Here is a 95,987-nt window from a genome sequence, read left to right on the forward strand (position 1 = left end):
GCTGGCTAGGAGCTTCTGCCCTTTCAGGGCGTTTCAACTGTACAGTTAGAATTAATCTCAGACCAGTTCCAGGAGTTCTGCAAAATCATCAATGATGAATTCGGCAGAAGCCAACTGTTCTCGGGTTCCATTTCCATAGGTTACGGCACAGACCTTGCAACCAGCATGGTGAGCCATATCCACATCGAAGTTCATATCTCCTACTACGAGGGTTTCAGCCAGAACATCCTTGAATTTTTCAGCTTCTACTGAAGTTACGGGATTCTTCATTCCCGGCATCTCTCCCAAAGCCTTGAAGACCATATCGGGTGCCGGCTTCACGTGCTTCACATCATCGCCAGCCACAATGGAAGAGAAGATATTCTCCAGCTGCATCTGCTTCACGTATCCATCCAGCGAGCAATGATTGCGGCTGCTAGCCATACCCAGAATATAGCCCCGACGGTGTAATTCTCTCAGGGTTTCTATTACGTGAGGAAAGGGCTGCACGATCATCGTCTTCTTGTTATCCAGGAAGATTTCGCGATAGGTTGCCGCACATTCCATTCCTTCCTCAGCACTCATTCCGAAGAGCGAGACGAAGGCCTCATCCAATCGAAGACCGATGGTCTTGGCACAAGCCTCATCCGATTTCACTTCCAGTTTTCTTGCACGCATCGTATCCTGCAAGGTCTTCACGATGAGACTCTGCGAATCGCCGATGGTTCCATCAAAATCAAAAATTATATACTTCATTATTCTTATATTATATTACTGAAGTTTCGCATGTGGTTTAAGTACGGGCTGAAGGCCCAAAAGCTCCTAGCCCAGGGCAGCGCCCTGGGTATAATAGCAATCAGCAAGGCGCCCTGTAAGGGCAAAAGCCTTGTAAATAGCCCGGTTCTTTAAAGCTTTTGCCCTTACAGGGCGACAGGGTTGCGTCCATAATAACCCAGGGCGATGCCCTGGGCTAAGAGCTTCTGCCCTTTCAGGGCGTGTGGAGCAAAACTTGAGTTATATTATCTTATTGTTTCTTTATACCCTAACTTTTATTTGTTCTTTATCGCTTTTATGATGTTGTTACGGGCAACATCCGGCTTCATCGCCTCATCCAGCGGCATTTCTTCCGGAGTAACCTGAATAACTCTATCAAAACCTGCATCCAGCATCGCCTGCCTGTCGCTCACGCCACCCGACACAAGCCACACAAGGGGGAACGAAGATTCCGGGGATTTGCAATCCCCGGCAAGCAGCGAGCAAACCACATGACTTTTATCCAATTCCCTACACTTCAGAACATGCTCCAGAATCCTTTGCGGCAGTTTCCCCATCAAGGTCTGTTTATCACTATGTCCCTCGCCCGTAATCACGAGACCAGCATCTTGAATGAGCACATCAAAACCAATCTCATCCAAGAGAAGTTCAGCCCCAGGACGAGCCTCAGCATTGAAATATTGCAGGAAAGCATAGCCCAGTCCTCCGGCCGCACCAGCCCCAGGAGCCTCACTCCTATCATATCCGAAATGCTTGGCGCTTACCTCGGCAAACTTCCTCGCCCTATCATCCAGCATCTGCACCATCTTAGCATCAGCTCCCTTCTGAGGCGCAAAGACATGAGCCGCCCCATTTTCACCACAGAGCGGATTGGTAACATCCGAAGCCAGCACGAAACTGCATTCCCGGCGGATTTTCTTCCAGTCGTCGCCCATAGCCTTGAGCATTCCGATGCCGCAATCGGATGTGGCACTTCCGCCCAAGCCCACGATGAAACGGCGCACGCCCCGGCGATAAGCATTCATTATAATCTCGCCCACGCCCCATGAAGTAGCCTTCATCGGGTTGCGCTGTTCAGGCTCAATCAGAGCCAGTCCTGCGGTCTGCGCAATCTCGATAATCGCCGTATCATCCACGATTCCGTATTCCGCCTCAATCCATCTCATCAGCGCATCATGGGCATGAATCCTCACTCGCTCTCCCTTCATCGCCGAGAGAAAAGCATCGAGCATTCCCTCTCCCCCATCACTCATTTCCAGGGTAATGATTTCGGGAGAAGCTGCATCTGAATCCAATTTCTTTATTTCGGGAGAAGTATCTTCCGCATTCCATTCCTTCACTCCCGAAGCAATCGCCTCATTCACCTCTCTGCTCGTAAGGCAACCCTTATAAGAGTCGCAAGCTATTATTATCTTCTTCTTTTTAGCCATTGTCATTTTTCTCTAATAAATCATTTTATACCCAATCCCCCTCACATTGATGATTCTGATATTTTCATCGGCAGATAACTTGTGGCGGAGCTTGGTGATGAAAACATGGAGACTGCGGGAATTGAAAAAGCTGTCATCACCCCAAAGTTTCAGGAGAATATCCTTGCTCTCTACCACATTGTTCTTGCTCTCCACAAGCATGCGAAGGATTTCTGATTCACGATGTGACAGTTCTGTATCCTTACCTTCCAACTGCAGAATCTGACAGGTAACATTCAGGCGATAACGACCGATGGAGAGCCATTGATCAGCAGCATTCGGATTATCAGGAGAAACATTCCCCCCTTCCTGTTCTTCAGAAGAAATATTTCCTGCAGAAACCCGATGACAAAGCGACTTGATACGGACGATGAGTTCCTGGATGGCAAACGGCTTCTTCAGATAATCATTGCCACCCAATTCAAATCCCTCTACCACATCATTCACCGCCGAACGAGCCGTGAGGAAAAGCACAGGAGTACGGGAATCCGTCTTGCGGATACGGCGCACCATCTCGAAACCATCCATTTTGGGCATCATCACATCCGCAACCAGCACATCAGGCTTCTGTTCTGCAAACATACGAAGCCCTTCTTCGCCATCATGCGCCGTGCGCATCTCGAAGCCCTGCGCCTCCAAGGTGTCGCTCAGAATCATCGCCAAGGATGTTTCGTCTTCTACCAGTAATACTTTTATCTTATTCATTGTTTCTTTTTTACTTTTTTACCCTTTTACCTTTAAGAAAATGCAGGGTGAAGCAGCTTCCTTTTCCCGGTTCGCTTTCTACGGAAACAGAACCGCCCATTTTCTCCATCAGGCTCTTGACATAGAAAAGCCCGAGACCATAGCCCTTGACCGTATATTTATTGCCATCCGTCACCCGATAAAACTTGTCGAAAATATAAGGCAAATTATCATGGGCAATACCGATTCCATTATCTGACACGGAAACCAGCACTTCATCCTCGTTTTTTTGGAAAGCCTTGATTTCTATCTTCACGCTATCTTCAGAATACTTGATGGCATTGTCTATGAGATTGCTCACGATGTTTGAGAAATGCATCCGGTCGGCATGAACCACCAGATTTTCCGGTTCTACGGACAATGAAATACTCACCTTTTTATCCGTTCTTTCTCCAGATTTCACTTTCAGCTGATGCTGGGAGATTAATGGTTCAATCACCTCCATCATTGGAACTTCCACGATATTGAGAAGCATCGATTTCCGTCGTTCCATACTCATCGACAGAATCTGTTCCACCAATCCGCTGAGCGTCTGCAACTGCTCCTGGGCGATGGTGAGATACTTGCGCGCCTTATCAGGATGCTGGAGCATTCCGTAGTTCAGCAGGGAGTCGGTGGCAGCATAGGCTACGGCTATCGGAGTCTTCAATTCGTGCGTGATATTATTGGTAAAATCACTCTTCATCTCATCAAGCGTCTTCTGCTTGAGCATCGTATGAATCAGGAACCAGAAGACGAAAGCCAGGATGAGCATGATGAAGAGCGATGTGGCAAGGATGCCTGCCATCTGGCTGAGCACAGTCATCGTAAGCGGCTCTAGGGTAAGGACATATTTCTCCTCATTCGCCTCCCCCTCATTGCAAACCACATATTGGTATTGCTTGGCATTGGCGGAAGGCACATACCCCTTCGTTGTCACTTTCGCCAAAACCTTCTTTCCTGCTAAAAGCTGAATCTGATGTGGAAGCGGATGAATATCGTCGCCCACCAACAAACTGTCAGAAAGCATCTTGGCAACCCATGCACTGTCATAGTCATTGATGTCAGGTTTGGCGATTTCATTCAATTTGCCAAACAGCGCCTGTTGAACCATAGTTGCCAGCTTGCCCGACATCATCATCATCAATTCCTGGTCCTTGTCATCTTCACTACGCTTCTCTTGCTTAGTAAAAGTTGTTTGAACAGACTGAACGATCTTTCCTCCACGAACTTTTTTCACCTTTACCTTTTGATCAATATCATCGTCTTCATCCATAGAAAAAGCAACAGCCCCCGTCAGTTGTCTATGAGGTCCTTTATCATCATTGCGCAATCGTTCGATTCGCTTCTTCATCTCCATGAAGTGAGCGTACTCCATTCCACCCTTGATTTTCGCTTCAACCTCCTTTTTCTGAGACTGATAAAGCCCCACGAGCCAATAGGTCTGATATGCGAAGATGCAGACCAGAGCCGTGATGACGAGCGTAACTATGTATTTAAGATGTAACTTCATTCTTTCCTTTATTAAAGATTTTTCCAGATGAATTAAATACTCATTTTCTGAAAATCGGATAAACCTCCGTGGTATTCTTCCATCCCCATTTACCATTTTTTTGTGGCGCAAACTCTCGTCCCATCTTGGCTCCTATCCCCCAATGTTGATTGAACATCACTTCCATGAAGCCACCATAGCTGCTCTTGGGATTGAAAGGAGACATGATGACGCTTCGAGGGTCAGAGGTTTTCGTTGGAACATATTGTCCATAGAATCCCACTGTGAGCCAGTCGTTTACCTGATAAGCCATTCGTCCGCCAAAAGAAGCTTTGGTGAGATTGCCCAATCCATATACTCCCGTGTTTATCTTTTCTATCCCGACATAAGGAGAAAAAACAAAACGCCCGAAATTTTGTTGATAAACAACCCCTGCTGTCTGCCTATTCATCAGTCCTGGGACTTCAATACCCGAAGAATATACCGCCATCGCACCCAAATTCGGGGAAGGAAGAGAAATATGAGGTATTGCATTCGGCGCAATCTCCAAAGGTTTTCCTTCTTCCGACATCCAAGGTGCATTCGATTCAGAGTAATAAGATTTGCCTTGAAGTACAGGAAATCCACCGAGCGAAGGACGAGAATATTCCAACGACATACCTTCCTTAAACGACATACCTTCCTTAGGTAAAGATGCCTTCGGAATGGAATCCAAAGAAACACTCTTCACTTCCTGTGCTTGCATTACCAATGTACAAAAGCAAGCCACAACTGCCAATATGAATATTCTTCGTTTCTCTTTCATGCTTGCAAAAGTAATAAAAAAGAAGATAAGTAAGATACTTTTCAGGGAATTATTTCTGATTTGATAAGACTAAATAACACTTCTGATAAGACTTGATAATCAAAATTCCTTGCTGACACGATTTTTTTACAGTACTTTTGCAACCGAAATCGGGAGTTTTTTTCCCGAAAGAACGATAAAAAGATAAAACGATAAGAAGAATATGAAAAGATTGGTTATATTAAGCGCTTGCCTGGCCATCAGTCTTGCCGGCTGGGCACAAGGAAACAGAAATGATTCCCTGAGAATGGACAGCATTATCCATTCCCTCCCCGATGTGATGGTAAAAGGAAACCGACCTATCGTAAAGGTAAAAGGGGCGACATTGACCTATGACCTGCCTCAACTCATCAAAAACCATCCGGTGGATAATGCCTATGAAGCCATCAAGCAACTGCCTGGTGTGAACGAACAAGATGATGCCTTGACTCTCAATGCCCAATCCGTAACCGTGATGATAGACGGCAAGGCTACCACCATGACGAGCGAGCAGCTTTATTCGCTTCTGAAAACGATTCCTACCAGCCGCATCGCCAACGCCGAAGTCATCTATTCAGCCCCAGCCCGCTATCAGGTAAAGGGACAAGTCATCAACCTCCTGCTGAAGCACAACACAGGCTTTCACTCCCTGCAAGGCGAGTTCTTCGGCGGCTACACCCACCAGAACCGCAACAGTTACACAGAGCGCGCCTCCTTACTCTTCACCAACAAGAAATGGGAAATAGACATGCTCTATTCCTTCGGTCATGGCAAGAGATATTATTACTATGAAAATGAGTTTGCCCACACCTTGACTGATGGCACTTCCTATGCCTTCTCTACACATAGCGACAATATCAAACGCCATCTCAACCACAACATCCGACTGGGAATCAACTATCATCTGGCAAAGGATCATCAGCTCAGCTTTGCCTACACCTCACAACTCAATAACACGAGAGGAACTTCAGAGGATGATGGCGATTTCACATCCCTTCTCAGAATCCATGCCAAGAGTCAGTTTCACAATTTCCGCCTAGATTACTCCACACCATTCGGCTTCTCGGCAGGAGCAGAATACACCTATTATAATTCTCCGGATGAACAATGGCTGAAAAGCAGTCTCTACGATGAGATTTACGACATCACAAGCCAGCAACGAATCGACAAATGGCGCACTTACCTCAAGCAGGAGCACGACTTAGGAAAAGACTGGGGCTTGAACTACGGCATCAATTACACCACATCAAGAGACAAGAGCTCGCAGGAGAACAACAACAAGTCTTCTGATGGCAACACCATTCAAACCGAAGATCAAATGAGCTTCTACATCGGAGCCAGCAAATCATTCGGACAAAAACTCACGATGGAAGCATCGCTCATGGAAGAATATTACCACACCCCAATCTGGGATGAGTGGAACCTCTTCCCTACACTCTCCATCACCTATCTTCCAAAAGCTGGACACATCATCCAATTCGACTTGGATTGCGACAGAGACTACCCTACCTATTGGTCGGTGAAGAACTTCACCACCTATAATGCGGGAGGATATGGAAAGATTGTAGGAAACCCGACGTTGAAGCCATCACGAGACCTCAGCCTCTCGCTTACCTATATTCTGCACAGCAGATACGTGGCAAGTCTCTTCTTCAACAACTCGAAAGATGAATTCCGTCAGCTTCCTTACCAGAGCGACAAGAAGAAGGAGATGGAATACAAGCATGTCAACTTCGACCATGTAAACCAGGTAGGCTTGATGCTCACAGCCCCAATCAACATAGGCAACTGGTGGCAAAATCGCCTTACCTTCACTGGCGTATATCAGAATGACAAGAATTCCCACTTCTATGATCTCCCATTCGACCGCAGCAGATGGTTCTGTCAAGCCCAGTGGAACGGTACTTTTCTCTTTGGCAAGCATATGCTTCTCAACCTCGATGCTTCCGTCCATACCGACGCCATCCAGGGAATCATCGACATCCCAGCCTCAGGCTATCTCAACGCTGCCCTCACCTGGAAGCCACTCAAGGATGACAAGCTCCAGCTGAAAGCCTACTGCAACGACATCTTCGAGACAGGCGACAACCATCTGCACGACACCTACCGAGGTCAGCACGTCATCAACAAAATGTACTTTGGCAGAATCATCGGCCTCTCCCTCACCTATCGTTTCGGAGGCTACAAGGCCAAGCAACATGTAGAAGTAGATACTTCCAGATTCGGGAAATAAAACGAGAGCATCCAGCTTAAGAAAAGCCTCCCATTTTGGCAGCAAAGTTTAAATTAATTATACTTTGCTGCCAATATTGTCATCAATTCGACGCTGGCACGCAAGTTGCTCAACATAAGAGTGAAAGCTGAAGCCAAAAGATGAAGGAGTTCGAAAGAACAACGGAGTTTCGAGGCGGAGGCAAAAAAAGATTATTAACAAGCAGAAATCCCGACGGAGCCGCAAGGAACCGAGAGGACGAGTAAAATAAAATTGGAGGTTTTAATTATGTTGTTAGCACGTAGAAATAATAATTCAGATTGGTTGAGTAACTTCTTTGATGATGCATTCTTCAACACCGACATGATGCCACGTATGAATGCTACCGCTCCTGCCATTAACGTAAAGGAGACCGAGAAAGCTTACCAGATGGAGATTGCAGCCCCTGGACTGAAGAAGGAATGGGTTCGCATCAACATCGATAACGATGGCAACCTGAATGTGGCTATCGAGAACAAGATGGAACATAAGGATGAAGATAAGCACGAGCACTATCTGCGCCGCGAGTTCTCTTACAGCAACTATCAGCAGAGCTACACACTCCCTGAGGACGCTGACCGTGAGAAGATTTCAGCAAAGGTAGCTGATGGTGTTCTTGAGGTTGAGATTCCAAAGCTTGCTCCTAAGGAGGAGGCTAAGGCTACCAAGAATATTGAAGTCAAATAATCATCTCCCATAAATGATCGAGGCAGATTCCAAGGCAATTTGGAACCTGCCTTTTTTTGTTCCCCTACCTGAATCATCACATTTTTCATCTACCTTATTATAGTGATTTTCATCTATCCATCAGGATATTTCTTCCATAAATCTTGCGGGGGTCATAAATAATATGTAATTTTGCAGGCTGAAGAGCAGATATCAAAGCTTCTGCTTATAAATTTCAGAACATTTATATAAGAAACAGATGAAGAAAACAATTCCAGTAATAGGCATGGCTTGCAGCGTATGCTCTGCCAATGTCGAAAAGAAGCTGCAGTCGCTAGAAGGCATCAACTCCGCCTCGGTTTCCCTGGCGAGCCGAACTGCTCTGGTAGATTATGACCCCGACATCATCTCTCTGGAAGATATGAAACGGGAAATCAGCAACGCCGGCTACGACCTCGTTATCGAAAGCGACAGAAGCGTGGAGGAAATCAACCGCCGTGAGTTCACTCTTCTGCGCCGCCGAACCCTCGCTTCCTGGCTCTTCGCCATCCTGACTATGTGTTTCTCCATGGGCTGGATTTCTCTGGGCATGGAACAGAATATGATTTCAGATGGCGTTGCCTCGACTCATCATTCGAGTTCCTTCGCCAATCAGATTTGTCTGCTCCTGGCACTCGCCAACCTGCTCTACTGCGGCAAACAGTTTTATGTTTCCGCCTGGAAGCAGCTCTTTCAGCATACGGCAAACATGGATTCGCTCGTAGCACTCAGCACCCTCATCGCCTTCCTCTTCAGCACCTTCAACACCTTCTTCGGAGAAATGGTATGGGGAGCGAGAGGCATAGAATGGCACACTTATTTCGATGCTTCCGTGATGATCATCACCTTCGTGCTGACCGGCAGATGCCTGGAAGAAAAGGCAAAGGACAGTACGGCGAGCAGCATCCGACAACTGATGGGAATGCAGCCGAAAACCGCCCGACTGGTGACTTACGAGAAGATAGAAGGCACCAACGACTACAAGATGGAGGAAGTTCCGATTTCCACCATTCAGATAGGCGACATGATAGAAGTAAGAGCCGGCGAAAAGATTCCGGTGGATGGCGTGGTTACCCAGGCAGAGAGTTTCATGACTCCCGATGCTGCCTATGTAGATGAAGCGATGATCAGCGGCGAACCGACTCCGGCGATGAAAAAGGCAGGCGACAACGTGCTGGCCGGCACCATTCCGAGTCAGGGAAAGCTCCGCATGAGAGCCAAGCAGATTGGCGAGAACACCGCCCTGGCACACATCATCCGCATGGTTCAGGAGGCGCAGGGCAGTAAGGCACCCGTGCAGCGCATCGTGGATAAGGCGGCTCTGATTTTCGTTCCAGCCGTGGCAGCCATCGCCCTCATCACCTTTTTAACATGGTGGCTGATAGGCGGCAACGCAGCACTTCCGCAGGCCATTCTTTCAGCCGTTGCCGTATTGGTCATCGCCTGTCCATGTGCCATGGGCTTAGCCACTCCTACCGCCCTGATGGTGGGCATCGGCAAAGCGGCGCAGAAGCAGATTCTCATCAAGGATGCGTCGGCGCTGGAGAATCTCCACAAGATCAACGCTCTCGTCATCGACAAGACCGGCACCCTCACCATTCCTAACCAGAACATCGATTTCACCAAGCAGGAGGATTTGGATCTGGAGACGAGAGAGACCCTCAAGCCTCATGCCCAGGAAGCGATGAAGCAGTTGCAGGAAAAGGGAATAGAGGTTTATATGATGAGTGGCGACAAGGAGGAAGCGGCTCACTACTGGGCTGAGAAAGCCGGCATCAAGCATTACCAGAGCAAGGTGCTGCCTGGCGACAAGCAGGCATTGGTAAAGAAACTTCAGGACGAAGGCAAGCAGGTAGCGATGGTGGGCGACGGAATCAACGACACCCAGGCCCTGGCCCTTGCCAACGTGAGCATGGCGATAGGAAAGGGAACGGATGTGGCGATGGATGTGGCGCAGATTACGCTGATGAGCGACGACCTCCTGGCACTTCCGGAAGCCGTAAAACTGAGTCAGAAGACGGTTCACATGATTTGGCAGAATCTCTTCTGGGCGTTCATCTACAACATCATCTGCATCCCATTGGCAGCCGGCGCCCTTCATATCTTCGGCATTGATTTCCAGATAACTCCGATGTGGGCAAGTGCCCTGATGGCCTTCTCCAGCGTAAGCGTAGTGCTTAATTCGCTGAGGTTGAGATTAGCGTAAAATGACAGAAAATCCTAGAATTTCTTGGCAGATTCAATAAAAAAGTGTATCTTCGCAGCAGAATTGCAATATTGCGTCCACGACCTTATAAAACGTAAGAAGATGGCAAGATTTATAGACCCACGTGTCGATTGGGCTTTCAAGCGAATCTTTGGAAGCGAGGACACGAAAGAATGTTTGATAACATTCCTCAACGGACTGTTTGAAGACGAGTTGGTTATCAAGGACGTGACGTTTGCCAAGACCGAAAAACTTGGCTTGCGCCCCGATGATCGTGGTGTGGTGTTCGACAGGATGCGTATTGTTTACCTCCAACTGCCATTGTTCGACAAGCATACGGAGGCAGAGTGTATGGATATATTTGATTGTTGGATTTATATAATGAAGAATATGAACATGTTTGAGCAGATGCCATTCAGCGAGAAGTATCCAGTCTTCCGCAAATTGGCAGAGATAGGCGACCTCCGTAAGCTTTCCCGCGAGGAACTTGAGCTTTATGACGAGGACATTAAGAATATGCGTGATATATATGCCACCAGAAAGTTTGATGAGAAGAGAGGTATGGAAAAAGGTATGGCGAAAGGTATGGCGAAAGAAAAGATAGCCACAGCTTACCGCCTTTTGTCAATGGGACTTTCTGAAGCACAAGTATCAACGGCCACAGAGCTTCCACTGGAGGAAATTCAGAAAATAAGAAAATAAGAACTGGCTTTTAAAAATTGATTTATGAGACTTCTTGGCATTCAAACCAAGAAGTCTCTTTTATAAATATAGACAACACACTTTTCCTATAAATCAATAGTTAAAAAATACACTTTTCCTATAAAAACAAGGGCTAAAAAATACACTTTTCCTATGAAAACAAGGGCAGAAAACCACACTTTTCCGAAAAAAGCTGGATTTTTGCCTTATAAGACATGGATTTTACCCCATAAAACATACTTTTTAGCAAAGGCGATTTTCATAGCAAATCGTAAAGGACTTTTAAGGTATTGAAAAACCTTAATGACCCTTAATGACCTTGACCTTAATGACCTTATCCCCTAAATAGCCAGATTCCGTTGTCTACAGAAAATCACATTACCCAAGCAAAAATGACAAGAAAGGCCGGATTGTTTTTTACAGAGAAAAGAGGAGAAAAATGCCCTTAGAAGCAAGAAAAAGTGGCTCCGATGGCACTTTTCACCTCCTCAGAAGGCAAAAATAAGAGGGGTAAAAGGCAGAAAGAAAGGGGTAAAACAAGGAATTTCTTGATATATTTTGTCAAGATTCTCGTAAAAAGAGCAAGAAAACTGGGATAGATCGAAGGAGATTCTGTGCGTTTTAATAGCATTAAACGAGGGAAACGAAACAGTTCAATCAACAACTACCAAACTGATTATCAACACAATACAAACAACGCCACATCCTTTCTGTATAACTTTCAGAAGCTCTATCGGGTCATTTCGGGTCAAGGTCATTTCGGGTCATTTTGAAAATGCGAATGTCATTTTGAGTCATAGTATAATATAAATATTTATTTATATTATACTATATATGACTTTTGCGCCCCGAAAATGAAAATGACCCGAAATGACCTTGACCCGAAATGACCCTGTTTCCTTCTTCCGCTTTTCAATCATCAAAAGCAATCCAAGGCGACTCTTGCAATCAGATGTAAAAAACGCAAATACTCATATCACTACATATCAACCACTTACAGCATATTTTCAACATTCTACGGGAAAAAGCTTGCTTTCTGCTTCGGATTTTTGTATCTTTGCACCGGCAATCGAAAGAACAGTCTTCTTGTGCCAAAAGTCGGTCATCTATGAAGACCGAGGCTGGTCTTAATAGATGGCAGGCGCCGGTCATCAATGAAGACCACAAAATGGGCAGGAAACAGCTTTCTGGGGAATTGTGATTCAAGGAACTCTTAAACGCAGACTGAGCATGAGCAACTTCAAGAACTTTCAAAACTTCAAGAAAGACTCCAGCATTACAAACAAGTGGGGAGAGTTATTCCTCCCCCTCTACCTTGCAGCTGTCGAACCCCATCTCCTTGGCTTTATCAGGACCAAAGGTAAAGTAGATGGCTTCGCCCTCATCACAAACCTCGCCTTTGGAGTTCTCCAGAGTCAGGTGGATGGTGACGATGTTGCGGCGCTGACTGGCGATGTGACCACGCACCGTAATCTGCGAATCGGTGGTCATCACAGGCTTCTTGTACTTCACGTTAAGCTGCATCGTCACACCCGTGGTCTGCAGTTTGCGGTTGATAACCCAGCCTGCCACTTCATCCATCAGCATACTGATGATTCCGCCATGCAGGGTATTGATCCAGCCCTGATAATTTTCGCCGGGATTCCAGATGGTAAGCACATCCTCACCCTCTTCCCAAAACTCAAGATGCAATCCTACAGGATTGTTGGGGGCACAGCAAACGCAGTTGTAACCCTCCTTGTTCAAATATGGATTTAATATCTTCTTCATTTTTCTAATTGATTAAACTGATTTCTAACTGCTTAAACTTTTTAAAACAAGGCAAAGGTACGAATAATATCTGATAAGGCAAAGTTTTTTAAAGATATTACGGTTAATTTTCCATAATAAAAAGTGAAGAAGCGTGGGAATCTTTAAAATTGATGTACTTTTGCAAGCTACAAAAAGACGATTATAAGTATGATTAAGATCTTAGTGATAGAAGACGAAAAGCGAGTGGCTGATTTATTGAAAATCGGTCTGGAAGAGAACGGCTATCAGGTTCTGGTGGCTTACGATGGTGAGATGGGATGGAGACTGTTTCAATCGAATGATTTCCAACTGATTATCTCAGACATTATCCTGCCGAAGCTCAATGGTTTCGAACTCTGCCAGAAAATCAGAAAGGCGGATGAAGAAATCCCTATTCTGATGCTCACGGCTCTGGGAACCGCCGATGATAAGCTGGAAGGCTTTGATGTGGGAGCCGACGACTACATGGTGAAGCCATTCGATTTCAGAGAACTGCTGGCGAGAGTGAGAGTATTGCAGAAAAGAAGAGCCGTGGCTAAGGTTGATGTGGTAAAGGAGATTTCATACGCCGACCTGTGCATCAATCTTGAAAGACAGGAAGTAACACGAAACGGCGAACCTGTCAAGCTTTCGCCTAAGGAATACAACCTGCTGGTTTATCTGGTGGAGAATGCAGAAAAGGTAGTGAGCCGAGTGGAAATAGCAGAAAAGGTTTGGAACACCCATTTTGATACGGGCACCAATTTCATCGATGTCTATATCAACTATCTGAGAAAGAAAATGGATAAGAACTTCGAGGTAAAACTGATTCATACCAAGCCGGGAGTTGGTTTTATCTTGACGGACAAGATGTAACGAACCAAACAGATAAACCGAATAAGAATTTGAATAAAACCAGAAAGAAAAGAGATATGAAGATCAGAACAGCCCTTACCCTTAAATACACCTGCATTACGGCAACCATATTTCTGCTTTGCATGGTGCTCATTTACCTGGTCAGCGAACATACCCGAGACCAGACTTTCTTCAGAAACCTGAAAAGCGAAGGCATTACCAAGGCCAATCTCTTCCTGGCCGGACAGGTAGATGCCAAGACCATGCAGTCGGTTTATCTGAACAATAGGAAGTTTATCAACGAGGTAGAGGTTGCCGTCTATACCACCGATTTCCACATGCTCTACCACGACGCCATCCACAACGACATCGTGAAGGAAACCGAAGGGATGATCAAGGAAATCATTCAGAAAAAAGAGATTGAATTCCACATCGGAAAATACCAGGGCATCGGAATGGTTTTCCAATACAAGGGAAAGGATTATATTGTTACAGCTGCCGCTTATGACGGCTACGGCTACGACAACCTGGTGGGACTGCAGGAAACCCTCATCTGCCTCTTCATCATCGGATTGTCGCTGCTCTTTATCGCCGGCTATGTTCTGGCAAAACTCTCCCTCAAACCGATAAGAAACATCGTGAATGAGGCTGAAACTATTACAGCCTCCCACATCGACCGCCGCATCCCCGTGAAGAACGAAAAAGATGAGTTGGGCGAACTGACCATCGCCTTCAATGAACTGCTCAAGCGACTGGAGATATCATTCAATTCACAGAAGCAGTTTGTGAGCAACGTGTCTCACGAACTGCGTACTCCCCTGGCTGCCCTAACAGCCGAAATCGATGTTTCGCTGCAGAAAGAGCGAACCAACGAGCAGTACCAGCTCGCCATGCAGAACATGCAGCAGGACGCCAAGCGAATGACCCGACTGATAGACGGGTTGCTGAACCTGGCAAAGGCGGATTACGGCAAGGAAGAAATCAGCATGCGAGAGGTTCGCCTGGATGAACTTTTATTAGATGCAAGAGAACTCATCCTGCGGGCGCATCCGGAATACAGCATCGACCTACTCTTCTGCAACGAGGAAGAAGACGATGACAGTCTGATTACCGTCCTCGGCAATCCTTATCTGCTGAACATCGCCTTCTCGAATCTGATAGAGAACAACTGCAAGTATTCGGAGAACCATTCGTCTATCGTTCAGATTTCATTCAGAGACAAATGGAGCATCGTCCGCATGGCAGATAACGGTTTTGGAATGTCGGCAAAGGATAAGGAGAATCTCTTCACCTTATTCTATAGAGGAGGCGGAGATGAGAAGAAGAAAGTAGAAGGCTACGGCATCGGAATGACACTGGCCCATAAGATTATCCATCTGCATGATGGCAACATCGCCGTGCATTCGGAGCAGGGCAAGGGAACCCTCTTCATTGTGGAGATTCCACATATCTAGCATAATCCTCACAATATACATCTCCCTATTAATAAACGACTTACTGATTCTCTAATAGTTTTCTAATACCGTTCTAATTCTTTTCTAACGGCTTCTTCCACATAGTTTGCTTACCTTTGCAACCGCAAAACAATAATTCACATCAAGTAAAAGTAAAGCAATTATGTGGAAGAAGAAAAAGAACACCAGAAAAATGGCTTTCAATACCGAGACGGTATTGATGGCTGCCAAGGCACCACTCAACACGGTGCTTACTTACTTCCAGACTACCTCATTGGGACTCACCGATGAAGAAGTAGAGAAGAGACTGTCACTCTATGGCAAGAACGAGATTGTACACGAGCAGAAGAAAAAGCCGCTCGTAATGCTTGTCAAGGCTTTTATCAATCCTTTCGTAGGAGTGCTCACCGTACTGGTAGCCATCTCTTACGTGATGGATGTGTGGATGGCAGATCCTGGCGACCAGGACTGGACTTCCATCATTGTAGTCTCGACCATGATTATTCTGAGCACCATCCTCCGCTTTGTGCAGGAATGGAAAGCCAACCGCTCCAGCGAAGCTCTACAGAAGATGGTGACCAACACCTGCTACGTAATGCGTCTCGGCACAAGCACCCGTGGCGGTTCGCCAGGCGATGAAATCAGCAACGAGGAACTGGTACCTGGCGACCTCATTATGCTCTCTGCCGGCGACATGATTCCTGCCGATGTCCGCATCATCGAATCCAAGGATTTGTTCGTCAGCCAATCCAGTTTGACAGGCGAATCAGATTCCATCGAAAAATTCCCGAATCTTTCGGAAGCCCGCAACCATACGGGCAGCATCGTTGACCTCGACAACATCTGCTTCATGGGATCCAACGTGGTGAGCGGATCGGCAAAAGGCATTGTCTTCGCCACCGGCAGCCACACCTATCTGGGAACCATTGCCAAGAACGTGGCGGGCCATCGTGCCGCTACGGCTTTCGACAAGGGAATCACCAAGGTGAGTCTGCTGCTCATCCGCTTCATGCTCATAATGGTTCCTATAGTATTCCTGGTCAACGGAATTACGAAGGGCGACTGGTTGGAGGCTTTCATCTTCGCCATCTCCGTGGCCGTGGGACTTACCCCAGAGATGTTGCCGATGATTGTAACCGCCAACCTTTCGAAAGGAGCGATGGTAATGTCGCGCAAGAAGACCATCGTAAAGGATTTGAACGCCATTCAAAATTTCGGTGCCATGAACATTCTCTGTACCGACAAGACGGGCACCCTGACGCAGGACCACATCGTATTGGAGCGCCACGTGAACGTGGATGGAACCGAGGATAAGGAAAACCGCATTCTGCGCCACGCTTATTTCAACAGTTATTTCCAGACGGGACTTAAGAACCTGATGGATCGCGCCATCCTCTCGCACGTCAAGGAACTGGGACTGGAATCGCTGAGCAGCTCATATAAAAAGGTGGATGAGATTCCGTTCGATTTCACCAGAAGACGCATGTCGGTGGTGGTAGAAGACAGAAATGGCAAGCGACAGATTATCACCAAGGGAGCCGTAGAAGAAATGCTGACGGTTTGCAGCTTTGCGGAATTCGGCGGAAAGGTTCAGCCTTTATCAGACAGCATGCGAAGCAAGGCACAGAGATTCGTGAAGGAGATGAATGCACAAGGTATGAGAGTGCTGGCCCTGGCGCAGAAGAGTTTCCTGAGCAAGGAAAACAACTTTGCCATCGAAGATGAAAAGGAGATGGTTCTCATTGGCTATCTTGCCTTTCTCGATCCTCCTAAGGAATCAGCTTCCCAGGCCATCAAGCAGTTGCACGAGCACGGCGTGGAAGTAAAAGTACTTTCGGGAGACAACGAGGCGGTGGTAAAGGCGATTTCCCGACAGGTAGGAATCAATACTTCTGATTCCGTTACGGGGCCGGAACTCGAAAACATGAGTCAGGAGGCGAAACAGAAAGCGGTGGTAAAATGCAGCATCTTCTCGAAGCTTACACCGATGCAGAAGTCGGAAATCATCCAGCTCCTGCAGAAGAAGAACAACACCGTGGGCTTCCTGGGCGACGGAATCAATGACGCAGCAGCCTTGCGAGAATCAGATATCGGAATCTCGGTAGATTCAGCTGTAGATATTGCCAAGGAGAGTGCCGACATCATCCTGCTGGAGAAAGACCTGATGGTTTTGGAGAACGGCGTACTGGAAGGCAGAAAGACCTTCGGAAACATCGTGAAATACGTGAAGATGACGGCTAGTTCCAACTTCGGAAACATGTTCAGCGTACTGGCAGCGAGTTTCTTCCTGCCTTTCCTGCCGATGCTTCCGATTCATCTGCTCATTCAGAATCTGCTTTATGATATTTCGCAGACCACCATTCCTTTCGACCGCATGGACAGGGAATACCTCGCCAAACCATGCGTGTGGGACTCGGGCGACCTGAGCAGATTCATGATCTGGATTGGACCAATCAGTTCGATATTCGATATTGTCACCTACATGGTGCTGTGGTGGGTATTCAAGTGCCAGGGGCCGGATATGGAATCCCTTTTCCAGTCGGGGTGGTTTGTAGAGGGTTTGCTCTCGCAGACACTCATCGTTCACATGATCCGCACCCGCAAGGTTCCGTTCATCCAGAGTTCTGCCTCATGGCCTGTGATGCTGATGACCTTCTCCATCATGGCAATCGGCCTCTGTATTCCGTTCACCTCATTCGGCAGTTCGATAGGCCTAACTCCTCTTCCATGGACCTACTTTCCATGGCTCATAGGCATTCTGCTGTCTTACTGCGTATTGACGCAATGGCTCAAAACCCTTTATATCAGGGCTTTCAAACGCTGGTTGTAATGTAGGAAAATTTTTATTGTCTGTTCCGTCTGATTACCTAGAAATAGGGACTAGACGGAACCCGGATTATTTAGAAGAAACAAAAAATACCTAGAAATGGGGATAAAGATGAGTACTTCATTATTTAGAATAAATAAAAATACCAATTATTAAGTATTGCTGGATTTAGAAATATCCTATACCTTTGCAGCATGAATTAGCGAGATGCTCGCGAGAGGCGAGCAAATGAACAAGAAATGATACAAAACATGAAGATTATACAAAAACATGAAGAAATGAAGAGAATTATTTTTATTATTTTAGGCAGCATCAATATTTGCCTTGCTTATGCACAGAGCTTTAACGGACAGTATATTTCTGAATGGCAATGGGACATGAACAAGAATACCAATCTGATCAATCAGCTGAGATTGGAACTGAGTGTTCCAATAGGAAAAGGAAAGGATTCGTTCGAGGCGGCTACGCTGCATGTAGCAAAGACCAACGATGGCATTATTGACGACTGGCAGGGATTTTCGAACATAGATGCAGACAACAACTTCGCCATGCTTGCCGTGCTGGGCTACATGCACGAGTGGAATTCGGGCCATCTGTTTGTGGGTGTGAGAAACGTGAACGAGGATTTCTTTACCTCTGATGTTACGGCACTTTTCCAAAACAGTTCTGAGGGAATCTTTCCTACGGTTGCTTCCAGCTATCCGATAGCCAACTATCCGTATTCAGGCTTGACCCTTTACTTTGATATAACCAAGGGAGGATGGACTTTCAGAAACAGTCTGTATAATGGTGCGGGATATAATGGCTGGAAAGCCCACGACAATCCTTTCCTGGTTCGCCCGAAGAAGGATGGAATCTTCAACATGTCGCAGTTGGAGTATGAACATAAAGGTGGAAAATATTTTGCGGGTGCTGCCGTCCATACCCGTCAATATCCAATCAACGAGGATGGCGAAATGGTTTCTGCCGATGATTCCAAGGGCAAAACAACCTGTGGCTGGTGGATTTACGGAGAGCAGAGCGTTTGGAAGGCTGGCGACAGGAACATTTCGTGCATGGTGCAATATTCCGAGAACACCAGTCATCAGAATGCCTGCTACCGATACGCAGAACTGGGCGGTGCCTATCAGGACGAGAAGAACGAGTGTGGTCTGTCGGGCCAGTACGCCCGCTTCCAGCAGGGTTCGGAATATTCGCTGGAAGTAACGTGGAAAAGACAGCTGACGGAATCCATCTCCCTTCAGCCATCGTTCCAGTACATCAAAAACGACAATGGAGATTTCACGGCACTCAGTGCCCGACTCTATGTCAGTTTTTAAAGGAAAGAGATAATTATCAAAAAGTGTACATCGTTTGACTTCAAAAAAACAAACGATGTACACCTTTTTTATATAGTAAAATAACAGCTACCCACTATTCAGAATGAAACTATAACATCTGAGATAATTCCCATGCTCTCACATGCGAAATGCCTTTGCGAGAAGGCAACTGAAGATCGTCAAGCGATACTACTACTTTTTCATAGTTATCCGCGATACATTCCAGCGGAGCATATTCACGCTCTATTGTCTGCTCATCTACAAGCATATAAGTGGCTTGCACATAGATGATACGATCGTTCTTGATGGCAACGAAATCAACCTCTTTATCCTTAATACTCCCCACATATACATCATATCCATGACGCAACAACTCTAGATAAACAAGATTCTCCAACAGATACCCAGCTCCATATCCGAATCCGGCATAGAGATAATTTTTAAACGACAAATCGTTCATATAGTATTTACAACTGCCAGAAAGAATCTCCTTCCCCTTGATATTATAGCGCAAAGCACGATGTGTTAGATAAACTTCTTCTATATATCCCAAATATAGAGATACTGTATCATACGAAGTCTTGCGTCCCTTGCTTTTTATGAAGCTGGTAATATTGGTAACAGAAAGAAGATTGGAAGAATTATTAACCAGATAGGCAAACAAATCTTCGAGCAATCTTACATCGCGAATCGTATATCTGCGTATGATATCTTTCAGTAATACCGTATCCTTCAATCCCGAAATATAGTTACGCTTTACATCGGAAGACTGGAAATGCACGAGTTCAGGATAACCACCATCCGACATGTACTGCAAATAACTCACTCTACCGGCAGGAAGCTGATGAATACTCGCATATTCCTCGTAAGACAACGGGAATATGTGAAATTCCACATATCTACCAGATAGAAGAGTTGATAATTCTCCAGAGAACATCTTAGAATTAGAACCTGTGATAAATATCTCGTAATCTTCAGTATAATCTTGAGACAGCGAGTTGACTACACGTTCCCAACCATCAATATCCTGCACTTCATCTATAAAGATATAAATTCGTCCTTCAGGTTTCAATTCCTCCCGGTACAAACGAATAAAATTATCCAAATCTTTATAGTTCTCTATAAAATCAAACGCTGTCAGTTCTCGGTTGATAAAGACAATATTATTGCTGCTGACCCCCTGTTGCACAAGATGCATGGCTGTTTGACGCAATATATAACTTTTTCCCACACGTCGCTGTCCCGTAAGTACCTTCACCACCTTGCTGCCAAGATACGAAACGACACTTTCGGTATAAAGCGGACGGGGAAAACCGCAATCGATGGTGTTGCCAAACCAAAGATTATACTTCTTTACTGATTCTATATTTTCGTTCATACTTGATTTTTTGTGCAAAGATAGCATTTTTTTCGTGCATAGACGAAAATATCTCTATTTTTAACAAGATTTTCGTCTATGGACGAAAATTTCGTCACTTTTGATAAGATTTTCGTCTATGGACGAAAAAAAAACAAAGATACAAAGATAGCTTCACTGTTATTTCTTAGCAAGATAAGACAAGAAATCGGCTATCGGCTGGCTGTTGAACGCATCCATCCACTTGGGCAACTGGTTCATATAACAAGAACTGGTGATGAACTTGCCGCTCTCATCATCAAACCAGTAGGCACCGTTTGGATTATGGTATGAAGGAAATCTATGCAAAAACGAAAAAGAGGGTGTGCCATAAGTTCATGACACACCCTCTTTTCTTTCTTTTTTTCTTTTTTATTCAAATTCGGTGCTAAAACCGGAATCCGGAATGGTTGGAGAATCGATAGTGAATGATACGGCAGAGTGGGTAGAGAGGAACGGACCTTTATAGATGGTCATCTTTCCCTTCACCATGTGGACATTTTTGAACGACAGGTCTTTTGCCACTTTATCTTCAGTATCAGTAGACTGAGTAGCCAGCGTGATATCCGTTACATCATCCGCACCCAGGAAGAAATAGATGGTGAAAAGGAATCTTTTTGCCTTGAACCGATCGCCCGATATATCGTATGTCTTGGTAAGAGTAGTCTTCTCGAGGCAATAGCCCGTAGATGGATTGAAGACATTACCGCAGTTGCCGGTAATCATACATTTGAACGACTTGATGTAGTCTGGACGAACTTCTGATCGGCTGTCCAATTGCAATACGGTTACTCCACGTTTCAGGATGCAGTCGTAGTTCTGTCTTTCTTCTCTATCTTTTACGGCAATATCCTGATAGGTATAAAACATATCTGTGGCCTCATTCTTAGGAAAGACGACTTCAGTCTTTGATTTGATGCTGACCTTGTTGTCTTTTGAAGGGTTATCAGTAGCAGCGGCAATAGCCACCATCTTGTAATTACCTCTAGGCACATACAGTTTCACCTGTCCGAAATTCTTGTCGGTAGAGAATTGGGTTACCAAATACATCGTATCTTTACCTTCCGGAAACAGGGCTACCTCCAACTCAGTAATCTGCTTGCACTCACTCAGGTTCTTCTTCCCATCAGTGTCTGCACGGGTAATCCAAGGAGATGCTGCCTGAGCTACGTCAGCAGTACCTGCTCTGGATTCAATTTCAGAGACTGATTTCTCGAAGAAGTTGAAGCTAACTTCCAGTTTGTCACTTCGTGATGAAGAATCCATCACGCCATCCTCTTTACTACAACTTACTACTAGTAAGGCTGCAATAATAAGCCATAGGCTTTTAGTGAAATATTTCTTCATTAGGTTTAGAATTTAGAAGAAATACGCCAGAATATCTGGTATTGTCTGCTATTACCCATCTAGTTGATACAGCTAGCTGTTTTTCTGTAGTAGTATTGATGCGAAATTACTAAAATTTTGAATACGCTGTACTCCTCGCCCCCTATTTTTTAACTATCTTAACGAAGTTTTCACCTGATTAAATAAATAGGGGGCTTTTATGGGCACTTATAGACTACTCCTGCTCCACCTTCACTCCCGTAATCCGGCTCTTGAAATCGCCAGCCTTCTGGAGTGGGAACACCAGCGTGCGCTGATAGTGCATCTTGGCAGAAGGATTATAAACGATAGGCTGAGTGGCTGTAGCATCACTCTTCTGGAATGTAGCCAGGTCTTTCTGCTGCATCGCATAAAGGGTGAGCGGACCCAACTCCTCGCGCAACTTGCCATCCACATAAAGACAGGTCTTCCTGTTATCGCCCGTAATCGCCAGAGTTACCTTCTTGCCCTTCTCTACCCTGTAGTTGAACTTGTTGAGATAACCCTCGTGGGCAAAACCAAGCAAGCCGCTTTCAGGGTCGGCAAGATAGAAGGTGGCGTTATCTGATGAGAACAACACCGTGCCCTTCGGCTCATCGGCTCCCTCGATGGTGAACTCCACCCGATAGCCATAGCCCACTTCCTTCTCACCCGTGGTCTGACCAGGGTTCAATGTCTCTATTCTTAGCTGCTTGCCCTTCTGCCAGCGTGCTGCCTCGTTTACCGCAGGAGCCTCACTGAGCGCAAGACGAAGACGATTGAAATCTTCAAAGGAGAAAGATGTTGCAGCACCCGTCCAACATTTTGCCGACAGCGTCTGCAGGGCAGGGAACAGTCGGTCGTGAATATCCTTCACCGTAATGCCGTTGCCCGCATGGTCGTTCCATACGGCAAACATACCGCCGAGAATGGCATGGTCGTTCTCCTCGAACTTCTCGTTGCCTATCTGCGCTGGAGTCCAAGAATCGTAAAGATACTGGCAATTCAGGTAATCGTAATAATAGCCCGCTGCCGGAACGATGTAAACCAATCCGTCAGGAATGCTCACCAGTTTGTAGCCCTGGCGCTTCATCTCCTTCGGGTCAGCATAACCATTGTACCAGCAATGCATCATCACGTTCTCTGACTTCACCTTGGTGTCGCCCTTGGCATGAGTAAGCGCGCCCCAAACGGCAGCCTGCTTGCCAAACGACTCTACATATTTAATATAATGGTCGGTGAAATAGCGGAATTTCTCCACCACCTCCTTCTTGGCATTGGAATACTCATCGGTTCCGATGTGAACTATCTTGCCTCGGAACACGGGGTTCTTGTCCTCCAGATACTCCTTGAAGAGCCCATCCACAAACTTGTAGGTCTCGGGATTGAAGAGGTCGAGATGATCCATGCCATATTCCCTGGAACCGATTTCTGGCTTGTAATGGGTGAAGGCAAGCGAATGGGCAGGTACATCTATCTCGGGGATGATGTTGACGCCATACTGCTCTGCCAGTTTCTGGAGTTCGATGAACTCTGCCTTGGAGTAGCTGCCATCCTTCGCCGTGAGTCCAGGATAGGTGTCGCATTCCAGGCGGAAAGCCGCCTGGGTCTTTGCCCAATCATTACCGAAAAACTGTCGGAATCCGTTATCATTCAGATGAATCTGCAGGGTATTCATCTTGTAATAAGACATCATCTTGACGAGCGAACGCAGATAAGACATCGGGATAAACTTTCTTCCGCAATCCATCATGAAGCCTCGCAGCCCGTAGGCAGGCTTATCCTGAGTAGAGCCTTTAGGCAGCACGAAACCAGCCGATCGCTGCTGCTCAGAAAGCTGCAGCACGGTGCGGGTACCCCATACCAGTCCTTCTACCGAAGAAGCCGTGATGGTAGTTACGTCGCCGATGGTGAGGCGATAGCCTTCCTTGCCGAGCAGTCGGGCTGATTTCCTATCAGACTGGAGCTCCAGCACGATGTCGCCGGCAGAGGGTTTTCCCGTCTTAGGCGTGAGCGGTTTTCCCACCAGGTCATGATAATCGGCAGCAAAGAGTTTCGCCACATCCTGGGCGTTTTTTCCGCCCTTCACCACGTATTTGCCCGATGGGGTAAACATTCCCTCAGCCCCGCTCCATTGCCTGAGTTCAGGGATTACAAAAGGTTTTTCGTTGACTGTTGCCCAGCCACACGAAAGCACCAAAGTGCAGCAAGCCGTCAGCAAGAGACGCTTGAAATCATTTAGGTTTTTCTTCATATTTTACTGTTTTAATCGTAAAGATAAAAAATGCGCTCCATCATGTGCCACTTCTCATCGCTCGTAGCACCCTTGCCGCACTTCTGGAACTTGCCTACCACTTCCTCCCATTCTGCCTGTCTAGGGAGGGTGGCGAGTTCTGCCATTTTCTTGTCCCAATCGAAATCTACGGGAGCATCCACAACCATCACCAGGCGGTTGCCGAAGATGTAAATCTCCATCTCCAGGATACCTACCTGTCGGATTCCGTCACGGATTTCCTTCCATTGCACACCTTCTGAATGCAGGCGGCGATATTCACGGATAGCCTCCTCATCAGATTCCAACTCCAGCCACTGCACGTAGCGCTTGGTGGCTACAGGATACTTCTTCTGTTCATAACCTTTCATCATAATCATTAGGGTTTTAAAGATTAAACATTATATTATCTGCAAAAATAATGCAAGCGAGCGCAATGTAAGCTTGCTTACAAATTGCCGAGCGCAGCTTATTTTCTGCAAAAATATGAAAAAAAATTGAGGTAAACAAGCCAAGTTACCGATATTTTGTTTATTTTTGCATTATCATTGCAGAAATGCAAGTTATGATTTACAAAACAATTCCATAAGATTAAAAGAAACTAAAGATTTACGATATGAAGAAACTACTTTTATCCATCGCCTTTCTGCTCCCTGCTATGGGAATGATGGCGCAGACTCAGGTAAAGACAGCCGAAGGTATTCTCGAAGGAAAAGACCTCTCAGGCATCACAGTTTTCAAGGGTGTTCCATTTGCAGCCCCTCCTGTGGGCAATCTCCGCTGGAAGGCTCCTCAGCCAGCCCAGAAATGGCAGGGCGTGCGCGAGGCAAAGGAGTTCGGACCGAACCCGATGCAGGAACCTATCTTCGGAGACATGAACTTCGGCACGAAGACAAACAGCGAGGATTGCCTATACCTTAATATATGGACTCCTGCAAAGACCATGAAGGAGCATCTGCCGGTTTTGATTTATTTCAACGGCGGAGGACTGATGGCTGGCAGCGGAAGCGAACCTAGATATGCGGGCGATGCAATGGCGCGCAAGGGCATCATCTCCATCACAGCCAACTATCGTGAGGGCATCTTCGGATTCTTCGCTCATCCACAGCTCTCCAAGGAAACATCCTACAAGGGTTCCGGCAACTATGGATTCATGGACCAGGTGGCAGCCATCCAATGGGTGAAGGATAACATCGAGGCTTTCGGCGGAGACCCTAACCGCATCACCATCGTAGGCGAATCGGCTGGTTCCATGTCAGTAAGCGCCCTGATGGCTTCCCCTCTCTGCCAGGGACTCTTTGCTCAGGCTATGGGTTCCAGCGGTTCGGTGATGGGATTCAAGAAGATTGCCACCCAGAAGGAAGCCGAGGAGAAAGGTGTGCAGCTTGCCCAGAAAATAGCAGAGAAGATAGGCAAGAAAACGGGCAAGAAGGTGAAAAAGAACATAGGAATGAAGAATCTCAACGAGCTTCGTGCCCTTCCTGCCGAGGAACTGATGAAGCTGGCGGGAGTAAGAGCGGTTCCTGTCTATAATATCGACGGATATTTTATGAAAGAACAGCCTGTAGATGTCTTTGCCAAGGGCGAGCAGACCAAGGTGCCTCTGCTCATTGGTGGCAACAACCAGGAGATGACTCCATGGGCGGTATTGATGGGCAAACAGCCTACCGTTGAGAATCTGAAGGCTGGCGCCAAGGCCACCTTCGGGTCAGAGAACATCGATGAACTCTTCCGCCTTTACGGAATCAACAGCGACAAGGATGTGTTGGAGCAGCCGGGTGTGAATCTGGCTTCGGATATCTTCCTGGATTATTCTACCTGGAAGTGGGGCAACATGCATAAGTTGACCGGCGGACAGCCAGTTTACCGCTACCGCTATTGTCATCCTCGCCCAGCAATGGCCATCAAGGGAAAGGTGGCAGCTTTGGCTGGCGGCGTGGTAGATGCGAAGGAAGATGCAGCTCCTGCTCCACAGGATAAGGGTGCCGTTCACTCTGCCGACATAGAATATGCAATGGGCACCTTGCCTACCAACCGCGTGTTCAACTGGCAACCGGAGGATTACATGATCAGCGACATCTTCAGCCAGTATTATGTAAACTTCGTAAAGACCGGGAATCCAAATGGTCTGGGTCTGCCGGAGTGGCCATCTACCAACGGCAAGGCAGTAGCTCCTGTGCTTCAGATAGATGTAAAGACAGAAGTGAAGGCTGATGCCCAGATGGAGAAGCGCTATGATTTCATCGACAAAATGTTCTGGGAGAAGAAATAAGTCTCATTATAGATTCAATCAGAAATAGAGATGTTTCAGAAATTCATCATCAATAGAGACGGAGTGCTGAAGTTCGGCCACGTCTATCTTCACCGTGACATGCTGGCCCCGGGTGAGCAATGCACCTACGGCGGAGGTTTATGGAAAATTGATGAAGGCAGGGGCACCATCGTTCTCTATGGAAGAAGTTTCGACTTCGGTCCTCCCGATTTCGACTTTGTGAAACAGATAGACTGGACGGGCTTGGGGGGAACCCCTCGCCCGCTGCTCTATCTGCCGCATTGGCCCAACGAGGAAGAGATTGTGCCCATCATCATCAATTGAGAAAATAGTATAATATTCTATAAATTCTATGCAAAAAGTTTGCCCGTAACAGATAAAAGCGTATTTTTGCGAAAAGAATTCACTTAAAAAGCAGTATAGTATGAAAAAGAAATTAGTTTTGACAGCAGCCGTTATCGCTGCATTGTCAGTTGTCTCTTGCAATAGCAAGAAGACAAATAGCCAGGGAGCTGATCAGGATAGTCTCAGCTATGCAGGAAATGATTCGCTCAATTCTAACGATATCGTGCTCGATTCCATCGCCGGCACCTATGAGGGAACTCTCCCTGCTGCCGATTGTCCTGGAATCAAGACTGTATTGACGCTCAATGCCGACAGCACCTATCAGTACTCAGCCGACTATCTGGAGCGCAAGGATGGTCACGACGAAGCAAGCGGTATCTTCAAGGTATTGGCTAACAACGTAGTAGAAATCATCCGCCCATCCAGCGGCGAGACTACTTACTTCAAGGTGAAGGATGCCAACAGCCTCATCATGACCGACTCGCTCGGTACTGAGCCTGAAGGCGCCATGGCTAAGCACTATGTGCTGACCAAGAAGAAGTAAGCTATTCACATTTAAAAAGAGCACCCATCTCATATCAAGAAAGCATCTTTTTCTGCTTCCAAAATACGAGATGGGTGCTTTGCGTTGTGGCAGTTGACCCAATTTCGTTGAGAAGTTCATCGTCCAGATAAAGACGGATGCTCTGCTCATTCCAATCCATGCGCCAAACGTGGAACTTATCAGCCCATTGCCCATCACGATCGGTGAAATGGGTGAAAGGGATAGCCTTGCTGTTCCATTTCGCCGTCCAAGGCTTATCGGTATATTACAAACCCATTACATTCTCATCTTTCACGTTAAATTCAATTAAGTTTTTCGCCGGAACTACCGCTATTACAGATATTTTTCCTAATTTTGCGCCTACGTTTCTAACGGATGAAATGATTATTAAGATTCAACTATGAAATTAGGTATAATAAAAAATAGATAAGGAAAAAGGAAAAATGGAACATGTTTTTACTGAATCGATGTTTTTGGTGGGCTTCGTGATTTTCATCGCCGCCATACTCGTATTAGACATGCTGGTCATCGACCGAAAGGCGCATGTGGTTTCCATCAAGGAAGCTGGCTCCTGGACGGCAGTATGGATTATTCTCGCTCTCGCCTTCGCCGTGTTCATCTACTTTCATGGAGACATGGTGCACGGCATAGAGAACTTCGACGACCTGAAGCTGATAGCCTCGCGCTATGCTTCTCATCTCAAACTGGATCCGAACGATTATGAAGGGAGTCTGCAGCAATATCGCCACTACATGACCATCTCTTACATCTCGGGTTATCTGATAGAGAAGACGCTCTCAGTGGATAATCTCTTCGTGATGATGATGATCTTCAGTTCGTTTGGAGTGGATAAGAAAGATTACCAGCACGTTTTGAACTGGGGAATCCTGGGTGCCATCGTGCTTCGCTTCGTCTTCATCTTTGCGGGTGCAGCCCTTATCAGCCGATTTGCCTGGATATTGCTCGTTTTCGGAGGATTCCTGGTTTACAGCGGCGCCAAGATGTTCTTGAACAGGAATAAGAAGGAAGAGATCAATGCCCTGGATCATCCGGTAGTGAAGTTCATGCAGCGACGTCTGCATCTTGGACCGCTGGTAATGACGGTGGTGTTCATCGAGTTCTGCGACCTGATTTTCGCATTCGACAGCATTCCTGCCGTATTCTCGGTTTCGCTCGACCCATTCGTTGTGTTCTTCTCCAACATCTTCGCCATCCTGGGCTTGCGTGCCCTCTTCTTCCTGCTGGCAGCGATAGCCGATAAGTTCCGCTACTTGAAGGTGGGTGTGAGCGTGCTGCTGGTGTTCATCGGTGTGAAGATGCTCATCCACGATTTCTTCGAGATTGATGCAGTAAGTTCGCTGGTATTCATCATCCTCGTCTTACTCGTCAGCATCGGAGCTTCGGTGGTGATTCCGCAGAAAAAGGAAGCTTAAAAACACAAAACGCAGTAATACGCCCTGAAAGGGCAGAAGCTCTTAGCCCAGGGCACCGCCCTGGGTTTACGCATAAGCAAGAATGTCGCCCTGTAAGGGCAAAAGCTCTTAAGTACCTGGAAAGTACAAAGTTTTTGCCTTTACAGGGCGAACTGTTTATATTTCTAATACCTCCTCAACGGTCTATACTTTATGGTATAAATATGGTTGAAATAATCCTTCCATTCATTCGGCTCCTTGTCATCATCCCGAACAATCCGAATACCATAAAACCTGGTGCCCGTTTCCTTATACTCCTTGAACCTCGCCAACATCTGCTGCGGCGGATTCGGAATCAGGAAATCCGTAATCCAAAGCACATCGGCATTCACATAATGAAGACCGTCGTTATCGAGCAAATCAAACATCTGGTTCATCATCTTCTTTGCCGAAGTTCCACCGCCTATAAAAGGCAGATGGGTTGATTCATGAGCTTCCACAACCGTGATTCCAATCCTCTTCAAACGCTCCGCCTTCCGCTTCGCCATCAAATCGATGGCACGGGTGCTCACGGAGAAATCTATCAGAAAGCAATCCCGCTCCAAATCCTCTGCCGTTTCTTCCAACAAGGAAATCAGCGTAGAAGAAATCCTTTCAGGCGTTCCATACATACTCGCCGAAGTATCCAAGCAAACTATCATCGGCCCCTTTCGGGAAGCATGGGTAAAGCCGAGTTTGCGGGATGGCTTCGACATTTCGCTCTTATAACGGAAAGTCTGGAGCCTGCGGGTTCGATACTTATAGATAAAAAGCCCCTCCATATCCTCGTCGCTGTATTGCGCCAACTCCAGCGGAAGAAGCGAATTGAGATCATCGCCCACGGTAATGCCCTCGATGTCGCTTCCTGCGGAATGCTCCATCTTCATCTCCACCCCCGAAGCGATGGTGAGCCTATCTTTGCCGTTGGCATCTGCCACACGCCCCATCTTCGCCACAATCTCCTTAATTTCCGGATATTGATCCTGAATCTTCACCTGGTTCAAGCGGCGTTCAAACTCCGTTTCCGTCCATCCGTTCGTCATCAGTTCCCAAGCTTGCACGGCTCGCTGCTCCGAAACGCCCTTCGTCTTCATGTTGCGGGTTATCTGGTCCATCATGCGAACCAATCCCGTTTCGAAGTTATTCTGACGGAGCGAGATAAAATCCTTCAGCTTGCTGAGCACCTGATGGTCGATGCACACCTTCCAGTCTCTTACCAGTCGCTCCCAGTTTTCCGGTTTCGAAGCACCATCGCCAGCCATCAGTTTCAGGAAGAAAGACTTATCGAATCCATCCTCCCGGTGTTCCTGCTCCAACTGGTCGATGAGCGGAAGCCACACCTGCTCATCCATTCTCTTAAAGGGAGTCCAGTCGAGCACATCATCAGCCCGATGACTTTCGGTCCAGGCACGTTGGCGTTGGAATCGCATGTGATGAACACATTCCACGATGAACTTTCCCACACAATCATAGAATACCTTGCTCTTGATTTTGCTGTTCACCACCTGGCGCACGAATTTCTGCACCTCTTCACCAGTTTCCGGAATCGTTACTTTCAGGGTAAAGAGATGAATCAGATAATCCTTCAGCGGGTCTTCCTTCAAATTCCAAGGCATGGCTGCGCCAGTCGGATCAGGAATCTTCACCTGCCCCGACTTGCAGAAGTCGTCCAGCATCTTCAAGTAATACTGTGCTTCCGCCAAATCCTTGTTATTCTGGTATTTCATCTTATTCGATATTTTTCACCAAATCGGTAAAAAGCCTCTTATATATTATAGGAAGACTAAGCCTTCTCTTTCTTCATTTTCTCCATCAGATATTCTGCGAAGATTCTTGCGGCACTCTCCACTTTGGCTGCGCAAGGACGAGACTTGTAGTATTCTGCCGTTCTTGCCGAAGCCACATAGCTGGATTGCGCCTTCTCATGGCCCTTCAAGCCCAGAATCTCGGCACAGATGATACTGCCATTCTGCTCCTTCGATTTGGCTAACAAATCCTGCACCACCTTGTAGCAGGCCGACTTTCCCTCGCGATCATCCCCCTCGGTCTGTCCGCAATCCAAGCCCACGAGCACCACGATGCCCGAAACAGCTCCGCACATCATTCTCATTCTGCCAACTCCACCACCGAAGCCGGCACCAATGCGCTTTGCCATCTCATCATCAAGACCATATAAATCGGCAAAGGCAGCCACCACCGACTGGCAGCAGCCATAGCCCTGCATAAAATTCTCCACCGCCTGGTGAACACGAGCCTCCAACTCTGGAGATAAAGTTATCTGTTCGTTCATCATGTTTTTGTTCTTCTAAATATAATAATGTATAAGTAACTGGAGGCGATTAAACCTCATAAAGTTTCATCGTATCCTGTCGGGTAAACGCCAACTCCTTATAGAAATCACGGAGATAGGCCGAAATTTCAGCCTTATCATCCGAAGACACAAAGAGATTCTCGCCCAACTGCCTTTCCAGCGAAGTCAAGCCATCCGAAAGGGTTTCGATTTCCCCCTCATAATCTCTGCCATCATCAGGATTTCTGCGAACCCGATGATACTTGATATCCTCGGCAAGCGCATTCTTCATCTCCACGAGTTTTTCTGCGAAAGGAGAAAAGAGTGCACGAATCACGATGCTTCGGATTGCATCCCGCTCTTCCGGTTCCTGCCACAGACAATGGTAGATAGGAAGCAGGTCGCAGATATCCACCTCTTCCCTATCCTGCATAAAGGCAGAAGTGCGAAGCAGACGAACGATATTTTTCCATCGGCGGTCGCTCACATAGATATTTCTGCGCTCGGCAGCCTCATCCACATTCACGGCTCTCAGAGATTTACGGATGGCGGAAATTGCATCAAGCACCTCCTCCTTCACGCCAATCTTACAGATTTTCTCCGCCCATTCAGCATACTCCTCAGGGGATATTCTTATATCGCACACGGATTTCACAGATCTCACAGATTTTTTCTTTGTATCCTCAGAAATAAACAAATCTCTTTCTGATATTTCTACTCCCATTAGTGTTTGCTTTACAGAAGACTTCTTGGACATAACATTAGCCTCATCCGTGGAATCTGTGAGATCCGTGTGAGACTCATTAGATTCCAGCAGCATTGCACGGAAATTCTTCTCCAGCTTAATCGGTCGGCTCTCTATTCTAATCACGAATCGGTCCCAAAGCGCCTCCAGTCCTTCTCCCTTAGCCGGCAGCTCATTACTAGCCGCCACGAGAAGTTTCAGAGGGAGATGCATTTCGCGATTGCCATTTCTGAAGATTTTCTCATTAATCACCGTGAGGAGCGTGTTCTGGATAGCAGGACCCGCCTTCCAGATTTCATCCAGGAAAACCACATCGGCAGTAGGCAGATACCCCTCCACCGCACGCTCGTAAGTATCCGAAGTCTTCAGTTTCTGAATGCTCACCGGACCGAAGATTTCATCGGGCGTAGAGAAGCGTGACATCAGATACTCAAAACTCTGAGCATCCCTGAACGCCGTCTTCAACTGTCTGGCCACCATACTCTTCGCCACACCCGGAGGTCCCAGCAAGATGATACTCTCGCCTGCCAGAGCGGCAAGAAGCGAGAGCGATATCTCCGTCTCCTTCTCATAAATGCCCCGGTTCATCTCACCGAGTAATTGTTTGAATCTTTCAAGCATATCTTTACTTTTCTGATCAGAATCGTATAAAGACGAAAAGAAGTTAAGAGATAAAATTCATTATCCCTTAACTTCCTCATATTCTTTTATATAAATAAGGTATGGCTTACTTTACGTTGCCCACCTTAATCAAGTACTCAGCAATCTGAACTGCGTTCAGGGCAGCACCCTTACGAATCTGGTCGCCAGTCAACCACAATGTGTTACCATTGTCATCAGCCAAATCCTTGCGGATACGACCTACATATACATCGTCCTTACCGGCGCTCTCCAATGGCATTGGATAAACGTAGTTCTGGGCATCATCCTTTACAGTTACGCCTGGAGCAGCCTCCAAAGCCTTGCGGATGTCCTCTACTGCCAATGGCTTCTCAGTCTCGAACCATACACTCTCTGAGTGAGAACGGAGTGAAGAAACGCGAACACAGGTAGCACTGGTGCGAACATCAGAGTGCATGATCTTGCGGGTCTCGTTAAACATCTTCATCTCCTCCTTGGTGTAATCGTTAGGAGTCATCTTGTCAATCTGTGGAATGACATTATATGCCAACTGATGAGGGAACTTATTGATATGCTCAGTCTTACCAGTCTCGATGATATCCTTATACTGCTGCTCAAGTTCAGCCATGGCAGCAGCACCAGCACCCGAAGCACTCTGATAAGAAGAGATATGAATCTTCTTGATATGGCTTAAGTCATCGATAGGCTTCAACACTACTACCATCATGATGGTGGTACAGTTAGGGTTGGCGATGATGTTGCGAGGGCGGTTCAAGGCATCCTCAGCATTTACCTCAGGCACAACCAGAGGCACGTCGTCGCACATACGGAATGCGCTAGAGTTATCAATCATCACGGCACCATACTTGGTGATAGTCTCGGCAAACTCCTCAGAAGTGCCGCCACCAGCAGATGTGAAAGCAATATCGACATCTTTAAAGTCATCGTTATGCTGCAAAAGTTTGACCTCATAGTCCTTTCCCTTGAAGTTGTATTTTCGTCCGGCAGAACGCTCAGAACCAAACAACACCAAATCATCCATAGGGAAATTTCTCTCAGCAAGGATACGCAGGAATTCCTGTCCTACAGCGCCACTTGCACCAACAATTGCTACTTTCATAATCGAATCTTTTAATTTATAAAGTTGTTATAAGTGAATCTTATGGAAAAGAAGGGATGCTCCTTTCCAGCCCGATGATCTTTCATCTTCCAGCCCGATGATTTCTCATCGTTTTGTTAGCTAAAACCGCTTATCCTCTCAAATCCGCTGCAAAGTTAAGACTTTTTCTACAATATCAAGCATAAAATCCCAAAAATTATTGCTTTTTGCTGCAATTTTATCTTTTTTGCTTACTTTTCTGCAAGAATTTGCATAAAAACGGAGAAAAATAGTTGCAATTACGTTTAGTAGTTCAAAAGAAAAACAGCGAAATCATCCGTTCACATAACTTCTATAATGAATTGTGCATGCAAAGTTAAGAAAAAAAATAATATTCAATGGCAAATAACCAAGAAAAATCCCAGGAACTTATAATTTTTTATAAAAGAACAATATATTATACCTTTTCTTGCGTAATCTAGGATTTTTTTTGCTACCTTTGCAGGAAAAGTACAATATAATACACTACTTGGTATGAAAATTCAAGAAGTAATGAAATTGCAGCGTAAGGCCTTGGGGATTACCCAGCAAGACCTCGCTGACATGTCTGAGATAGCCATTTCAACCATCAAGAAAATAGAGAGCGGTAAAGGCAACCCTTCCCTATCGACGGTTGAAAAAATCATGGATATCCTTGGCATGGAGGTTAAATATGAGATTCGTCAAACCGTTTAAAATAAATTGTATGAAAAATAAGAATCTGTTCAATCGTATCTGATATAATGCAGCAAGTAAGCATCCAATATTACAGTTCGCCTTGTGGAGAAATCATCCTGGCATCGGTGGACGATGAATTGTGCCTTTGTGATTGGAATGAAATGCCATGTTCAGAGCGCAATAAGCTTCGGCTTTCGCAGTATATGAAGGCTGAGTTCAAGATAGAAACATCCCCTATCCTGGAACTGGCCAAGAAGCAACTGAATGAATATTTCACCGGCAGCCGCAGGACATTCGATATTCCGTTGCACCCTATAGGAACCGATTTTCAGAAAAAATTACGCTAAAATCAGCCGAATAGCTAAAAATGAACTATTTATGAGTTTTTCACCTCAACAGAGGTAATGATTTAGCAACAGTTCTAAATTCTGCAATCTGCATACGTTTGCTGCCTAACAACTCTTTTCGGCTGCAAAAATACAAAAAAATAATGAATCTAAGAATTTTATTAAACAAAAAATATCAAACAGAGAAATATGTTGCAAAAAGCACTGTCTTACTAGTGGTCTGTAAAGTCTAAAAGTTGAGTAAAACGTCGTTCGTCACATACTGATGATTGATGAAATATCACACGTGCCTTACTAAACTTTTAGACTTTACAATCTACTAGTTGTTTATTTTGCGAAATACGTATTTACAACATTTGTTGTTGTATTTTGCAATTTTAGCAACTTGTCGGTAAATTCTAAAACTTTAAACTTAACAGAGAAAGTTTTTGTACCCTTTCCTTCTGATGGAAAAATAACATAAAATGTTTCTACGTTTTCCTGCTGTATTAAGTATGGCTTCTCTATAGTATGAGTCTGTCCATTAAAGGAGAAACTAGTTGTGTATGTCGTATCTTTGAATATAAGACTCGAAGTATAAGACTTTCCTTTTGGCAATTGCAACTCCCATTTTTTACCTTTTAAGCTGTCGATTTTAAATGATTGTGCATGAACTAATTGCCCATTTAGGAACAATAGAGAAATAAAAAAATATTTAAAAATCAACTTCATATTTATTTAATTACTTTATACCTGTTAATACTATATTATAATCTTGTAAAAAATACCCAGCATTAACTGAGTACATACAAGCAAGCTCAGGGTCCATATAAATAGCAGCACCCGTATTGGAGTTATATCCTACACATAACACATTATGGGCAGAGCTTTCTATTTGGCTATTTACATCAGTCATGACGGGATGCTTGGCATCTATTGCAGACTTATAATTTGTAAATGTTTGAGTTTTAAAGAAATGTGTTACAAAAGGCTCGATATAATCCAAAGAAACACCATCAATCAAAGGATTTGAATTATATGTCTGTGTATAATATAGAATATACGCTCCCTCATTTACTGTTCCACCAAAAACTTTATTGTTTGCATACTCCATAATTGATGTTACGCAGGCATTAGGTATTTGCTTTGCCATTGTTGTTGGCAAACTGCTTTTGACAAAGACATCACCTTTTTGTTTTGAATATTTTGTCGGGTTATAAATTATTTGAGTGGAAATCTGTTCTTTCGACACATTGTCTGGCTCGATTAAATCAGTCCCTTCACATGCGACCAAAAAAGTTACAGGAATAAAAAATAACAAATGTTTTATCTTCATATACATTTTCCTTTCCAAATGGTTTCGTCATTCAATTCTTGCACTTGTAGCAACCATCTTTAAATCTACAAGATTCTATATTTTTTTGCAAATTTACAAAAAAAATATTTTAAGTGTTGAAAAATTAAAATTATTTATCCTTTTTAACAATATATCTTTGTTTGCCTAGAAATATCTTTTTAAATTTTGACGCTACAAAGATAGCGTGATTTTTCTGACATATCCAAATCCTGAGCAACTTTTTGTTGCTCAGGTCTTTAGATTTTTTCTTCTTTATTTATCTTCGGATTTAAGGTTCTTCTATCTTTTGAGATATTCCATTGCTCCTTGAACCATTCAACAATAGGCTGTCTATTGATACACAGAAACAATTGGTTCGGTTTGGTAGAATCAGAGAACACCTTGATTTCTGCATTCTCCACATTGAACTTTCTTCTGTGCTTCTCGGAATAGAGTGAACCGCTAAAGTTGAGTGCCTTTCCAGCAAGGAGCACACTAATTTGTTCAGCCGTGAAGCCTATCCTCTTGCACAAACTTTCTATTTGCAAGTATGCCTCCAACATCGGGAACCAACGCTTGGCTTTGCGGATGATGTTGTTGAGCATCGTTACCTCCGTGGAGTGCTTGCTTTTCAAATCAACGACCTCTGCTTGGTGTTTCTGTTGCATCTCGCCGAGTTGTTGGGTGTGGCTGTCCTCCATTCGCTGCATTTTCCCATGGAGTTCGTCAATGTATTGCTCTCTGTCTGTCACAAGCTCGCACAACTTTTGGTTGTGCTGCTCCACCTCCTTCAATTTTCCACTACCTAAAAGAGAACAAATCTTCGACACAAAGGCAGTCTTGGCTTCCGTCTTAGCAGCCTGTAGTTTCTCCGTGTTGATTTCGCTCTTGGTCTGTTTGAGCAGTCGCTCTGCTTCCTCCACATCGGATTGCAGCAGTTTCATGCAGTTTTGAAGTCTCTCCGTCTCTCGCTTGATGTTACGGTAATACTGTGCCGTGGAGGTATGCCTCGCATCCGACCCACGGACACCTCGCTTCAAGCCATACTTGCCCATGGCTTCAGCATAGCTGTCGTGATAGCCAACCATCTTGTCACGGTTGAGCACATCATCGGCACACAACCTCACGGCATTGGCTTTCTTGCGGTATGTCCGCTTGCCCTCTTCCGTTGTCTTGTTCTTCGCCTTTCTCCGTTCGCCTGTCACTATCGGAACAATGGAGGCGTGAAGGTGCGGCGTGTGCTCGTCCATGTGGAGAACCACCGACACGACATTTTCCTTGCCGAACGTGTCCTGCAACCACTTCAAACTGTCGTTGCACCAATCGTCAAGCTGACCATTGGCTGCGATGTTCATCATGTCCTCGTGCGTTCCAGACAGCACGGTTCTAATCACCCTCACCTGGTCATTGGTTATCTTGCGCTTGATGCCTGCCGTCTTGATGCGGTGGGCGATGGCTTCGTCACGACCATACACACCGCTCGGCATCTTGACAAGCTCACGGTTGAGGTGAGTTCTCGTAGGGTCAGCGTTGTCGGGTATCACCTTGCGCTCTATGTGGTCTGACTCCCTTGCGTCAGAGCTGCCCTTTGCCTTCTTGAAATCCAAACTGAAATGTCCCATAATAAACTTGTTTTTGAGTTGTACAAATCCGCTTGCCGCATTGCGCCCTGCGCATGGCTCACGGGGTTTCAAAAGGGGATGCCCCTTTGCTCAAATGGGTGTTTTTAGCGGTGGCGTGCCACTGCGTCAAGAAAACGCCCTATTGAGCTATGGCTTTTCCGTTCAGAATAGCCATTGGAGCAGGAACCGCCTACATACCTAAGGCTGCGCCTTTCTTCCGAGGTGGAGCAGTCCGCTTAACAGGCTGTACTTGGTGTACCGACTGTTTGGATTTCACTCCGCACAGATAGTCGTTCAAGTCGTTGTACTCGCTGTACAAGTGGGATGCATCCCTCACACGGTAGCTGAGGGCGTTCTCGATGGCAAGCGTTGCCTTCCGCCCTGCCTCGTCGTTGTCGAGCAGACAACTGATGCGCTCGTAGCCGTGGAGTGCGTCAACAGCCTTGTCCACATTGCTTGTGGAGTTGAGTATCACGTAGTCCTGCGCTTCCAATGACGGACAAGACGGAAACTTCTCCATGCGTAACGAGAGAAAGGAAAGATAGTCCATCATGCCCTCGAAAACATAGCAAGAGTATCTTGGCTCGCCTTGCTGTCGGATATGTGTGATGTCCTTGGGGGACATGCAACCCTTGAAGAATCGGTTACGAACCTCGTAACCGCCCGACTTGTTCTTGAAGCCGATGGCGAAGTAGTTCTTGCCATTATGCGAGAAGTGGAGTTCCACACATTCCTTTCGGGCTATGCACAGGTCAATATTCCGCTCGCTCAGATAGCGCAGGAGTGCAGGGTGGTTGAGCTCCCTAACCTCCAATCTCTCAAAACTCGGCTCGGAAGCTTGCTGAGGGAAAGAAAAGTCGGTCGGGCGTACATGGGGCGCTTGCTTCTCCATCTTGTCCAAGAGATATGGCAAGTTGTCTGATGCGTAAAGGTATGACGCAAGGGTGATGATGTTGCCGCCCTTGCCCATTCCGAAATCGAACCAACTGTTCATCGTGGTGTTCACCTTGAAAGATGGCTCGCTCTCGTTTCTCAGCGGTGACTTGTACCAAAGGTTTGCACCCTGCTGTTTGACAGGGTGGTGTCCCAAACTTAGCAGATAATCTGCAATCTTGATTTGCTTTGCTTCTTGAATATTCATGTCTTACTGTGGATTAAGTGGTGTATGTATTTCTGATGAATTGTTGAAAATAGTATGTATTGGTATGATAACCAAAGGCTTATCTTCTCAACAAACTCTCAACAAATGGTTCTTTTCAACAAAATCACTGGGCAAAAGAGAAAGACAGGCATTAGCGGTCATGTTTTCTCTTTTCAACAGTCTCTTTCTTTTGTTGAGAGATTTGTTGAGAAAATGTTGAGCCTTAAATACTTGATATCCAACACTTCTTTCGTCATATTCAACAATTCAACAAAATTATATGCTATTTAGCTTGTCCCTCGTTACAGTGTAGAACCTGCCCACACGTTTTGTTGGCGAGTAGTGACCGCTGCTGTTGTAGTTGTACTCGTATGAGGTGTAGGTGAGGGCGTTCTCTGAAGGTTGCAGCTTCCAACAGTCCTGCACTATCTTTCGCACAAGGTGCTTCTCCGCTTTCACGTGGTTGCATTGCAACAAGGCGATTGCATCATTGAGGCAGAATTGCAAACTGTCGGTTTGGGTGTTCTCCATGACCTCAAGGAACAGCTCCGACATTTCCACCTCAAGTCGGTTGCGGTTGCAGCGTATGATTCTCCTCAGAGCATCGGTCGCTATCTGTTCGGGGGCGAACCACATACGGCTCTTCCGCTCTGTGGACAGCGTTCTGCCTTGCAGATGGAACAGAAAAGCGGGTATCTCCGCCTTCAGTTTCTCCAAGAAGTCGGTATCGTCAGATTGCAACGATAAAATCTTCCTCACCCAATATCGGGTCTCGCCCTCGTCAATGATGACAGGGAGTGATTCGTTGTTGGAGCACAGCACGAACTTGGCAAAGAAGGAAATCTCGTTCCTGTCCTTGCCCTTGGCTTCCACCTTGTACGAGAGTGTGGTGCTGAGGTTCTTCAACCGCTCGGAATCCTCCCTGCGGCTGAGCAATACCTCGTCCACGACTATGAGCAGTTTGCCAGCCCAATCGGAGTTGAACTGACTGCGGAAGTCCTCGTTGGTGTTGAATGTCACGTTGTCCTGGAACAATGCCTTCAGAAAGTTCAAGAACGTGGTCTTGCCTGTGTTTCTTTCCTCTGATACAAGCAATAGAATAGGCAGCTTCTGCACTGGTCTGAGATAAAGAAGTTGCAGGTAGTCCATGCCAAGCTCATATTGCTCACCGAAGATGTGACTAACCAACTTCTTGATATTTGGGAAGCCCCCTTGCATCGGCTTATGTCCTATCGGCTCGTATAGGTTGAGGAAACCGTCTATCACCGTGCGGTGGTTCACATGTTCGGGAACAGTACAGAAGCCGTCATACTTGTGAACGTACTTGATGAACTCCTTGCCGTAGTCCTGACGCAAGGTCTCCATGTTCCATGGGATGCGCTTTCTTACCTTTCCTCCATTGATGGTAGGTTGGTCAACCACCTTGTACAAGGTTGTGCCAACACGGATGAACACCTCGTTTGTCGGAGGTGCAGCCTGTGGCTTTGCATTTGCCACGCCTACAAGCTGATTGTTGTCGTTTGTCTTGCTCATAATCTAACCTTTGTGAGTTGATAAATTAAAGTTGCAAAGGTAAGGGCGGAAAATCAAAACGCAAAACACAAACTTGCGCAGAATGGAGAAGTTTGCACCGACAATGTTAAAAGATTGGAAATCAATGTGCTTGATGTAGCCTTTCGGGATAAGATAAAACGAAAAATCCCGAAGAGAGGCTTCCTTGCAAACCTTTCCTCGGGATGAACAAAAATGTATTCCTGCATGTCATACGTTTTATATGTCATACGATAAAACTGTAAAACGTTTGACATCAGCAGTTCTTCGTTCTTCACAGAAATGCTTGATACGACAGTGAATCAGTACGTAGGCAAGTCAATACGACAGTGAATAATAGAAGCGTCAAAGATACAACCAATCTCAGCTAATGGCATTTGTCCCTCCGTAGAGTTGTAGGACAATGGCTGCTTTCTCTTTTGCTCCGTACAGCCTCTTGAAGATGGCATTACGAAGTTGCATAGCCCCATTAGAGGTGAGACGGAAGCAAATGGCAACAACCATAGGGAATCCATACAATGTTTGCCAAATACCCTTGGAAGTTTCTTGTCTTTGTTGGACTTCCGACATAGACAACATGCCTTCTTTATATATGACTTGTATCACAGAGTTGAGTTTTGGGGCGGTAACATGAAGCATATTGACCAATTCTCCCTCACTCATCCACAAGTTCTCCAAGTTGGACGGAATGGAAAGTATTCCATTTCCGTCCACGGTGATTACAGTCCTTTTCATACCATTCCTCCCATAACAGGCAAGTGCCCCTTGATTCGACTTTCAAAGACTGCTATGTCATGGTCAAGTTTGTTGCTTGTCACCTTGGCGTATATCTGCGTCGTGGTGATGTTTGTATGGCCAAGAATCTTGCTCACGCTCTCTATCGGCATACCATATTCCAAGGCTAAAACAGCCCAAGAGTGGCGAGACACGTGAAATGAAACCCGCTTCTTGATGCCACACATTGCAGCAACTTTCTTGATGCGCTTGTTGATGTTGCTAAGATTGCCGATATTGAATACGTGGCTTCCTTTTCTGAAAGACTTGTATCTCTCAATAATCTGCATGGGAATATCCATCAACTTGATTTGAAAAGGTACACCAGTCTTCTGACGCTTGGACACAATCCAAGGAGCACCGTTTATCATGCTGATGTTATCTTCCGTCAAGTTCTTGATGTCGATGAAAGAGATACCTGTCCAACAACCAAAGAGAAAGAGGTCTCTCGCAAATGCCATATTCGGGTCTTCCAACTTCATCTCTGTCATGGCGGTAAGCTCGTCCAAGGTCAAGAACTCACGTTCCTTGTGATCTGGGTCAACGTGGTACATGGCAAACGGATTTCTTGGTATCTTGCCGTTGTAGTGAGCTGCCGTTACGATATGTTTCAGTGGTATGGAGTAAATCCAAATAGAGGACTGCGCAAGTCCTACAACATTCTTCAAGTACAGACAATAGTCACGAATGAACTCCTCTGTAAGCTCATTCATGGACATATCGCTGCGCTTGTACTGATACTTGATGAACTCGGCAACATACTTTCTTACCGTCAGATACTTGCGGTAGGTGTTCTTGGCTCTGTCCTTGCCTACACGCTTGGCAAAGGCTGCGTTCTCCTTGTCAAAGGCTCTGAGCAAGGTCTCGTACTCTGTGCCTATGCCTTGGTAGGCATTTCTCACCATCTCAGCTGTAACGAACGCCTCACGGTCGGAAAGGCGTTGGTAATGCTTGGCGATTTGAGCCTTGATGTTGTCAAGCGCAAAGTTCACCTCCTTGGCTTCCTTGCTCTTGCCAATGGCTCTGTTGCCCTTGGCATCCCAGATAGCCTTGGTCACGCTCTGCTTGCAACTGAACTGTGCGATAGTTCCGTTGATTGTCACTCGTCCCATGATAGGGACAATTCCGTTTCTCTCCTTGCTTCCATTTATATAGAAGACTGTCTTGAAAGTGCATCTCATAATTCTTACTTTTTTGTTCGGTGCAAAATTAAACTGTGAGAGCTGCATGACAAAACCAAAACTTACGCAGAATGGGGAAATATGAACCGTCACCGTTAAAAATGCTTATTAGGGCGTTTCTGCGAGGTAATGATTTGAAAGCGTTTCTATTTCATCAATCTGCGTTTTCCGTATTTCCTTGTCTGTGCCACTTAAAGCCAACGGCTGCCACAACCACTTGAAACTCAAAATAAAAGCATCATTCTGCTATTTTTTGCTTTCTTAGGCGTTATTTTCTTGATAAAGTATGGCATGCATTGCTCCACATCCCCTACGGAGAAACAAGGAGCTATAAGGAAATAGCCATAAGTTTGGGTAATCCCAATGGCACAAGAGCCGTGGCAGGTGCCATCGGCGCTAATGGCATCAGCATTTTCATTCCCTGCCATCGTGTTATCGGAAGCAATCATCTCCTTACAGGTTTTGCCGGAGGATTGGATGCAAAGAGAAGGTTATTAGAGATTGAAGCAGAACAAAAACAACATAATGTTGATTTTCAAATAAGAAAATAAAGAAGACAAAAAATAAAAGAAATGAACATCAAGTCAATAAGAGAGTATTAAAAATGGAACAAGAAGAAAAGAAACAGAAATCTCAAGCTGCAGAGAATCAGGTATCCTGCCCACCGCAGCAGCCAGCTAGTCCACATCCTTTCATTTCTGTCATACCACTGGCAGTACTTATCGCCCTCATCGTCCTGGTTGTCAAACTCTTCCCAGACGATGCCCTGGCTGGTGCCTCCCAGGTGGCCCTTATGATAGCCACAGCCGTATGTGTGGCACTCGGCATGGGCATCTATAGGATGAAATGGAATATCTTTGAAGAGATGATCAAAAAGACGGTGGGCGATGCCGGAGTATCTATCCTGATCCTGCTGCTCATCGGAATGATGTCAGCAACCTGGATGATCAGTGGCGTAGTACCTACATTGATATATTATGGCGTACAGATTATGTCACCAACCTTTTTCCTTCCCTGCGCATGCATCATCTCCAGTATCATTTCTGTGATGACGGGAACCTCATGGACCACCATTGCCACCATTGGCATTGCCCTGATGGGAATCGGAGATGCCCTGGGAATACCAGCCCCTTACACGGCTGGAGCTATTATCTCCGGTGCCTATTTTGGTGATAAACTCTCGCCAATGAGCGATACCACCGTCCTGGCTTCGAGTATAGCTGGAGCGGATCTCTTCTCACATATCCGCTATATGCTCTACACCACCATACCAAGCATCCTGCTCTCACTGGTACTCTATCTTATCATCGGTCTCTGCTATGATTCCAAGCCAGTGGATATCAGCCAGTATCTTACTGGTCTGAGCCATGGATTCAATATTTCCCTGTTTACCATGCTCGTTCCGGCTTTTACCGGATGGCTCATCTACCGAAAGACGCCATCCCTCATCACCCTTCTGCTTTCTGCCCTTTCTGCATGCATCTGTGCCCTCATTCTCCAGCCGGAAGTACTTGTAGGGATAGCAGGCGAAGACTGTATTTCTGCCAAAAGCCTCTTTCAAGGAATCATGACCACCTGCTATACCCATACCCAGGTAGATTGCGGTATGGCGAACATCAATGATCTTGTTGCCACCCGAGGCATGGCTGGCATGCTCAATACCATCTGGCTCATCCTCTGTGCCATGTGCTTCGGATCATGTATGGTAGCCAGCGGCATGCTCCACGCCATCACCCACATGCTCCTGAAAAGCATCCACAGTACCATCTCGCTTGTCTGCAGTACCGTGACATCAGGCGTCTTGCTCAATCTCGTAATGGGTGACCAGTTCCTGAGTATCATCATGAATGCATCTATCTACAAGGATGAGTATGCCGAACGAGGTTACCAACCTGAACTCTTGAGCCGAAGTACAGAGGATAGTGCTACCGTGACGAGCGTGCTGGTTCCATGGACAGCCTGCGGTATGACGCAGAGTACAGTTCTTGGCATCCCGACCCTGGTCTATCTTCCCTTCTGCTTCTTCAACATCATCAGTCCTTTGATGAGTTGTCTGGTTGCCATTCTGGGCTTTGTACCCAATCCACAACCCAAGGAAAACAAAGCATCTGTAGCAGAAGAGTCTGATATTCATTAAATATATAGGAGATTCATAGATATAGGAGACTCTTAAAAATGAAAAAAGATTCAAAAGTAAACCAAGCAAAATATGTAGAACTCAATTTGTTTTCTGAGGAGATAGAGGATCATCAGAAAGACTCTATCTCTTCAGAAAGCAAGGAAAAGCATACTTCTTCAGACAAAGAGTATGATTTGACAGATCTGTTTGAAAGACTTTCCCAATCAGCTTTCCGCAGCCGTTTCCATCTCTCGAAGAAGGATAAGGAATATATTGCAGAAAAGGGTTTGGCTACCATCCGTAAGCATGCGGAGGATTTCGTTGCCAAACGCCTTGCTCCTGCAGTGATTCCCAATGACGGCAAGCAGACACCGATGAGAGGTCATCCTGTTTTCATTGCCCAGCATGCTACTGGCTGCTGCTGCCGTGGTTGTTTCTTCAAATGGCATCATATACCTGCCGGAAGACAGTTGACAGAAGAAGAACAGCAATATGCAGTAGCGGTACTTATGACCTGGATAGAAAAACAAGTTTGAAAAGGAATTTCTTTTTCCTATAAAGGCTAGAATTTTCATGTCCAAAACTCTTCTTCGCCAGTGGGTTGCATCTTGCCCCCACACTTTGGGCAAGTATGCATATCCCACCTGTGAATCCTGTAAGAACCACATCTTAGACATAGCCTTCCTACAAGAGAATTAAAACTAGGTGCAGCATCACCAATTACTCCACCCACCACAAGAGGTACTATTTTCCCAGTCCTCCCAACACCCTGGTCTGAGCTACCTGGATACCAGCCTTTTGAGCTAGCAGGTGAGAAATGTGCTCCCAAAGTCCTGCGTCACGGTCATCTTTTCGAGAAGGAAACTTCGCGATGCATAGATTACCTTTTTCATCCAATACGCCTGCTTTAGGTCTTGCGCCACCCAATGAAGTACCAGGTTGGATGAGCTGCGCTATCCATTTTTTTCAGGCAAAACATCATTCCCTTCAGATCTTTCTACTTCTTGACTGGCATGCCCCCCTACCAACTCCGCTTTGCCGAGCCAGTTAAAATCTGCGAAAATAAACAGTCGTTCCATTTCTATCCTTTTTTAGATGCTCGTTGACGATTCTTCAGTCCTATATCCTGCAATGCCCTTCCGAGTTTGTCATCCTTTGCCAGGAGCAAGATGTCATCATCCAGCTGAAGAGCATAGAGTACACGAAGGTAAATTCCGATGGAAACCGTTGGTAATCCATTTTCTAACAACTATTCCTTACCAAGATTTCTAGCTTTTCAACCATCTTACGCTTGGTTTCCTTAGAAGCATTCCAACGGCGCAACGCTTCTTCTTAACTTTGTTGTATTCATATCATTATTCCTCCATTTTTAGTTCAAATTATAACTGTAAAGATACCTCCCGTCAAAATTTATACTCAAAATTCATATACTTACATTTTTTGAATCTAGCGATAAAAATAAGGAGGTTTGAAAGGCTGGAAATCCCCGTTTTCTGCTCTCTATTAAGAATAAGACCTATAGTTGTACAACTATAGATTGTCCTCAACGCCACCATCTAGTCATGAAATCACAAGCATTTGATTATCAATACCTTTCCGGTTTTCTTCATATTTATGATATTCTCAAAGAAATAATAAGCGTCTGGAAATACGAGAATCTCAGGCAAGCTAATGTAAAGAAGATTCATTCTTAACAAAGCCACATCACTACATCTTCGGGTAATTCTTGCAAATCACCTACTTCATTTTCCATCCATCAATGGTTCCCGTCTTCGATGAGAAGTTGCAACCTATCTGATAAATCTTTCTGCCATCTGCTGCATATTCCCTGGCATAGCCCATATCCTCTATCTGCTTCAGGGCTTCCTCTGCCGAACCATCACGCTTGAATTCGAAGATGTAGATATAGTTCGGAGTCTCTACCACACAATCTACCCTACCTTCGCTTTGTTGCTTTTCGATGAAGACCGTGAAACAGCTGATCATTCTCAATACGAGATAGAAGGTGTATTGAAAATAACGTTCCTTCTCGCGCTCATCGTCCTTGCGACGCTGGTTATAAGGAATACTGGCAAAGAAGGAAGTCATCAGATTCTCCAACTGTTGGTAATCTCCCTTCGACATCACATCTACTACCTGAATAACCCAGGCATCCGTTGACTTCGATGGCTTCAGATAACTAGAAGCTACCAGCGTCAGGAAACCGCTCCTCACTTCATCATTCGGGAAATCCAGGAGATAGGAATCGGTATCCATATTCCAGTCTTTGATGGTAAGATAACCGCTCTGATAAATCATTGGCAACGGTGCTTCCACATCTGCCTTGTAGTCGATAAAACTACTCGTAGGATAAAACCTGTTCACCATCTCGTTGATGTTCTCATCAAAATGAGACAATAGGCGAACAAGATAGGTTGGCGAACCGGTACGGAACCAATAATCTGCCAGAATCTTCTTGCTCAAAGCATTCAAGATGCTGAAAGGATTATAGATATCAAGCATATTGGGACTGAAGTGATAACCGTCAAACTTCCTCTTCAGTTTGTATTTCATTCCTTCCTCTGTGGTTTTATATCTCACGGCCATCGCCTTGATTTGTTCATCAAAGGTAGAATACAATTCATCTTCCGTAATGCCACAAAGTGCCTCGTAATGCTCATCCATACTGATATCGTTAGGCTGATTGAAACCACTGAACACGCTCACCTGCGAGAACTTGGTGACACCCGTGAGCAAGACAAACTGCAGGTCATCATCAGCTTCCTTGAACACAGAATATACGCCTTTGAGCAGATTGCGATTATAATCCTCCAAAGTCATCTTTCCATATTCATTCTGCACAGAAATATCCATATCCATCACATCTAGCAAAGGCTTGTCATACTCATCAATGAGTACGACAGCTCTCATTCCTGTTTTCTTATGAGCATTCCCTAACACAGCCTTAAAGCGACTACCTAAAGTCTCGGCCAACTCCTCACGTCCATAGATACGTTCTGCCATGGCAACAAACTCCTCCAACACTTTGTCTAACGCATAAGGCTCTACAAAGTTTTGACCACCAAAAGAGAGATGGAACACAGGATATTGCTTCCACTCCTTCTCCAGCTTGTCGATGGCAAGCCCCTTGAACAACTCCTTTTTTCCCTCGAAATAGCATTTCAAGGTAGATACGAGCAACGACTTTCCAAATCGTCGAGGACGACTCAGAAAGTATATTTTACCATTAGTCACTAAGTCATAGACCAATGCCGTCTTATCGAGATAAACATAATCATCTTCTATGATTTGTTCGAAACTCTGTATTCCGATAGGATATTTCATATTGCAGCCTTTTTAATAAAATATGGTGCAAAGATACAATTTTATTTTCATATATCCTTGGTTTACCTGTCGTTATTTTGCATGAAAGATTCAAAGGAGGAAGAAACCTGCACAAAACTTTGGTGATTTGATAAAAAACTCGTACCTTTGCAGAAGTTAAGCTGCACTCGGCAATTTGAAAACTAGCTTTCATTGCGCTCGTTTGTATTATCTTTGTCTGCAAATTGCAAAAATATCATATGGAATATCTGACGCTGACAAATAGCACCGAAATCATTAGGATTGCTTCCGAGGACATTGTTTTCATCAAAGGTGATGGAAACTACTCCGACATATACCTATCCAATGGCAAAGCGGAGAACGTAACTTACCAACTGCATGGTCTGATGGACAAATTAGAAAAGTTCACTTATTGTCCCTTCCATCGAGTTGGCAAGAGCCTCATCGTCAACAAAGACTATATCTTCAAAGTAAATCCAGGACTTCAAAAGCTCATTTTGGCAAGCAGCAACCTATACGATGACATCCATATCAAGGCATCAAAAGAGGCCCTCAAGGAACTGAAAGACAAATTAGAAAAGGAAGGAGGCGAAGCATGAGAAAGAAATTTCCAACAAAGAAAGGCATTATCTTCGTGGATGATGACTCCAACGTGATAGTAGAAAGACCTGCATCCATACAGCGGTCACACAAATGGAGAGACATTATCATAGGTGTGCTCGTATCCATCACCCTTTGCATCATGGGCTTGGGCGGATGGCGACTCTATAATTACTATTATAATATAGGTGTACCTGTATCGGTAACGCCCGAAGAGAACATTCAGAAACTGGCTGCCCGTCACAAAGGCGGCAAGCCTACCATCACGCTGTCTTCCGATTCCATCCTGGGCGTAGCGCTCAACATGTATCGTCTGGAAAATCTGCAAGCCGAAATTTCCCTGGTAGAACCTGATACCACCGACATGAGTGTATGGATGTACAGTAGAAGTGCCGACCACACCAGCACCAACGAATATCTGGGCAGTCTTGTGATGAACGGCAAGGAACTGGCATCGGATGTTTCCCGCCTGGGCTATTGTGCGATGGCGAATGGCAACATCGTGCTGGGAATTTCGAGAAGCGACAAGGTGAAGGATTATGTAGAGGAACGGGGCGGCAGTTTCTTCCGCCAGTTTATTTTGGTATCAGATGGAGTATTACCTGCCAAGTTCCAACTTCACGGCAAGGTGGAGCGCCGTGCCTTGGCAAGAACTTCCGACGACCACCTATATTATATAGAGACCCGTCATCCCGAAACCCTCTGGGATTTCGCCGATGCCCTGCGCGAATACGGTTTCGCCGATGCTATCTACATCACCGGTGGCAAGTGCCACAGTTTCTATCGCACCCCCGACGGCAAACCGCATAATATAGGCGATGATACCCAGCATCCTCATAAGAAATATCAGGAAATCGTGCCTTGGATTATATTCAAGGCACGATAGAGTGCTGGAAAATTGAATTATCTTTCTTGATGAGTCATAATCATCCTCAAAGAGTTCTTACAATCCTCGCACAACCCATGTTTCATGTAGAAGGTATTCTTGCCATGGGCATCCTGCATCAGGCACTTCGGGGCATTCTTCTTGCAATGCGGCAAGCCACGAGAATGCAGGAATTCATGGATTGTTACTTTCCATAAGTCATCCTTTCGTTTCAATCGGAAGGTTGAAACCACACAGGCGTCACCTGGTCGGAAACTCAATCCCATGATTCCATAGTTGTAATGTCCGTGAATGGAAGTAGAGATGTCTCGATGCGTCAAACCTATCGTTACGATTTCATCATTACCTCCATGCTCTTCATGCAACATTTTCAGGATTCCCCCAGCCCAATACCTGTTTCTTGGTTTGTAGAGACATGAATCAGGTATTTCTTTCTTGTCTCCAACAAATACAGAAGCCTCCAACCAAGCCTTTGGTACCTTATTGAAAATGAAACCCAACTGCTTCACGAGTTCTTCTCTCAACTGTTCTGCCTCCTGATGTGAGAAATTTCCCAAAGGCTTTAACTCTATGACATAACCCAATGGAGGATCTGCAGGGAGGCTGTCTCCCATGATTTCATTGCCATGGCTCTGATTTCCATTGTAACAACCTGCTAAAAACAGGATTGAGATTCCAGCAATAAACAGCAATAACTTCTTCATAGAATATTCTTTTTATTTGTATTTTGCATAAATCAATACCGGTCTTCTCCTAGAAGATTCCTTGTATATCTGCATCACTTTCTCCACGCAGCTCCTTGAAACAGTAAAGCAGCCACGGCTCTCTGTTCCCAGCGGAATATACTCCTTCTCACCGGAGAATCTTGTCACCTTGCCAGCAAAATGGATCAGGATACCACGGGCTTCTGCCAGATAATTGCTCTTGTCGAGCCCTCGAAGGCGAACGCAGTTCTTGAACTTCATTCCACCTTTTCCTATCATGACATATCTTCCAAGACTCGTACATCCGCTTCCGGGGTTATTACTGAACTTTGGTTGGGCTGCTGTATTTCCCTTACCACTTCCATGCATGCAATAGCTACTCATTACTCTTTTGCCACGCTGCAAGTCATAGATAAAGAACCTCTTTTTGCCAGATGGTTTGGAGAAATCCACCAGGATATAGTAATCCGTACTGTATCCCCGTCTGTCGCAATAATCTCTTACTTGCGTCAGGTTCTCACAATCCACCTGATGATACCACTCTTTAGCATCCACCGTATTCTTAAAAAACGGTTTTGTGAACCTATTATAAATAGGTGGAACGAAAAGAACACCGATGACAAGCAGAACCAGTATTCCCAATATAATCAATAACTTCTTCATAATCTTCAAACATATAATTCAAAAAACATAGGCTTTTCTATTCCCTGACACATGTCAGATTCATCTCTTGCTTAAGAAACTCGATAATCTCATTGCGCCTGTTTACCAAGATATAATGGTTTTCTTCAGGATCAAAGAACAAGCCGCCATGAACTCCCATCTTACTGAGCCTGCTTGCCTGATTTAGCATCAAACGTGAAGAATGATCCTGACCGCCACCAATCAGATTGATTCTACATGGCACCTTCCTCAATCCTCCAAGATTACAGGAGATAGATGTCAGACTCTTGAAATCTTTTGCATGAGATGAGTGCATGGCAGCCACTATCGCACTACCTCCATTTGAAAGCCCCATCAAGTGAATCTGACGATGGTCGATATGATAGCCCATTCGCTCCAGGGAAGGTATGTAATAGCTAAAAATCTCATTGATATCACGATTTGTAAAGATGCCACTCATGCTGCGAGTACCGATGCTTAGCACGATACAGTTGTTCAGGTCCTTCCAGATACCCTGATAGAGTTGCCAGTTGCCCAGGTATCCATGAAAGAATACAACCAGCGGATATTTGAATCCGTTCTCCTTGCTCCATCTTACATTCTCATCTCCCTTAGGGTCGCAGATATAAACAGCCCTGTCACTAGTTCCGAAAGCCTCATTGAAAGCCTGCACATAGACGCCAGACATTGGATTATCCATACCAAGATTGTCATACGGAGTTAAGAAGTTATGAATCTTACCATTGGCAATATCCTGATTGGCTTGTGCAATAAGAGTACCACCAACGCCCATCATGCTGATTACAGGTCGGGCAATCATCAGGTTTCTAATACCAAAGTTCACAATCTCTTCCTCTGGAATCAGGGTATTGATGAGATATTGAGTAAGCGGTGGATGCTTAGCCTCTCCATTCTTATCCAGATAAACAAGTCTCACCCTGTCATTAGATTCGATGCGATAACGGGGCATTGCCATCCACAGGCATACGAAGAAGAGCATCCAATAAGGCTTCATCCCCCATTTCTGCATCCATGCTGGAAGCATCTCAAAGATGTGGTTCTTCCATACCAGGAAGAACAGCATCAGCATGATGGTTTTGTAAAACAGAGAGGCAAACAATGCCCAAGCCACCACGAGCAATACAGATATAATACATTTCTTAGTCATGATTGATAATGTTTAAATTCTACTTCTAATATCCGAGACTCACCCCCTATCCTTATGGCAAGGTAAAAGTCCCGAGTGCAAAAGTAGAAAAAAATAAGCAAGTAATGATGCTATCCATACGTGGATTGTATCAAATACTCGCTTATGTGTATGAAATCATCAATGCCTATAGCATCAAATCCTTGATGGTTGTACCATTCATGAATCTGCTTAAATCTACCCTTTCTCCAATACCATGCAAATGTCCGGTTTCTGAATCAAGTTCTTTAGGATTATTCATAAAAAAAGAAAGAAAAATTTGGTTATTCAAAATAAAATGAGTAACTTTGCAGACATAAAAAGCCAACAGCATCCGATAGGTTGTTCTTGGTCATGGTCTATGTAGCCATGCATGAAAAAACTACATGCAAGTTTTTGCGAGAACCCAAACTGCAAACTTGATTTCCATATTAGATGATTTGTTCTTCTTTTAGGAAGAGCATTACACTTAACAGATTACTTTTATATCAATAAAATTTTTAAAATGAAGAAGTTTTTTTTCATTTCAATAGTAGCGGGCAGTTTCCTAACGGGCTGTCGTCAATGGTATTCGCTACAAAACTTCCTTGGCTTTGGACATTACGAAATAGTCTCCAACGCTGAGAATTGGTTAGATAACAACAGGTACGACTCTATCAGTCAAAAATGGATTGGCCCTGATTCAGCAAGAATAAACTATATAGATGCAGAAGCAAACAAAATAGAGATGAATAAAAAAGACTATAAAAATAAGAAAAATGAAAACAAATAATCAAATAATTCTTAAAAAGAAAAAAGGTTAGTGGTGGAATATAGCTACCAACAAGCCCTTTAGTGGTCTCGCCTCAGTAAATGGACAGACTTTTCTATATACAAAAGACGGAAGAAAGATTCCATAGTCAAAGCCTGCCCCAAACATCCATAATTTTATAAAAAACTTATGGATGCGAGAGAATCCAGAAAATAAAGGATTCACAAATGGCAAGTACTACTATTACCAAACCACTAACGGAAATTGGGATATAGGCCCAGGTGTAGATAAAGCCAAACAAACAGATGCATTCAATAAACGAGCCGCACGAGGTTTTACCCCAACAGAGATGAATGCAGAAGTTATGCAACGAGCAAAAGACACATTTGTTCAAGTAGATAAAGCCTTAAAGACCGTGACGCAGTTTCCTGATACTGTCAGTCCGCAGATAAAAGAAGGATTAGCAGATATAAGGTATCAAACAGGTCCGTTGGTTAGCAATTATCCAAAGCTTTTAAAAGCTGTTGCAACAGGGAATGTCAAAGATATGGCTAATGAATCAAAAGTCTACTTTTGGGACAACAAAAAGAAAGCCATGTCCTTTGACAAAAAAAGATTTGATACCCGAATGAAAGAAAACTTCCATTATCGAAATGGAGGTCATCTCTCTAGAAAAGCATTGCGATTGCTATCCAAAGACTTTAGAACAATAAATCATTTGGCATAATCAGCTCACCGCCCTTTGTTAGCAGTAACATTCTAACAAAGGGCGTTTTCCTTACGTAATGATAAAAAAAACAACTTGGTACATTTTTATTATTTCTTACAACATCAAATCCTTGATGGTTGTACCATTCATGAATCTGCTTAAATCTACCCTTTCTCCAATACCATGCAAATGTCCGGTTTCGGAATACTGCCAGATATTGCACTTTCCTCTGCCGTCAATAGCGGGTTGTCGGGAGTTATAATTGGCGATGAAGAGATAATAACGCTTGAACTTTGCCCCCATCTCCTTATTATAGAAGCTCTCGTTGCTATAGATGATAGGATACTTGCCATAGTGTTTCTTCACCAACCCACCCATCGCTTCACCTTATATGGCGACACCACATACATAATCCCCAGACCAACACCAGCCAATACAACCAGGCAGCCTAAGGAAACCAAAGTATATTTTAATCCTTTCTTCATTACATTTTATCTTTTAGTTGTTTTCAGGGGACAAAAGTAATGAATTTATTTGAAACGGCATAGAAAGTAAGGGGATAATTGTATGAAATGGGGGCTGAAAGTACGAAACTCAAATTCTTTAGGATTATTCATAAGAAAAGCGAAAAAAACTTTGGTACTTTCAAATATTAATCGTAATTTTGCAACAAATTAGAGTATCAAAAATTTAGGAGGATTATTATATGACTAAAATAATGTCAAACTCAAAAGAACGACTAAACGATAAAGCCCAACGCTTTTTCGAGGATAGCTGTACCGTTCAAGAACCAACAGTTGCCTATCATCACGATTATGCAACAGAGGCTCATAACGAATCCGAAGAATATCCTTTTATGTCATCATGCAATAATGACGAGTTGGCGAATCATGTCTTAGCCCGTGAAGAAGAATATGCTAGAACAGGCAACGCCGTTGACTTTCTAGAAATGATGGCCGATTTCAAAAACGAATTCGAATGGTAAAGATACGTGTATTACCACCAATGCCTATTCTGAAAGACTTTCATCGAAATTATCGTAGCGCACTGCTTATGGACAACTTCAAGCTCATTTATCGCTACGACAAAGAGCGTGACGAAATCGTCATTGCTGACATTTGGTACACCAAACGTTCTCTACAAACATTATTGAGACAATTTAAAAGGAAACTATAAAAACTTAGCGAGCTGAAGGATTACTTCCTTTTGCTCGCTATATTTTTATCTTCTACCATTTCACCACCACCATAATTCTTATCGTCGATGGGGAAAATATAATTACGTATATTACTTTACATTATTGTTCCCTGATAAAGACTTTTCTGAACGTTTTTAAAAGAAAGCATCCAATACTTCCTCAAACACATCATTAGGACTCAGTTTATTGAAGAGACACATAGAAGTTTTGAGCTTCAGCACGTCAATTCCGCTTCCCATGATATATTTGATGTCCTTATCCTTGTGGAGCAAGAGCGCCTTGCAGCATTCACGGAGTCTATCACCCAGAATTTCATGTTCAACATAGGCTCTGGCTTCACCCTCGCCATCCAAGCCATAGTATCTTGAATTGTAACTATGTCCGAGTCCCTTCTGTTGCGGGAAGATATACCATATCCAATGGCTTTGTTTTCTACCTCCTTTCAGTTCACTTAAAGCCTGGGTATAGGCAACCTCCTGTGCATCCAGGAAGCGCAAGAGATCATAGTGTGGCTGCTGAGCCTTTAGATATCCGATAATGTCCGAAGGTGTAGAATCGGACGCCAAGCTTTCACCAGCGACATTTTTCTCATTATCAATTCGTTTGGGGCATTTACCTGGAACGAATAAAGCACTCAAAGACTTCACAAAAGTGACACCTAATTTTAAAAGATTCATCCTCGTTTTAACGTTTTATTAAATTATAAGAAACGGCACATACTATATTGTTTACTTCTTAAATACTATCCAATTCGTTTGATATTTAGACCATGGCTTTATTGGATGTATTTCATGGACAGTTCCTACAGAATCACGATACCACGAATAATTCCATCCTGATCCCATATCTAAGTACAGAGCATATTTGACCTTCAAGTTTGCCAACTTTTCCACAAATTCGCTATAAGCCAACGCTTGCTTAGCCTCAACAATGCACAGCTTGCCATCTAGCTCACATAATGCCCGATAAATATTCAATGGCTTATCCTTTCTAAATCTAGGCATAACTCGCCCATTATAAATAATCATATTCTGTCCAAAGCCCATACCTCTATGCTTTTCTGCTTTCCTAAGTTCACTAGCGTAACTACCATACAGGAACTTCCATTTGCCTTGATACCAAACAAAAGCCCCCGTATTCGTTTTAGCCACGTAGCCTTTATAAAAAATACCACCAGACACATGATTTCCTGCTACATTGCGATGCGCAAAAGAATCCAAGCATTCCCCTGTAAACGCAGCCTCAGCACAATAGCCCACAGACATATCCATGTCTTTGCTTGGTCGCTTACCGCAAACAAGATCTACAGTATTATAAATCGGTGTAAAGACTATCAATTCCCCAGTGTCTTTCCGATTGACAAAAGTTCTAGCATTGGAACTTGGCGCTGTATTCATTATTGTTTCAGATAGGCTGTCAGCATTTACCTCTATCACAGAAGGTTTAGGCTTATGGTTACAAGATAGCATAACCATAAGCACAAAACACATTGATAGAAGATTCAACTTTCTCATTTCAAATCATTTTCTTTTTCCGAAGATGGCATTCAACACCATATTCCCTATTTTTCTTTCCAATCCAGCCTCAGATGTTGTTCATCCTCATTATCAGTATATTTCATATCAATATGACGATGTTATCACCATACCTTTTTTAACCTTTGCCTTAAAATCTACATAAGCCGCCCCCGCAACATAACTCCTTGTTCTCGGACAATAAAGACAAAGAAAACAACGCAATTTATCTTTCTTTTTACGCAATTGCATAGCATTATTTGGCAAGTAGATTGATACTGTAAAAGATTGACTACTATTTGCAGTTGGCTTTATGGTATTACCAGCAACATAAACATCACCAGAACCTGTCATAGCATATGAATTCCAAGAATTTGATGCTTTAACAGGCGAACCTGTACCATCATTAATGAAAACTACAGGTATCAACTCTATGCCTTTTGCATTTTGAACATACATTGTCGCACGAACCAATAAGGAAGATGAACAATTATGGTTCAAATACATAGTACTAGTAGTAGCCTTTATGTTAGTCACATCAAAAGGAACAGCAGTTTGCGTTATGTCTACACGCAGATATTGATCATCCGCCACTACATAAAAATAACTACTCCGATCTTCATATTCTGAATTTGCCAAGGTATATAGCATAAAGCTATTAGATGACGTTTTTACATAAGAACACCAAGATGGCAAATTTGTAACCGCCCAATCTTGACCGTCAGTACTCACCAAATGCTCTACTTTTGAACTAAAATGTCCTACAATTATCGAAACGGATTTTCGACCGTCGACATAAAGATAAGTAGCTAGCTTTTGTCTTCTCCTCAATGTTTTCGAAGAACGTTTTTTATGTCTAGAAGATGAATTTCTTATATTTTTACGTGGACTATTCATCGCCACTTTATTTTCAAACCGATGTATACTCTTTTGCACTTTAGGTACAGAAGTCACAGGCTTCCTATCTTTTGTAACATCTCTTTTAGGCTTAGACTGTGCATCGACCGAAAGAAATACAAAAGACAAAAATAAAATAAATAGTAATCTCTTGACTATCTTTTCCATACTATTCTCCATCAATAATTTTTTGAACAGGAACATGCTTATACCAAGTACCATTCCATGGTTCTCCATTATTAAATTCACCAATAAAATGCTCTTTTTCCACGTCGAAGAAGATACCCTTAAACCATTTGTCATTTTTCAAGGATCCTCTAAAATAAGATCCATCTTTATAAAACATTATCGCCGCAGAATCGACACGCTGTCCTTCTGTAAAATTACCATAATAATACAAACGTTTCATCTTGTCATTCTTTGGATATATGGCGATGCCAATTCCATTAGGCTTTCCATTCTCCATTGGACCATAATACATATACTCACCTGCATCATAATTTGTTACGATGCTAGGGAAAAGAACTTTGTTCCACACAATAACACCCAAAACAAAAGCAACCAAAGCAAACACTCCAACCCATTTCATATTGCGTTGTTTATTCTTCAAACTATTCACCTGCTTTGCAAGTTCTTTCTTGGAATCAGTCAACTTATTTATTTCAGCTTTGAGCTCTATAATTTTCTTCTCCTTTTGAGTAATAACACCTTTGTAACTGTTCAAAGAGACAGTTGAATAGTTCTTATCTTTATAAACAAACGTATATCCATAGGTATATGAGGCTGTCAGGATATCTTCCTGTTTATCTGAATATTCAAATACCTTACAATCATCTTTGCTTACAGCATAATTCAACACAGGAAGTTTCTTTTCCTTCCCTAAAAGCGAAAAAGACGTATGTAATTCTCCAAGAAACTGATTGACATAGTCAGATTTCTCAATAAACGTATTGCACGCAAACTCAACATCTCCCTTTTCTGAGAATTTCAGAATTTCACCATCCACAACCAAAGAAGTAATACATTTCTCAAATTGTGCAAACATAGCTGCTATGTCAGTCATATATATATCGTTAACCAACACACAAATACCTAGATAGTCTTTAGCTGAAAGCTGTCTTATATAGCAATAATACATCAAGTTGGAATCACGATGTACTACAATTTGAGACTGCTTAAAAGACTTTTTCTTAGGCAGATTAGAAAGTACAGAATTCAAATAATCATGTGGCATTTGATAAAACCTACCACCTATTAATCCAAAAAGATATGTGGAATTATTCATTATTCTTTTAATTTAAAATTCAGAGTTTGATTATCATTATCTATCGTAATGGTAGCTAATCGATTCAACACCTCATTTCCTAATAATAAAGGCGCATTGATATTAGCCGAAACTACTGCCTGAACATTGGGACAAGTTATCTGATCATCAATAACAACTTCCCTCAGATTCACAACCATATTCTCTACAATAGAACCGTCTGCAACTTGTGAGTTAGCCATACCTAGAACATCCTCATCTGTAAGTTTACCCTTCTCATAAAGGTACCTAGCCTCAGCTATAGATATCAATGTACTAGAACAACCTGTATCGAAAATCATATCTAAACCGACACCATTAACAGCAACCCTAACATACTTCACCCCATTCTTTTCACGAAAAGGCACAATAATCTCTTTACTTCCAGGCTTTATATTTTCTTCGGATATTGAAGAAGAATCTACCTGTTCCTCTTCAAAATCCGAAGTATCTACATAGACTGGACGTTTCTTTTCCTTTGCGCAACTCATCAACAAAGGAAAGAGTAATATAAGAACCAAACGTCTATCCATTATTTTCTAGTATTGCCAGTTTGATTATTTGTTTTTTTTGAGTCTTGAACCTGAGAATCCGTCTTACTCACACTTCTCATCATTTTAAAAATGGAGCGCTGATTAGACTCAACACGTTTATTTTGTTTATGCAAACAATCTACCTGATCAACTACTCCGCTAATTTTTGTTTTTATCTGATATCCCAAGACACATACCATACCAAGTAATACTAATAGGAGTACCGGGGTTAATGCTTTACGAAAAAACGAAAAAAAGGAAAATTTCTCTTTTTTCTTTTTCGTTGATACCACTGGAGGTTGAACATTCGTATTCTCATCTTTGGAAAGAGGAACTATCTCACCCAACAGCTTCACAAGCGTTGCCAAAGGATTCTTAATCTCTGTTACCACCACTTCTATCTTACGCAATTTACCTTGCTGACGAATAGTAGCTTCCATTTGTCGAATCTGATTCAGCAAACTATTTATTTTATCATCCTTTTCCTTCATCTCACTTTGCAATGCAGACATAGAAGAAGTCATTTCTTGCAGTTTACGAGATAAAGATTTTTTATCTTCAGATGCGATTTCACGCTCTTGAAGAATTTGCTGGTTACATTGCTTTTGCACAATATCCATCTGCTTATCATACCCATTCTTCAATTCTGCAACTTTCTTCGAAGCATAATATGGTGACAAGGCTATACGAGAGTAGGAAGAAACACATTTCATCACATCTTCTTGTGAATAGTCATACAAATTAAGAGCAACAGTTGATTTACCACCTTCAGACATTACTTTTGGAATTTGCAGAAAACTTGTACTTCCAAAACTAGTCTGTATCAAACCAAAAACTTTGTTTTGAATATCTTTCAATACATCGGAAAAATTCCCAAAATCACCAATTTTATATTGTACTCTATCCTTAACTATCTGTAAAATAGAACCTACGATATGATTACGATATACCAAAGACAAAATTTGATACATCGCAATATAATCTAAGCAATAAGCATCCATACGAAGAGTCATTCCAAAGTAACCTCCAGAACGTCCATTCACGTCAATCGTATTAGAAACCAAATATGTATAGTACACAAAATTAGCACCATTTAGGCTTCGTGAGTAAATATACATTTTCTCCACATCAGTCTTACCATCATAAAACTGACCTAAAAAGTTCTTTTCCTCACTTTTTCCCCAAAAACTTTCTCCTTTGGGTACACCATGAATAAAAAATTCAACATCCATTTTATTATCCTCTTATTCGTTTAACAAAAGTTCTCCAGAGCATTCTCGGATACACATCATGTCCCTCTTCGAATGTCAGTTGACCATCTGCCGCTTTTGAGAAGTCTCCAGTTTGAAAAGGGCAGAAATCAAAATTAAACGGGTTCCATAATTTTGTTATAGGATTCTGATTTTTGAATGGCACAAAGATGTTTGGATACCAATAATCAGTATTCTTTAATGCTAATTCTAACTTAACATTACCAGGACCAACTACAAAATCCGTCTCATCAACCTTATTGAGGACAAAAACAACTTTATCAGAAGGTGTTATTCTGGTCTTCAATTTGCGAATTTTACTTACATAATTATTTCTTGCCATTTGATCCATGCGCTCATTGGTCTTAGCAGGCTCTAACATTATTGCCCAAATCTTTCGATTATCACTATTAATGATTGCATTGACATACTTTGGAAAATCTTCATGAGGACTTTCCGGCTTGAAATAATACTCACCAGGTCCTTCCAAAATTTGACATATTGTTCTTCCTTCATGCAAAACCTTTACCAACATAAAGTTGATACCACTTGTTGAAGCAGCTGCATCTTCGCTATTTATCATCGAGTCAAAATTATCGCACATCTCCTTATAATGTCTATCAAAGCTTGGACGAAAAGACTCATCTGGGCGAACAGTATAGCCTTCCTTTTGCAAAAAACGTGACAAACGAATCAAAGTCATTGTTTTACCACAAGCTGGTGGACCAAACAAAACTATGACAGGAGTATCTCTATCAGCAATCGTAACCTTTATTTTATTGGGGTCATTCAATTCTTCCACACTCATACCCTTATCATCTATCTCAGAAGCATTGGTATTCACATCAGACAAAGGATTACTATTAAGAGTATCCTTATTTTCAGTATCAACAACAGGCACCTTAACCTCTGCTGGTTCTCCAAAATTTATATCTGCCATTTTATTTAAAATTAATAGGTGAAACTTACATCATTTCTCTTTTTTTGAAAGCAATATCAAAGAATATAAACGCAGCAACATCAACCAAAATAGAAATTACTATCCAGAATGCAAATCCATGACCAGCATATTGACCTTTCAAGAAATCTTCCCAAACGTCAAAAACACTAATCATTCTCTTGACTTTAGTTACAGGATTATCTGCAGTATATAACATTTCGTCTTCCTTTGAAGAGAAATTAACAAAATCCTTATTCTTTTTTATCGTATTATACCCTTGATTCAATTTATCACAAACATCCTTAATATCGTCAGCATCATTCAAATCAATGGTACCATTATCTATAGATGACTTAACTATATGCAAATTCTGCTCTATAGCTTTTGTCTCCTTCAAATTTTCTGCATTAGGCGTCATGATATTGTTCATAATATTGTTTGCTCTGGAATCAGCCAATATATAGAACTTCGTACGATAGGCATCACACAATTTTTGTCTATCCTGCTTTGAAGTTCCCTTAATCGCCAATGGTTCCAATTTATCAACACATAATAATTTTGCAAACTTACGGAATATTTCTTTAGATTTAGGACCAAAGCCAGGATTTGCCTCATTCATAATTTCAGCCTCCAATTCTCCCAACAAGGCGTCTAAACTATTTTTCAGTTCATTTACCTTCAAGGATGCCTGCTTCTTATTATTGCTATTATTCTTTATTTGTCCCAAATAACCACATGTTGTTGAGATGTCAGTCGTAACCTTATCATTGATTACTGTACGATAAAAAAAAGTATGAGTATTGGTTGGCAAACTACATACAAGCCAAAAAACTACAAGAATGATTATGCCTAAAACAAGATTCATTCCTCTCTTTTCCATATAAATCTTTTGATTCAAACTATCTACTATCATTTTAGTTCCCAAGGAGGCTATAACAAAAAAGCAAACAGTTACAATCCAACACATAATTGTTGGCCAAGAAGACAACAGCAAATGCAAAGATTCTGCTGTCGCCCAACAACTCACAGAGGCTAAAGCCAAAAAAGCTACAATAGAAAAGAGCTTCAAATAATTTGTCTGATTCATATTTTATAAATTTTAAAACAAACCATTTGACTCCTAATGGCATAATTATTAAGTTTTTAAGCATATACAAAAAACGTGGAGCCAGTCTGTCACTCGTTCCACTGTGTAAAGGCTCTCGCATTGCCCTATCTGCCGAAACGAGCAACGCAGAAAGCCCCACGTAGATGCAAATATAGTTTCCCCTCCCTACCAACGAATGAAACATCCGAAGCCAAAGAGGGCTGTATATAATACACCCCATAGGGCGTCCCCGTTGCTTTGTTTTTGACAGATAGATGGAATTTGCGAGATTCTTACACAGTCAAAACCAAAGCGTACAGTTACGCCTTTTATGTATATGTACATTCCTCACTTTTTACCCCCTAAGGAGCAGTAAAGAATAGACATTGCAAAAATATAAAATTATCTTGATTTCTCCAAACTTTTAACTAGTTTTTTTATCCTATGCCTTTTTTTTCTTTATTTTTTTTCAATTTTAGTTCTTCACCACCGCCCCCTTTCTCGTATTCACCAAGAAATTACCGAGCGATGACTTCACCTGATACACGCCATTCTTGGCACTCACTAACATTGCCGATATTCCCATAAAGCAGATGCCGCCATTTTTCTTCTCAATGGTGTACTTTCCGAAAGGAGTAGCTACGATGATGTGATGCTTGGTATTCTCAACCACACCATACACTGTGCCGGATGGAGCCTGCTTTACCTGCTCGGCTACGCTCTTTACGGCATTTGCCACATCGGTGTTGTTACTCTTTGCAAAACTGGTTGTGGTGGCAGCTACTACCATCATCAACGAAATCATAATCTTCTTCACACCTTATTATATATTAAAGGGTTATACTTCATAACCAAATCTGATCGGCATCAACCTCAAAATAATGATGAGCTATGATATCACGTAACCCTTTCACATTTTTCCAATCAATTTCAGGATGAGTTGTAAGAAGTTCTCCATTAGTTAAGTATATCCAATGCTACATATTTAATCTTCATCTCTGATAATCAACTTATTAAGTGTGAAAGGAGAATATCAACACAGGATACAGCTTCCACTCCTTATCCAGCTTGTCGATAGCAAGCCCCTTGAACGATACAAGCAAAGGAATTGCTCCGTCTTTGCAATCCGTCGTAATAATAAGCCACTTTCAAAAACACTCTTCACTCTTCACAAATATGGTATAAGTATTTGTATATAAGGAATTTGTACGGGTGAAGAGTAGTGCGCTACTCTTCACCTCTCTTCACCCCCAAAAAATCTGCATCATCTGCGAAATCTGCGTGACTTTCTTCTAAGACCGAACAGGGCGAGCTTCCATTTCAATTTCGTGCGTAACCCTAAGGTGAAGAGTGGTGAAGAGTGATGCGTAACTCTTCACCTCTCGCAACCCCAGTGTTTATCGGGGTTTCAGCCGATTTGGTGAAGAGTGAAGAGTAAAAAGCGAGTGGTTGTTTTACCAGCTCCCGACGTATCGTTTTGTGCCTGGCAATGGCAGGTTATTGCCCTGGTAAAGGGCAATGTTATGCCATAGTGAGGCAATAAGCGCTACAAGCCGTTTTACGCATCGTCAGTACTATCATAACAACCTCTCAGTAACGTCTTTGCGCCTTGTAAATACTATCGTTGTTGCTTGTAAGTACTATCATTGTTGCATCGGTTTTACGTAAAAAGTCTTCGGAGTAACCTTAACTTGTTACCGGAAGAATTAATGTTATAAGCCGGAGAAGCCTATATCTTCAGCCGCACAACAGCTGTTGTGCGCTTGCATAACAGCTGATATGCGCTCGCCCACCACCTGTTGTGCAAGCGGATATCAGCTGGTGGGCGATGAGTTATTGGATATAACGGATGCTTGACATCATTCATCAAGCATCCGTTTTGCAAATCACCTACTTCATTTTCCACCCATCAATGGTTCCCGTCTTCGATGAGAAGTTGCAGCCTATCTGATAAATCTTTCTGCCATCTGCTGCATATTCCCTGGCATAGCCCATATCCTCTATCTGCTTCAGGGCTTCTTCAGCCGAACCATCTCGCTTGAATTCGAAGATGTAGATATAGTTCGGAGTCTCTACCACACAATCTACCCTACCTTCGCTTTGCTGCTTTGACCAGCGTCTGGAAACCGCTTCTCACTTCATCATTCGGGAAATCCAGGAGATAGGAATCGGTATCCATATTCCAGTCTTTGATGGTAAGATAACCGCTCTGATAAATCATAGGCAACGGTGATTCCACATCTGCCTTGTAGTCGATAAAACTACTCGTAGGATAAAACCTGTTCACCATCTCATTGATGTTCTCATCAAAATGAGACAACAAGCGAACAAGATAGGTTGGCGAACCGGTGCGGAACCAATAATCTGCCAGGAATAGCCAGAAAAAATAGCGAGACTGAAAAAGTTCAGCTGAGAAAAAACGAAAAGGCAGCTGCTGGCATCCTTCTAATGCCAACAACTGCCTTTCCTTTATTTATCTATGCAACTACTGTTTAAATTCTCTCAAATTGAAAGAAGAACGGCTGTTAAGCGAAGTTCTTCATATTAGTTCTTGCGCCATACTCAGCGCATCCGGCAACGATCATTGCCAAAACCATACCTAATACCATCATAACTTTTATCCTTTCTCTATATTTATCTGTTATCCTAATCTTTACCTTATTTCGAATCAACTTCCTGGAAGCATCCGGAGATGCCTCTCAAGGTTTGATTACTTGCCGAGGCTAATCTTCTTGTTGACATTTACAACCTCTGCAAAAAGGGCAGCTACAACTGCCAGTGTCATTACTAATACCATCATAATAGTTATCCTTTCTTTACTTTAATTATTCGTTATCTATCTTTTCGAGTGCAAAGGTAATGCCTTTTTGTGTACGCACACAATGTTTTTGGGAAAAACTTCAAAAAAGGGCCGTTTTCTTGATTTTCATCAAATTCTGTCATAGGAAACAGGGCAAAATGACATGTCAATCCAGGTTTTTTCAATCTTTAGAACACTCGTATTTACGATGAAACACCAGGAGACAGAAGGCTCCAGCCAATGCCATCGGTACACCGATGAGCGCAGGGTAATTATATCCCAACCCCATCGCCACGGGGATTCCGCCCAAGAAGGCACCCAGGGCATTGCCTAGATTGAAGGCTGCCTGAATGCAGCAACCACCCAGCATTTCACCACCCTCGCTGTGCTTCACAATGAGAAACTGCTCTGGCGAACCTATACCGAAAAGGCAGGCACAACTGACAAACATCATCGCTGCCGATACCCAACCGATATGCGACAGAAAGAAGGTAGCCAGCAAGGCTGCGGCAGCCAGAAACTGCAGATAGCAGGTAAAGCGGCCCGGCTTGAATCTATCTGCCAGCAAGGCACTCACCTGATTTCCTACCACCATACCCAAACCGGCAAGAATCATCAACACAGAGATACTTGCCGCATGGAAACCGCCATTCATCTGCAAAAGCGGAGAAATGTAACTGAACCAGCAGAGAATACCGCCGTTGCCCAGGAAAGTAGCAGCGATGATAAGCCAGGGAGCCAGATGGCGCATAAACCGGAACTGCGCCTTCATACCCTTGTTAGGCAGAGCCTCTACATTAGGAACCCACTTGTAAATCATATAGAGCGTGATGACGCCCAACGCCACCGATATGAGAAAAGGCACTCGCCAGGAGATGGTATGACTCAGGAAGGTGCCCAGCGGAACACCCAGCAGATTGGCAAACGGCATACCGGCACACATCATCGCCACCGCCTTGGTACCCTTACCCTCCTTTGCCATCTTCACCGCCACGATGGTAGCCGTACCGAAATAGGCACCATGAGGAAGTCCCTGGATGAAGCGGGCACAAAGCAGAAGCCCGTAACTAGGGGCTATCGTAGCGATGATGGCTCCCAGAATCACCAGCGAAGTAAGAAACAAGAGTATATTCTTGGGGCGATACTTATGCATCAATATCAGCGAGAAAGCACCGGCGCATACACCCAGTGCATAGATAGAGATGAGATGACCAGCCTGAGGGATGGACACATTCATGTTGTGCGCCACATCGGTGAGAATTCCCTCAATAATAAATTCTGCGATGCCCAGGGTAAATGTACCCAAGGCGAGTGCAAACAATCCTTTTTTCATACGTTAATTATCCTTATCTTTTTATCCTAAGTTTGTTTTCAGGGTGCAAAATTACAAAAATCTCTACACATATAAATGATAAGGGGGCAAAAACTTTGCCCTTTCAAGATTTATTAGTAATTTTGCACTCAAAAATAAAAAGAAGAGGGATGAAGCGGATGCTGAATCCCTCTTTCATCATCAACAATAAGTAGAATGCCTATGCTGAATATTGCAGAATATTTTCCAATTACCGACCCTACGCTGATCTTCTTCGTAGTGCTCCTCATCATCCTCTTTGCCCCTATCATCATGGGTAAACTCAGAATCCCCCATATCATCGGAATGGTGCTGGCGGGTATCCTCGTGGGCAAATACGGACTGAACATCCTGGAACGAGATGCATCTTTCGAGCTGTTCGGCAAGGTGGGACTCTACTACATTATGTTCCTCGCCGCCCTGGAGATGGACATGGAGGGTATGAAGAAAAACAAATCGCGGCTCATCATCTATGGTCTGCTCACCTGCTTCATTCCCTTCTTCCTCACCTTCGGCATGAGCATCTGGTTGCTGCACTATTCCATCAGGGCATCGTTTCTGCTGAGCTGCATCATGGCTTCCAATACCCTGATAGCCTACCCTATCGTTTCCAGATATGGTCTGCAGCAGAAACCGAGCGTTACGCTGAGCGTGGGTTCCAGCATGCTTTCGCTCCTGATAGCCCTCATCATGCTGGCAGGTCTCGTCGCCTCGTTCTCCAAGCACGATGGTCTGCTCTTCTGGGTACTCTTCACCGCCAAGTTTGCCGCATACTGCGGAGTAATGATATTCCTGATACCGCGACTCACAAGATGGTTTCTGCGCCGGTACAGCGATTCGGTGATGCAGTTTATCTTCGTGATGGCGATGCTCTTTATGAGTGCGGCTCTCTCACAGATGGTGGGCATCGAGGGCGTGTTCGGTGCCTTCTTCGCAGGTCTTATATTAAATAGGTATATCCCGCACGTGTCTCCGCTGATGAACCGACTGGAGTTTACGGGCAATGCGCTCTTCATCCCTTACTTTTTGATAGGTGTGGGCATGCTCATCAACGTGGGACTGCTTTTCCAGGGCAGTCATATCCTTTGGGTCATCTTCTGCATCGTGTTCTTCGGAACCTTGGGAAAAGCCATCGCAGCCTATGCCGCCTGCTTCGGATTCCGGTTGCCGCTGTCATCGGGTCACATGATGTTCGGTTTGACTTCTGCCCATGCCGCCGGCAGTATCGCCATGGTGATGGTGGGTATGAACCTCCTGGTGGGTCCGAACACCTATCTTGTGAACGATGACATGCTGAATGGTGTGGTAATGATGATTCTCTGCACCTGCGTCATCTCTTCGATGCTCACCGACTGGAGTTCCAGAAAGATTATCCTCCGCGACAAGGAGCTTCCGGATGCCGAAGATACCAAGAAGGCAAGCGATGAGAAGATTCTCATACCGGTGAAGTATCCGGAATATGCCGATAATCTGATGAGTCTCGCCTTCCTGGTGAGAAACCAGAAGCTGAACAGAGGACTGGTCTGCCTGAACGTAGTGTATGATGACAAGGATATGCGATACAAGCAGGAACAGGGCCGACAGCTGCTGGACCATTGCAGTCAGCTTGCCGCAGCCACCGACGTGATGACGCAGACGCAGGTTCGCATTGCTGCCAACATCGCCAACGGCATCAAGCATGCCTTCAACGAGTTCCAGTGTTCCGAAATCATCATCGGCATGCACATGCATCCGGAGGTTTCGCCTAAGTTCTGGGGAGAGTTTCATCAGAGTCTCTTCAATGGTCTGAGCCGCCAGATCATCATGGCACGCATCAAGCAGCCGCTCAATACCATTCGCCGAATACAGGTGGCAGTACCATCGAGGGCAGAATTTGAACCGGGTTTCTACCGCTGGGTAGAGCGACTGGCGCGCCTGTCAGGCAATTTGGATTGCCGCATCCAGTTCCACGGCAGGGAGGAGACCCTGGCACTCATCAATGAGTACATCACCAACCGCCATCAGGAAGTAAGAGCCGAATACACCCTGATGCAGCATTGGAACGAGATGCCTCAGCTTGCCTCCCACATGAGCAAGAACCATCTCTTTGTGGTGGTGACAGCCCGCAAGGGAACCGTTTCCCACAAGTCGGCATTAGAGCGACTGCCGGAAGAGCTAACCCGCTTCTTCTCGGGCACGAACCTGATGATTATCTTCCCAGACCAGCACGGAGATTCATCGGGCAATGTACTGACATTTGCCGAGCCTCAGCACCAGGAGGAAATCAGTGCCTACGTGGCATTCAACCAATGGTTCAAAAAGAAATTCAGAAAATAAAGAGAAAATAAAGGATACTAAAAAAGGTCGCCAGCATTTGGCGACCTTTTTTAGTATATAAACAATCAAAACGATTTGGAGCAATCAAGACGATTATTATGATTTACTTTGTATTCAAAACCAGCTTCTTGGCTTTCATCTTTTCGCCTGCCAATATCTATCCCTCATCCTTCTGGTTACTATGCTTCATCCCAACATTCATAACAATGACACCCGCTATTCATTATCAAGACGCTCACTATTCCCTATCGGAGCAAGGCACATCGCCATATTTATGCTTAGCCATTAATTACCATCTCAATATAAAGAGAATTTTCCTTTCACACTTAACTCTCTTATTTTCAACACAATCCAGATTCCGTGAAAGGAGATTTATGATCCACCTTAAATATTTTCTGCAAATCACTCCACCCACCACTAGAATATCTTCTTTTGAGCAAGGTACGTCCCCACCTATCTGGTAATGCATCAGAAAAGCATCCGAAAAATACAGAAGTCTGCCGGCATCACCGCCAGCACAATATCCCCCACTCCATCTGGCTCTCCAAGATAGGAAAAGATTCGGGATGTAAAAACGAAAAAACAATAGCCAAAGGCTCTCTTGCTTCCATACAAGGGAGCCTTTTTCTTTGTAAAAGCCTCAAAATTTTGCCTGCTTTCTTGTCTGTCTCAATCTTTTTTTATATTTTTGCAAAGAATAAGCAAAATAGCAGCAATGAAAATAGACAATAAGGCTCTATGAGAAGTTATAAACCATATATCATCAAACTATGCATCGTTTTCCTCTGCTTTGGCAGCCGGATACTTACCAGCTCTGCCCAGAAGGTAGAGACAAACGATTATTTCTATGTACTCAATACCCAACAGGGGCTTTCTGATAACCATGTCCTACAGATGATGCAGTTGACAGATGGCAGATTGGCGGTGAGAACTCCCAAGGGCATCAATCTCTATGATGGAAGGCGCTTCTCCTTGATTCCCCTTCCTGCAGAAAAGGCAGAAAACATCACGAAATACAAGGGGCAGACGCATCTTTATGCCGATAGCCAGGACAGGTTATGGGTAAAGGAATATCAGAAGATATTCTGTATTCTGCTTGCAGAGGGCAGAATTCTGGAACATCCCCTTGACGCTCTGTCAGGAAATGGAAAAGAGGATAAGATGAAAATGATGCGAAACGGCCCGACCCGGAATGACATTCAGGATCTGTTTGTAGATAGCAGGAAGAAAGTCTGGGTTGTTATGGGTGATTCGCTGCTCAATACGCAGGATGGCAATCTAATCCATTTGAAGAAGGAATGGGGGTGTCTGCAGGATCTGGATACCGATGGCAGACAGGTTTATGCTTTCATGGATTCAGGAATCGTGGCGGTTTTTCAGAATGATAAGCTGACCTATACCGTTTCTGCCTATTCTGCAGCCGAAGCTATTAATCAGGATCCCGAGCTGATTCTTCAGGTGCGTGCTTTGGTAGAACAGCATCTGGAAGATGGCGAATATGGCGTGGAGCAACTGGCACAAGATCTCTGTATGGAGCGGACAGGACTTTATAAAAAGCTGACGGGTCTGACCAATACTACTCCCGTGGCATTTATCCGCAGCATCCGGCTTCATCGTGCAGCAGCCTTGCTTCAGGAAGGTAAGCAGAGTGTGAATGAAATTGCCGAGCGAACGGGATTCAGCTCGCCCAGCTATTTCACCAAGTGTTTTAAGAAGGAATTTGTTTTATCCCTTTTCCACCATTTAACATTACCTTTGCAACCGAAATACAATCTTATGTATTTAGAACTGGACAAATCATAAACCCTCTAATATAATAAACAAAAGTATGCTAAAGAATTTATCTCTCATTGCCCTTTTGGGCATCGCTTCCGTTGGCATTCCAAGTGAACTCTGCGCCAAGAGCATAATGGTGGCAGGCACACAGAAAGGTGCGGCAGCCAAGTCTATCACCCGTCAGGTGGCTCAGCAGAATGTAACCATCGAATTCTATTCTCCATCCATCGTCCGTATCTTGAAATCTGATGCTGGACTTGGTGCTCCCGTTCAGAAGAAAAGCTATTCTGTCATCTTGAAGCCTCAGCAGCTGAAGGATGTTCAGATACAGAAAAACGGAGATATTGTAAATATTAAATCCAGTTTAATTTCCGTCGAACTGAACCAGCAGACTGGCGAAATCCGCTTCCTTTCGAAGGATGGAAAGCTGCTGCTTACCGATACGAAGACCCGTTTGGAAGCCCGCAAGGACGAAGCCAACAAGGGCAAGTACCGCATAGAGCAGGACTTCCGTCTTGCTGATGACGAGGCCATCTATGGTCTGGGACAGCTGCGTGATGTTTATATGAATCAGCGTGGCCGAAAGAACATCGAACTCTGGAATCATAACACCTATATCGCCATCCCTTATTTCACCAGCGAGAAAGGCTATGGTCTTTACTGGGACAATGCGGGAAAAACCTATTTCAATGATGTAGTAGCATCCAAGGATAATGGCAACCAGCCATCATGCACTTCCTTTACCAGCGAAGTGGGAACCTGCGCCGACTACTATTTCATGTACAAGGATGGTACGCAGGATGGAGTCATCGCCAGCATCCGTGAACTGACCGGACAGGCTACGATGTTCCCGAAATGGGCGATGGGCTTCTGGCAATGCCGTGAGCGCTATAAGACCAGCGATGAACTGGCAGGCGTATTGGATAAGTATCGCGAACTGAAGATTCCTACTGATGCCATCGTGCAGGACTGGCAGTATTGGGGATGCGACTCCAACTGGAATGCGATGAAATTCCAGAACCCATATTATATAAATAAGGTGGGAGACCCAGCCTTTGCCAAGTATCTTCCTACAGATATGAAGCAGATGAAGGCACAGGGAGAGCCTCGTCTGAAGAGTCCGGAGGAAATGGTGAAGTATGTTCACAAGAACGATGCCCATCTGATGATTTCCATCTGGGCAAGTTTCGGTCCTTGGACAGAGCAGTATCGTGAACTGAAGAAGATGAATGCCCTCCTTCCTTTCGAAACCTGGCCAAGAAACAGTGGCGTGATGCCATACGATGTCTTCAATCCGAAGGCTCGCAACCTCTACTGGAAGTATCTTACTCATCTCTACCAGATGGGGTTTGATGCCTGGTGGACCGATTCTACGGAGCCAGACCATTTTGAGAAGCCGGGTGACGAGAACTATCAGACCTACGATGGTTCATGGTTGGGCGTGAAGAACGCCTTCCCATTGTTGCACAACAAGAGCATCTACGAGCACCAAAGAGCGATGAAAGGCAACACAAAGCGTTCGCTCCAGATGACCCGAAGCGGCAGTCTCGGTATTCAGCATTATGGCACCATCTGCTGGAGCGGTGATGTGGTGGCTTCCTGGAACGAGATGAAGAATCAGATTCCATCGGGCTTGAACTTCTCGCTCTGCGGTATCCCATTCTGGAATACCGACCTGGGTGGTTTCTTCTACTGGGAGTTTGAACAGAATCCAAAGAACCCTGCCATTCAGGAACTGCAGACACGCTGGATGCAGTGGGGAACCTTCATGCCATTGATGCGTAACCACTGTTCTTCGCCGATGGTAAGCGAACTGTATGAATTCGGAAAGCAGGGCGACTGGGCTTATGATGCTATGATTAAGACCATCAAGCTGCGCTATCGCCTTTTGCCTTATATCTACAGTACGGCTGGCGACTGTGTACAGAATAGCGGAAGCATGATGCGTGCCCTGATAATGGATTATGCGGCAGACAAGAAGGCTTCCCGTCTGAACGATGAGTATCTCTTTGGCCGCAACATCCTGGTGAAGCCGGTAACCGATCCTTTATACACCTGGAAGGATAAGGAAAAGAAAGGCCATACCATCTATCCTGATGTAAGGAAGGCAGCTGCGCCTGTGAATGTTTACTTGCCAAAGGGTAATAAATGGTATGATTTCTGGAGCAATGCCCAGTATGAGGGTGGTCAGGATATCCAGCGCCTTTGTCCTATCGACATCATGCCTGTATTCATCAAGGCTGGTACCATCCTGCCATTCGGTCCTGAGGTGCAGTATAGTTCAGAGAAGCCTTGGGATGAGTTGGAAATTCGTGTCTATCCTGGTGCTGATGGTAAATTTACGCTCTATGAGGATGAGGGCGACAACTACAACTATGAGAAAGGTAAATTCTCAGAAATCCAGTTTGTATGGAATGAAGCAGACAGAATCCTGAACATCGCGCCACGCAAGGGCAGCTATAAGGGAATGCTCCAGCATCGCAGATTCCACATCGTGCTGGTGGGTGCTGATAGCGGAATAGGTGATCAGCCTATGCAGGCAAGCAAGAGCGTGGAATATGACGGAAAGGCTGTAAAGGTACAGCTGTAAAGTTGAAAATGGGAAAAACCGCAAGATGCGATAATTGAACTAACGGTATTACATAGTAACTCATATACAGAACAAAGGGGAAAGAATGAGTTCTCTTCCCCTTTGATCTGTATATAATCACTAAAATAACATGAGTCATCAGTTGCTAACTAACAACATCCTTTACAAATATTTACTAAAAACATATTAAAACACACTAATATTCAACAAAATAACATCAGATTCATAGTTTTATCCATATCTTTGCAGAAAAATAGAACATAATTGTGATGATATTTACCAATACGCTCATATCAAATCAAAACAGATGTAATGTACCCCATTACATCCTCAACTGCAGTCTTCGGAAATAATACCTATCTTGCTTGAGATAACATATTATTAACGAATTAAAAATTACATGGGTTTAATCATATTATATTTTTTAGGTGCTCTGTCACTATCCTTTTTATGCTCCGTCCTGGAGGCGGTGCTACTTTCTACTCCGATGTCGTTTATCTCGATGAAGGAGAATCAAGGCAACAAGACTGCCTCGTTGATGAAACAGTATAAAAACAACGTAGATCGCCCAGTGGGTGCCATTCTTTCGCTCAACACCATCGCCCACACCATCGGCTCTGCCGGCGTGGGTGCCGAGTCTATCAAACTCTTTGGCGAAGAATACTTCGGTATCATTTCCGCCATTCTCACCTTGCTGATTCTGGTGCTTTCTGAAATCATCCCGAAGACCATCGGTGCTTCTTACTGGCGCTCGCTGGCAATGCCATCCACCAAGATTATCCGGATACTCATCTTCATCACCTACCCTCTGGTACTGCTCTCAGAACTTATCACAAAGGTATTCACGCCTAAGAGCCACCAGGCTTCCATGAGCCGCGAAGAGGTTTCGGCCATGGTAGATGTAGGAACCACAGAAGGCATCTTCCGTGAATCGGAAAGCAAGATCATCAAGAGCTGCATCCGTCTGGCTGGAGTTAAGGCAAAAGAGGTGATGACACCATCCATCGTGGTAGAATCTGCTAATATGCATCTAACCACCAAGGAGTTTTACGAACTGAAGGAGTGGAATTTCTCACGCATTCCTGTATATGATAACAATAAGGACTATATCGTGGGCTACGTTCTGAAGGATGTGGTTCTCAAATCGGTTTCAGACGATGAATTTCAAACCCGATTATCCGAGCTGATGCGCCCGATACTTTCCTTCAACGAGGATGAATCGATATATCAGATTTGGGAAAAGATGTTGGAAAAGCGAGAGCACATCTCCATTATCGTAGATGAATACGGATGCCTTCGCGGCGTAGTTTCCATGGAGGATGTGATAGAAACGATGACGGGCGTGGAAATCGTAGATGAAGACGATGTTGCCGTGGATATGCAAGCCTTGGCTAAGGAAAAATCACGCCTGATGATGCAGAAAATGAAGTAATCGAGTAGGAGGTAAACACTAATCATAGGTGTTTATCTCCTATTTTTATGTTTACCGACCTCTCACATCACCGTACATGCGGTTCCGCATACGGCGGCTTCTTGCATCACGCAAGAAAACCGCCCTTTTCATTCTACATGGCAATAGAGAATACATACCCTATCGCTGAGATGAGATTTATGCTCTTTTTTATTGAGTTGAGATTTATGCTCTTTTTTATTGAGTTGTTTTATAACCCGAAATTGATATTCTATTTTACTTCTTTCTTCCCTGGGGTTACATCTTTCTGAAGAGAGAATACAACAGGGATGGTATATCTTACGTTTACCGGTTTACCATCCTGTGTACCAGGAGTCCAGTTAGGCATCGCCTTCACGATTCTCAAAGCCTCAGCATCCAGTTCGGGATCTACAGATTTTGCAATTCGGGCTTTGGAAACGCTACCATCCTGCTGAATGACAAAGGTTACAATCACACGGCCCTGCTTTTTGGCTTTGACGGCGGAAGCCGGATACTTGATGTTTGCAGCCAGATACTTCATCAGCACTTCCTGACCACCAGGAAATTGCGGCATTGTCTCTGTTACATCATAAACCACCTTCTTGGTTGTATCAGCTGGGGCTATCGCATCAGAAGCCTTTGCTTCCGCCTTCTGTTCAGCTTCCGACTTTGCCAATTCAGCAGCCTTAGCTTCTTCTGCCTTTTTGGCTTCTGCGGCAGCTTTTGCTTCTTCAGCCGTCGGATTCGCCACAACCACATCAGCATTCAGAGCCTGCTCAGCCTTCTGCTGAACCTCGGCTACTTCCGGAATCTGCTCGCCAATCTCACGAGCCACACTCTCGATGTTGCTCACCATAAGCAACGCTCCTGCTAAAGGTGCGAAAAGGAGGTACTTCGCCTTGCCTATTTCACTGGTTCTACGTTTGTTCATCATTTTAATTCTTTTTTTAAGAGGTAATAAATTAAAATTATTGGCAATCTTGGTCGATTCATTCGGCTGTCGATATGCCAAACCTAGAAGGTGATACTGATAGGATTTGCGCGCGTTGCCATCAGATAATACACTTTCATCGGCTAAATATTCCAAATTCATTCTTACTTCCTGCTTCATCAGCCAGGCAAACGGATTAAACCAGCAGGCGATGGAGAAAAGCTCGGAGAAGAGGGTATCCAGGGAATGGAGACCCGAAACATGGGTGCACTCGTGAACCATCACTTCGTGCAACTGCTTGCCCTCCAGGGTAGATGGATACATAAACACCCAGCGGAAGAAGGAGAACGGACTCCCCTCGCCTCTGAGAAGATGTACCGTAATGCCTTCCACCTCCTGCTTCCGGGAAATAACCGCAAGGCGGATGATACTGAAGAGCTGCCATACCAAACGCAATGAGAGAACGGCAACTCCTGCCCAATAGATGCCCAGCAGCATATCCATCCAGGTTATGCTGGGAGCCTGAGCCTTTACAACCACCACGGGATAAAACGTGTCGGCATATACATTCGCCATACTCGCCATCGTTGGTGTATCGCGCACCCAATATTCCAGATTGAGCGCCGGAACCATCAGGGCAACGGCATAAATAAGCCAGAGGGTAAGGCGGCGAAGACCGAAGAAGGTATCGCGGCTCACCGTGAGGCGATAAAAGCCATAAAGGAGTATCAGGGCTACATTGATTTTTATAAGATATATTGCCATACAGTTTCTGTTCTTTATATAAATTAGTTATTGAACTTTCGCATATTAGCTCCACACGCCCTGAAAGGGCAGAAGCTCCTAGCCCAGGCAACGCCCAGGGTTATTATGGGCGCAAACCTGTCGCCCTGTAAGGGCAAAAGCTTTCAATTACAGTTATTTATTCTTCCGAACTCTCAATTTCACGGATGATATCCTTGAGGTCCTCGGGACTGATTTTCTCGTCCTTGGCAAAGAAGGAAACCATTTCCTTGAAGGAATTCTTGAAGTAATTGTTCACGAAACCCGACAGGAACTTCCGCTTGTAATCACTCTCGGCAATGAGTGGAGAATAGACATAACCCTTACCATCCCGCTCCGCCTTGACATATTCCTTGCGCTTCAGATTGTTCACAATAGAAGCCACTGTAGTATAAGGTGGACGAGGTTCTGGCAACAGTTCCATAATCTGTTTCACGGCACATCGTCCCAATCGCCATATCCGAAGCATAATATCTTCTTCCTGATTCGTCAGCTTTTCCATATTTCTATCTTTATTCTTTTAAATTCAACATTCTTGTTTCTAAATCACGCCGCAAATCTACGAACTTTTCGTATAAACACAAAATAATCTGCGTTAAAAAACATAAATTCAGCTATATTTTAACGTTTTACGAGCTTTTCGTAATACTAAAACATAGAATATTACGAGTTTATCGTAGATTACATATAAAAAAGAACCAATATATAATAATATACGAACAGTGCCAGTGCAACAACATCTCCATCAAGAACATCCAGATGGATTGTGACAACTTCTTTGATGTTGGAAAGAGCGATAAATACCGCCTGGTAGATTTCACCTTCCAGGATATCACCTGCACCGACAAGAAGATGGCATTCGATGCCAACCTTATCGAAAACACCATAGCGAAGAAAGTGAATATCACTCCTCGCGAAAAGAGCAACGGATTGAAGACCACCGGCGATGCCGATGGGTTGAAATAACACATACATTTTATAGAAAGTAATATAGAATTGAGTACTGAAACGAGCTTTATTTGCAAGAATAAGGCTCGTTTTGTTTTTTTATATCCCTCCTTATTTCTTTTTATCTCTTAAAATTAGGCATTTCCAAATATTTTGCTTAATTTTGCCTGCAAAATAATTTTGAGTTAGAAAATGATTGATATAAAAGGTATAACCAAGAGCTTCGGCTCCCTGCAGGTGCTTAAGGGCATCGACCTGCATATTGACAAGGGCGAGGTGGTAAGTATCGTCGGACCGAGTGGTGCCGGCAAGACCACTCTTCTCCAGATTATCGGTACCCTCGACAAGCCAGATAGTGGCAGCATAGAGGTGGACGGCATTGATGTGCGCAGCCTCAGCACCAAGAAACTGAGCGATTTCCGCAACCAGCATCTCGGTTTCGTCTTCCAGTTCCATCAGCTTCTACCGGAGTTCACCGCCCTGGAGAACATCATGATTCCTGCCTTCATCGCCGGAAAGGGCAGAAAGGAAGCCAAGGAGCGTGCCGAGGAGTTATTGGAATTCATGGGCTTGAGCGATAGAGCCAGCCACAAACCTGCCGAGTTGTCAGGTGGTGAGAAACAGCGTGTAGCCGTGGCAAGAGCCCTGGTCAACAATCCAGCCGTCATCCTTGCCGATGAGCCATCAGGAAGTCTCGACACCAAGAACAAGGCTGAACTTCACCAGCTCTTCTTCGATCTCAGAGACAAGTTCGGCCAGACTTTCGTCATCGTTACCCACGATGAGGGTCTTGCTTCCATCACCGACCGCACCATCCATCTCAAGGATGGAATGATTGAGAAGACAGTGGAGGCAGGAGCTGCTGATAGCCAGGAAGAAACTGCTGATAACAATAAAGAAGTTTCTGCAGAAGAACCAGACTCATCCATAGATTGCATCTAAACGCCCTGAAAGGGCAGAAGCTCCTAGCCCAGGGCAACACCCTGGATAATTACGGACGCAAAACTGTCGCCCTGTAAGGGCAAAAGCATTTTATATTCTCGAAAATAACATTATATGGCAAAAAAGATAAAACTCGGCGATTACAATCGCCTTCGCATCGTAAAGAAAGTAGATTTCGGTCTGTATCTCGATGGTGGAGATGAGGGAGAAATCCTCCTTCCATCCCGCTACGTTCCTGAAGACGCTGGCATCGGCGACGAGCTGGATGTCTTCATCTATCTCGATCAGGATGAGCGCCTCATCGCTACCACCGAAACCCCATTGGCTAAAGTGGGCGACTTCGCCTATCTCGAAGTGAAATGGGTCAACGAATACGGAGCCTTCCTGGGCTGGGGCCTGATGAAGGACATCTTCTGCCCATTCCGCGAGCAGAAAAAGCGCATGGTGCTCGGCAACTCCTACATCGTGCATATCCACATCGACGAGGAGAGCTATCGCATCGTTGCCTCTGCCAAGATAGAGCGTTATCTCAACGAAGACCATCCTCACTACAAGCATGGCGATGAGGTGGATCTCCTCATCTGGCAGAAGACCGACCTCGGCTTCAAGGTTATCATCGACAACCAGTATCCGGGTCTCCTCTATCAGGATCAGATCTTCCAGTACATCCACACGGGTGACAAGATGAAGGGATACATCGGAAGAGTTCGCCCTGACGGAAAGATAGATGTCACCCTGCAGAAGACCGGTATTCAGCAGACAGCCGATTTCGCCGAAACCCTCTACCAGTATCTCCTGGACAACGACGGCGAGTGCAATCTTGGCGACAAGAGCGAAGCCGATGACATCTACGAGCGTTTCCACGTGAGCAAGAAGGTTTACAAGCGTGCCATTGGCGACCTCTACAAGAAGCGCCTCATCACCGTAAGCCCGATGAGCATCCGACTGGCAGAATAAAGATTTTTTAGATGTATATATATAATAAGGTGGACATTGCTATTCCCAAAAAGCATTGTCCACCTTAATTATATCGAAAGCAATAAGCTAATTGAATTATTCATACGCTTATGTTGCAAATCAGTGACAAAGATACGACTTTTTAGTATTACTTTATAGACAGATATGTTAAAACAAGCAGAACATAAAAAATAGTTTATGTATTGTTTGGTTATTAAAAGAGTTTTATGTACCTTTGCATCGTGATCAGCTAACATGATATACTACAATTTAAAATTCAACAAATGAATGAAGAAGAGTTAGAAAAGCAGATTAGAATAAAGAAAAAACTGCTTAGTGATTACATCAGATTGAGAGATGCATACAACATTGATGACGAAACTTATTGGAAGTTTACAGACAGCGTTTTAGACCAGCTTTCAGATCTGATTAAGAAAAGAAAAAAGAATTAAGAAATCCCATCCTTCGGGATTTGGGAGAGGATTAAAAACAAGATAAGATATGAATAATAACACAGATTTACTTAAAGAATACGCTTCTCTTGCAGGCAAGGAAGACGAAAAGAGCGAAACTCGAAAAACTGAGATCTTAAACTACATCAAATTACATGCTGATGATAGTGACAGAGAGGAGGCTAAGGCTTTCATAAACCAAAAGATGGAACAGCTTCAGAGTGAAGTTTTAACATTGCGTGACCAACTTGCAGAGGATGATTACAAGTTGCTGCCACTTAGATACATCGCACAGAAATACTTCGGCAAAAGTGCTGCATGGCTCTCCCAGCGTCTCAATGGCTCAGAGGTTCGTGGTCATGTTTACACGCTCAATGCAGAGCAGAAAAGCATTTTCAATCGTGCCGTTCAGGAGATAGGCCAACGCATCAGCTCTTTGCAGTTGGCATAGGGTTAACTTTATCACACAAACGTCCCCGACACGATTCCGTGCTGGGGACTTCTTATGCTTTTTGTCTTGCTTCCAAACCTCCAGTTTACTGATGATATTTCGTCTAAACATACGCATTTGTTGCAAATCAGGGGCAAAGATACTACTTTTTTGTTGCAAATCAGGGGCAACACCATTAAAGTTTGGTGTAAATCAGGGGCAAGATGTCTTTCCAAGAAACTTGTCATTGAAGATGACGTAAAGGAATGCAATGCAGAAATAGCAGCTTGCTGTATGTGGCATATGTCGTTCTATGGTTATTTGCCTTATCAACAAGACGAGTGCTTTGACGATATGTTTGATGGTATCGAAAAGAAGAAGATGCGTGCAAAGTTATACAGGGCAAAGTTTGCGGATGTCATTTCGAGCGGTAAAAAAGCATCGTAATCATCAAGCATTGAACGATATTTCTTGGAAAGCTTTCTAAGTTGTCGCTCAATTTTTTTCTGTATAAATCTTAACCTTCATACTACGCCTCCTCTTCCCGAAGTCTTCTCAACAAATCACGAGCATCCATCGGCTTAGTCCCATTCTTCTTATGAGCTTCCATTTCATCAAGAGCACGGTTGAGGCTTTCTGCCACATAGGCTTCCTGCTCTGCCTGGCTCATATTGGAAATACCAAAGAAAAGGATGAGAAATCATACTTTATCTTATTTTTTTCTCCTCACCCAGACCTTATGGCTGTGCTGACCCACAGAGCGGAGGGGAACAGTCTCGTCATAGGATATCTCCTTCAACTCCAATGAGGCGGCGGTGCGGCTCAGGTTGTTGATATAGGCATAGTCGGTAAGACCGATGAAGCCATTCTCATCGATGACATCCAGGGCTCGGGCGATCCGCTCCTCGCGGGTATATTTCTTTTTCAATATCAGTTTTACGCCACCCATATCCCGCTCCAGATCACGGTCGGCTGCCTGCTTCACAGACTTGATGAAATCGGGAGATGCCTTGAAGTTCACATCTCTTACGCCTACCTTGCGATAGGTCATCTTGTCGTCATCGCCCTGCATCTCCGTAGGCTTGTCATCCTCGAAACCCAAGGATAGAGAGAAGGTACCGAGGCCCTCCAGATTCACATTATAGCCCATGGAGAGCAACTCAACCAGTATTTCTTCCACATCCATCAGCACTGCCTCCGTGGTGCTTGCCGAAATACCACGATGATAACCCTGCATCCTTTCGATGAATTCCTTGCGAGATAGAGTCCGGTTGACTACCATCTTGGGATAAACCTTACGCTTGCCGGTATTATTTAAATCAGGCAGCTCCTGTAACTTGTACTTTGCCATATTATTTCCTCTCCTAATAGTAATTGATGTTATTACGAATAATAATTGTTTCTAATCCTAGTAGAAAGCTTCGTTCATAGCCTTTGAACCTATGTTCAAAGGCTTTGAATATAAGTTCAAAGGTTCTGAACTTAAGTTCAAAAGCTTTGAACATAACTTTCTCCACGGCAAAGATACAATTTTACCTAGAGATAAACAAGAATTGTTCAGGATTTAAACTAAATTAAACAAGGGAGCGGACTAAAGCATTGCCTAGTCCGCTCCCTTGTCTTCTAAGATATCATCTTTGATGTAAGAAAAGTAAAAAAGTACTATTTTGTTATATTACGAACGAAATGCGGAAAAGCTACTTCTCCTAATTCTGGTGCGTATTCAAAACCTTCGTAACTGAAGGCTGCCAATTCTTCTGGAGTAGCAAGTTGGTTACTCAGAATGTATCTCACCATAGCTCCACGGCAGGATTTAGCCCACACAGCCTGCATTTTCAGCCTACCATCCTTCTGGCGAACATAAAAGAGGGGCTGGATGACTTTCACTTCCCTGCAAATTCTCTTCCAATCAAACAGATGTTCATATTCTGCCGTAGAGAGATGGATAAGTATGCCATCGTCAGCTTTCACACTGTTGATAAGAACATCGGTCAGTTTATCTTTCCAAAATTGATTGATCGGCTTGTCGTTTGTAGCTTCAAGCGTCACGCAATGCTCCATACGATAAGGCACGATGCCATCCATCGGCCGAAGCAATCCATAGAGAAAGCAGGTAATCCAGAGATGTTTCTGGGCATACTGCAGGGATCCTTCTCCCAAAGTGTTGGCGCGTAGATGCTTATACGCCTGTCCATTGTAGGAAAGTATGGCAGGCATCTTCTCTGCAGCCATAAAATTATGATATCGTTTCCAGTTTTCCGAAGCTATCTTGTGGCTGCAATCAAGTTGCCTAGCCAATTCCTCTACGTCCAGCTTAGCCATTTCTGCAGCCAACATATCAGCCACAGATTGGAAAAGTGGCTTTGAAACAGCTGCCCTATCTGCCTTATCAAACATGATTTTGGCATTTGCCAATAATATCTGCATAATACGTTTATTTTAAAGGGTAACTCTTAATGATAGTTTTGCTGGCAAAGTTAATGAAAATATGGCAAAACTCAAAGAAAAGTTCAATAAAAGTATAATATATTATAAATAAGAATGCCATATTGTACTTTATCTTGCGAAATCTGAAAATATTTATTATTTTTGCAGAAAAGGGCTTGGAAAACATCCGTAAGCATGCAGAGGATTTCGTTGCCAAACGCCTTGCTCCTGCCGTGGATGTTTCTTCAAATGGCATCATATACCTGCCGGAAGACAGCTGACAAGAGAAGAACAGCAATATGCAGTAGCGGTATTGATGGCATGGATTGAAAAACAGATTTAAAAAAGCATGAAGTTTTGGCAGCAAAGTTTAAATTAATTATCCTTTAATGTCAATCTTACAGAGTCTTTTGCCAAGATTGGCAAAAACTGTTCACTCCAAATATACAAAACGGGTTGGCACGCAACTTGCTTCTACATAGAGTGAAAGCCGAAGCCGAAAGGGCAAGGGGAACGATAAGAACCCTAAGTAATGACATTTGAGGGTTTCTTGAAATCCTTGAGCCTCGAAAGCCGAAGCGATCATTATTAAAAAGGATAAATTAAAAACAATGAGAAATCCCGACAGAGCCGGAAGGCGAAGAGAGGATGAGAAAAATAGAATTTGGAGGTTTTACATTATGTTGTTAGCTCGTAGAAATAACAGTGTTTCAAATTGGTTGAACAGTTGGTTTAATGACAACTTCTTTGATACAAGCTTGATGCCACACATGAACGCCACAGCTCCTGCAGTCAACGTCAAGGAAAGTGCTACAGCTTACACGATGGAGGTTGCAGCTCCTGGTTTGAAGAAAGATATGGTCAAGATGAACATCGACAAGGATGGCTATCTGAATGTATCCATCGAGAACAAGGATGAGAAGAAGGAGGAGAAGAAGGAAGAGCATTACTTGCGTCGTGAGTTCTCTTACAGCAGCTACTCTCAGAGTTACGCTTTGCCAGAGGATGCTGATCAGGAGAAGATTTCCGCTGAGGTCAGTGACGGTGTCTTGAAGATTGAGATTCCTAAGACAGCCAAAGAGGAGAAGAAAGACGATGTTAAGCACATTGAGGTTAAGTAATCTTTCTTAAAGTGCTATGCAGCTTTCAAGATGACATTCATTGCATCGAGAAAATAATTAAAACGGAGGGCTAGTCCTGATAATGGGGCTGGCCTTTTTTTTGAATTTATGAATTTAATATAGGAAAAGATCTAGGATGATAAGAATATTTATTTCACTTGTTTTCTGTCTGATGTCAGCCTTTGCCTTAAACCCACTTATAATATGCAAATATACACCATAAACTTCATTATAAGATGGGTTAGTCTAAAGTTTTATAGATAATTAAGGATATGTTTTCAAAGTTATAAGCTCACTTATCCTACTTCACTCTTAAAGCAGAGAGATGACTTTTTATTCAAAAAATCTCATCATCCAGGATCCATGGTATGAAGCCAACATTAATCAAGCGAGAAAACATCAGATACCAGTTGGCTCCTACCATTTTCTTTCTAAGATGCCTGCAGTAATGCAGTTTGAAAACTTTCGTTCAGTGTATGATAAGGAGAGGCAGGATCTTCTACCTGTAGTGGATGCTGAAGATGATGGAACCAAGGGACTCAGCAAGAGTGAGATCCAACTTCTTCTGAAAACATTCTGCAAGCTCTGTAAATCCTATTATGGACATACACCTATTATATATTGTAGCGAGAGTTATTTCAAGGATTACCTGAGTCCGGAATTTGATAACTACTATCTCTGGATTGCCAGTTATGATCATGAACCGGTATTGCCAGGTAAACCTCACTATGACATCTGGCAGTTCAGCAAACATGGCAGAGTTCCAGGGGTGTGGAATTGGGTCGATTTGAATCGGTTTGCCAAGAATAGAAGCCTTGGGGATTTTCGGATCAAACAGTAAAACAATTAGCATAAAATACAGAAGTCTGCCGGTATCACTGCCAGCAGACTCCCCTTTTCCTAACTGAACTAAAAATCTTGTCAAGTATCTACTAATTATGCAATTCCTTTGCTTGTGCAGTATGTATGAGTTCATGATTAAGACTCTCCTTTGATAGCTTTTCACAAGTAATGATAATGCCATATAGATTGATGGCATAAAATCGTCTCATGAATGATCTCTTCTTGATTTTGATAATTTTACTCATGATATGCCAGATTACAAAGTTCATCAAGGAAGTTCACCATCATGCTACCATTGCCTCTAGAAATGGCAGCAGCTCTTTCTCCTGCAATGCCCATGGCTTTCATGGCATGAACAGATGCATCAAATGGATTAGGGTTTACTGAAAGGAAAGCTCCTATGATACCAGTGGCTGCACAACCCATGGCCGTAACCTTGCCCATCATAGGATGCCCCTCATGAACATAAGCTACTTTTTTACCATCCGTGATGATGTCTGTAGCACCGGTAATAACGATGATGCATGCCAGTTTCCTGGCAAGAATTTGGGCCTGTTCCTCAACCTCAGAAGTTTCAAGATGGCTGTCCACTCCCTGCATTCCTATCTGATGCGAGTATAATGATCGTATTTCACTGGCATTACCCTTGATGACTGCTGGCTGGCATTGAAGGATGATCTTTGATGCAGTATCCATTCGAAATCTAGTGGCACCTACTCCAACCACATCAAATACAATTGGAATTCTGCTTTTAGAAGCTGCTTTACCTGCGAGTAGCATTGAGTGTGCTGTCGCGCTTTCCAAAATGCCCAGATTAAGTGCTAAGGCATTGCTCTTACTACAGATTTCCTCCACCTCTTCCTGGGCGCGTGCCATGATTGGGGATGCCCCAATTGCCAGTAGGCTATTTGCCACAAAGTTCATGGCAACATAATTGGTTATGTTATGTATGAGAGGATGTTGCTCTTCTATCAAACGTAAATCTCTATCCATTTTCATATCTATTTTAATATACACTGTAACCATTATCCCTGCACCATTGCTTGGCATGCTCAAAGCCTTGGGCTGTAGATCAATAATTTGGTTGCAAAGATACAACTTTTAAGTAGAAAACTATCATAAATGAATATAAAAAGGAAAGGCAGCTGCAGACATCTTTCAAATGCCTACAACTGCCTTTCTTTATCTATTATATAGAACTACTGTTTAAATTCTCTCAAATTGAAAGAAGAACCGCTTGTTAAGCGAAGTCCTTCATGTTAGATCTTGCACCATACTCTGCGCAGGCTGCAACGATCATTGCTAAAATCATACCTACAACTAACATACTCTTATCCTTTCTCTATTTATCTGTTATCCTAATCTTTATCCATTTCAAATCAACTTCATTGAAGCATGCTTAGATGCCTCTCAAAGGTTGATTACTTGCCGAGGCTAATCTTCTTGTTGACATTTACAACCTCTGCAAAAAGAGCAGCTACAACTGCCAGTGTCATTCCTAATACCATCATAATTGTTACCCTTTCTTTCTTTAATTATTCGTTATTCAATCTTTTCGAGTGCAAAGGTAATGCCTTTTTGTGTGCGCACACATTTTTTTTTAAGAGAAAACTTCAAAAAAAGGGAGATTTCTTGATTTTCATCAAATTATGTCCTGCGGAAATGGTCAATTTGGCAGGAATTATGTTTTGTGAACCAGACTTCCTGTCACGATCATCTGCATCTGTTCGACATTTGCCTTGTTGATTTCGCGATCAAGGAAAAGTAACACGAAATGTTAAATCTTAAGAAAACAGAAACAATTTCCAACTAAAATTACTATCTTTGCAAACAATAAGCATAAAATAACTATAACACTTTAAAAACAAGGCAACATGAGAAAAGTAATCTTAACCACTATGACGCTGCTGACAGCAGTAACGATGTCAGCTTCTTCTGAGAAGAATCCCATCAAGGTTAACCAGGTTGGCTATTTGACCCATGAAAGCAAGATAGCAACCATAGAGCCGGAGGCAAAGACCAAAAGCTTCCTCATCAGAGACCAAGAGGGTAAAACCGTCTGGCGCACAAAACATGCAACCACCAAGAAATCCCCATTCTCCAGCAAGATCCGCCAGGAGATAGACTTCTCCTCTATCACCAAGCCTGGCAGGTATACCCTGGTAGCAGGAAGACATCAACAAAGTTTCATCATTTCCTGCGATTCCTATACGAAAGCCTTGAAAGCATCCATCAAAGGCTACTACTATCAGCGTTCAGGGGAGAGCTTGGAAAGAAAGTATGCTGGCGAGTATGCACGCCCGGCAGCTCACCTGGACACTCATGTCATGGTGCATCCTTCGGCAGCAAGCCCTAAAAGACCGGCGGGAACCATCATCTCTTCTCCCAAGGGATGGTACGATGCTGGCGACTATAACAAGTATATCGTCAATTCAGGATTTACCCTCGGACTGATTCTGCAGTCCTATCAGCTCCATCAGGATAGATTCAATTCTCTCAATCTTCAAATTCCAGAATCCGACAATAAGATACCGGATATCCTGGATGAGATGATGTATAACCTGGAGTGGATGCTCACCATGCAGGATCCAACCGATGGAGGAGTATATCATAAACTCACCACCCCTAACTTTGAGGGATTCGTGATGCCAGAAGACTGCAAGCAGCAACGCTATGTGGTACAGAAAACCACCACCGCTGCTCTCGACTTTGCTGCCAGCATGGCACTGGCCGCCAGAATCTACCAAAGATTCCCTGAGTTCCAAAGCTTCTGCCGACAAGCCATAGAATCAGCAGAAAGAGCATACGCATGGGCAGTGAAACACCCCACTGTCTATTATGACCAGGATGGAAACAACAAGAAATTCTCACCAGCCATCCATACGGGTGGTTATGGTGACAACCACACAGAAGACGAATTCTTCTGGGCAGCTACAGAACTATACTTCACGACTTCTGAAACATCCTACCTGGAACAGGCAAAACAGTTTGTTCCGGATGAATTCAGCATTCCATCCTGGGGTAACGTGGCAGGTCTGGGCATCTTCCAATGGGTAAACCAGGAACTCCTTGGCACACCTGATGCCGGCAAGCTCCCTATGAAAGAGATCAAAGAATCCCTTAAGAAAAAATGTGATGAGGATATCCAAGAACTGGCTACCTCTTCATTCCACAGTATCTTCGGCAACAGCGCCCAAGACTTCCACTGGGGAAGCAACTCTGAAAGCTGCCTGGGAAGAGGCATTGCCCAAATGTACGAGTATGCCCTGACAAAGGACAGCAAGTATAGGCAAGCCGCCCTTTCTACCTTAGATTATTTCTTTGGACGTAACGCCACAGGCTATTGCTACCTGACAGGCTTCGGCACCCAGAGGGTCATGAATATCCACCACCGTATCTCTGCAGCCGACAATATCAAGGAGCCAGTACCTGGTCTTGTGGCTGGAGGAGCCAACAAGGGACAGGAAGATGCCGAATTCGTACCAGCCTATGCTTCCAATATTCCAGATGAATCCTACCAGGATAACGTTGGCAGCTATGCCTCAAACGAAATTGCCATCAACTGGAACGCCTATCTGGTGTCCCTGCTTGGATGGATAAACTAACAGCAAATTGGAGATTATCTGTATAAAGACCAAAAGAGGGTGCGTCATGGACTTATGACACACCCTCTCCAAACTTTCATGAACAATATCTGTAAGGAAGAGCTTCAGATACCAAAATGCTTCTGATATTCATCTATAATGAAGCTATCCACCCATTTGTAATAGGCATCCACTTCCTTCGTTGGATAACTCTTGGAACTTCTGATCTTATCAATCAACACTTCACCTCGAGAAACAATCTCACTCTCAATCGGCTCTATCAGCTGTAGGATACCAGTACCCTTTTTGTTGATGAGCTGAGCAATATCGATGTAATTGCTTCTGCTCTTGGTACGAAGAGGAAACAATCGCTCCTTGAGCTTAAAACCATAATGACATAACAAACTACCTCCGTCTTCCCCTTTAAGTACCACCTTTGGAAGTACACCGGAAGGAGTGATCATCAGTGGTATGGCGACAGTGGCAAGAGGAGAACCGATGATGTTCCATCCTATGGTAAACAAAGGATTCTCTCCTTCCTTTACACCCTGTATCAATTCTGCAGAAGCAGTAAGATAGCGGGGAATATAATCTATGAAGGGAAAGAACTTCTGCAGGGAATCATCTTCCGGCTCCAGGTCATTCAAATCAATGTGGGTCAATCCATGCTTCAGTAAACGTGGTACAGTACGCAATATATGCACGGCATCCAGATTATTTGAGAAACTTGCCTGTGTCATATACTCATTGATGGCCATGTAGCGCTCTACTCCTGCATCCAGCTTTCTGTCACCAATAAAACCATGGTTGGTCCTAATGAGATATCCGTAAGGAGCAACCGATGGGTCATTACAATCAAACTTCTTCCATTGATTGACTCCCACCTCATAGTAGGCACAACCACCCTCGGCATCTATGACACCGAAGTTGGAATTGGAGTTCCTGGGACTGATGCTGTCTATCAGGTTCTCAAAATCCTGAACGGTGGCACAGATTTCCAGGGCTCTTCTCATGATGATGCCATCCTTCTCGTCACTTATCTTACTATCGCCATTCAGATTGTAGGCAGCAGTGTTGATGATGGCAAATCCCTTCTCATTATGCCCTGACCATACACTCTCCGGCAAGGAATCAGAAGCAGAGGCCACAGCAATATACCTGTACTTCTCTCCCTTTCGCTGAACAATCAGGTTATCCAAGGATGGAGTATCACGGTTCTTCAAAATGAAAGGCCTACCATCCTTGGAAACCTTACCCGATACTAGAACTGAGGTACATGCCTTTATATTATTATAATAAGGTGAAGTACCCAATAGCAACATCGCAACCAATACAATTAATATTCTAACCATACTCTTTTAAATCTTTAATGAAACCATTTTCTTTTCGGATGCAAAAATACTAAAAAAATCCGAGAAGAGCAATACCAAGAATAAGTTAATCTCTCCTACCACAAATCTGCTATACAAATACAAAAATGAAGCAAAAAAGCTACAAAATCACACTCTCTACCACAAATATGTGATGAGAACTACCCCTTGTAGGGGAGTCAATATACCACCAGAAGGTGATTGCCCATATGCGGAAAACTCCGTACCTTTGCACTCAGAAAAAATAATTCACTCATTTAAATTAAAAGGAGATAAGATATGAAACGAATGTGTTACAAATCATAATTTAAAGAGGTACCTTGCTTAACATAAAGCTCTAACGCAGCCTAAGGAGAATAAGAGAGGTTGGAACGTAAACAGTTGGGAATGAGCAGATTTGCACAAAGTTGCCAAATCGGCATAAAGCAAGCGAGTGAGGAATATTGAAGTAGTTCAGTTACTAAATCGTGAGCCACAGTTACCTATGCAAAGCAGGTAACAATGCGGAAAGGCAACTTTGTGCATCAACGGATTTTATTGCACTGATTCTCAATGATTTGCGTATCAAGGAACGCTTACAAAATGATTATATTTGCACACTCAAAATGTAAGCGTTATGAAAATCGAAAAATTCAAGGTGTTGCTCTACCTAAAAAAGAGCGGATTGGACAAGAATGGAAAAGCTCCCATCATGGGACGCATCACGGTGAACAGGACTATGGCGCAGTTCTCCTGCAAGTTGTCTTGCACTCCATCGCTTTGGAATCCTCGTGCCAGCCGATTGGAGGGCAAGAGCAAGGAAGCCGTGGAAACCAACAAGGACATCGGGCAGTTGTTGCTTTCCATCCAAAAGGCTTTCGATATGCTTGTGGAAAAGAGAACGGACTTCGAGGCTAAGGATGTCAAGGAGGCTTTGCAGGGCAGCGTCAAGACACAGACCACCCTTCTCTCCTTCGTGGACGAGCATATCAGTGAACTCAGCACCCATGAGGGCATCGATATGTCGAAGAGCAGTGTCTGGACTTACAGAAAGATTCGCAAGAATCTCGCTGAGTTCATCGGGGAGAAGTATAGGTTGACTGATTTTGCTTTCGGACAGCTGACCGAGCCTTTCATCAGTGATTTTCACCATTACTTGCTTGACGAGAAAGGCTTTTCATCAGGAACCATCACCATCTATGTGTCGCTCTTCAAGAAGATGTGCCGCATCGCCTTTGAGCGAGGCTTGTGCAAGAACCTGCTGTTCGCCCATTATCGGGTTGGCACTCCAAGGGTTACGACACCCAAGGCTCTCAGCATGTCTGATTTCATAAAAATCCGTGATGCGGAACTGCCCGAAGACAAGCCGAGACTATCCGTTAGCCGTGACATGTTTCTTTTCGCCTGCTATGCAGGAACAGCCTTCATAGACACCGTTTCCATCACGAAAGCCAATGTCAAGGTGTTGGAGGATGGCGACAAATGGCTCATCTATAACCGCAAGAAGACCGGAACACTTGCCAGGGTGAAACTCCTGCCCGAGGCGTTGGAGCTGATGGCGAAATACGAGGACGGGGCAAGAGATACCCTTTTCCCATTGCTGAGCACGAATCGTGTTCGTATCGACCTCATCACCATCTGCAAGTTGGCGGAAACGAGCAAGACCTATTCCTACCATTCGGGACGACACTCGTTCGCCAGCCTCATTACGCTGGAGGCTGGTGTGCCGATGGAGACCATCTGCAAGATGCTCGGTCACAAGGATGTGAAGATGACGCAGCGGTATGCGAGAGTAACCCAAAAGAAGCTGTTTGAGGACATGGACAAGTTCATCGCTGCAACCGAGAAGGACTTCGTTCTCGCATTATGAACAAGGCTTTCAACTTTTCTTTTTACAGTTTCAACTACATTATTATATTATAAGGACAACAACTATGAGCAGAAGTACATTTTCAATTTTGCCTTACATCAACAGACAGAAGGTGAAGGCAGACGGAACAGCCAACATACTTTGCCGCATCACCGTTGACGGCAAAAGTGCAGCCATTTCCACAGGCATATCCTGTACCCCACAGGAGTGGAACGCCAAGAAGGGAGAGGTACGGAACGTAAGGGACAACGGACGATTGGCAAGTTTCCTTGCTGAGGTCAAGGATAAATACAACTCACTTCTTACCACCAATGGCATCATCACCGTGGAAATGCTGAAGGCTGTGTTGAAGGACAAGGACACGACAGGAAGGTTCTTGCTGAACTTTGGTGATACCATCGTGGAATGGTATCGAACCTCAAAAGCCAGACAAACCTTTCTGCACAAGCGGACATGGCAGAAGAACCTGAGAGCCTTTGTCCATTCGTTGGATAAGGATGACATCGCCTTTGAGGACATAGACGAGAATTTCGGGGAGGAATACAAGCTATTCCTGAAACGAGACCAGGGACGTATCGACAGCTACGTGAACCATTGCCTTCTCTGGCTGAACATGTTGATGTACAAGGCAGTGGACAGGAGCATTATCCGCTTCAATCCCATAGCCAAGATAGGGTATGAGAAGAAGGCAGCCCCGAAGATGACCCATATCAGCAAGGCAGACTTCATCAGGATGCTCTCTACCCCGATGGCTGACGAGCGAACGGAGCTTGCACGCAGATGTTTCATTTTTGCCTCGATCACCTCCTTATCCTATATAGATGTAAAGAAACTGTACCCTCACCATATCAGTGAGAACTCCGAGGGTAGGAAGTTCATCCGCAAGGAAAGAGAGAAGACAGGCGTGGAGTTCTTCGTGCCGCTCCATCCGATAGCCGAGAAGATTCTTTCGCTCTACAATACCACGGACGACAGCAAGCCTGTTTTTCCACTGGGTGAGAAGAAAGACATCTATCTTGATGTGCATACCCTTGGAATGGTGCTTGGCATAAGTAATAAGTTGGGATTCCACGCCAGCCGCCATACATTCGGAGTCTTGATGCTCAACGAGGACATTCCCATCGGCAGCATAGCCAAGATGATGGGACACGCAGACATCACAAGCACACAGGTCTATGCGCAGGTGACGGAGCAGAAGATTTCAAATGACATGGATAAGCTTATTGCCAAGCGAGAAAGGAACAGATTATCGAACGAAAAAACTATTGGAAAATGAACAGAGGAGTTATAACTATCAGCGAGAGCGGAACGGTATCCATGCCGACCGATACTGTATGGATGACCATGCAGGAGATTGCCGACATGTATAATGTATTCGGCTGCTATGTGCGCAAGGCTGTCAAGGCTATATTCAAGGACGGCATTCTGAAAGTGCATAGTGTGCGCCGTCATGTCAGGAAGAACGACCGCATCAGCTATGATGTGTATAGCCTTGAACTCGTCATTGCGGTAGCCTTCCGTATTGACAGCATTGAGAGCAGAGCCTTTCGGGAGTTCATCATGCAGTCCGTCATCGGCAGACAGACAAGCCGCACTAAACTGGTCTGTATCTTTACAGAGAACGCAATGGCATAGACCTGCCATAAAGCAACGTTCCTTGGAGGCTTTGCGCCTCCAGCCACTTGGGCGAACCACCGCAGTGTGTTTTAGCATGGTATTAGATTTATACAGGTAACACAAATGATACCCGGCAAACACGACCAACTCGGTATAGCCAATAAAACGAGGCGACAACCTATAACAGCCACGCTCGGTAAGTTATACGTTGTCGCCTTGTTCATTTCACCCCACTCATCAAGGACATGTATTTCTCCTACAAGCCCTTCATTCTGTACGCCTCACGATAGTTAGCCATCAGAATCTTCTGAATGTCGGACTCGCGGTAGAGTATCTTTCCGCCAAGCTGGATATACGGGATGACACCGTTGTTTCGGTAGTCCTGCAGGGTTCTTCGGCTCAGTTGCAGCCTGGCACAAAGCTCCTTGTCCGTCATGAAGCGCTCACCGCCAAGCATGGGGCGGTAGTTCATCACGGCACGTTCAAAATTGTCAACCATTCGGTTGAGGTGGTTCACGATGTGGTTCATCCACTCGCTGTTTCTTGTCATTACTTCATTGCTCATAGTTGTCTCGTTTTATTGTTGATACTTACGTTACTCGGTTTACTTGCTGCTTTGGATTAAGTGGCTGTTGTATATTGACAGCCTAACCTGTGCGCTTGCGAAAGCGCATGTCCTTTTTCTTGTCCTCCACTACTGCTACGATAGCCATCACGTCCTCCGGCTTGTAGTAGGTCTTGTGGCTGATTTGCGTATAAGCCAAAGTTCCGTTGTCCCGAAGCGTCTGTACTGTACGTGGGCAGATGTTGAGTGTCTGACACACGTCCTGCGTGTCGAGCCACTTGTTCATGGTCTTGTCCTCACTGCGCTCACGGATTCTGTCCATGCGCTTCACGAAGTTCTCCAACTGGGCATCAAGATAGTTGAATGCCTCTTCCTCGAATACGATGAATCCCATACTTTTCTTTTTTCTAAGTTAATACTATGTTATATGTCGCAAAGCTCCACGCATATGCTGTGCTCCACGTTTGTGAGTGCAAAGATAAGGCACGGCAATCTAAAAACAAGCGTTTTCAATTTCTGTGGCAGTATGTTGCCGGGGGTTGCCGACTTCAACGCCAAAAACAACAAGAAAAACTTGCACGACTGCAACGAATACATGAACAATGATGAGTTGAGAAATACGTTGAAGTTCTCACAACTATCTCGGTATGCAAATAAGCAAGCCACAACTAAATTGCCACGTTACACCCAATCAGTTGCATGGCTGCACTCAGTACACTTACTTTGCACCCGACAATCGGTCAATGGTGCAAACCGTGACCACTATACTAACAAATAAAACAGCATAAGCTATGGCAAGAACAAAAGATGTAGTCTTGGCTCCTGAGCAAAAGGAGCTGATGGAAAAAGAGTATTTGGATTTTGTTAAACCATCTACGTATGGCAACAAAGCCAATCCAAGTAGTTGTAATTCTCTCTATGATGATGTAGAGAACCCAGAGTTGAGAGCAATTGTAGAGAAAGTTGCTGCAACAACTCCCTATAGAGAGGAAACATCAACGAACGAGGCTCAATCGCCACCGAATCCGCTGAAGCGCATCAGTGGCAAGCAGCGCAAGGCGACATTGGAGGAGTATCAGCAGACCTTCCTCCAGGTTCCAAGGATTGACGACCGCAAGCCGGTCTTCGTCAGTTCCGATGTACGAGACCGTCTTGATCGTGTCGTCCGCATCCTCGGAGGGAGACGCATGAGCGTATCGGGCATCATCGAGAACATCGTGCGCCACCACCTAAGCCTTTATGAAGAGGACTTCGAGGCTTGGCGCAAATTGTGAGAATTAAGGTCTGCGACCTTGGACGTGGATAGCTGAAAGGCTGTAGTTCCAACTAACGTGTTCTGAGAGGGAGCGAGGTTATGTTTTGGGAACCCCAAAACGCCTCGCTCCACCATGAGGGCGGAGAAATTTTGCTCCCGGCGGTCGCAGAAAGTAAGTGTACCAACTGTAAACAGTATATCGAATGACAAGCATACATGAACAGGACAAGAAAAAGGGCGGAAGACCGCCCGCAGGCAGGGTTCGCAAGCTGTCGAAGTCTGTCACGGTGAAGTTCTCGAAACCAAGCTACGAGGCATTGAGACTGAGGGCGAGAAAAGCCAACCGCAAGTTGGCGGAGTACATCCGTGAGTCCGCCTTGAACGGCGAGGTGGTGAGCGGACACAACACAGAGACGGTTGCCATTGCCAAGAACCTCATCGGTATGGCTAACAATCTCAACCAACTTACCAAGCTGTCGCATCAGAGAGGTTTCCATGAAACCCATGTATATGTGGTGGACTTGTTGAGAAGATTGAAAGAAATCCTTGGCGAGTATCGCCAAGCAAGTTATAAACCGAAGCCAAGCAGTATGGGCAGAAAGGAGGATACCACATGATAGGCAAGCTAAAGAAAGGTGCATCTTTTGGTGGTTGCGTCCGCTACGTGACAGGCAAGGACGAGGCGAAAATCCTTGCATCCGATGGAGTGTTACTCGGCACGAATGCCGAGATAGTACAAAGTTTTGAGCTGCAAAGACAGCTAAATCCAAGGATTAAGAAGCCTGTGGGACACATTGCACTCAGTTTCAAGCCCGGGGACAAGCCACGTTTGACGGATGAATTCATGGCTAAGATAGCCCTTGAATACATGCAGATGATGGGGATAAAAGATACTCAATTCATCATCGTAAGGCATCACAACACCGACAATCCACATTGTCATATCGTGTATAACCGCATCAATAACGAGGGCAAGCTCATATCAGACAGGAATGATTACAGGCGTAATGAGCAAGTGACCAAGGCTCTTAAATCCAAGTATGGGCTTACTTACGGAACTGACAAGAGCAAGACTAACACTCGCAAATTACGCAATGCTGAGCGTGCCAAATACGAGATTCACAATGCAGTCAAGGATGCCTTGAAAGTCGTAGAAAATTGGCATAAGTTCAAGAATGAACTTGCAAAGCGAGGTGTTCACTTGGAGTTAGTCTATAAGGACAAGAAGAGAACCAAGGTGCAAGGTATCCGTTTCTGCAAGGATGGATATAGTTTCAAGGGGACACAGATTAGCCGAGACTATAGCTTTGGCAAACTGAATGCGAGATTTGAGGGAATGGAGAAACACGTTTCATCAAGAGACAACTCTACTCTGCAATACGAGCAAGGCTATCACAAGAGCAACGATGAGCCATCCATGTCGGATAGCAGCCAAGACCTTTGGTACGGCATTTCTTCCATTGGACTTTTTGCTCCAGCTAATGCTCAGACCTTTGAGTCATTCCCAGAGGATGAATCAGCCAAGAAGAAAAAGAAGAAACGCAGAAGAGGCTTTAGCCTTTGATGCAAGTTACAAACCAAACAACATCAGAAATATGAAAGAAGAAA

The 95,987-nt window shown here is 44.2% G+C and carries 90 protein-coding genes and 5 pseudogenes; 43 read left to right on the plus strand and 52 right to left on the minus strand.

From position 1 onward, the window contains the following. Positions 1-57 precede the first annotated feature (57 nt). The 5 genes from CFT61_RS09895 to CFT61_RS09915 form a co-directional block, all read right to left on the minus strand. A complete protein-coding gene (locus tag CFT61_RS09895) occupies positions 58-735 on the minus strand; it encodes an HAD family hydrolase (RefSeq protein ID WP_089544278.1) in 678 nt (225 codons plus the stop codon). Between the two features lie 293 nt (positions 736-1,028). Continuing rightward, positions 1,029-2,183, minus strand: a complete 1,155-nt coding sequence (locus tag CFT61_RS09900) for a glycerate kinase family protein (RefSeq protein WP_089544279.1) — start codon at positions 2,181-2,183, stop codon at positions 1,029-1,031. A gap of 12 nt (positions 2,184-2,195) precedes the next feature. Further along, positions 2,196-2,927 (minus strand): response regulator transcription factor, encoded by a 732-nt coding sequence (locus CFT61_RS09905; protein ID WP_089544280.1) that lies wholly within the window; start codon positions 2,925-2,927, stop codon positions 2,196-2,198. Between the two features lie 10 nt (positions 2,928-2,937). Next, entirely contained in the window at positions 2,938-4,458 is a 1,521-nt protein-coding gene (locus tag CFT61_RS09910; RefSeq protein WP_089544281.1) for a sensor histidine kinase, read from the minus strand. Between the two features lie 40 nt (positions 4,459-4,498). Further along, complete coding sequence (locus tag CFT61_RS09915; protein ID WP_089544282.1) at positions 4,499-5,242, minus strand: hypothetical protein; 744 nt, start codon at positions 5,240-5,242, stop codon at positions 4,499-4,501. Between the two features lie 202 nt (positions 5,243-5,444). Between CFT61_RS09915 and CFT61_RS09920 the strand changes: the two genes are divergently transcribed. The 4 genes from CFT61_RS09920 to CFT61_RS09935 all read left to right on the plus strand — a co-directional run bounded on the left by CFT61_RS09920 (position 5,445) and on the right by CFT61_RS09935 (position 11,124). Further along, complete coding sequence (locus CFT61_RS09920) at positions 5,445-7,493, plus strand: outer membrane beta-barrel protein (protein ID WP_089544283.1); 2,049 nt, start codon at positions 5,445-5,447, stop codon at positions 7,491-7,493. A 267-nt stretch (positions 7,494-7,760) separates the two neighbouring features. Further along, on the plus strand, positions 7,761-8,198 hold the full coding sequence (locus tag CFT61_RS09925) for an Hsp20/alpha crystallin family protein (protein ID WP_089544284.1): 438 nt from the start codon (positions 7,761-7,763) through the stop codon (positions 8,196-8,198). A 238-nt stretch (positions 8,199-8,436) separates the two neighbouring features. After that, complete coding sequence (locus tag CFT61_RS09930) at positions 8,437-10,422, plus strand: heavy metal translocating P-type ATPase (protein ID WP_089544285.1); 1,986 nt, start codon at positions 8,437-8,439, stop codon at positions 10,420-10,422. A gap of 102 nt (positions 10,423-10,524) precedes the next feature. Next, a complete protein-coding gene (locus tag CFT61_RS09935; protein WP_089544355.1) occupies positions 10,525-11,124 on the plus strand; it encodes a PD-(D/E)XK nuclease family transposase in 600 nt (199 codons plus the stop codon). Between the two features lie 1,296 nt (positions 11,125-12,420). On the opposite strand, the gene CFT61_RS09940 is transcribed toward CFT61_RS09935, so the two are convergent. After that, positions 12,421-12,894: a PaaI family thioesterase gene (locus CFT61_RS09940; protein WP_022121659.1), complete on the minus strand. Its 474-nt coding sequence runs from the start codon at positions 12,892-12,894 to the stop codon at positions 12,421-12,423. A 189-nt stretch (positions 12,895-13,083) separates the two neighbouring features. Here CFT61_RS09940 and CFT61_RS09945 point away from each other — a divergent pair, with 189 nt between their 5' ends. The 4 genes from CFT61_RS09945 to CFT61_RS09960 all read left to right on the plus strand — a co-directional run bounded on the left by CFT61_RS09945 (position 13,084) and on the right by CFT61_RS09960 (position 19,349). Beyond that, on the plus strand, positions 13,084-13,770 hold the full coding sequence (locus CFT61_RS09945; protein WP_089544286.1) for a response regulator transcription factor: 687 nt from the start codon (positions 13,084-13,086) through the stop codon (positions 13,768-13,770). A 56-nt stretch (positions 13,771-13,826) separates the two neighbouring features. Beyond that, on the plus strand, positions 13,827-15,203 hold the full coding sequence (locus tag CFT61_RS09950; protein ID WP_089544287.1) for a sensor histidine kinase: 1,377 nt from the start codon (positions 13,827-13,829) through the stop codon (positions 15,201-15,203). Between the two features lie 160 nt (positions 15,204-15,363). Continuing rightward, positions 15,364-18,033: a magnesium-translocating P-type ATPase gene (gene mgtA / locus CFT61_RS09955; protein WP_176425575.1), complete on the plus strand. Its 2,670-nt coding sequence runs from the start codon at positions 15,364-15,366 to the stop codon at positions 18,031-18,033. A 275-nt stretch (positions 18,034-18,308) separates the two neighbouring features. Then, positions 18,309-19,349 (plus strand): carbohydrate porin, encoded by a 1,041-nt coding sequence (locus tag CFT61_RS09960; protein ID WP_089544356.1) that lies wholly within the window; start codon positions 18,309-18,311, stop codon positions 19,347-19,349. A 109-nt stretch (positions 19,350-19,458) separates the two neighbouring features. Here CFT61_RS09960 and CFT61_RS09965 read toward each other — a convergent pair whose 3' ends face one another. The 5 genes from CFT61_RS09965 to CFT61_RS09985 all read right to left on the minus strand — a co-directional run bounded on the left by CFT61_RS09965 (position 19,459) and on the right by CFT61_RS09985 (position 24,732). Next, positions 19,459-20,727 carry an ATP-binding protein gene (locus CFT61_RS09965; protein WP_089544289.1) on the minus strand — a complete coding sequence of 423 codons (1,269 nt, stop codon included), beginning with the start codon at positions 20,725-20,727 and terminating at the stop codon, positions 19,459-19,461. Between the two features lie 159 nt (positions 20,728-20,886). After that, positions 20,887-21,054, minus strand: coding sequence for a hypothetical protein (locus tag CFT61_RS16975; protein ID WP_176425572.1), 168 nt, complete (start codon positions 21,052-21,054; stop codon positions 20,887-20,889). Between the two features lie 63 nt (positions 21,055-21,117). Then, complete coding sequence (locus CFT61_RS09975) at positions 21,118-22,092, minus strand: FimB/Mfa2 family fimbrial subunit (RefSeq protein WP_142990606.1); 975 nt, start codon at positions 22,090-22,092, stop codon at positions 21,118-21,120. 214 nt (positions 22,093-22,306) lie between these two features. Next, on the minus strand, positions 22,307-24,343 hold the full coding sequence (locus tag CFT61_RS09980; protein ID WP_089544292.1) for a family 20 glycosylhydrolase: 2,037 nt from the start codon (positions 24,341-24,343) through the stop codon (positions 22,307-22,309). 11 nt (positions 24,344-24,354) lie between these two features. Beyond that, positions 24,355-24,732: an L-rhamnose mutarotase gene (locus CFT61_RS09985; protein ID WP_089544357.1), complete on the minus strand. Its 378-nt coding sequence runs from the start codon at positions 24,730-24,732 to the stop codon at positions 24,355-24,357. Positions 24,733-24,977: 245 nt separating this feature from the next. Here CFT61_RS09985 and CFT61_RS09990 point away from each other — a divergent pair, with 245 nt between their 5' ends. From CFT61_RS09990 to CFT61_RS10000, 3 genes are all read left to right on the plus strand, one after another. Next, positions 24,978-26,633 carry a carboxylesterase/lipase family protein gene (locus tag CFT61_RS09990; RefSeq protein WP_176425573.1) on the plus strand — a complete coding sequence of 552 codons (1,656 nt, stop codon included), beginning with the start codon at positions 24,978-24,980 and terminating at the stop codon, positions 26,631-26,633. A 30-nt stretch (positions 26,634-26,663) separates the two neighbouring features. Continuing rightward, positions 26,664-26,957 (plus strand): hypothetical protein, encoded by a 294-nt coding sequence (locus CFT61_RS09995; protein ID WP_089544294.1) that lies wholly within the window; start codon positions 26,664-26,666, stop codon positions 26,955-26,957. A 100-nt stretch (positions 26,958-27,057) separates the two neighbouring features. Then, a complete protein-coding gene (locus tag CFT61_RS10000) occupies positions 27,058-27,522 on the plus strand; it encodes a copper resistance protein NlpE (protein WP_089544295.1) in 465 nt (154 codons plus the stop codon). A gap of 85 nt (positions 27,523-27,607) precedes the next feature. Here CFT61_RS10000 and CFT61_RS10005 read toward each other — a convergent pair. Further along, positions 27,608-27,784 (minus strand): annotated as a pseudogene (locus tag CFT61_RS10005) (glycoside hydrolase family 16 protein); the annotation flags it as partial. A 181-nt stretch (positions 27,785-27,965) separates the two neighbouring features. On the opposite strand from CFT61_RS10005, the gene CFT61_RS10015 reads away from it, so the two are divergent. Continuing rightward, positions 27,966-28,955 carry a TerC family protein gene (locus CFT61_RS10015; RefSeq protein ID WP_089544297.1) on the plus strand — a complete coding sequence of 330 codons (990 nt, stop codon included), beginning with the start codon at positions 27,966-27,968 and terminating at the stop codon, positions 28,953-28,955. A gap of 164 nt (positions 28,956-29,119) precedes the next feature. Here the strand turns inward: CFT61_RS10015 and CFT61_RS10020 are convergent, their stop codons facing one another. The 4 genes from CFT61_RS10020 to CFT61_RS10035 all read right to left on the minus strand — a co-directional run bounded on the left by CFT61_RS10020 (position 29,120) and on the right by CFT61_RS10035 (position 33,749). Beyond that, positions 29,120-30,700: a vWA domain-containing protein gene (locus CFT61_RS10020; RefSeq protein WP_089544298.1), complete on the minus strand. Its 1,581-nt coding sequence runs from the start codon at positions 30,698-30,700 to the stop codon at positions 29,120-29,122. A 56-nt stretch (positions 30,701-30,756) separates the two neighbouring features. After that, positions 30,757-31,266: a C-GCAxxG-C-C family protein gene (locus CFT61_RS10025; protein WP_089544299.1), complete on the minus strand. Its 510-nt coding sequence runs from the start codon at positions 31,264-31,266 to the stop codon at positions 30,757-30,759. Between the two features lie 46 nt (positions 31,267-31,312). Continuing rightward, positions 31,313-32,629: an AAA family ATPase gene (locus CFT61_RS10030; protein WP_089544300.1), complete on the minus strand. Its 1,317-nt coding sequence runs from the start codon at positions 32,627-32,629 to the stop codon at positions 31,313-31,315. A 106-nt stretch (positions 32,630-32,735) separates the two neighbouring features. Next, the gene (locus tag CFT61_RS10035; protein WP_089544301.1) at positions 32,736-33,749 is read right to left on the minus strand and encodes an aspartate-semialdehyde dehydrogenase; all 1,014 of its coding nucleotides are present in this window, start codon (positions 33,747-33,749) and stop codon (positions 32,736-32,738) included. Positions 33,750-34,262: 513 nt separating this feature from the next. Here CFT61_RS10035 and CFT61_RS10040 point away from each other — a divergent pair. Then, on the plus strand, positions 34,263-34,463 hold the full coding sequence (locus CFT61_RS10040) for a helix-turn-helix domain-containing protein (protein ID WP_040553377.1): 201 nt from the start codon (positions 34,263-34,265) through the stop codon (positions 34,461-34,463). A 47-nt stretch (positions 34,464-34,510) separates the two neighbouring features. Continuing rightward, positions 34,511-34,792 carry a methylated-DNA--[protein]-cysteine S-methyltransferase gene (locus CFT61_RS10045; protein ID WP_254918929.1) on the plus strand — a complete coding sequence of 94 codons (282 nt, stop codon included), beginning with the start codon at positions 34,511-34,513 and terminating at the stop codon, positions 34,790-34,792. A gap of 327 nt (positions 34,793-35,119) precedes the next feature. Here CFT61_RS10045 and CFT61_RS10050 read toward each other — a convergent pair whose 3' ends face one another. The 7 genes from CFT61_RS10050 to CFT61_RS10085 all read right to left on the minus strand — a co-directional run bounded on the left by CFT61_RS10050 (position 35,120) and on the right by CFT61_RS10085 (position 42,376). Beyond that, positions 35,120-35,503: a hypothetical protein gene (locus CFT61_RS10050; protein ID WP_089544302.1), complete on the minus strand. Its 384-nt coding sequence runs from the start codon at positions 35,501-35,503 to the stop codon at positions 35,120-35,122. A 10-nt stretch (positions 35,504-35,513) separates the two neighbouring features. Beyond that, positions 35,514-36,107: a C39 family peptidase gene (locus tag CFT61_RS10055; RefSeq protein ID WP_022328649.1), complete on the minus strand. Its 594-nt coding sequence runs from the start codon at positions 36,105-36,107 to the stop codon at positions 35,514-35,516. Between the two features lie 257 nt (positions 36,108-36,364). After that, positions 36,365-37,729: a MobV family relaxase gene (gene mobV, locus CFT61_RS10060; protein ID WP_089544304.1), complete on the minus strand. Its 1,365-nt coding sequence runs from the start codon at positions 37,727-37,729 to the stop codon at positions 36,365-36,367. A 190-nt stretch (positions 37,730-37,919) separates the two neighbouring features. Further along, complete coding sequence (locus tag CFT61_RS10065; RefSeq protein ID WP_089544305.1) at positions 37,920-38,870, minus strand: toprim domain-containing protein; 951 nt, start codon at positions 38,868-38,870, stop codon at positions 37,920-37,922. 276 nt (positions 38,871-39,146) lie between these two features. Beyond that, entirely contained in the window at positions 39,147-40,403 is a 1,257-nt protein-coding gene (locus CFT61_RS10075) for a primase-helicase family protein (protein ID WP_022121237.1), read from the minus strand. A gap of 381 nt (positions 40,404-40,784) precedes the next feature. Further along, positions 40,785-41,156 carry a hypothetical protein gene (locus CFT61_RS10080; protein ID WP_089544307.1) on the minus strand — a complete coding sequence of 124 codons (372 nt, stop codon included), beginning with the start codon at positions 41,154-41,156 and terminating at the stop codon, positions 40,785-40,787. After that, complete coding sequence (locus tag CFT61_RS10085) at positions 41,153-42,376, minus strand: site-specific integrase (RefSeq protein ID WP_089544308.1); 1,224 nt, start codon at positions 42,374-42,376, stop codon at positions 41,153-41,155. The genes CFT61_RS10080 and CFT61_RS10085 overlap by 4 nt, the downstream gene beginning before the upstream one ends. A gap of 296 nt (positions 42,377-42,672) precedes the next feature. Between CFT61_RS10085 and CFT61_RS10090 the strand changes: the two genes are divergently transcribed. Genes CFT61_RS10090 through CFT61_RS10100 form a run of 3 tightly spaced genes read left to right on the plus strand, consistent with a single transcriptional unit; the run spans position 42,673 to position 45,031 of the window. After that, positions 42,673-42,927 carry a methylated-DNA--[protein]-cysteine S-methyltransferase gene (locus CFT61_RS10090; RefSeq protein WP_437176826.1) on the plus strand — a complete coding sequence of 85 codons (255 nt, stop codon included), beginning with the start codon at positions 42,673-42,675 and terminating at the stop codon, positions 42,925-42,927. A gap of 53 nt (positions 42,928-42,980) precedes the next feature. Then, positions 42,981-44,513, plus strand: a complete 1,533-nt coding sequence (locus CFT61_RS10095; RefSeq protein WP_089544309.1) for a Na+/H+ antiporter NhaC family protein — start codon at positions 42,981-42,983, stop codon at positions 44,511-44,513. 38 nt (positions 44,514-44,551) lie between these two features. Then, positions 44,552-45,031, plus strand: coding sequence for a DUF4186 domain-containing protein (locus tag CFT61_RS10100; RefSeq protein WP_089544310.1), 480 nt, complete (start codon positions 44,552-44,554; stop codon positions 45,029-45,031). Between the two features lie 226 nt (positions 45,032-45,257). Here the strand turns inward: CFT61_RS10100 and CFT61_RS10110 are convergent. From CFT61_RS10110 to CFT61_RS10120, 3 genes and pseudogenes are all read right to left on the minus strand, one after another. Beyond that, positions 45,258-45,508, minus strand: a pseudogene (locus tag CFT61_RS10110) (HipA domain-containing protein); the annotation flags it as partial. A 68-nt stretch (positions 45,509-45,576) separates the two neighbouring features. Further along, a pseudogene (locus tag CFT61_RS10115) lies at positions 45,577-45,741 on the minus strand (transcriptional regulator); the annotation flags it as partial. 491 nt (positions 45,742-46,232) lie between these two features. Beyond that, positions 46,233-47,819: an ATP-binding protein gene (locus tag CFT61_RS10120; RefSeq protein WP_089544312.1), complete on the minus strand. Its 1,587-nt coding sequence runs from the start codon at positions 47,817-47,819 to the stop codon at positions 46,233-46,235. Positions 47,820-48,058: 239 nt separating this feature from the next. On the opposite strand from CFT61_RS10120, the gene CFT61_RS10125 reads away from it, so the two are divergent. Further along, a complete protein-coding gene (locus tag CFT61_RS10125) occupies positions 48,059-48,418 on the plus strand; it encodes a LytTR family DNA-binding domain-containing protein (RefSeq protein ID WP_089544313.1) in 360 nt (119 codons plus the stop codon). After that, entirely contained in the window at positions 48,415-49,305 is an 891-nt protein-coding gene (locus tag CFT61_RS10130; protein WP_089544314.1) for a hypothetical protein, read from the plus strand. Before CFT61_RS10125 ends, CFT61_RS10130 begins: the two co-directional genes overlap by 4 nt. 17 nt (positions 49,306-49,322) lie before the next feature. On the opposite strand, the gene CFT61_RS10135 is transcribed toward CFT61_RS10130, so the two are convergent. The 3 genes from CFT61_RS10135 to CFT61_RS10145 are packed head-to-tail and all read right to left on the minus strand — an operon-like array spanning position 49,323 to position 51,840. Then, positions 49,323-50,009: a hypothetical protein gene (locus tag CFT61_RS10135; RefSeq protein ID WP_089544315.1), complete on the minus strand. Its 687-nt coding sequence runs from the start codon at positions 50,007-50,009 to the stop codon at positions 49,323-49,325. Positions 50,010-50,021: 12 nt separating this feature from the next. Further along, a complete protein-coding gene (locus CFT61_RS10140; protein ID WP_089544316.1) occupies positions 50,022-50,672 on the minus strand; it encodes a murein L,D-transpeptidase catalytic domain-containing protein in 651 nt (216 codons plus the stop codon). A 37-nt stretch (positions 50,673-50,709) separates the two neighbouring features. Beyond that, on the minus strand, positions 50,710-51,840 hold the full coding sequence (locus tag CFT61_RS10145) for a hypothetical protein (protein WP_089544317.1): 1,131 nt from the start codon (positions 51,838-51,840) through the stop codon (positions 50,710-50,712). Between the two features lie 523 nt (positions 51,841-52,363). Here CFT61_RS10145 and CFT61_RS10150 point away from each other — a divergent pair. Together CFT61_RS10150 and CFT61_RS10155 are read left to right on the plus strand one after the other, a co-directional pair. Continuing rightward, the gene (locus CFT61_RS10150) at positions 52,364-52,630 is read left to right on the plus strand and encodes a hypothetical protein (protein ID WP_089544318.1); all 267 of its coding nucleotides are present in this window, start codon (positions 52,364-52,366) and stop codon (positions 52,628-52,630) included. A 172-nt stretch (positions 52,631-52,802) separates the two neighbouring features. Further along, positions 52,803-53,336 carry a hypothetical protein gene (locus CFT61_RS10155; RefSeq protein WP_089544319.1) on the plus strand — a complete coding sequence of 178 codons (534 nt, stop codon included), beginning with the start codon at positions 52,803-52,805 and terminating at the stop codon, positions 53,334-53,336. Between the two features lie 96 nt (positions 53,337-53,432). Here the strand turns inward: CFT61_RS10155 and CFT61_RS10160 are convergent, their stop codons facing one another. Together CFT61_RS10160 and CFT61_RS17275 are read right to left on the minus strand one after the other, a co-directional pair. Beyond that, on the minus strand, positions 53,433-53,696 hold the full coding sequence (locus CFT61_RS10160) for a GH25 family lysozyme (protein ID WP_089544320.1): 264 nt from the start codon (positions 53,694-53,696) through the stop codon (positions 53,433-53,435). After that, complete coding sequence (locus CFT61_RS17275; protein ID WP_254918930.1) at positions 53,681-53,803, minus strand: hypothetical protein; 123 nt, start codon at positions 53,801-53,803, stop codon at positions 53,681-53,683. Before CFT61_RS17275 ends, CFT61_RS10160 begins: the two co-directional genes overlap by 16 nt. A 221-nt stretch (positions 53,804-54,024) precedes the next feature. Between CFT61_RS17275 and CFT61_RS10165 the strand changes: the two genes are divergently transcribed. Then, positions 54,025-54,303, plus strand: coding sequence for a hypothetical protein (locus CFT61_RS10165; RefSeq protein ID WP_089544321.1), 279 nt, complete (start codon positions 54,025-54,027; stop codon positions 54,301-54,303). Between the two features lie 347 nt (positions 54,304-54,650). Here the strand turns inward: CFT61_RS10165 and CFT61_RS10175 are convergent, their stop codons facing one another. From CFT61_RS10175 to CFT61_RS10235, 12 genes and pseudogenes are all read right to left on the minus strand, one after another. After that, positions 54,651-55,193 carry a DUF1810 domain-containing protein gene (locus tag CFT61_RS10175; protein ID WP_089544323.1) on the minus strand — a complete coding sequence of 181 codons (543 nt, stop codon included), beginning with the start codon at positions 55,191-55,193 and terminating at the stop codon, positions 54,651-54,653. Positions 55,194-55,244: 51 nt separating this feature from the next. Then, positions 55,245-56,030 carry a hypothetical protein gene (locus CFT61_RS10180; protein ID WP_142990608.1) on the minus strand — a complete coding sequence of 262 codons (786 nt, stop codon included), beginning with the start codon at positions 56,028-56,030 and terminating at the stop codon, positions 55,245-55,247. Positions 56,031-56,138: 108 nt separating this feature from the next. Continuing rightward, complete coding sequence (locus CFT61_RS10185) at positions 56,139-57,095, minus strand: hypothetical protein (protein WP_142990609.1); 957 nt, start codon at positions 57,093-57,095, stop codon at positions 56,139-56,141. A gap of 1 nt (position 57,096) precedes the next feature. Beyond that, positions 57,097-58,212: a hypothetical protein gene (locus CFT61_RS10190; protein WP_089544326.1), complete on the minus strand. Its 1,116-nt coding sequence runs from the start codon at positions 58,210-58,212 to the stop codon at positions 57,097-57,099. Next, positions 58,212-58,763, minus strand: a complete 552-nt coding sequence (locus tag CFT61_RS10195) for a retropepsin-like aspartic protease family protein (protein ID WP_089544327.1) — start codon at positions 58,761-58,763, stop codon at positions 58,212-58,214. Before CFT61_RS10195 ends, CFT61_RS10190 begins: the two co-directional genes overlap by 1 nt. Next, positions 58,763-59,995, minus strand: coding sequence for a hypothetical protein (locus tag CFT61_RS10200; RefSeq protein ID WP_089544328.1), 1,233 nt, complete (start codon positions 59,993-59,995; stop codon positions 58,763-58,765). Before CFT61_RS10200 ends, CFT61_RS10195 begins: the two co-directional genes overlap by 1 nt. Positions 59,996-59,999: 4 nt before the next feature. After that, positions 60,000-60,953 carry a hypothetical protein gene (locus tag CFT61_RS10205; RefSeq protein WP_089544329.1) on the minus strand — a complete coding sequence of 318 codons (954 nt, stop codon included), beginning with the start codon at positions 60,951-60,953 and terminating at the stop codon, positions 60,000-60,002. A gap of 25 nt (positions 60,954-60,978) precedes the next feature. After that, positions 60,979-62,040, minus strand: coding sequence for a hypothetical protein (locus CFT61_RS10210; protein ID WP_142990610.1), 1,062 nt, complete (start codon positions 62,038-62,040; stop codon positions 60,979-60,981). 475 nt (positions 62,041-62,515) lie between these two features. Next, positions 62,516-62,857 carry a hypothetical protein gene (locus CFT61_RS10220; RefSeq protein ID WP_089544332.1) on the minus strand — a complete coding sequence of 114 codons (342 nt, stop codon included), beginning with the start codon at positions 62,855-62,857 and terminating at the stop codon, positions 62,516-62,518. Positions 62,858-62,885: 28 nt separating this feature from the next. After that, positions 62,886-63,005: pseudogene (locus CFT61_RS17425) on the minus strand (HepT-like ribonuclease domain-containing protein); the annotation flags it as partial. 925 nt (positions 63,006-63,930) lie between these two features. Then, a pseudogene (locus CFT61_RS10230) lies at positions 63,931-64,411 on the minus strand (PD-(D/E)XK nuclease domain-containing protein); the annotation flags it as partial. A 610-nt stretch (positions 64,412-65,021) separates the two neighbouring features. Further along, complete coding sequence (locus CFT61_RS10235) at positions 65,022-66,173, minus strand: MFS transporter (RefSeq protein ID WP_089544333.1); 1,152 nt, start codon at positions 66,171-66,173, stop codon at positions 65,022-65,024. A gap of 201 nt (positions 66,174-66,374) precedes the next feature. Here CFT61_RS10235 and CFT61_RS10240 point away from each other — a divergent pair, with 201 nt between their 5' ends. The 5 genes from CFT61_RS10240 (at position 66,375) to CFT61_RS10255 (ending at position 74,305) form a co-directional block, all read left to right on the plus strand. Beyond that, complete coding sequence (locus CFT61_RS10240; RefSeq protein WP_089544360.1) at positions 66,375-68,507, plus strand: cation:proton antiporter; 2,133 nt, start codon at positions 66,375-66,377, stop codon at positions 68,505-68,507. 432 nt (positions 68,508-68,939) lie between these two features. After that, complete coding sequence (locus tag CFT61_RS16600) at positions 68,940-69,239, plus strand: hypothetical protein (RefSeq protein WP_142990611.1); 300 nt, start codon at positions 68,940-68,942, stop codon at positions 69,237-69,239. A 6-nt stretch (positions 69,240-69,245) separates the two neighbouring features. Further along, entirely contained in the window at positions 69,246-70,310 is a 1,065-nt protein-coding gene (locus CFT61_RS10245; protein WP_089544334.1) for a helix-turn-helix domain-containing protein, read from the plus strand. A gap of 25 nt (positions 70,311-70,335) precedes the next feature. Then, positions 70,336-72,873 carry a glycoside hydrolase family 31 protein gene (locus tag CFT61_RS10250; protein WP_089544335.1) on the plus strand — a complete coding sequence of 846 codons (2,538 nt, stop codon included), beginning with the start codon at positions 70,336-70,338 and terminating at the stop codon, positions 72,871-72,873. A gap of 400 nt (positions 72,874-73,273) precedes the next feature. Further along, entirely contained in the window at positions 73,274-74,305 is a 1,032-nt protein-coding gene (locus tag CFT61_RS10255; protein ID WP_089544336.1) for a CNNM domain-containing protein, read from the plus strand. 250 nt (positions 74,306-74,555) lie between these two features. Here the strand turns inward: CFT61_RS10255 and CFT61_RS10260 are convergent, their stop codons facing one another. Further along, positions 74,556-76,001 (minus strand): M56 family metallopeptidase, encoded by a 1,446-nt coding sequence (locus tag CFT61_RS10260; protein WP_089544337.1) that lies wholly within the window; start codon positions 75,999-76,001, stop codon positions 74,556-74,558. Between the two features lie 157 nt (positions 76,002-76,158). Continuing rightward, entirely contained in the window at positions 76,159-76,521 is a 363-nt protein-coding gene (locus CFT61_RS10265) for a BlaI/MecI/CopY family transcriptional regulator (protein WP_089544338.1), read from the minus strand. A 257-nt stretch (positions 76,522-76,778) separates the two neighbouring features. Between CFT61_RS10265 and CFT61_RS10270 the strand changes: the two genes are divergently transcribed. From CFT61_RS10270 to CFT61_RS10290, 6 genes are all read left to right on the plus strand, one after another. Continuing rightward, positions 76,779-76,985 (plus strand): hypothetical protein, encoded by a 207-nt coding sequence (locus tag CFT61_RS10270; RefSeq protein ID WP_006848306.1) that lies wholly within the window; start codon positions 76,779-76,781, stop codon positions 76,983-76,985. A gap of 174 nt (positions 76,986-77,159) precedes the next feature. Then, on the plus strand, positions 77,160-77,909 hold the full coding sequence (locus tag CFT61_RS10275; protein ID WP_089544339.1) for an ABC transporter ATP-binding protein: 750 nt from the start codon (positions 77,160-77,162) through the stop codon (positions 77,907-77,909). 114 nt (positions 77,910-78,023) lie between these two features. Next, positions 78,024-78,866: a CvfB family protein gene (locus tag CFT61_RS10280; RefSeq protein WP_089544340.1), complete on the plus strand. Its 843-nt coding sequence runs from the start codon at positions 78,024-78,026 to the stop codon at positions 78,864-78,866. Between the two features lie 284 nt (positions 78,867-79,150). Next, positions 79,151-79,318 carry a hypothetical protein gene (locus CFT61_RS16980; protein ID WP_006848309.1) on the plus strand — a complete coding sequence of 56 codons (168 nt, stop codon included), beginning with the start codon at positions 79,151-79,153 and terminating at the stop codon, positions 79,316-79,318. A 49-nt stretch (positions 79,319-79,367) separates the two neighbouring features. Beyond that, positions 79,368-79,769 (plus strand): DUF5053 domain-containing protein, encoded by a 402-nt coding sequence (locus CFT61_RS10285; RefSeq protein WP_006848310.1) that lies wholly within the window; start codon positions 79,368-79,370, stop codon positions 79,767-79,769. A gap of 54 nt (positions 79,770-79,823) precedes the next feature. Further along, the gene (locus CFT61_RS10290) at positions 79,824-80,195 is read left to right on the plus strand and encodes a hypothetical protein (protein ID WP_089544341.1); all 372 of its coding nucleotides are present in this window, start codon (positions 79,824-79,826) and stop codon (positions 80,193-80,195) included. An 82-nt stretch (positions 80,196-80,277) separates the two neighbouring features. Here the strand turns inward: CFT61_RS10290 and CFT61_RS16985 are convergent, their stop codons facing one another. The 3 genes from CFT61_RS16985 to CFT61_RS10300 all read right to left on the minus strand — a co-directional run bounded on the left by CFT61_RS16985 (position 80,278) and on the right by CFT61_RS10300 (position 82,175). Further along, entirely contained in the window at positions 80,278-80,418 is a 141-nt protein-coding gene (locus CFT61_RS16985) for a hypothetical protein (RefSeq protein ID WP_176425574.1), read from the minus strand. A gap of 42 nt (positions 80,419-80,460) precedes the next feature. After that, entirely contained in the window at positions 80,461-81,099 is a 639-nt protein-coding gene (locus CFT61_RS10295; RefSeq protein ID WP_089544342.1) for a hypothetical protein, read from the minus strand. A 311-nt stretch (positions 81,100-81,410) separates the two neighbouring features. Further along, positions 81,411-82,175 (minus strand): YaaA family protein, encoded by a 765-nt coding sequence (locus tag CFT61_RS10300; protein WP_089544343.1) that lies wholly within the window; start codon positions 82,173-82,175, stop codon positions 81,411-81,413. A 259-nt stretch (positions 82,176-82,434) separates the two neighbouring features. Between CFT61_RS10300 and CFT61_RS17280 the strand changes: the two genes are divergently transcribed. From CFT61_RS17280 to CFT61_RS10315, 3 genes are all read left to right on the plus strand, one after another. Then, on the plus strand, positions 82,435-82,518 hold the full coding sequence (locus CFT61_RS17280) for a hypothetical protein (protein ID WP_254918939.1): 84 nt from the start codon (positions 82,435-82,437) through the stop codon (positions 82,516-82,518). 337 nt (positions 82,519-82,855) lie between these two features. After that, complete coding sequence (locus CFT61_RS10310; protein WP_089544344.1) at positions 82,856-83,296, plus strand: Hsp20/alpha crystallin family protein; 441 nt, start codon at positions 82,856-82,858, stop codon at positions 83,294-83,296. Between the two features lie 325 nt (positions 83,297-83,621). Further along, positions 83,622-84,137 (plus strand): glycoside hydrolase family 25 protein, encoded by a 516-nt coding sequence (locus CFT61_RS10315; protein WP_089544345.1) that lies wholly within the window; start codon positions 83,622-83,624, stop codon positions 84,135-84,137. Positions 84,138-84,376: 239 nt separating this feature from the next. Here the strand turns inward: CFT61_RS10315 and thiM are convergent, their stop codons facing one another. Continuing rightward, positions 84,377-85,189: a hydroxyethylthiazole kinase gene (gene thiM, locus CFT61_RS10320; protein WP_367379340.1), complete on the minus strand. Its 813-nt coding sequence runs from the start codon at positions 85,187-85,189 to the stop codon at positions 84,377-84,379. An 824-nt stretch (positions 85,190-86,013) separates the two neighbouring features. Here thiM and CFT61_RS10325 point away from each other — a divergent pair. After that, complete coding sequence (locus tag CFT61_RS10325) at positions 86,014-87,744, plus strand: glycoside hydrolase family 9 protein (protein ID WP_254918937.1); 1,731 nt, start codon at positions 86,014-86,016, stop codon at positions 87,742-87,744. Between the two features lie 104 nt (positions 87,745-87,848). On the opposite strand, the gene CFT61_RS10330 is transcribed toward CFT61_RS10325, so the two are convergent. Next, positions 87,849-89,075, minus strand: coding sequence for a carcinine hydrolase/isopenicillin-N N-acyltransferase family protein (locus tag CFT61_RS10330; protein ID WP_254918938.1), 1,227 nt, complete (start codon positions 89,073-89,075; stop codon positions 87,849-87,851). A 634-nt stretch (positions 89,076-89,709) separates the two neighbouring features. On the opposite strand from CFT61_RS10330, the gene CFT61_RS10335 reads away from it, so the two are divergent. From CFT61_RS10335 to CFT61_RS10345, 3 genes are all read left to right on the plus strand, one after another. Next, positions 89,710-90,942 carry a site-specific integrase gene (locus CFT61_RS10335; RefSeq protein ID WP_089544348.1) on the plus strand — a complete coding sequence of 411 codons (1,233 nt, stop codon included), beginning with the start codon at positions 89,710-89,712 and terminating at the stop codon, positions 90,940-90,942. 64 nt (positions 90,943-91,006) lie between these two features. Further along, complete coding sequence (locus CFT61_RS10340) at positions 91,007-92,218, plus strand: site-specific integrase (protein ID WP_089544349.1); 1,212 nt, start codon at positions 91,007-91,009, stop codon at positions 92,216-92,218. Beyond that, positions 92,215-92,577, plus strand: a complete 363-nt coding sequence (locus CFT61_RS10345; RefSeq protein WP_089544350.1) for a hypothetical protein — start codon at positions 92,215-92,217, stop codon at positions 92,575-92,577. Before CFT61_RS10340 ends, CFT61_RS10345 begins: the two co-directional genes overlap by 4 nt. Positions 92,578-92,815: 238 nt before the next feature. Here CFT61_RS10345 and CFT61_RS10350 read toward each other — a convergent pair whose 3' ends face one another. Both CFT61_RS10350 and CFT61_RS10355 read right to left on the minus strand, forming a co-directional pair. Next, positions 92,816-93,124 (minus strand): helix-turn-helix domain-containing protein, encoded by a 309-nt coding sequence (locus CFT61_RS10350; protein ID WP_008145366.1) that lies wholly within the window; start codon positions 93,122-93,124, stop codon positions 92,816-92,818. Between the two features lie 82 nt (positions 93,125-93,206). Then, a complete protein-coding gene (locus tag CFT61_RS10355) occupies positions 93,207-93,518 on the minus strand; it encodes a helix-turn-helix domain-containing protein (RefSeq protein WP_008656559.1) in 312 nt (103 codons plus the stop codon). 397 nt (positions 93,519-93,915) lie between these two features. Here CFT61_RS10355 and CFT61_RS10365 point away from each other — a divergent pair, with 397 nt between their 5' ends. The 3 genes from CFT61_RS10365 to CFT61_RS10375 all read left to right on the plus strand — a co-directional run bounded on the left by CFT61_RS10365 (position 93,916) and on the right by CFT61_RS10375 (position 95,943). Beyond that, a complete protein-coding gene (locus tag CFT61_RS10365; RefSeq protein WP_089544352.1) occupies positions 93,916-94,398 on the plus strand; it encodes a DUF3408 domain-containing protein in 483 nt (160 codons plus the stop codon). A gap of 184 nt (positions 94,399-94,582) precedes the next feature. After that, the gene (locus CFT61_RS10370; RefSeq protein ID WP_089544353.1) at positions 94,583-94,996 is read left to right on the plus strand and encodes a plasmid mobilization protein; all 414 of its coding nucleotides are present in this window, start codon (positions 94,583-94,585) and stop codon (positions 94,994-94,996) included. Continuing rightward, positions 94,993-95,943 (plus strand): relaxase/mobilization nuclease domain-containing protein, encoded by a 951-nt coding sequence (locus tag CFT61_RS10375; protein ID WP_089544354.1) that lies wholly within the window; start codon positions 94,993-94,995, stop codon positions 95,941-95,943. Before CFT61_RS10370 ends, CFT61_RS10375 begins: the two co-directional genes overlap by 4 nt. Positions 95,944-95,987 lie beyond the last annotated feature (44 nt).

The sequence above is a fragment of the Segatella copri genome (assembly GCF_002224675.1).
Classification (GTDB): domain Bacteria; phylum Bacteroidota; class Bacteroidia; order Bacteroidales; family Bacteroidaceae; genus Prevotella; species Prevotella copri_U.

Bases quoted from the DNA above. Each gene is read 5' to 3' on its own strand.
- CFT61_RS10330 (WP_254918938.1), bottom strand. From the start codon at position 89,075: ATGGTTAGAATATTAATTGTATTGGTTGCGATGTTGCTATTGGGTACT.
- CFT61_RS09940 (WP_022121659.1), bottom strand. From the start codon at position 12,894: ATGAAGAAGATATTAAATCCATATTTGAACAAGGAGGGTTACAACTGC.
- CFT61_RS10080 (WP_089544307.1), bottom strand. From the start codon at position 41,156: ATGAAAAGGACTGTAATCACCGTGGACGGAAATGGAATACTTTCCATT.
- CFT61_RS09985 (WP_089544357.1), bottom strand. From the start codon at position 24,732: ATGAAAGGTTATGAACAGAAGAAGTATCCTGTAGCCACCAAGCGCTAC.
- CFT61_RS09965 (WP_089544289.1), bottom strand. From the start codon at position 20,727: ATGAACGAAAATATAGAATCAGTAAAGAAGTATAATCTTTGGTTTGGC.
- CFT61_RS10250 (WP_089544335.1), top strand. From the start codon at position 70,336: ATGCTAAAGAATTTATCTCTCATTGCCCTTTTGGGCATCGCTTCCGTT.
- CFT61_RS10275 (WP_089544339.1), top strand. From the start codon at position 77,160: ATGATTGATATAAAAGGTATAACCAAGAGCTTCGGCTCCCTGCAGGTG.
- CFT61_RS09975 (WP_142990606.1), bottom strand. From the start codon at position 22,092: ATGAAGAAATATTTCACTAAAAGCCTATGGCTTATTATTGCAGCCTTA.
- CFT61_RS09960 (WP_089544356.1), top strand. From the start codon at position 18,309: ATGAAGAGAATTATTTTTATTATTTTAGGCAGCATCAATATTTGCCTT.
- CFT61_RS10350 (WP_008145366.1), bottom strand. From the start codon at position 93,124: ATGAGCAATGAAGTAATGACAAGAAACAGCGAGTGGATGAACCACATC.
- CFT61_RS10035 (WP_089544301.1), bottom strand. From the start codon at position 33,749: ATGAAAGTAGCAATTGTTGGTGCAAGTGGCGCTGTAGGACAGGAATTC.
- CFT61_RS10050 (WP_089544302.1), bottom strand. From the start codon at position 35,503: ATGAAGTTGATTTTTAAATATTTTTTTATTTCTCTATTGTTCCTAAAT.
- CFT61_RS09945 (WP_089544286.1), top strand. From the start codon at position 13,084: ATGATTAAGATCTTAGTGATAGAAGACGAAAAGCGAGTGGCTGATTTA.
- CFT61_RS10195 (WP_089544327.1), bottom strand. From the start codon at position 58,763: ATGGATAGACGTTTGGTTCTTATATTACTCTTTCCTTTGTTGATGAGT.
- CFT61_RS09990 (WP_176425573.1), top strand. From the start codon at position 24,978: ATGAAGAAACTACTTTTATCCATCGCCTTTCTGCTCCCTGCTATGGGA.
- CFT61_RS10300 (WP_089544343.1), bottom strand. From the start codon at position 82,175: ATGCAGATATTATTGGCAAATGCCAAAATCATGTTTGATAAGGCAGAT.
- thiM (WP_367379340.1), bottom strand. From the start codon at position 85,189: ATGCCAAGCAATGGTGCAGGGATAATGGTTACAGTGTATATTAAAATA.
- CFT61_RS10150 (WP_089544318.1), top strand. From the start codon at position 52,364: ATGAAGAAGTTTTTTTTCATTTCAATAGTAGCGGGCAGTTTCCTAACG.
- CFT61_RS09905 (WP_089544280.1), bottom strand. From the start codon at position 2,927: ATGAATAAGATAAAAGTATTACTGGTAGAAGACGAAACATCCTTGGCG.
- CFT61_RS10140 (WP_089544316.1), bottom strand. From the start codon at position 50,672: ATGAAGAAGTTATTGATTATATTGGGAATACTGGTTCTGCTTGTCATC.
- CFT61_RS09900 (WP_089544279.1), bottom strand. From the start codon at position 2,183: ATGGCTAAAAAGAAGAAGATAATAATAGCTTGCGACTCTTATAAGGGT.
- CFT61_RS10155 (WP_089544319.1), top strand. From the start codon at position 52,803: ATGCGAGAGAATCCAGAAAATAAAGGATTCACAAATGGCAAGTACTAC.
- CFT61_RS10135 (WP_089544315.1), bottom strand. From the start codon at position 50,009: ATGAAGAAGTTATTGCTGTTTATTGCTGGAATCTCAATCCTGTTTTTA.
- CFT61_RS09935 (WP_089544355.1), top strand. From the start codon at position 10,525: ATGGCAAGATTTATAGACCCACGTGTCGATTGGGCTTTCAAGCGAATC.
- CFT61_RS10290 (WP_089544341.1), top strand. From the start codon at position 79,824: ATGCTTTTTGTCTTGCTTCCAAACCTCCAGTTTACTGATGATATTTCG.
- CFT61_RS10040 (WP_040553377.1), top strand. From the start codon at position 34,263: ATGAAAATTCAAGAAGTAATGAAATTGCAGCGTAAGGCCTTGGGGATT.
- CFT61_RS10280 (WP_089544340.1), top strand. From the start codon at position 78,024: ATGGCAAAAAAGATAAAACTCGGCGATTACAATCGCCTTCGCATCGTA.
- CFT61_RS10260 (WP_089544337.1), bottom strand. From the start codon at position 76,001: ATGGCAATATATCTTATAAAAATCAATGTAGCCCTGATACTCCTTTAT.
- CFT61_RS10325 (WP_254918937.1), top strand. From the start codon at position 86,014: ATGAGAAAAGTAATCTTAACCACTATGACGCTGCTGACAGCAGTAACG.
- CFT61_RS10345 (WP_089544350.1), top strand. From the start codon at position 92,215: ATGAACAGAGGAGTTATAACTATCAGCGAGAGCGGAACGGTATCCATG.
- CFT61_RS10355 (WP_008656559.1), bottom strand. From the start codon at position 93,518: ATGGGATTCATCGTATTCGAGGAAGAGGCATTCAACTATCTTGATGCC.
- CFT61_RS10240 (WP_089544360.1), top strand. From the start codon at position 66,375: ATGCTGAATATTGCAGAATATTTTCCAATTACCGACCCTACGCTGATC.
- CFT61_RS10235 (WP_089544333.1), bottom strand. From the start codon at position 66,173: ATGAAAAAAGGATTGTTTGCACTCGCCTTGGGTACATTTACCCTGGGC.
- CFT61_RS10000 (WP_089544295.1), top strand. From the start codon at position 27,058: ATGAAAAAGAAATTAGTTTTGACAGCAGCCGTTATCGCTGCATTGTCA.
- CFT61_RS10075 (WP_022121237.1), bottom strand. From the start codon at position 40,403: ATGAGCAAGACAAACGACAACAATCAGCTTGTAGGCGTGGCAAATGCA.
- CFT61_RS10085 (WP_089544308.1), bottom strand. From the start codon at position 42,376: ATGAGATGCACTTTCAAGACAGTCTTCTATATAAATGGAAGCAAGGAG.
- CFT61_RS10130 (WP_089544314.1), top strand. From the start codon at position 48,415: ATGAGAAAGAAATTTCCAACAAAGAAAGGCATTATCTTCGTGGATGAT.
- CFT61_RS09995 (WP_089544294.1), top strand. From the start codon at position 26,664: ATGTTTCAGAAATTCATCATCAATAGAGACGGAGTGCTGAAGTTCGGC.
- CFT61_RS10015 (WP_089544297.1), top strand. From the start codon at position 27,966: ATGGAACATGTTTTTACTGAATCGATGTTTTTGGTGGGCTTCGTGATT.
- CFT61_RS10165 (WP_089544321.1), top strand. From the start codon at position 54,025: ATGACTAAAATAATGTCAAACTCAAAAGAACGACTAAACGATAAAGCC.
- CFT61_RS09930 (WP_089544285.1), top strand. From the start codon at position 8,437: ATGAAGAAAACAATTCCAGTAATAGGCATGGCTTGCAGCGTATGCTCT.
- CFT61_RS10055 (WP_022328649.1), bottom strand. From the start codon at position 36,107: ATGAAGATAAAACATTTGTTATTTTTTATTCCTGTAACTTTTTTGGTC.
- CFT61_RS10205 (WP_089544329.1), bottom strand. From the start codon at position 60,953: ATGGCAGATATAAATTTTGGAGAACCAGCAGAGGTTAAGGTGCCTGTT.
- CFT61_RS10255 (WP_089544336.1), top strand. From the start codon at position 73,274: ATGGGTTTAATCATATTATATTTTTTAGGTGCTCTGTCACTATCCTTT.
- CFT61_RS10145 (WP_089544317.1), bottom strand. From the start codon at position 51,840: ATGACTAAGAAATGTATTATATCTGTATTGCTCGTGGTGGCTTGGGCA.
- CFT61_RS10200 (WP_089544328.1), bottom strand. From the start codon at position 59,995: ATGGATGTTGAATTTTTTATTCATGGTGTACCCAAAGGAGAAAGTTTT.
- CFT61_RS09950 (WP_089544287.1), top strand. From the start codon at position 13,827: ATGAAGATCAGAACAGCCCTTACCCTTAAATACACCTGCATTACGGCA.
- CFT61_RS10125 (WP_089544313.1), top strand. From the start codon at position 48,059: ATGGAATATCTGACGCTGACAAATAGCACCGAAATCATTAGGATTGCT.
- CFT61_RS10315 (WP_089544345.1), top strand. From the start codon at position 83,622: ATGACTTTTTATTCAAAAAATCTCATCATCCAGGATCCATGGTATGAA.
- CFT61_RS10180 (WP_142990608.1), bottom strand. From the start codon at position 56,030: ATGAGAAAGTTGAATCTTCTATCAATGTGTTTTGTGCTTATGGTTATG.
- CFT61_RS16980 (WP_006848309.1), top strand. From the start codon at position 79,151: ATGAATGAAGAAGAGTTAGAAAAGCAGATTAGAATAAAGAAAAAACTG.
- CFT61_RS10265 (WP_089544338.1), bottom strand. From the start codon at position 76,521: ATGGAAAAGCTGACGAATCAGGAAGAAGATATTATGCTTCGGATATGG.
- CFT61_RS10120 (WP_089544312.1), bottom strand. From the start codon at position 47,819: ATGAAATATCCTATCGGAATACAGAGTTTCGAACAAATCATAGAAGAT.
- CFT61_RS10340 (WP_089544349.1), top strand. From the start codon at position 91,007: ATGAGCAGAAGTACATTTTCAATTTTGCCTTACATCAACAGACAGAAG.
- CFT61_RS09915 (WP_089544282.1), bottom strand. From the start codon at position 5,242: ATGAAAGAGAAACGAAGAATATTCATATTGGCAGTTGTGGCTTGCTTT.
- CFT61_RS09895 (WP_089544278.1), bottom strand. From the start codon at position 735: ATGAAGTATATAATTTTTGATTTTGATGGAACCATCGGCGATTCGCAG.
- CFT61_RS10020 (WP_089544298.1), bottom strand. From the start codon at position 30,700: ATGAAATACCAGAATAACAAGGATTTGGCGGAAGCACAGTATTACTTG.
- CFT61_RS09920 (WP_089544283.1), top strand. From the start codon at position 5,445: ATGAAAAGATTGGTTATATTAAGCGCTTGCCTGGCCATCAGTCTTGCC.
- CFT61_RS10045 (WP_254918929.1), top strand. From the start codon at position 34,511: ATGCAGCAAGTAAGCATCCAATATTACAGTTCGCCTTGTGGAGAAATC.
- CFT61_RS10310 (WP_089544344.1), top strand. From the start codon at position 82,856: ATGTTGTTAGCTCGTAGAAATAACAGTGTTTCAAATTGGTTGAACAGT.
- CFT61_RS10270 (WP_006848306.1), top strand. From the start codon at position 76,779: ATGGATTGTGACAACTTCTTTGATGTTGGAAAGAGCGATAAATACCGC.
- CFT61_RS09925 (WP_089544284.1), top strand. From the start codon at position 7,761: ATGTTGTTAGCACGTAGAAATAATAATTCAGATTGGTTGAGTAACTTC.
- CFT61_RS09980 (WP_089544292.1), bottom strand. From the start codon at position 24,343: ATGAAGAAAAACCTAAATGATTTCAAGCGTCTCTTGCTGACGGCTTGC.
- CFT61_RS10030 (WP_089544300.1), bottom strand. From the start codon at position 32,629: ATGCTTGAAAGATTCAAACAATTACTCGGTGAGATGAACCGGGGCATT.
- CFT61_RS10295 (WP_089544342.1), bottom strand. From the start codon at position 81,099: ATGGCAAAGTACAAGTTACAGGAGCTGCCTGATTTAAATAATACCGGC.
- CFT61_RS10100 (WP_089544310.1), top strand. From the start codon at position 44,552: ATGAAAAAAGATTCAAAAGTAAACCAAGCAAAATATGTAGAACTCAAT.
- CFT61_RS10365 (WP_089544352.1), top strand. From the start codon at position 93,916: ATGGCAAGAACAAAAGATGTAGTCTTGGCTCCTGAGCAAAAGGAGCTG.
- CFT61_RS10095 (WP_089544309.1), top strand. From the start codon at position 42,981: ATGGAACAAGAAGAAAAGAAACAGAAATCTCAAGCTGCAGAGAATCAG.
- CFT61_RS10175 (WP_089544323.1), bottom strand. From the start codon at position 55,193: ATGAATCTTTTAAAATTAGGTGTCACTTTTGTGAAGTCTTTGAGTGCT.
- CFT61_RS10190 (WP_089544326.1), bottom strand. From the start codon at position 58,212: ATGAATAATTCCACATATCTTTTTGGATTAATAGGTGGTAGGTTTTAT.
- CFT61_RS10160 (WP_089544320.1), bottom strand. From the start codon at position 53,696: ATGGGTGGGTTGGTGAAGAAACACTATGGCAAGTATCCTATCATCTAT.
- CFT61_RS10245 (WP_089544334.1), top strand. From the start codon at position 69,246: ATGAGAAGTTATAAACCATATATCATCAAACTATGCATCGTTTTCCTC.
- CFT61_RS10370 (WP_089544353.1), top strand. From the start codon at position 94,583: ATGACAAGCATACATGAACAGGACAAGAAAAAGGGCGGAAGACCGCCC.
- CFT61_RS10375 (WP_089544354.1), top strand. From the start codon at position 94,993: ATGATAGGCAAGCTAAAGAAAGGTGCATCTTTTGGTGGTTGCGTCCGC.
- mobV (WP_089544304.1), bottom strand. From the start codon at position 37,729: ATGGGACATTTCAGTTTGGATTTCAAGAAGGCAAAGGGCAGCTCTGAC.
- CFT61_RS16985 (WP_176425574.1), bottom strand. From the start codon at position 80,418: ATGAGCCAGGCAGAGCAGGAAGCCTATGTGGCAGAAAGCCTCAACCGT.
- CFT61_RS09910 (WP_089544281.1), bottom strand. From the start codon at position 4,458: ATGAAGTTACATCTTAAATACATAGTTACGCTCGTCATCACGGCTCTG.
- CFT61_RS10285 (WP_006848310.1), top strand. From the start codon at position 79,368: ATGAATAATAACACAGATTTACTTAAAGAATACGCTTCTCTTGCAGGC.
- CFT61_RS10185 (WP_142990609.1), bottom strand. From the start codon at position 57,095: ATGGAAAAGATAGTCAAGAGATTACTATTTATTTTATTTTTGTCTTTT.
- CFT61_RS17275 (WP_254918930.1), bottom strand. From the start codon at position 53,803: ATGAAGAAAGGATTAAAATATACTTTGGTTTCCTTAGGCTGCCTGGTT.
- CFT61_RS10335 (WP_089544348.1), top strand. From the start codon at position 89,710: ATGAAAATCGAAAAATTCAAGGTGTTGCTCTACCTAAAAAAGAGCGGA.
- CFT61_RS10210 (WP_142990610.1), bottom strand. From the start codon at position 62,040: ATGAATCAGACAAATTATTTGAAGCTCTTTTCTATTGTAGCTTTTTTG.
- CFT61_RS10025 (WP_089544299.1), bottom strand. From the start codon at position 31,266: ATGATGAACGAACAGATAACTTTATCTCCAGAGTTGGAGGCTCGTGTT.
- CFT61_RS10065 (WP_089544305.1), bottom strand. From the start codon at position 38,870: ATGAATATTCAAGAAGCAAAGCAAATCAAGATTGCAGATTATCTGCTA.